Raw genomic sequence first — 108,668 nt, forward strand, 5'->3', positions numbered from 1 at the left:
CGTTCGGATCGACAGAAATATAGTGGTCGGTTGAGTGTCGTGCGCACAGTGCCACAGCGATCGTGAGCACATCGGCTGGGACCGTGTCAGGAGCCGGATGCGACTCGGGACCAGTCTCGGTGGGCGGTATCGCGACTACCGCCGCACACCGGCCATGCCCTAACGTCCGCAGGGATCGCACTCGACCTGTGAGAAAGGGCGGACCCACCGCGATGGCCGACTTGACCTACGAGAACACGTTGCGGGAGTTGCACACCGACCAGGGAGTGCTGCGGTATCACGAGGCCGGTGACGGCCCGCCGCTGCTGATGCTGCACGGGTCCGGGCCGGGTGTCACCGGATGGCGCAACTATCGTGGCAACCTCGCGGTCTTCGCCGAGCATTTCCGTTGTCTGGTACTGGAATTCCCGGGGTTCGGGGTGAGCGATCCGACCGATCAGCATCCGATGCTGGCCGCGCCCGCCTCGGTCGTGCGCTTCCTGGCCGGGCTGGGCCTCGAGCAGGTGAACGTGATCGGCAATTCGATGGGCGGCATCGTTGCCGCCAATCTCGCTATCGCACAACCGAATCTGTTCCGCCGCATCGTCACCATCGGCGGCGTGGGCCGCAACATCCTCAGCCCCGGCCCCGGCGAGGGCATCAACCTGCTGATGGATTTCACCGACAATCCCACCCGCGAGGCCTTGATCGGCTGGCTGCACTCGATGGTGTACGACCGCGGCATCGTCACCGAGGAGATGATCGAGGAACGCTGGACCCTCGCCACCGAGCCGAAGACCCTCGAATCCGCCCGCCGCATGTACAGCCGCAAGGCGATGACCGCCTCAGCCGCGGCGGCCGCCGCCTCCGACCAGCCCCCGTACTGGGCCATGCTCCACAAGATCACCGCCCCCACCCTCATCACCTGGGGCCGCGACGATCGAGTGAGCCCCGTCGACATGGCCCTGCTCCCCCTCCGCACCCTCCCCCACGGCGAAATTCACATCTTCCCGAACTGCGGGCACTGGGTGATGATCGAGCAGAAAGCGGCCTGGGAGAGCGCGGTCCTGGCATTCCTGACGCGACCGGACACGGACTGAATTCCGCTGGGGGCCGGAGGTTTCCGGCCCCTCGCAAGACCAACAGATCGGCGACTCCTCTCCGGTAACCACCCATATCTCGGCTGACCACGGGTTTGGTCGAAAAGTGGTGTGTGCAAGCATAATTGGGTCAATTGTCCAGAGTGAAGATTCTGATTTCACATGGGCTCGGAGGGTGTTTCGAGATGATCTTCGCGATAGAATTCGAACAGTCACTGACCCCACCACCCGATCGCGACGCGGTCGAGTTGCTGCGCGGAGTCGAACGCGCGGCACGCATGCTGGCCGAGTTCGCGGCCACCGGGTCCCCTGACGATATCGGGAAGGTCGGCGTCAGCATTCTGGCGCATCTGGACCCGGACAGGCGGATCACCGACGACACCGACCGCGCCCGCATGCGCGGAATCCGGATCGGCAGGCAACGGCCCGACGGGATGTCCGCCATCACCGGAGACATCGACCCGGTACTACGGGCGCTGCTGGACCCGGTGCTGGCCAAATACGCGCGTCCCGGCGTAGCTAACCCGCACGACCCCACCAGCCCCGGCGCGAATCTGGACCGCACCGATCCACAGCTGATCACCGCTGCCGCACAACGCGACACACGTACCGCACCCCAGCGCACCCACGACGCGTTCACACTGTTGCTACGAGAGCTGGTGGACACCGACAAGCTCGGCACGCATCGAGGAATACCGGTCACCACCGTGCTCACGATGCGCCTGGCAGACCTCGAACAACTGTCCGGAGCCGCGACCACCGCAACCGGCGGCACCGTCGCGATCCCCGACGCGTTGCGCCTGGCCGAAACCTCACGCCCCTACCTGGCAGTGTTCGACCGCGCCGGGCTACCCCTGCATTTCGCACGGATGCGGCGACTGGCCTCACCCGCACAACGACTCTCACTCATCGCCGCACTGGCAGGATGCTCACGGCCAGGCTGTGATGCGCCCGCATCACTGTGCGCGGTGCATCACGTCCGCGATTACAGCAAGGGCGGACCGACCGACATCGAAAACCTCGTCCTGGCGTGCGACCATTGCCATTCTCTGATCAACGACAGCGACACGGGCTGGAAAACTGTTGCCCTGGATGAGGATTCACAGTTCCCAGGCCGGACCGCGTGGATCGCCCCGGACCATATCGACCCCACCGCTACCCCGAAAGTGAATCATCGCCACCACGCGGGAGAACTCCTCGCGCAAATCGTGGCCGACATCCACACCCGCCGCGAACGAGAACGTAACGCGCACCGGCGCTGGTTGCGAGAGCGACAACCGGCGACATCGCAGCCTGACCCCGGTGAGAAATTGCCCTCACCAGGGGTACAGGCGTCGGCCGACAACGCAGGCAACCGTTCTGACAACGGCAAAGCGAAACAGAGAACACGCCGGGCATCGGCTCTGGCTGCGGGAGCGACAAGCCGGCGACGTCGCAGCCGACCCCGGCGAGAAATAGCCCTCACAAGGGCACAAGCACCGGCCGACAGCCAGTGCACCCGCCGCAGGGCAAAACCAGAATGGGCCGCGCACCTAGTCCTACCGCCAGCGCCAGAAGCCACGACGTGGCACCACAACTCGATCCTCATCACCACAGCGCCCCCCTTGGCACTGAGAGTTCATCTGCGGGCGTGACGGATCGTGACAGTCATGCGGCGAAGCCTGCCGCGCAACCGGCCGTCGGTGTCCGGCGCCAGCGTCAACCCAGTGCTGTCGGCGATACGATCGGCTACCGCCGTCACCGCGGTCGTGTCGGTCCAAATGTGTTCGGCGAATTCAGGTTTACTCAGCTGCTCGAGGCAATAGTCGAGCCTGTCCACAGCGAACTGCTCTCCGCGCAGCAGCAGATCACCCTGACCGATCCGGCGCAGGACCGGCGCGAGGCCCAAACCGCGATCTCGGAGACGATTCAGCACCGTTTCCCGGCTGGCCAGCAACGCGAAATGACGTACGTCATGTCCTGCCTCGCGCAACCTCCCCACCGTCTCGGCGAAGTATCGAGGCTCGACGACTGTCATCGGTGCGATCACCACGCCATCGTGGTTACCGAGCACGTGATCCAGGACCTCGAACACTCCCTGACGCCAACTGGGATAGTCCTGGAAGTCCGCGCGCAACCGCGGCGGCATCATCCGGTGCAGCCCGAACCCGGCCTCCTCCGGGTCACACAGCACACTGCCGGCAAGCCGTCGACGCAACTCGCACGCGGTCTGCGTCTTACCCCCGCCGAAGGGCCCATTGATCCACAGCAGCACGGGCATCACCCTACGACGGATCGGGCCGACGACTGGGCACTACGACGCGCAGGTCAGCATCTGATCGTGGCGGCAGGACAGCAGGACCAATCACAACGGCCGCCGCCATGCTCGCAGCTCGGGAACGCTGACACCCGGGTACGCTCGTCAACTTGCCGTTTCCGATTCCAGGAGGTTGTGCGGCCGTGTCATTTCCGCCCGAAATCACGCAGCGGATAGTCAGTACTCCGGAGCAGATGGCTGCCGCCTGGGTGGATGGCGCGCCGCCACGGCTCGAACCAATCATGTTGGCTCCCTATGACTCCGGCTGGCCACGGCTGTTCGACGAACAAGCCGATCTGATTCGCCGGGCCCTCGGCGCGGCGGCATGCACGATCGAACATGTCGGCAGTACCGCGGTCCCGGGTCTGGCCGCCAAACCGATCATCGACATCGACCTCATCGTGGCGGACTCCGCGGACGAGGCCGCCTACCTCCCCGGGCTGGAGCAGGCTGGTTTTCGGCTGATCCTGCGAGAGCCGCACTGGCACCAGCACCGGATGCTCACCCGCACCGACCCCGCGGTGAACCTGCACGTCTTCAGCCCGAATGCCACTGAACACATCCGGCACCTGGTGTTTCGGGACCGGCTGCGCGGCCATCCGGGAGACAGGAATCTCTACGAGAGCACCAAGCGCACACTCGCCGCCGAAACGGCCGACAACCCCGCCGACTACAACCTGGCCAAGAACCCGGTTATCGACGAGATCTACCAACGGGCCTTCGCCGAGGCGGCTCAGCCGAATTCGACGGTGGCGAGCATGCGGCGGGCGAGTTCTTCGGGGTCGCCTTCGCCGAGTTGCGAATCCTCCAGTGCGCCTTCGCGACACAGCGAGGCATAGCCGTGCACGAGGGACCAGGCGGCGAGTTCGACGGCTCGGCGGCGGTCGGGAGGTACGCCGGTTCCGGCGACGCCCTCGCGCAGGTAGGCGCCGGAGCGGGTGCGGGCGGCGACGAGTTGGTCATTGCCGGTGTCGAGCAGGTCGTGGCGGAACATGATTTCGAAGTGGCCGGGATGCAGTCGGGCGAATCGGATGTAGGCGACCGCCACCTCGCGGAAATCTGTTCCGGCACTGTGCAATTCGTCGGCGAGCAGGCCGAATCCCTCGATCGCCAGTTCGGTCAGCATGCCTTGGCGGTTGCCGAAGTGGTGGGCGGGGGCCGCGTGCGAGACTCCGGCGCGCTGCGCGAGCGCACGCAGCGACACCGCGTCGATGCCCTCGGCCGCGATCTGCTCGGCGGCCTCGGCCAGCAATACCGCACGCAGGTCCCCGTGGTGATAGCGGTTCCTGGTCACCTCATGATCATGACCCAGAATCTAGACATTGACAAGTTTACTGCACGATCCTAATCTAGTCAGCGTCAAGATTTATCGCCTGCTCAGGAGACCCTGATGGCACCATTGGTCGTTCTCGTCGTCGTCAGCGGCATCGCCCGCCTGCTCGGCCTGCTACTGCTCCCGGGATGGCTCGATTCCTGGCCGCACGCCGTCCGGCTCGGTCTCGCGGCGATGTTCGCGCTGACCGCCAGCGCTCATTTCCTACAGCCCCGCCGCGATGCCCTCATCGAGATGGTTCCACCGCGCCTACCTGGCCCGGCTAACCTGGTCACCCTGACCGGAATTCTCGAATTGGCCGGTGCCGCAGGGCTTCTCATCCCGCCGGTCGCTCCGATAGCAGCATTCTGTCTCGTGGCGATGCTCGTACTGATGTTCCCGGCCAACGTTCGCGCGGCCCGCGCCCACGTCGGCCTGAAAACCGTTCCCCTCCCGGCTCGCACGACACTACAGGTCCTGTTCATCGCCGCCTGCATTCTCGCCGCGTTCTGAATTACGTTCTCCGAGAATATATTCGCCGCTGACAAGGTTGCCCCCGGGCAAGCCCCGCCGACATCACTCGCCCCACAACGCCGCATCACCTGTTCTGGAAGGTCGTGCCCGGCGCACCCGCGCCGGGCACGGCTCGATCCGGGCGCGGCCTCCGGCGGCAACTACTGCGCACCCCCGGAGGTGAGTTCACGAGCATCCTGCGACGACAGTCCGAATCCGGCCTATGCGGGCGCGCATCACGCAACGGTGCCGTAAGCCGTCGAGCCCACGCAGACAACAGGATTCGGATCATCGCCTGGCGATCGCGTGTGCTCCACACTCCCTGCCGGCATGGTCACGCATCGCCCGATCAACCGCGCCGCACGAGGCGCAGAGCCGCGTGTGTCACGTCAGCGGATTTGCGCACCATCGGGGAAATCGGTGGAACGGGCCAGGGTTTCCCAGGTCGCGATGTCTTCATCGACGGACGCGCGGCCCGCTGTGACCAGGCGTAGCGCATCGGAACCGAGCAGCAGATGCGCCGGTGGAGTCGGAGAATCCAGAATGGCCAGCACGGCCTCTGCCGCCTTGGCGGGATCGCCCAGTTGGTTGCCGCTGGCGGCCTGGCGCGCGGTGCGGATCGGATCGAACAACTCGTCGTAGTCGGCGACGGCGCGTTCGGCGCGGACCATCGAGCGGCCCGCCCAATCGGTGCGGAACGAGCCGGGTTCGATTGCGGTGACGTGGATTCCGAATCCGGCCACCTCCTTGCCGATCGTTTCGAGAATGCCCTCCAGGGCGTATTTACTGCCGCAGTACGCGGACAAGCCGGGCACGGTCATCAGCCCGCCCATCGACGTGACCGCCAGGATGTGCCCGCGGCGGCGCTCGCGCATGCCCGGCAGCACCGCCCGGATGGTTGCCGCGGCCCCGAAAACGTTGACCTCGAACTGATTTCGCAATACGGATAGGGGCGTCTCCTCGAAGACGCCCTCGACTCCGTAACCGGCATTGGCGATCAGTACATCGATTCCGCCGAGGGTGTTCTCGACCTCGCCGACCACATCGAAGACCTGTTGTTCGTCGGTGACATCCAGCAACCGCGCATACGCCCGCCCCGGCGCCAGAGCTTCGAAAGCGGCCGCGTCGTCGGGCTTGCGAACCGTGCCGCACACGCGGTGACCTGCTTCGAGCGCACCCTCGGCGAAGGCGCGGCCCAAGCCGCTACTGACGCCGGTGATGAGAAAAAGTTTCGCCATGCCGCAAAGTCTACACACCGTTGATTTTTTTACACGTGACGTAGATTACCCTGGTGGGAGCGGTATCCTCACGTGCATGGTCACGAGCACCCCCCGCCGACGACACCGCGACACCCTGCGCAAGGGCGAACTGCGCGAGAAAGCCATCCTCGACACCGCGGAATCCCTGCTGGCCGATCCCGGCCCCGACGCCATGACCGTCGAGGACATCGCACGCGGCGCCGGTATCTCCCGCGGCTCGCTGTACTTCTACTTCGGCTCCAAGAACGAAGTCCTCACCGCACTCGTGGCCCGCACCCTCGAACAACTCCGGTCCACCGCCCTGGTCCCCACCGCCGACACCGATCTACCGCCGCGCGAGGCCATCGCCATGGCCGTGACCGGCACCGAAAGCATGTGGCGCGAACACGGGTCGGTGATGCGCACCGCCGTCGAATACTCCGCGATCGTCCCCGAAATCGGCGACCTGTGGGCCTCGGCCATCGCCACCAGCCGCGACGCCCTGACCCTGATCCTCGTGCGCGCCGGACTACCCGACGGCCCCGGCCCCGCCGACGCCCCCGCCCTGGCCCAAGCCCTGTGCTGGATGAGCGAACGAACCTTCTACCGCACCATCGTCGAATCCCCCGACCAACTCCCCGCCACCGCCCGCACCTGCACCGAAATCTGGTACCGCGTCATCCCCGACAGCGACACCTGACACCGCCCCAATGTCGTCCTCCCGCCGGATATCTGGTGCAACACAGGCACCTGCGAGCCTTGTCGTCGATGTTTCACCTCGATCCATCGGCCGCTCGCGCAGCGCCATGCACCGCGATCATTCACGCTGGGGCACAACAGAAAACGGGCCGCATCGGCTGTGACGATGCGGCCCGAAGATCCGGCGGATCAGTCCTCCGCGACGACCACGCGGACGTCGATGTTGCCGCGGGTGGCGTTGGAGTAGGGGCACACCTTGTGAGCGGCGTCGGCCAGTTCCTGGGCCTGCTCGCGGGACAGGTTCGGGAGGGAGACCTCGAGGGTCACCTCCAGGGCGAAGCCGCCCTCGTCGTTGGAACCGAGGCCGACCCGCGCGCCGACGGCGGAGTCGTCGATATTCGCCTTGGCCTGGCCGCCGATCATGCGCAGGGCCGAATGGAAGCATGCCGCGTAACCGGCCGCGAACAACTGCTCCGGGTTGGTGCCCTGGCCCGAGCCGCCCATCTCCTTCGGAAACGACAGCGCCAGATCGATCTTGCCGTCGGTGGTGCGGGCGCGGCCGTTGCGGCCGTCGCCGGTGGCCAGCGCCTCCGCCGTGTACAGGACCTGCATCTCAGTTCTCCTTCGCGGTGTGGGCGCTCAATACGCCGTTGAGGCGCTGCAGCAGTTCGTACAGCGTCCCGATATCTTCCGATGACATTCCGGCGACCTCGGCCATCTCGGCCGGAAGACCGCAGGCATTGGCCCGCAGCCGCCGACCGGATTCGGTGAGTTCGATCTCGACGCGGCGCTCATCGGCCGCCGAACGATTCCGCGTCACCAAACCGGCTGTCTCGAGCCGCTTGAGCAGCGGCGACAACGTTCCCGAATCCAGCCCCAGCGCCGCACACAGCTCTCCGACGCTGCGTCCGTCGCGCCGCTCCCACAGCGCCAGCATCACCAGATACTGCGGATAGGTCAGCCCCAGCGCCTCCAGCTTCGGCCGGTACACCGCCGTCATCGAGCGTGATGCCGAGTACAGCGCGAAGCACAGTTGCTGATCCAGAGCCAGTTGATCGGTCACGCTCAATAATATAGCGCGCAACTAAGTTGTGCACAACCATTCTCGGAACACTTCTCGTGATGCAGATGGGAACTCATCGCGTAAGCCGCCGATAGGCGCCCGCCGCTGTTCGAGCGCTCGCTACTTCAACCTGGGAAGATCGTCGGATCCGCCGCGTCATCGCCCCGCCGGATTCGCCGCGTAGGTGACGCGCGATCCCGTCAGCCGGAGACGACCGCGGCCACGGCCTCGAGAGCCGGTCGCGGCGCGCGCCCCAAGATCGCGGCGAGGTCCCCGGTCGGAGTGCCGGTCCATCCACCCCGGAACGCCCGATACACGCCCAGCAGAATCTCGGCCAACTCCCCCGGCACACCCTGCTCGGCGACCGCTCGCAGAAACTCCTCATCCGCGACTGGTCGATAGTCGATCTTCGTCCCGGCGATCGTGGCAGCCAGACGCGCCAGATCATCCCAGTCGATACTGTCCGCGGCGGTGAGCGTGTAGCACCGCCCGCGATGCCGATCGGAGACCAGCACCCGCGCGGCAGCCTCCGCGAGATCCTCGATATGGGCCGGTGCGGTGCGCGCCCGACCGGCCGGCGCCGCGAGCGTCCCGGCGGCGATCGCCGTCGTCACATCACGGCCGACGGTCTGGGCCAGCCCGTATGTGGTGCGCAGAATCGTCGCATCGGCGGACAGGTTGCGCAGCAACGCTTCCGAAGCCGCGAAGTCGGACATCATCGGCAGCGGATATCGCTCCGGATCGGGCCAGCTCACATAGACGATGCGCGGCACGCCCGCGGCCACCGCCGCCCGGATCGCCGCGGCGTGCTGGACACCCCGACGCTGTGCCGGTGTGCCGTAATTGGTGCCGTTGAGCAGTACCGCCGTCACACCGCGGAACGCGGTCACCATCCCATCGGGTTCGTCGAAATCGAAGCGACGCAAGGGAATTCCGGTCTCCACGAATGCTTTTACGGATGCCGGATCACGAGTCCCGGCAACGATATCCACCTCGGGAACCAGGCGACGCAACCGATCCAGAACGGGCCGGCCGAACAGTTCGCCACCGGCTCCGGTCACGAGAAACATACGCACTCCTGTAATCTGCCGAATAAAGCGGGTCAGTTGACCCGGTTGAAACTATACGGGTCAACTGACCCGTTTACCAGATCGGAGTGTGCCGGTGACCGACCGACCGCTGCGCGCCGACGCGCGCGACAACCGCGCCAAGATCCTCGCCGCGGCCCGATCCGCCTTCGACGACCTCGGCCCACAGGCGAATCTGCGTGAGATCGCCCGACGCGCGAAAGTCGCCCAGGGCACCGTGCACCGCCACTTCCCCACCAAACAGGCCCTGTTCGCCGCGATCATCACCGACCGGCTCCGCGAACTGACCCAGCTCGCACGAGATCTGCGCACCCAGCACGACCCCGGGGACGCTTTCCTCGCCTTCCTCACCGCCACCGTCGCCAATGCCCGCGACAACCGTTCCATGGCAGCGGTTTTCGAGGAGGCGGGAAGTACCGAGGAGATGCGCGCAGCCGGACAGCGGATGGACGCCGAACTCACCTACCTGCTCGCGCAGGCCCAGGCCCACGGCGCCATCCGCACCGACGTCGACCTCGCCGATATTCACGCGATCGCCGCCGCGGTCCTGGCCGTCGACGCCCATCCCGCCCCCGACGACACCGACCGCGCCCGCCGCGTCGCCGTCGTGCTCGACGGCCTACGCCCACCCCGAACCGCCGACTCGCCCTGATCACAAGCCGCACAGCCACCTCATCCACCGCCCAGCTGTGCACCTGCCCGCACTGCCGTGCCCCCGCACATCCTGGCAGGCGAGCGGCCCGGCGACGCGGAGTCCGGCCATCCGCCATCCCCACTGGACCGAGCACCTGTCCGGCCGGGTGGGAGATCAACGGCGGTCCGCCTGGCGGGCCTCAGTCCTGGACCGGCGGGATGTTCGCCAGTCGTTCGGCTTCGGCATCGACCGCGGCGGCGTCCATATATGCCTCGGTGGTCAGCTCGAGCATGCTGGCCCAGCGGGTGATGCGGGGGTGCCAGCGCTGGATGTAGGCGTGGGCGTGGGCGGCCTCGGCGACGTTCCCGCCCGCTTCGGCGGCGGTTTTCGCGGCCATCGCCGCGGCCACCGTATTCTCGGCCAGGGCCAGCTGTTCGCGGCAGTGGTCGGGGGTGAAGATCTCCTCGCGGACGGTGTCCGCCTCCACCTGCAGATTGGTGATGAGACTGCGTAGCCTCGGGTCCAGCGGCTGAATGCTGGGCCGCCCGGCCTCGGCCGCGGCCTTGGCGCGGCGGGCGCGGCGTTCGGCGTCGCGGCGGTCCCATTCGGCGAGCTGGGCCCGGTAATCCTCGACCTCTGCCTCGGTCACCGAGCGATAGACCAGCCGCGCCGTCAGCGACATCCGCTCCCCGCCCTCGTGATCGAGTATCACCGCGCCGATGTGCTCGATCGGCTGCGCCGGCTCGGGACGAGCCTCCACCCGCGCGTCCAGCACGTCGTGATAGTGCTGTTCGGTGACGTCGTCACAGGTGATGTCGAACAGCGCGGTGCCGACCTCCACATAGGTGCGGCAGATCCGGCCGGTGACCTCCTCCGGCGAACCGAATTGTCCCCCACCGCGATCCACCCGGCTGGTGCCGTCGAACCTGGTATAGGTGATTTCCCAGCTATAGGTGTCGGGCCCGTTCATCGCTGTCCTCCGTCGGCACATGATCGGTTGGCCTGCAGATCGATCCGATCCGGTACAGCACCGTAGCCCACGGCGGCGATCGACAGGCCGGAGATCAATTAGTCCGCAGGGAGTTCGATGCCCTCCGCGGCGGCCTTGGCGGCCACCTCCTCCGGAAACACGTTGCGGAATAGGTAGAGATCTTGCCCCAGACGCCAGCCCGGCGCCAGCGCAACGGCATAGCGCTCGAAATAACCGAGTTGCTTACCCATCAGGATCAGCTGCTCGGGCCCCGACGCACCGCGCCGCTTACCGAATTCGATCAGCCGCGCGGCCACCTTGCCCATATCCAGCTTGGCGAGCTTGCCCGACAGGACCGGCGCGAGCGCGGTCGCGAGCTGACGGCCGATGGTCGCGTCGTCGCCGGAATCCGCCTCGACCAGATCCAGCTCCCGCAACGCCCGTGCGACAGGCCGGAAATCACCGTCGATGGCGCTGGCGTGGAACAGCGCGCGCACGAAATCCCGCCACGGCGGCGACATCGTGCCCACGATGCCGAAATCGAGCATCGCCGCGCGGCCGTCGTCCAGCAGCCATAGATTGCCCGCGTGCACGTCACCATGGAAAAGCCCGTGTACCACAACGCTTTCCAGCCACGCCTTGACCAACCGGCGGATCAGCAGCTCCGGATCCGGATGCACCGCGCGGATATCGTCGAACCGGTCCAGCGGCAGCCCGCTCATCCGTTCCATGCACAGCACCCGCGGACCGGAATACTCCGGATACACCTCGGGTATCGCGACACTCACGTTGTCGCCGAAGGCGCGCAGATTCTCCCGGGCGCGGGCCTGATTGCTCGCCTCGTTGCGGAAATCCAGTTCCGCGACGGTCGTGTCGTACAGATCACGGACCACGCCACCGGCATTGGCGACCCGCGCGTTCTCCGAACGTCGCTCCATCATCCGGGCCAGCCGGAACGCCGCACGCAGATCGACGATCATCCGCCGGGCGATATCGGGCCGCTGTACCTTCACCACCGCGCGACGGCCATCGGCCAGCACGCACCCGTGCACCTGCGCCACCGAGGCCGCCGACAGCGGAGTGTCCTCGAACTCCCGGAACAGCTCGTCGATCGGGCGGCCCAGATCGGCCTCGACGATCTTGCGCGCGTCAACGCCGGGAAAGGGCGGCACATCGTCCAGGCAGCGCAGACACGCGTCGGCGAGTTCGGGCGGGAACGCACCGGGCGAGGAGGCGATCAGCTGACCCAGCTTGACGAACATCGGACCGAGTACCTCGAAGCCGTCGACCACGCCGTCGGCCATCGCGTGCCGACGCTTGGCCCTGCGCAGCCCGCCGCGCACCACCCGGCGCACCATGCAGCCGCCGAGCACCGAACCGATGACCGTGGTACGCCGGAACTCGGCGAATCCGAATTTCTCCAGGGCCGGACGGACCACCTGCTCGTCCGGCCGAGTCGAGGTTGTCACCGATTCCGCCGTCATCGTGCGCCCGCCGCACTCGCGCGGTCGATCCACTGCGCGCTGCTCGATATCGCGATCATCTCCTCACTCGCCGTTCGCATCGCACAGAGTCTACGGCCCCGCGGCTGGTGCGCCGGTTCACACCGGCACGCCGAGTCCGGCCGCCAGGACCGGCCAGGACCGCTTCAGCGCGTCCTGCCAGTACCCCCAGGAATGCGTACCCGACGGTTCGAAATCGAAGGTCGCGGGGATGCCGAGCTGCCCGAGGCGGGTCCGCAGATTGTGCGTGCACCAGTTCACCGCCGCCTCGATGACGCCGCCGATCACCATCTGATCGGCATAACCGGACACTCCCGGCAGCATGTGCGCACCGTCGTAGGTGTCGTATCTGCCCGGAATGCCCGATCCGCTCGAGATGAACAGCTTCAGTCCGCGCAACCCGGCGGCGTGCACGTACGGATCGTTGGCCGCCCACATCGGATCGTCGTCGGGGCCGTACATGTTCACCGTGTCACCGCCGCCCCAGTCCTCGACCGCGAGCTTGACGAATTCCCGGCCGATCGGATCGCTGATCTGCGCACATCCGCTGTAGGCGGCCACCGCGCGGTACAGTCCCGGCTTCGCGATCGGCAGCTGCAGCACCGAGGTGCCCGAAGTGGACAGTCCCGCAACGGCATTCGCGCCCGTGGTGGGGAAGGTGGCCGCGATCAGCGGCGGCAGTTCCTCGGTGAGGAACGTCTTCCATTTGTACAGCCCGAGCTTCGGGTCGCGCGCACGCCAGTCGGTGTAGTAGCTCCACCGGCCGCCGACCGGCTGCACGACGATCACCTGTTTACCCGACAGGAACCGCTGCACGTCGGTATTGCGCTGCCAGGTCGCCGAATCCTGCCCTCCCCCACCGCCGTTGAGCAGATACAGCACGCCCGCGGGCGCCTTCGGATCGGCCGGGCGCTGGACGTTCACCATGATGTTGGTGTTCATCGCCGCCGAATGCACGCGCAGCTGAACGGTATTCGCGTCCACTGGCCAGGTGCCCGTCACGGCCGAGCCGTCGGGGGCGTCGGCCACGCCGGGCGCTGCGGTCAGCACTGCGGCCACGACACTCACGACAGCCGGAATTACGCCGATACGCAACATATTTCGAATCATCGGAACTCTCTGTCACTGTTCCCGGCCCGTACCGGGAAAGCTGTGCGACACGTATATGCCTGCCGGGCAGCGGAATTCGCTTCGCCCGGCAGGCACACGCGTGATGAACGGATGGAACGATCTACAGCTTCCCGCCGCCGCCCAGGAGCCACGGGTTGAAGGTGCACTTCAGCGGCACGCTGGGATCGAGGGTGTTGAGGATGATCGACAGCACCCGCGGGGAGTACATCATCGTCAGGTGATCGGACAGGTCCTGATCGCAGCCGTCCTGCAGGGTGATGTTGCGCACCGTCGCACCCGGGCCGGGTTGCAGGAACGTCAGGTTGTAGGGCGTGGTGACCTCGTCGTAGCGGGTGCCAACCACCGTGTAGTTCACCCCCGGCATGGTGTCGCCGCCGGCGTTGAGCTTGTTGGTGAAGTCCGAGCCGACGGTCTGCTCGATACCGGAGTGCCCGACGAAGATCTCGATCAGACCCAGCACATCGATGCCGAAGTTGTTGATGGCCCGGCCGAGTGCGCCGATACCGTCCAGCGTGGTGCCGTGATTGGTTGCGCCGAAGGTCATCTCGTGATCGACCTTGGCCGCGCCGCCCTCGTACTTCAGGTACCACCGCGACATCGCCCCGCCCTGCGAGTGGCCGACGATGTTCACCTTCGGCGCACCGGTCGACGCGAGCACCCGATCGACGAAGGTCGCCAGCTGCTTGGCCGAGTCCGGGATGTTCTCGGTGCCGTTCGCGCCCGGCAGCACCGAACCCAGTCCGCCGCCGGCCAGCAGATTCGACTGACCGTAGTTGAACGTGTAGACGCAGTACCCGGCATTCTTTATCGGCTGACTGACGTACGCGAAGTTGTCGTAGGCGTTCTCCCACGTCCCGTGGACCAGCACCACCGGCTCGGGATGCTGCGCGGTCGGCTTGCAGCTCCAGTCGTTGGTCCCCGGCGGAGCCACGTTCGGGTGCAGCAGCGCATAACCGAACGCGGCCAGGAAGGCCGTGCTCGCCGGGCCGTAACCGACTGTGTCGGAGGATGTTCCGCCCTGCGAGCCCGAACTCGAGCCCGAACCGCCGTAGCAGTCGCCCGAGCCGTTGCCCGATCCCGCACCGCTGCCCGAGGTGCACGCCGAACCCGTACCGGCGCTGCCGGTGTCGACGATCGGCTTGGCGGCCTTGTTCTTCAGACCCTTGGCGATGAAGTCGGCGAGCGTTTGATCGGTCGGCTGCTGGACCGGCGCCGGTGCCGGGGCGGCGTTCGCCCCGACGCAGCCGAAGCCCACCGTCAGCAGTGTGACACCCATGAGGACCACAGCTCGCAACGACCGGGCACGGGTAGTTCGTCTCATTCCAAACCTTCCTGCAGAACCACGACGTTCTCGGTTTCGTTGCCCGGAAAGCGATATCCGGGCAACGAAACTGCGCTCACGCTAGGGTCTGTGAACAGGGGTTCGATATGGTCCGACCAGGGCTCTTCGAAATCTCACTAGCGCACTCGACGGTGCCGGTGAGAGTGCACAACGGCCGCGCCCATCACGGAATTATCACGGACAGTCGATGTGCGGCAGCGAATCCGGCCTTTTCAGCGCGCCTGGACGTCGAGCTTGCTGGCCTTACCGTGGAATGCCTTCGCAATGGCATTCCACGCCGCCGGGAGCTCGTCGGCGAAGGACGCCCACGCGTGCGTTCCGGTCGGCTTGTACTCGACCGTCACCGGAATACGCAGCTGTACAAGACGTTCCGCGAATCGCTGCGTGCACGCCAGCGCACCGGCCTCGAGTACGGCGCCGCCGCCGGACTGTTGCAGCGCACCGGCCACATTCGGGGCGTCGGCGATGGTTTCGAGATCGGGCAGACCGGGCACGCCGGTCGCGGCCGAGAGATAGATCGCGGTGCCGCGCAATGTCGCGGCGCCGATGAAGCTGTCGTGCGCGAGCCACGCCGGGGAATTCGGTGGCCCCCACAGATTTTCCGGATTGCCGCCGCGCGAGGCCACGGTGATGCGGGTGACCGCCTCGCCGACATCGTCCGCGGTGGAATAACATCCGCTGATCCCGGCCACGGCGCGGAAGAAACCCGGATGCCGCTGCGCGAGCATCATCGCTCCCTGCGCACCCATCGATACGCCCGCGACCGCGCGACGGCCGTCGGAGTGCAGATAGGACTCGACGATCGGCGGCAACTCGTCGATCAGGAAGGTCTCCCACCGGTTCAGGCCCAGGGTGCGGTCGTAATGCTCCCAGTTGCTGTACATACTGCCGACGCCGTCACCGGTCAGCACCACATCCACCGGTTTGTCCGCGAAGAATTCGGCCGCATGGCCTTTGGTCAGCCAGTCGGAGGTCGGCGAGCCGTCCACGCCGTCCAGCAGATACAGCGCCGGACGCGGTCCCGGGCCCGCGCCGTGCAGTACGTCGACCGGGATCACCCGGCGCATCGATGCCGAGCGCACATAGAGGCGCTCCCAGTGCGGCCCGCGAGTCTCGGTGCGCACCAGGCTCGATCGGCTCGAGGCCGCACCCAGGGCGGGCGGACCTGTCGGAACCGGCGCCGCGCAGACGGGCGCGGCGAGAATCGCGGTGGCCGCCAACACCGCCACCGCGCCGAGGGATGCGCGAAGGGTCATAACTCGCCGGAACCGGCGCCGCGCGCGAGCCCGCGCGAATGATCCCGAACGGGCCTGGCGGTGCTCACACGTACTCCTTCGAACAAGGCAAAGCATCCTCGGCGGTCACAGGGGAATGACCGGCGCGGAGCCCGCCGGACGCTGGGGTGAGGGTTACGTCCGGCGGGTCGAATCCACACGTACATGTACCAGGTGGCGGGAGGGGTTGGAAGTCCAGTTGCCTTGGTCGGAGGTACGTTTGCCGGATGGGGGGTTTCGGGGCACCATCCGGCGGTGGTCGGTGTGACAACCGGACCTGGGCCCTCCTTCCTGTTCCGGGTACGGCGCCGCCACCTTTTCGCGGCGCCGACCGCGCAAACACCGGCGCCGCATGCAGATCACGATACGGCTACGGAACCCGTGCGGCGATGGGACGACGGTGTTCCGATGACAATTCATGAATCATCCGCAGGCCCCCTAGGGGCGACACACAAGTGCCCGTCGGGAAGCGTTTCCGGCCGAATTCGCCTCGAATTCCCGGACGCCACATTGCGATCGCCCGAATCCGGCCGGACAGCGCGCACCTCAGCACTCGTCGGGAGCCGGAATCCCTTGCAGCCGTTGGTCTACCCAGGCCGCGGCTTCGGGATATCCGAGCGCGTCGGCGATCAGGTGCTCGCCCAGGACATTCCGGTACACCGCCCGCGCCCCGAGCGCGCACTGCTGCGCGTAGTAGTCGCGAGCTCCCCGCGCCGGGATCCAGAACTCCTGCGCACCCTGGTAGACATACAGCGGCACAGGCGATCTCATCCCGCTCATCACGGTGACCGCGTAGATCCGGTCGGCCAGCGGGCTGTGCAGCGCGTCGGGGACCTTCGCGGCCAGGTCGGCGGGCAGCATCAGCACGCCGATCGGGGCGAACACACTGTCGCAGGTGTCCTTCAACGGTGAGATCGCCGCCCAGCGCGCCAGATTGTTCATCATGCCCAGGATTTCCGGACGTTCCCTGGCCACGCCGAACGTCGCGGCCAGGAAGATGCCCGAGGCCAGATTCGCGTTCATACTGCTTGCCAGCATCCGGTAGTCGACGGGTACGCCGCCCAGCGCCGCGCCGACGATCACCGTCGTCAATTCCGGTGCGTAGGAACCGATCAGCGCGACCGCGCCGCGCGTGGCGATGGCCCCTCCCGAGTAACCGTGCATGGCGAAACGACTGGCGCCGAATTCCTCCGGGCGAAGATTGCGGACCGCGCGAATCGAATCGAGTACCGCGTGTCCGGCGACATAGGGTTCGGCATACGCCATCCGCGGTCCCTCGTGATCGGGAATCAGCACCGCGTAGCCGCGCAGCACCGCCAGCTGGGTCGTCGGCGGGAGGTCGTCGCCGAGGTTGGTGTGCGCGTTGAAGCCGTGAGCCAGGGTGTAACCCGGGGTGCAGGCACGTCCGAGCGCATCGATCGCCAGGTTGTTCACCACCACCGGCCGCTCCCCCGGACTCACCCAGTTCGCTGCCGGGATCACCAGGGTGGCCGTGGCGAAGGAGGCACCGCCGTAGGCGTCGGTGGTCCGGAACTTCAGCAGCAGCACCTGCCGGACCGGAACCACCAGCACCGGGGCCGCCGTCGCGGTCACATCGCGGACGGCGATGATCGCGCCGGGCACTTCGGCGGCCAGGTCAGGGGGCCACTGGTCGAATATCGGATCGCCGACGGCCGACGGCATCACCGCCTGCTGTAGTCGCGCCAGATCCGCCGAGGCCCCCGGCGAGGCCGCGATCGGATCCGCCGGCGACACGATCGGCGGCGCGGGCACCACCGCGTCGATCCATCGCTGCACCGCGCCTATGTCGATGCCGGGCAGCGCCGGAATCGCCGGGAGCGCGGGCGGATTCGGCGGACCGGCGGGTATCGGCCCGGCATCTGCGAAGCCGGTGGCCGAGCCGCAGACCAATGCGATCACGATGAGCAGGACACGCCAAGTACGCATCACGCACCCCCAGGACGAATTCACCCCGGCGCTTCCAACCGGCGGACCCATCCCCGAATATGGGCTCACCGCACCGAGTCGTTCGAGCGTACTGCGGGAGAATGCCCTGCCACCTCGTCGTTCTCCGATCGTATGCACGGTGAGGCCGGTTCGATATCGGTTCGCAGGCGCCCCAATCACAAGCAAGACACCGGATCGCAGCCGCATCGGCGCGATCCCGCCGGAATTCGGCACACCAACAGCAAATCTTTCGACGCCGACCGACCGGTCGCTATTCCGGCGTTACCGAAATTTTCGACTTCGCCGCACTAACAAACCCTTCACCTGCGGCGATAAATTTCGGAGAGCAATCGGATCGGTCGTTCCGCGCCCCGGCGCGCGAACGTATGTGCATCCGATTGTGCATCAGTAATTACGGATTCGGAGTTGGCTTGCCTGAGTGGCGAATTGGCGGTAGATCTTCGAGAGTGACAGTCGATAGCGCGCAGACCTCACCGCTGCGGCACAGCTGGGAGCAGATACCCGAGACCGCGCGGACCGCGGTCGAGGCGCTGACCGGTCCGATCCTTCGGACGGATCCGGTCAACGCGGGATTCAGCAGCCATCTCGCCACCGTGATCGAGACCGCGCGGGAACGCACGTTCGTCAAGGGCATTCCACTGGCCGATCCGGAGGTGTGGTCACAGCGCCGCGAGGCGAACCTGTGGTCCTACGTGTCTCCGATCGGCCCGCCGGTGCGCTGGCACATTACCGCCGGCGGCTGGGATCTACTCGGATTCCATTACATCCCAGGACATTTCGCGGATTACCGGATCGACGCGGACCTCGCGGCCACGGCCCGGACCATGACCGAACTCGCCCGATTACCCTGCCCGCCCGACCTCGAGATCAACGACGCGGTCCAGCGATGGGGCCGCTACGCACCCGACCCGAGCGAGCGCGCCCTGTTCGCCGGATCGACGCTGCTGCATACCGATTGGAACTATTCCAACGTCATCATCGGCGAGAACGACATCGCCCGGCTGGTCGACTGGCCATGGGCGACCCGCGGTGCCGCCTGGATCGATCCGGCGTGCTGGATCGTCTGGCTCGTTCTGGCCGGGCACGAACCTGCCGAGGCCGAACTGTGGGCCGCGCGAACCACCGCCTGGCACACCGCGACCCGGCATCAGCTGTGGGCGTTCTCCGCGGCACTCGCGGGAGAGTGGGAGGCCACCGCACGCCGTCGCCCGAACATCTGGACCCACGGCCTGCGCGACGCGGCGCGCCGCTGGGCCGACCACCGCGCCATGTCCTGATGCCCTAGCCCACACCGCCGCTCGCCCGACCGGCGATCACACCGTCCAGGTGATTCGCGGTGATCTGCCGCGCGGCATTGGCGACCGCCGTGATCATGCACGTGCCGAACGCGCCGTGCCGGTCGAACAGGGTGGCGCTGCCGACCGCGATACCGCGCTCGCTCAGATGGTTGTCGGCCTCGAGCCCGATATCCTCGCCGATCGGCATGCGCGAGAGCGCCATCGTCAGATCGGTGTTGATGAAACCCACCCCGGCGTCGGACCAGTTGGTCACCATACTCGTCTGCTCACCGGCCATCGCGGCGCGCACGAACGGCGAGAGCGCCTCACCCGCCACCACCCGGACCGGGTTCTGCCAGCTGCGTTTGCGGCTGGCGTCCTCGTGCTCGGACGGTACCCGGGACCACTCGCCCGAGGCATCGCTGCGCCACAGCGGCGCATCGGGACCGTGCGAGAGCGGCGCGACGTCCAGCGACGGCGGCACCGGCTGCTGTTCGCGCCTCCAGATCACCCCGGGCGGCTGCTGCGAGGGCTGCAGGAAGACCACCGATGCCCGTGCCGCGGGCGTTCCGTCCGCCAGCACCGTCGCATCGGCCAGCCGGATGCGGCGTCCGTCCCGCACCCGCTGCGTCGCCACCGTCAGCTCTCGCATGGGCGCGGGTTTGAACATGTCGACGGTCAACCGCACCGGAACGAAACCGTCCGTACCATGCGCACGTTCGAGCTCGCGCGCCAGCAGCCCGCACAGCGCCGGCCCCACGACCTGCTCGGACGACCACTGGCTCGCCGCAATCGGACGCGGTGCGAATCGGTCGCCTACCGTGTCGAAGTAGCCGTACATATCGCTCATGACGCCACGTCCTGCCCGTTCTCCCGGTCACCGCGTAACCGATCTTGCTTCTCAGCCAGATATAGCACGCATATGAAACGGGTTCTCATCACACCCTCGGGAGGGCGCGGAACACACATGTACCGCCCGGCTCCGAGATTGGCGGCGAGACGATTTCGCAGCAGTTTTGAACTGGCGTTCAGATAGCAACACGACAATCCCGTACCTGCGGCCCCGCACGACATCGACGCCACCGAACAGCAATCCAACAGCACCCGAAACGCGCAGTGCGACTGCACAATCGATGTTGCAGATGTACTTGCATCTGCTCGCTACACGGTCCTAGACTCGAACCGCAAGGCAGTACAGGGGACTACCAGACAGCCGTAGGGTGAATCAGGAACCAATTCCAGGTCACCGGCGCACCCGCGGCGTGGCGTCAGGGGCGTTCGAATGAACCAGCCATTGGACCTCGGCCGACTCGGAATCATTGATAGAAACCGGACCGAGCGCAATGTTTATTCGCGGGAGACCGCAACGCGTTTCGTAATCGACGCGGTCGAGTCCACCGGCGCGGCTACACGTGACGATTTCGATGTCGACCGGATCGTCAGTACCGCGCATGCGATGGTGAACGATTGGAATTTCACGTCGTTGCAGCCAGAGGCGTTCTGGCGCATCGCATCCAGCTGTATCAAGCAGTAATACATATAAATAACGGAGTCCACAGCCGACGACGGGGCCGCCGCGCGATAGCCGACGGCCTCGTCGTCGGCTGTCTCCAGGTCATCTGGGCTCTGTGCGTCATCCGGGCGGACTCGGCTGCGCGCCAGCGCATTTCGGGCGTGATGCCCGAAATGCTCAGTCGAATCCGGCTATTTCAGCGTCCGGCTATTTCAGCCTGGCCGCTTCTTCGGCCATCAGTTTCCGCGACCGGTCCGGCGGCTCGGCCTGCACGCTGAGCCTGTCCATGACCTGGCGGTACATCTCCAGATCCTGTTGCCGATCCAGGTACAGCGAACTGGTCAGCTGCTCCAAGTACACGATGTCGGGCAGCTCCGGCTCGGCGAAGCGCAGCATGGTGAACGAACTGCCCGCCGCCGCATTGCCGCCGGCGGCGTACGGCAGCACCTGGATGGTCACGTTCGGCCAGGACGAGATCTCGACCAGACGTTCCAGCTGAGCCCGCAGTACCTCGGTGCCGCCGATCGGCCGGTGCAGCACCGACTCATCGATGACCGCCCAGAGCGTCGGCCCGCCGCGACGATCCAGAATCTCCTGCCGACGCCGACGCAGCTCGACCCGGCGTGCGGTCTCCACGCTCTCGTGTCCGAGCGCGACGACCGCGCGAGCGTACTCCTCGGTCTGCAACAGCCCGGGAACCAGTTGCCCCTCAAAGGTTCTGATCGACTTCGACGCGTGTTCGAGACCGAGATAGGTCTCGAACCACGGCGGCAGAAGGTCGCTGTATCGATGCCACCACCCGGGCTGGTTGGCCTTGCGAACGAGTTCGAGCAACGTTTCGCGCTCCACGTCGTCGTTCACACCGTAGAGTGTCAGCAGATCCCGGATGTCACGTTCTTTGAAACCGGTGCGCCCCAGCTCGAGTCGGCTGATCTTGGCGTGCGAGCCGCGGATGGCCTCGCCCGCCGCTTCGCGCGTGATGTTCGCCTGCTCACGCAGTTTGCGGAGCTGCCCGCCGACCGCGATCCGTAGCGCCGTCGGACCGCGCTCGGCGGCAAGCGATTCCACACGGCCGATCCGGCCGGGTTCTGCGACCATGAAATCCACTCCGATGCTCGACGACCAACGGCAGTGCAAGCCACAACAACCCCGACGAAGACCGACACCACGCCGAAGTAATGCTACCGCCGATCACGCCAAATCGTCGAATTCCCCGCTCTTGGCTCCGCGCAGGAACGCATCGATTTCCGGGCGGGTGTAGACCAGTACGGCCCCCTCCGGATCACGGGAGTTGCGCACGGCCACCAGACCGTTCGCCATATCGGCAACCTCCACACAGTTGCCGCTGGGGTTGCTGAAAGTGCTCTTACGCCAGGCCAGGTCGGACGTGCGACCAACGCCTGCGGCTGTGCTCTCGGTCATTTCTGTCTCCTCGCTAGACGATTCCGAACCTGCCGCCCTCGGCGGCCCTGCCGGTGCTTGCAGATGTTCGCGCAAATGTTCTTGCAAATGAACCGACGATCTGACGATAGCACGCCGGTTGCCTCGGATCGAGGGTTCGCTCAATCGAAACAACAAGTGCGGCAAGAACTTTGATCATGACATGTCAATAGCTCATGAGCTGCGCATTTGAACAAAACAGCGACCGGTTGGTTGGTTTTATCGCTTCCGAATGATGAGATCTCACAAGGTCATCGGCCGGAAAACACTGCGCCGCGACAGTGCAGATGTACTTGCATCTGCACTGTACGGCGTCCTAAACTCGTCCAGGACGACATGGCCGGACAACGCCGGAGGGTTGGGCCCCCGCGCCAGGTATCGCCACCGCATTTTCACGAGCGAACGGCTAGAGGCGTCCTATGACATACGTGATTCAGCAGCAAGGCACCCGCGAGCGCGTCGGGAGCACGACACCGCCGAGCGAGTGTGGCGTGGAGCCTTGGGATTTGACCTACCGGCGCGCTCGCGCCATTTTGCACGCGCACGACCGCCATCTCGGCTGTCGCCAGTGGATCGCCGCGGCGGCTTATCTTTCCGCCGGGCTGGACGACGAGTAGGTCTGTCCGCGGGCCTGACGCCGCGTAGGCCCTTCCACAGGCATGGACGCCGAGTATGCGTCAAGCCGGGTAAACGCGAAAACCGCTACGCAGCAGGTCATTCGGGTGAGACTCGCCGAGTGATGCGTTCTACCATGGAATATGACGCATCATTCGTATTCGTCTCGCGGAACGAGGGCATCATGATCCTCACGGCTGTACACGAAGTGGTTCTCGCCCAGGTCTCGAATCCGACGCCGGAGGCGCCTCCCCTGGCGAGCAAGATCATGCAGCTGCTGCACTACTGCACCTGGTTCGCCCTACTGTCCGGGAGCGCCGCACTCATCTTCGCCGGCGCGCGCTTCGGCTGGGAGAAGTGGGAGCGCGGCCGCCTCGAATCGCCGAAGATGGTGGCCGGGGCGCTGATCGGCGGCGTCGTGACGACCAGCGCGGGCACGCTGATGAATTCGGTGCTGGGCTACTAGCTCGCCAACATGCCGATACAGTCGGTGCCGTCCGTCGGCGGCACATGATGGGAGAGGCACGGTGGCAGGTCGGCGCACCGACACCCGCGACCGAATCCGCGCTGTCGCGATGGAGTTGTTCTCCGCGCAGGGCTACGACCAGACCTCCGTGCGGGAGATCGCCGAGCGACTCGGCATCACCAAGGCCGCGGTCTACTACCACTTTCCGGCCAAGGAGGACATCGTCGTCAGCCTGGCCGACGATCTGCGCGACGGGGTCGAGGAGATCCTCACCTGGGCCGCTGCCCAGCCGCCCGGCCGGGAAACCGGCCGGGAGATCCTGCGGCGCTACGGAATGGCGCTGCACGACACCGGACGCGAGATGACCCGGTTCATGTACGAGAACCAGGCCGCGTTCCGTCGGCTCGGCGTGGGATCCGCACTGCGGCATCAGTTCCGTCAGGTCGCCGACGCGGTGACCGGACCCGATCGCGATCCGCTGGCGATCTTCCATGCGCGCCAGGCGCTTCTGGCGATCTCCTGGAGTGTGGGCATGATGGGCGATGTCGGGCTGAGCGACGAGCAGTGCCACGCCGCGGCCGTCTCCCTCGCCCTGGACATCTACGAGCGGACCGCGAGCAACGCCTGAAAACACTGCTGGCCACCGGGTTTCGATCTCACAGCAAACTGATCGCGTGTCCAGCTGCCGCGTGTCCCCCGCTATGCCGCACAATGAGGGCGCAGTTGCTCTTCGGCTAGAGGGAAGTTCATGTTCGCGCGTAAGACTCTGATGATCTCGCTGTTCGTTCCGATTCTCGCCGCCGGTTGCTCCTCGCACGCCGCGAAATCGGTTACCCAGGCGGTCAAACCCGCCAATGCCAAATTCGCCACCTCCGTACCGGCCGGTCCCGGACCGTCGGGAACCTATACGGTGCAGGCCCAACCCGCCCCCGGCACATGCCATTTCGGTAAGACCTCGGACGGGCAGCCGCTGCCCGACCCGAATTGCACTCCGGGAGCGACCAATCCGAAGGTCACCGCCGACACGCTGGCCCAGACCATCTGTCACAGCGGCTACACGTCCTCGATCCGGCCACCGGCCAATATCACCGGCCGGGAGAAGGAAGCCAACGCGAAGTCGTACGGGTATACCGGATCTCCGCACGACGCCGAGTACGACCACCTGATCTCACTCGAACTGGGCGGGGATCCCAACGACCCGCGCAACCTCTGGGTCGAGCCGCCCTCCCCCGGCCACAAGGCCGGTGCGGGCCCCAACAACCCGAAGGACTCGGTGGAGAATCAGCTGCATTCGCTGGTGTGCTCGGGCAAGGTCGCGCTCACCGACGCGCAGAGCGCCATCGCCGGTGACTGGACCACCGCACTGGCGAAGGTCGGGCACCCGAGCGGCAAGTGATCACGACCGGATCCCGGTCACCAGGCTGACCAGTGCGGGCACCAGCCCCTCGCGCGGATCCCGGTTCGGCACCGGGCGGCCGTGTGCCCGAAGATAATCGGGCACATCGGTCCGCTCGGCCCGCCAGTCGTGCGTGGTGAGGCGGGCGGTGACCTCACTGCGCGGCTCGTTGTAGATCAGCGCGGTCCACTGCCCGCTACTGCCGGTCTCGGACTCGTCGGGCATCTCCCCGATGGCCGCGGCGGCATCCTCGGGCAGCGGGTCCATCTGCTCCACGGCCACCCGGCTGCCTGCGACGCTCAGCGCATCGATGGTGTCGAACAGTTGTTCCTGAGCGTCGGCCGGGAGATAGATGAGCAGGCCTTCGACCAGCCAAGCGGTCGGCCGCGCGCGATCGAACCCCTGCTCGCGCAACGCGCGCGGCCAATCCTCCCGCAGGTCGGCGACCACCTCGCGACGGTCGACCAGCGGCTTGTCGCCGTTGGCGGCCAGCGTTTCCCGCTTGAATTCGAGCACCCGCGACCGATCGAGCTCGTAGACGATCGTGTCCTCGGGCCAGTGCAGCCGATAGGCTCGCGAGTCCAGGCCCGCGGCCAGGATCACCACCTGCCGGATCCCCGCATCGATCGCGGCGGCGACGAAATCGTCGAAGTAGCGGGTTCGCGCGGCCTGGAATTCCTGGAAGCCGCGGCCGAATTCGGATTCGGCGAGCAGTTCGGCGGGTGCGCCGCCGTCGAGCATCTCGGACCATTCCGGGCCCGCCGCGCGAACGAAGACCTCGGCGAACGGATCCACGGCCAGAGCCGAGGGATCTCGACCGGCCAGGGCACGCGCCGCGGCGACGAACAGTGCGGTGGATCCAACGCTGGTGGTGATGTCCCAGGAGTCTCCCTCGGTACGCATGATGACCACCGTACCGATCGCACCGGGCCGCCGCCTACGCTCGATAAGTGCGCGCCACCAGGGCAGATCGTAGATACCACAGCCCGGAGGGCTGATTCGGATCGAATCCGGTGAGCTGTCCCACACGCTTGAGCCGATAGTCGATCGTGTTGGTGTGCACGTGCAGCCCGCGCGCGGTGCGGCCGCGGTTGAGGTTGTTGGCGATATGGCGTTGCAGGGTGGTCAGCAGGTCGGGGTGGTTCTCCAGCGGGTCCAGCAGCGAGCCCAGGTATTCGCGGCCGGGGCCCGGCCGGGTGAGCTGGTATTCCAGTGCGAGATCGTCGAATCGGTAGAGTCCGTCGACGCAGTCGAGCCGATGCACGATATCCAGCAGTTCGTGCGCGCGGTCCGCGCCGTCGGGGATCTCCGGGGCCTTGGCCCGCACGGCGGTGGCCCGGATCGGCACCTGCGCGGCGCGCGACAAGCAGGTCAGCAGTTCGTCGAGTTGCGCGCTGTCCAGGGCGTTCTCGGGGATCAGCACGGTGCCGCCGTCCACGCTCAGCAGCGACAGCACCGATTCGCCGCAGCGCGTTGCCAATTCGGCCTGCACCCGCCGAAGTTTACGGCGGGCCACGACCTTTCCGTCCACGCGCGGATTGCGCTCCTCCGGATGCGGCGGAATCGACAGGGCCAGAACGTGATACGAGGATGCGATCTCGATACCGCACTCGCGCGCCATGGTCGCGCTGGAATGTCCGCCCAGCAGTGCGGAGGTCAGCGTGTGCACCGCGGTGTGGTGTTCGCTCACCACCGCGCGGTACTCCTTGACGTAGGCCACCGATACCGTCGAGGTGAGCGTGCCCAGGATCTCCAGCATCCGTCGCGCGGTGGCCAGGACGGTGTCGTAGTCCTCGGCGGTGGCCTGTGCGAACACCAGGTCGAAACCGATCTTGAAACCCTCGTAGACCGCCCGGTGGATGGTGTCGATCGGAATGCCCTCGCGGGCCCACTCGGCGGCCGCGGCCTGCACGCGCTCGGTCTTGGCGGCGATATCGCCGCCGTCGAGCATGCTGGTGGTCATCTCCACGCAGAGCCGGGTGATGGTGGCGACGTCACCGTGCAGCACATCGTCCGGCAGGGTGCCGCAGGGGGCGACATTGGCGATGAAGTGATCGACCATCTGCCGGGACAGGCTCCAGACGTCCTGCAGGGGCTGGGAGACCGGACGTCCGGAGACGGTCAGATCGCCGGCCGAGGGTGTGACGGTCATGGTGGCTCCTTCCGCGCCTGCGGTAATCGCGCACGGATTACAGTATCGGGCAACACTTCTCGCCTGAACAGACGAGCGACGGCCTTGTCGCCCGAGTGTATTCGCCCATACCGAGTCTGTGACGAGTCACAATCGCTCCGCGCGACGTCCTTCGGTAGTTCGCGGCCAGCCAATACACGTATACACATACGATAGTGGCTGAAAGTTAGCTCCAGCCTCGTTTCAGCCGGTCCACGCGCCGAAGCCGTCCTACAATAGTGAATCGCTGAACCCCAGGAGCCACTACCAACGAGATCCGTACGGTTCAGGCCGATATATTTACCCGTCTACGTCCCTACCGGTTTCCCAACAGCAACTGCTCCCGCTTAGGCTGGCTCATCGTGGTTTCACCGATCGATGTCGCGAAGCGATTAGTCCTCGGGCGCCCGTTCCGCAGTGATCGACTCGGTGAGACGCTCCTGTCCAAACGGATCGCCCTGCCGATCTTCGCGAGCGACGCGCTCTCCTCGGTCGCGTACGCGACGCAGGAGATCCTGCTCATCCTCACCCTGGGCGGTGTGGTCTATCTGCATCTGGCCTGGTGGGTGTCCGCGGCCGTGGCCGTGCTGCTGGCCGTGGTGGTGCTGTCCTACCGGCAGGTCGTGCAGGCGTACCCGTCCGGCGGCGGATCCTACGAAGTGGCCGCGGAGAATCTCGGTCCCGGTGCGGGACTCGTGGTCGCCGCGGCGTCGCTGGTGGACTACATCATGACCGTCGCGGTATCGGTGGCCTCCGGCGTGGACAACATCATCTCCGCGCTACCGGACCTGAATCCGTATCGAGTGGCGATCAATATCGGCTTCGTCGCCCTGCTGACCGCGATGAATCTGCGCGGTGTCAGGGAGTCCGGCCGGACCTTCGCCATCCCGGTCTACGGATTCGTCGTCGGCGTGCTGGTCATGACCGTCATCGGACTGGGGCAAACCCTGTTCGGGCATGCGCCGGTCGCCGAGAGCGCCCATTACCAGATCCACCCCGAACAGGTCGGCCTGTCCTCGGCCGCGGTGGCGTTCCTGCTGCTGCGGGCCTTCTCCTCCGGCTGTACCGCCCTGACCGGGGCCGAGGCCATCTCCAACGGCGTCCCGGCTTTCCGCAAACCGAAGGCGCTCAACGCCGCCCGCACCATGACGGCGATGGGCGCGCTGGCCATCGCGCTGTTCGTCGGCGTGACGGCCCTGGCGATGATCTCGCACACCAAGGTCACCGAGAACACCTGCGACATCACCAACTTCCCCGGCAACTGCAACACCGATGCGCAGAAGACGGTCATCGCGCAGATCTCCGCCGCGGTGTTCGGCGGGCACAGCATCGCCTTCTACTACCTGATGGTGACCACGGCCCTGATCCTGATCCTGGCGGCCAACACCGCGTACAACGGCTTCCCGCTACTGAACTCGATCCTGGCCCAGCGCCGGTACATGCCCCGGCAGCTGCACACCCGCGGCGATCGGCTGGCCTTCTCCAACGGCATCATCCTGCTCGCCGTGGTCGCGGGCGGGCTCATCTACGCCTTCCACGGCTCGACCACGCGACTGATCCAGCTGTACATCGTCGGGGTTTTCACCTCGTTCACGCTGTGTCAGGCGGGCATGGTGCGGCACTGGAACCGGGAGCTGCGCACCGCGAAGACACCGGCCGAGCGCGCGCGCATCCACCGGGGGCGGATCATCAACGCCTTCGGATCCTGTTTCACCGGCGTCGTGCTGGTCGTGGTGATGGTCACCAAGTTCACCCACGGCGCGTATCTGGTGGTGTTCGCGATCCCGGTGCTGGTGGCGATCATGGCGGGAATTCATCGGCACTACACGCGGGTGCGCGCCGAGCTCGACATCGATCCCGACGAGCTCGAGACGCTGCCCGGTCGCGTGCACGCGATCGTGCTGGTTTCCAGCTGGCACAAGGCGACTCAGCGCGCGGTGCAGTTCGCCCGCGCGACCCGGCCGGACACGCTCACCGCTATCTCGGTGAACGTCGACGACTCCGATACCCGCCAGCTGACCCGGGACTGGGAGACCGCAGGGGTGGCGATCCCGCTGAAGGTGATCGAATCGCCCTATCGCGAAATCACCCGGCCCGTCATCGAATACATCAAGCGGGTGCGTACCTCGCGCCCGCGCGACGTGGTCGCGATCTACATCCCCGAGTACGTAGTGGGCCGCTGGTGGGAGAACCTGCTGCACAACCAGAGTTCGCTGCGACTCAAGGCGCGCTTGCTGTTCGTACCCGGCGTGATGGTGACCAGCGTGCCGTATCAGCTGCGCTCGTCGCGGTCGCGCTCCTCGGAACGAATTCAGCACAGCCCGGGTGAGATTCGCCGCGGCATCACCGGATCAGGTTGAGGCACAACCAATCCGCCAGCAGTCCGATCAGCAGGTACAGCACCGCGCACACCCGCAACCAGCGGGTGATCGCTCGCAGCCACCGCCCCTTGGCCAACAGCGACCGGTAGGTGTGCGGCGGCAGATCCCGGGCCCGGCCGCACTCCGCGGCCGCGTGGGCCTCACGTGCCCAGGTCTCGGTGAAGAAGGAGGAGAACAAGATCGCGGTCGCTGCCGCGATGACGAGTACCCCCCAGACCATGATTCCTTTAAAGCACGCGCGGACTCGCCGGACAAGTTCGGTTCGTCTCATTGGTCGTTTTCATCGAACCGACAGTTCCGGCTCCCGAAGATCGGGTAGCTCGCACGGACGCTGCACAAGCACGATATCTACCAGTCCATATGGTGCCCAAGTCCGTCATGGACCAACGCTAGTATCGCAGTGTGCAACTCAGGTACAACTTCCGCCTCTACCCGACACCTGGTCAACAGGAGCAGTTGGCGAAGACGTTCGGTTGCGCCAGAGTTGTGTTCAATGATGCTTTGCGGGCTCGGAGGGAGGCGTTCGAGAGAGGCGAACGTGTCAGCGACGGCGAGTTGTCCAGACAGCTCACCGAAGCGAAGAAGACCCCCGAGCGAGCGTGGCTGGGTGACGTGTCCAGCGTCGCCCTGCAACAGGCTCTCGCAGACCTGAACACCGCCTACCGGAACTTCTTTCAGTCGGTCACTGGCAGGCGCAGAGGTGCCGAAGTGAGGCCTCCGCGGTTCCGTTCCCGCAAGGACAGTCGACAAACGATCAGGTTCACGAAGAACTCCCGGTTCGCGGTGACGTCCGGCGGAAAGCTGCGCTTGCCGAAGATCGGGGAATTGACGGTCCGTTGGTCGCGGGAGCTGCCTTCCGAACCGTCGTCGGTGACAGTGATCAAGGATGCCGCTGGACGATACTTCGCGTCGTTCGTGCTGGAGACGACCGATGCGCCGTTACCCCCTTCGGATTCGGAGGTGGGTATCGACCTGGGCCTGTCCACGTTCGCTGTGTTGTCCGACGGCAGAACGATCGTTTCGCCCAGATTTCTGCGACAGGCGGAGCGTCGGTTGCGGAAGCTGCAGAAAGCGTTGTCTCGCAAGAAGAAAGGTTCCGCCAACCGACTGAAGGCCCGAATCAGGGTAGCCAAGGCTCATGCCAGAGTCGCCGACACGAGGCGCGACTGGATCAACAAGCACTCCACGAAAATCATTCGCGAGAACCAAGTGGTGTTCGTGGAGGACTTGTGTATAAGGGGTTTGGCACGTACCCGGTTGGCGAAATCGGTGCATGATGCGGGCTGGGGTATGTTCACCCGTAAACTGGAGGAGAAAGCCTCCAGGTACGGGCGAGCTTTTGGCAGAATTGACAGGTTCTTCCCGTCCACTCGACTGTGTTCCGCCTGCGGGACGCAGAGCGGCAGGAAGCCGCTGTATGTCCGAGAATGGACATGCACGTGCGGGGTCACTCATGACCGGGATGCGAACGCCGCGAAGAACATTTTGGCCGCAGGGCTTGCGGACAAATCAAACGCCTGTGGAGGGGATGTCAGCCCGGGATTCGCCCGGCAGTCGCCTGTGAAGCAGGAACCCGCCGAGGGCACCACACGGTGCTGGTAGGGCTCCCGCTGTCAGGGCTGGGAGGAAGTCAAAGTTCAGGGCAATCGACGATCGACGAGAGCAGCGGATGCGCGAATCACAGCTGATGGCCAATGACGCGGCCTTCTTCTACCTGGCGCGGTCGGGGCGGATGACCGACTGGCCGATGTGGTGGGTGTTCGACAGTGGCGAGGCCGCCGCACCGACCGGTGAGCAGGTCACGGCGTACTTCGAGGCGCGGGCGGCGGCGCTGGAGCCGTTGCGGCGGCGCATCCACGAGGCGCCGGGCGGGCTCACGCACCCGTTCTGGGGCGTCGATGACAGTTCCATCGAGAGTCATGTCGTCACCCACCCCGAGGGGCTGGAGTGGGCCGCGTGCCAGGACCGCATGGCGAAGGTCCTGACCGAGCCGCTGGACGCGCGGGTGTGCGCGTGGCGGTTGCACGTGTTCCCGGCGGTTCGCGGCATCGAGACGCTGACCGGCGCGGGCACCGTGGTGATGATGCACACCAGTCACGCGCTGATGGCCGGCCCGGCGATGACCTCGCTGGGCGAGGCGTTGTTCGCGGCGGACCCCGCGCCGGTGCGGATCGACGGGCAGCCGGCCGCGGCCCGGCGTCCGCGGCTGTGGTCCGCAGCGCTGGCCGATGCCGTGCGGATACCGTGGCGCACAGTGCGATTCATGGCCGGGGCCCGTGCGCTGAACCGGTGGTCCGTGCCCGAGGGCGAGGCCGATTGGTCGGTCATCTCCGCGCGGACCAGGACGGTGCTGAATCAGCGCATCGGCGCGGACCGCGCCATGCGCACGGTCCCGCTGGATCTCGCGTCGGTGCGCTCACCCGGGGCCACCGTCACCGCCGTCGGGCTGACCGCGATATCCCTTGCGCTGCAACGTTATTTCGACAAGCGCGAACTGCCCTGCCCGGATGACCTGTCGGCCTTCGTCACGATCGCGATACCGGACGTGCGGGTGCTGGGAGTCAACCGGATCGGCGCCGACGTGGTGGATCTGCATCCTGGCGAACCGGACACCGCCGCGCGGGCCCGCGCCGTGGACGCCACCCTGCGCGCTCGCCGCGGATCGGCCTCGAGCCCCCGCGAACTGGCCCGCCTGCACCTGATCGACGGGCTGCCCAGCCGCATCTACCGGACGAAATTCGGCACCCTCCCGCCCGCGGACCCGCCACCGCTCGCACCCGCGCACACGATTCTGACGAGTATCCGCTGCGAGTCCGATACCGCATTGTCGTTGCTGGACAGCCGATTCCGATTCGCGGGCATGCTGCCGCCGGTGTATCCGGACATCGCGCTGGCGCATTCCTTCGTCGGCGCGGGTGAGGTCTTCGCGGTCTCGGTGGCCTGCGATCCGGCCGTCGTCACCGATCTGGACGTCTACTGCGAGATGCTGCGCAACGCCTTCCACGAGCTGGCCACCCTCGCCTGAGATCCGGCCGCTGCCACCGCGAACGCGCTGTGCGCCAAGGTTTTCAGCCGTCGATGCGGTGGCCCGCCTGTTCCAGCGCGTCCTTGGCCTCGACGAGCCGGTGTTCGGGCACCAGCACCAGATCGGCGTGATAGGTGGAGGTCACGAAGACCGGGATGCCCGCCTCGGTCAGCGGTCCGACGACCGCCGCGGGCATGCTGGTGTCCCGGCCGTGCCTGGCGGGGTCGCCGTACAGGCCGATCCAGATCTCACCCTCGGCCCACGGCGGGGCGTCGCGGACCACGGTCAGCCCCTCGGGCGCCCGTACCAACGCGATCCACTCGTCGTCCTCGGGAAACGTTGCCTCGGCGACGTATTCGACCGCGAACCGGGAGGGGACGACGTGCAGCCGCTGGACGCTCATCCGGCCATCCTAGGACGCGCGCGATTCCGGCCCGCGACCCCTGTGCATCGATATGCCGATGGTGTGGACGACACTGGAGTGCGCACGGTCCCGATATCCGTCCCGAGGAGGTGCGGTCATGGTCGACGACGTCGAGAAGCGCTGGCACGATCCGGAGATGTACCGGCGGGCGGTCGGATACTGCGTGGGCGTGCTGATCGTCACGGCGCTGATATTCCTGGCGATCGACCAGTGGGCGAGCCGCCGCGAGACCTGCGGGCAGTCGCCGCGGACCTTCTGCGACGGCGCGTCGCAGGCGGCGATCCTCGGCGGTCCGGGTCTGGCGCTGGTCATCGGCACGATCGGCGCGTTCGTCACCACCTACCGCGTCTGGCGGCAGCATCGCGCCTGGCCCATCTGGCAGGGCGCGGGATGGTTCCTGATGATCGTGAGCCTCGCCTATCTGTCGATCGGCACGGGCAGTGTCATGAGTTGAACACGGGACACGAGCGGACACATGCGAAAGGGCCGCCGATTCATCCCGCGAATCGGCGGCCCTCGTCCGAAAGCCTCAGGGGTTGGCGGGTTCCCGGCGACGCGCCAGACTGTTCACCACCGGATATCCGGCGCAGACCAGAACGGTCCACACCACGCCGACGATGATCGCCGTGCGACCGCTGTCGGTGAAGAACAGCAGGACCACGACCAGGCCCAGGAAGGCCAGGGCCAGTACGGTGCTCACCGGTGCTCCGGGCAGGCGGTAGTCCGAGGGCGGGAGTTCCCCGCGCCCGACGCGGACGCGATACACCATGTGGCACACCAGGATCACACCCCACACGACGATGATGCCGATGGTGCTGACCGAGGTGATGTAGGCGAACGCCTTGTCCGGCGAGATCACGTTGACGATCACGCCGATCACCATCGCCGCCGCCGAGGCGATGATGCCCGCGTACGGCACCTGCCGACTGCTCAGCGCGCCCAGCCCGCGCGGCGCCTCACCGTGTTGCGCGAGGCTGCGCAGCATGCGGCCGGTGGAGTAGATGCCCGAGTTGCACGAGGACAGCGCCGCGGTCAGCAGCACGAAGTTGATCAGGTCGGCAGCGCCCGGGATGCCGACCTTCTCGAAGACCTCCACGAACGGGCTTGCGCCGGAATGGAAGTTGGTCCAGCTGAGCACCGACATGATGATCACCAGCGCACCGACATAGAACAGTCCGATCCGCAGTGGGAGGGTGTTGATCGCCTTGCGGAGCGTCTTGCGAGGTTCGCGGGCCTCTCCCGCGGTCACACCAACCAATTCCACACCGACATAGGCGAACACCACGATCTGCAACGCCAGCAGGGCCTGCCAGGGGCCGTTCGGGAAGACGCCGCCCTGGGACCACAGATTCGTCACGGACGGATTCGGCGCGTGCCCGAATCCGATGACCAGCACGCCGATTCCGATCACGATCATCGCCAGGATCGCGAAGATCTTGATCGCGGAGAACCAGAACTCGCCCTCACCGAACACCTTCACCGAGATCAGATTCGCCCCGAACAACACGGCAAGCACCACCAGCGCGGTCGCCCACTGCGGAACCGCGAACCAACGCTGCACATAGTTTCCGGCGACGGTGATCTCGGCCATGCAGGTGCTCACCCACACGGCCCAGTACGTCCAGCCGGTCACGAATCCCGCGAAGCGCCCGAGGAATTCGTGCGCGTACTCGGCGAAACTCCCCGATACGGGTCGGTAGGTCAGTAGCTCCCCCAGCGCTCGCATGATCACGAAGATCGCGACGCCCGCCACCAGGTAGCACAGGATCAGCGCCGGTCCAGCCTGCTCGATGGCGCCACCCGCACCCCAGAACAGGCCGGTGCCGATGGCACCGCCGATCGCGATCATCTGCACCGTGCGCGGGTTCAATCCGCGCTTGTAGCCTTCTTCCTCGTCCACGGGTTCCACGGTCGCCGTGCCCGGCGCCGCACTCCGGTCCATCGTCATGCGACGAACGTACCGGGCGAGCGTTCGCCCCGCAGTACGCCGGATCGAACCTTTCACTCCATTACGGGGCAGCAATCGACCGGTTCACTCCATGACGAGACAACAGTGGTGCATTCCATAACAACTACCGATTGCATCCGGAACAATTGTAGTTTCACAATACTTGTGTGCCTACAACTGTTGAGGGGTTGAGTTCGCGCGGCAAGACAATCGTGCTGGTGACGTGCTGCCTGAGCCTGCTGATCTCGTCGATGGACTCCACCATCGTCAACGTCGCGATCCCGTCGATCCGCGGCGAGATGCACGCGCCGCTGTCGCGGCTGCAGTGGATCGTCGACATCTACACCTTGACCCTGGCCAGTCTGCTGATGCTCTCGGGTGCGACCGCCGACCGGTGGGGCCGCAAGCGGATGTTCCGCATCGGGCTGACCATCTTCGCGGTGGGCTCACTGCTGTGCAGCCTCGCGCCCACCGTCAACATGCTGATCGGCGCGCGATTCGTGCAGGCCATCGGCGGATCCATGCTCAACCCGGTGGCGATGTCCATCATCACCAACGTCTTCACCGACCGGGTCGAGCGTGCCCGCGCCGTCGGCGTCTGGGGTGCGGTGGTCGGCATATCCACCGCGCTGGGGCCGATGGTGGGCGGGTTGCTGATCGATTCGCTGGGCTGGCAGTCGGTGTTCTGGATCAACCTGCCGATCGTCGCGATCGCACTGGTGCTCACGACGCTGTTCGTCCCCGAATCCAAGGCGTCCAAGGCCCGCGGCATCGACCCGCTCGGACAGGCACTGGCCATCGTGGTCATGTTCACGCTGGTCTTCGGGCTGATCGAACACAAGCCGATCATGCTCGTCGTCACCGCGATCGCCCTGGCCGGGTTCTGCTACGTGGAATGGCGGCATCGCACGCCGTTCATCGATCTGCGCTTCTTCCGCAGCTTCCCGTTCGCATCGGCGACCCTGACCGCGGTCTGCGCCTTCGCCTGCCTGGGCGCGTTCCTGTTCAGCGCCTCGCTGTATCTACAAGGGACACGGCATTATTCGGCCGTGCACACCGGTCTGCTGTATCTGCCCATGGCCTTGGGCATGCTGATCTGCTCGCCGCTGTCGGGACGGATGGTCGGCCGCTTCGGTACCCGGCCGCCGCTGGTGATCGCGGGCATCCTGCTGGCGACCTCCACGATCGCGCTGACCACGCTGCGGCCCGATACGCCGGTGTGGGCGCTGATCCTGATGTTCGCCGTGTTCGGCCTGGGCTTCGGCACCGTCAACACGCCGATCACCACCGCCGCGGTCAGCGGTATGCCGCTGGACCAGGCGGGCGCGGCCTCGGCGGTGGCCTCCACGAGCCGCCAGATCGGCACGAGTCTGGGCGTGGCCTTGTGCGGTCTGCTGACCGGTGCGAGTCTGTGGTGGGTCCTGGCCGTCCTCGCGGTCGGAGTCATCGTGCTCGGCGTGTCCGCCAGCACCGGCTGGGCCCGGCGCACCCAGGAGGCCGTCGCTCCTCTGCTCGAACAGAAGGTTCCCACTCATGCCGGATGACGTCCCGACTCCCGACGAGGTATGGCGGATGCTGTTACACGCCGTCGGGACCCGCGACAAGTGGAAGCGGGCCATCACCGAACGCACGGGACTGCCGTTCAGCCGGATCAAGATCCTGCGCCAGCTGCGCTGCGGGCCGATGACGGTCAAGGAACTCGCCGCCGCGGCCGCGATGGACGCGCCCGCCACCACGGTCACCGTCAACGATCTCGAAGCCCGCGGCCTGGTGCTGCGCTCGGTGGATCCGACCAACCGGCGCACGAAGGTCGTATCCATCACCGACCTCGGCGGCCAGGTCGTGGCCGACGCCCTCGCGACGCACGATCCCGCACCGGAATCGATTGCCGCACTGTCGGCTTCGGACCTGCGCACGCTGCGCGACCTGCTGCGCAAACTGGACGGCTGACCCCGTCCGGACCGGTCCACAGCAAACCTCGAGCTCCAGCGTTCGCACGCGGCCGGACCGGCGGAATAAGGTTGTGCCCCATGACCCCCTTGCAGCAGTACATGGCCGAGGAGATCGCGACCGATCACGCGGACGGCATCCTCGATCGCCGCGAGGCCCTGCGCCGCCTGGGCATGATGGGGCTCGGCGTCGCCGCGGCCTCGGCGCTCCTGGCCGCCTGCTCGTCGAATCAGAGTGACGGCCAAGCACATTCGAGCTCGTCCGCGGCTACCGCTTCGGGGCCGCCCGGGGCGGCGGGCGCACTGCCCACCAGCGCGGTCACCTTCGCGGGCCCGCAGGGGCGAACCCTGCACGCGGCGTGGTCGGAGGCGAAGAAGAGCCCGCGCGGGGGTGTGCTGGTGATCCACGAGAACACCGGGCTCACCGACTTCATCCGCTCGGTCACCGGACGTTTCGCGAGCCTCGGCTACAGTGCGCTGGCGGTCGACCTGCTGTCCGAAGAGGGAGGCACCGCAACGTTTTCCGAGCCCGCGGCGGCCACCGCGGCGCTGAGCAAGATCCCGCAGGAACGATTCGTCGCGGATCTGCAAGCCGGTCTCGAGGAACTCGCGCGCCGGGTGCCGGACGGGAAGCTGGGCGTGACCGGATTCTGCTTCGGCGGCGGGCTGACCTGGATGCTGCTCACCGCCGGGACGCCGAACATCGCCGCGGCCACGCCGTTCTACGGCCCCTTCCCCGCCGGAGGCGATCTGTCCCGGTCCAAGGCAGCGGTGCTGGCGATCTACGGATCGCTCGACGCCCGGGTCGGGGCCACCCGCCCGGCCGCCGAGGCCGCACTGGAGAACGCGGGTCTGCCGCACGAGACCTTCATCGCGCAGGGCGCGGACCACGCCTTCTTCAACGACACCGGCCCGCGATACAACGCCGCCGGGGCCACCGAGGCGTGGCGGCGCGTCACCGACTGGTACGGGCGTTACCTGGGCTGAGTTCCGGCGCTGCCACCGCGCAGGACCGCGAGGACATCGTGCACGACGGTGTCCAGGTCGCGGGTGGCGTCGACGGTGTGGCCGTACTCCCGCGCGGCCAACGGCTGCAACGTGGCCAGCTGTGAGTCGAGCAGCTCGACGTGCATGAAATGTCCTGTGCGCGTTGCAATCCGGTGGATCAGCTCCGCGCGCGGGACGTCCAGGGCGACGAAGTACAGTCCGGGAGCCGCGGCCCGGAGGCGGTCGCGGTACTCGTATTTGAGCGCCGAGCAGCTGACCACCGCGCCGCGGTCGCCGTGATCGGCCAGCCAGCGGCCCACCGCGTCCAGCCACGGCAGGCGGTCCGCGTCGTCCAGCGGGATGCCGGAGGTCATCTTGGCGATATTGGCCGCGGGATGCAGATCGTCACCGTCGGTGTAGGCCACGCCGAGTGCGTTCGCCAGCAGCCGCCCCACCGTCGTTTTGCCGGAGCCGGACACGCCCATGACGGCGATCAGGGGCCGCGATGTGGTCATGCGGGCGACGATAGCCATGCGGTACGCGCTCGTGTGCACCGGCACCGGGCACCCGATACCGACCCGGCGTTCGTACCGAACCGGACATCTCGATTAGGCTCGATTCGTGGCGCAGGAGAAGACTCCGGAGTGGGCGGCCGACAAGGGTTCCGGCTTCGAATTGGGCACCGACGGACCGCGCGTGATCATGGCCGGTGTGGACGGAACCGAGGTCTCCTGGCGCGCCGCTGCCTACGCCGGGGGCCTGGCCAGACGACAGAACGCACTGCTGGCGCTGGTGTACATCCAGCCGTACATGGCGATATCCGGGGTGTACGGCGCGGATGTGCAGGGCGCGACCGCCGAGGTGGCCGACGACCTCGCGCGCGAGATCTCCGAACATGCCGAACGAGTCAAGGACGTGTACACCACACGCTGGAAGTTCTTCACCCGCCGCGGCGATCCGTACACCGGACTGGCCCAAGCTGCCGACGAACTCAAGGCCGACGCGGTGATCGTCGGGGCATCGGAGAAGGCCGGGCACCGGTTCATCGGGTCGGTGGCGGTGCGGCTGGTCAAGGCCGGGCGCTGGCCGGTGACCGTCGTTCCGTGATCCCCACCGGTCTCGCCGCGATCAGATGCGGGTCAGCTCGAACAGCCGAAAAGGGCGTTCGGGGACCATATTCTGCTCCATCACGTACCCGGGCCAGCGCTCGATTGCGCGCTCCCAGGCCCACTTTCGCTCCGTGCCGCTCAGGCGCCGGACGCGAACCTTGAAACGTTCTCCGCGACTGTGCACCTCGGCGTGATCGGCGGCATCGAGGTTGGCCGACCACGAAGGATGCTGCGGCCGACCCCAATTGGAGCCGACCAGCAGGATGTCGTCCGGTCCCTCGGGCACGTACAGCAGCGAGACCGTGCGCGGCACACCGGATTTGCGGCCGAGGACGGTGAGCTCGAGCGAGGGCAGACCGGCCACGTCCAGTACCCCGTGCCGCCCCCGGCTGATCCGGCGGACGAGGCGCTCCAGCGCAATGACCAAGGGCGCGATACGCATCACGATCCGGCGACGCCCCAGCGCGCGACCGACAGCGGGTAGCGGGTTCCTCAGCAGGCGATTCACCGTATCCCTCCGTAATGTCGCAGCAATCTCGCGCAATGTAACGGGTTACAGGCCCCGTTTATTCCGCCACGATTGTGGCGACCGTCATGTGTCGGTGAGGAATTCGGCCATCGCGCCCGCTACGGCGGCGGGTTGGTCGATCATGGACAGCACGTAGGCGTCGTCGATCTCCCTCAACCGCCCCTTGGGCAGCAAATCCGCCAGCCGGGAGCCGTGCTCACGCGGCATGACCTTGCCCGCCGAAGACCACAGCACCAGCGCCTCACCGCCGAAATCGCGCAGCGCCTCGGTATCGGCGATCAACTGCGCCCGCGGCGGCAGTGATTTTCCGTATTTGCGCACATCACGCCGGACTCCGGCATCACGCAGACCCGGTTCGGTCCAGCCGCGCACCAGATCGTCGGGCAGGGGATGCCGAGCCATCCAGCCCAGCATCACCGGCAGCCGCCGCAGCGCGGGGATACGCAACTGACGCAGGGCCAGCGTGAGGCCGCCCGGGGCGTAGACCGCGACGACGGTCATCTTGCCCGGCAGGCCGGGTGGGAAGTTGTCGAACGCCTCACACGGCATGACGATCAGGCGGGCAACCCGCTCATCCAGGCCGTACGCGGTGAGGAACAGCCCGCCGCCCCAGTCGGTGTGCACCAGGGTCACGCCGTGCAGGTCCAGCGCCTCGAGCAGATCGGCGAGCACCTGATTCAGGCCACGCATGCTCAGATCCGCATCCGCGCGCATGGGCTCGGGATGGGCGCCCAGCGGCAGCGTCGGCCGGATGTACCGGAACCCCTCGGGCAACAGCGGCATCACCCGGTCCCACTGCGTGTGGTTCATCAGCAACCCGTGCAGCAGCACGACCGGTGGACCCTCCCCCTGTTCGACATAGTGCACCCGGCCCGCGGCGATCTCGACGACTGGCATCCGAACCGATCCCTTCGCTAGAACAGTTGCTCTAGAGCATGTGTTCTAGTGTGGTGGTATGGCGGAGAACATGTCAACCAGCACCCGCGCGCGAATCGTCACCGCCGCGACCGAGCTGATGCGTCGTCAGGGGTACGGCGCGACCACCGTCAAGGAGCTCACCGTCGCGGCCGGTGCGCCGATCGGATCGCTGTACCACCACTTCCCGGAGGGCAAACAGCAGGTCGCCGCGGAGGCGCTGCGCACCAGCGGCGCGGCCTACATCCAGCTGCTGCCGCTGCTGATGGATCCCTACGACGACCTGCGCGAGGCGGTCCCGGCCGCATTCGCTGCCGCGGCAGCCGATATGGAACAGTCCGGATGGATGAACATGTGCCCGGTCGGGACCGTCGCCGGGGAGATCGCCGACAGCCGGCCCGCGCTGCGGGAGGTGGCCGCGGAGGTCGTCGAATCGTGGATCGAGCAGGGTACCGACTACCTCGTCGGCCGCGGCCTGCGCCGCGATCCGGCACGCGCGCTGATGCTGGCGATGCTGGGCGCGCTCGAGGGAGCGTTCATCCTGAGCCGGACCCTCCGCTCCCCCGAACCGCTGCACGCGGCCGGTCGAGCCATGGCCGCTCAGCTCGAAATCGCCCTGCGAACCGATGACGCCGCGCCTGCCTGAACACAACAGGCCAGACGCCCGGTCAGGCGATGGTGAATTCCGCTGATGTGCCGATGAACCGCGTGTTGTGGCCGGTGGCGTCGCGGCGGTCGCCGGTGTAGCGGATGCGGTAGCGGCCCGGGCGGGTTCCGGTGGGGACGGTCCATTGGATGCGCACGATCGAGGCGGCGGGCTGGCCGTCCGGACGCCGCCAGTGCAGCTCGGTGCACCAGTCGTTGTCGTCCTGAATTCGTTGCCAGTCCCGGCCGTTCGCGCGCTCGACCTCGAAATAGGTTCCGCCGGTGTGGAAGTCGTTGTTCGGATGCGCGCCACAGAATTCGGCCGTGATCGTCTGTCCCGCAACGCCGTTCGACGGCTGAGTGAGCACGTCACCGAAGACGCGCCCGGCGACGGGCAGGTCCGGCGGGACCGGCGGCAGCAGATTCGGCTGCGGTCCGGAGGTCCAGTCCAGCGGTGCGGGGCCACGGCCGAGGTCGGTGCGCGCGGCCAGAGCCCGTGCCAGCCGGTCGAATTCCTGCATGTAGGCCGGGAGCGTCCAGCGGCCGAACTGGGTCTCCCCGCCCTCGTACTGCTGGGAGACGTACTCCTCGGGCGTGGTCACGTACTGGCTGTAGCCGTTGGCGTACCCCTGCATGAGCACGTGTTCGAGCGGCACGCCGAGCGCATGTGCGACCAGACGCCGGATCCGCAGTCCGGCCACGACGGTGTATTCCGCTGGGCCGCAGGCCAATACCAGATCACCGATGCGCATGATCTGGATCATCAGCACCTGCGGATTCCACGGGCGCGGCGGCAGGATGCCCAGCGGGGCGGCGATCAGCTTGGGCGCCTGGGCATCTCGCATCCACTGTTCGATCGGAGCGTCGATGCCGCCGAGTGCGGCGACCATCGGATTGGTGTCGCCCTCCCGCAGGAACGACAGCTGACTGTTCCAGTTGTCCTCCTCACTCGTCGCCATCGCGCCCGCGCCCATCATGGCCGGTGCGGTGCGGGCGGGTTTGCCGTCGGGGGTGTACGAACCGTCGATGGCGACATCGGCCATGTTCACGTAGTGCGCGACCGCGTCGACTCCGCCGCGGCTCATGGGGCGCGCGACGGCGAAGGCGGCGCGGCCGGCCCGATACTGCCGCTCGCCGATGATCGTGCAGTTGAGCCGGTTGTTCTCGGTCGGCCCGGACGGGTGCATCGGGACGCAGTTCAGATTGGGCGTCATATCGCCCGCGTTGGTCTGCGCGAACGCCGCGAGGAAGTCCGGCCGGCCGTCGCCGTGGCGCACACCCATCTCGTCGTGTTCCCAGCGGTAGCTGGCATAGCCCTTGTTGTCGGTGGAGATGAGCGTATTGCGGTCGGTCAGCGAGGTGCCGTGGGTGGCGAACCAGGTGATCGCCCCGACGTCCCGGCCGCCCTGACGCAGCCGCAGCACCGTCACCGCGGGGTCGATGGCATCGGGGAACACGGCCTTGTCCGGCGGCGGGTCGAGTTCGAAGGCGACCCGGGAGCGGTTGGCGCTGGCATCGTGCAGTTCCCTGTGCCCGAGCATGATCGTCCCGGGCGCCAGATGATCGTGGGCCTGCCCGATCGCGGTGACGATCCCGTTCACCTCGGCCTCGAACGAGTTCTGCTGAAACCCGTACGCGGCAAGGGAATACGCGTATTCGCGGGCGGTCCCGCCGCACGAATTGTGATTGTGCGTGGCGTTGATGTTCACGTTGCGTTCGGTATACAGATTCCCGAATCGCCGTGCCAGCCGATGCAGCACCTCGAGGTGCACCGACTGGAACAGACACGCGTTGTCGGCGGTGATGAAGACGACGCGATCCCCGCTGACCCGGTCCACGATGACGTAGGCGCGCGCCCAGCACCGCGAGAGCAGTCCGGTGGCGACCTGATCGGCCTCGGAGTAGCCCATCATGCCCTGCCCCGCGGGCGCGCCCGTGATATCGCCGATCCCGCATCCGATCAGGTATCCCTGGCCGTCCGCCTGGTGCCGCGGCGGCTGCGCGCCCGCGGGATTCGCCGCGGACATACCGGCCACCGCCGCGGCCGCCGTACCGGCCAGCACCGATCGACGCGAAACCGTCACCGAGGGCTCCTTCGTGTCGTGACGCGCGGAGGTGACGCCCGACCGGGTCCGGGCGGCACTGTGCTGCACACCATGCCGTATTCCTGTTCGGCGCAGCGTACTGGTCAATTGTCCAGTACGCCAGCCCGCGCGTACATCATCTCGGGAATACCCCGGGCAGACCACCAGGCGCACCGAAACGTCAACGCTGGCATACGCATGGCAAACGCCCGGCGAGATCGAATCAACGATCTGCCGGGCGTTCGTCGACCGGTGTCGGCTCACGGAACACCGGCGGTTCTGGTCGGGATGGTTCAGATGTTGCCCGCGAAGGTGGCCGCGCTGCCGAGGATGCCGGCGGCGGCGCTACCAGTGGCGCTGAGTCCGGCGATGATGAGAGCGAGAAGCATTGGGAAGACCTTTCGATGATCCGGAGATAACCGAAAAGTACAGCCGCGCAAGTGGAGTGACAATGGTTGTAACTCCACTCTGCCCAAACTCTACGTCGCTTGACAGTTGGTTCACAGCAAATGTGTGATCCGGGTCCCACGGTCTCAGGCGATCTCGCTGGTCAGCGGGAGATCGGTCACCGAACCGCCGACGTGCAGAGTGAACGAGCCCGGCTCCCACACCCCATCCCCGCTCGGTCCAGTGCTCGAACGCTCGCCGCGGCAGCTCGATCTCGACCCGCCGGGATCCGCCCGCGTCGAGGGTGACCGCGTCGAATGCCGCCAGCCAGCGCACCGGCCGGTCGAGGGTGCTGTGCGGCCGCGAAAGGTAAGCCTGCACAACGTATTTGCCGGACCGGTCACCGGTGTTGCGGACCGTGACGGTCGCGGTACGACCGGACACCTCGAGATCACTCAGTTCCCAGGTCGTATAGCCCAGGCCGTGCCCGAACGGGTACGCGGGCTCGACACCGGACCGCAGCCACGCGCGGTAGCCGATGTGCACACCCTCCGCGTAGGTCAGCGTGCCGCCGGAGTCCGGCGTGGTGTCGAGCACCGGGACGTCGGCCATCGTCACCGGCCAGGTGGTGGGCAACCGGCCGCCCGGTTCGCGCGCGCCGGTCAGCACGTCGGCGAGCGCGCCGCCGAATTCCTGCCCCGGGAACCAGGACAGCAGGACCGCCGCGACGTCATCGCGCCACGGCATCTCCACGGGCGCACCGGAATTCACCACCACGACCGTGCGCGGATTCACCGCCGCGACGGCCGAGACGAGTTCGTCAGCGTTCCGGTGGCACGGTGCTGGCGGCCGATCTCCTCGCCGTCGGCGAGATATCGCAGTGCGAGACCGGTCGGATGTAGAAGCGCACGTCGGTGCACCAATGCCAGCCGACCTCACCGCGGCACCGACAGGACCGTCGCTCGTCACGTCGGCGAATCGTTGTCGGCATCCGATTCTTTCGCCCGGCTACCGCAAGGTGGTAGCCGATCCGTTCCGACGATGGCTGAGCGCTGGTGCGGACGGCGGGGCCGCGGCACACGCTCGGGAAGGCGAGGGTTGACCTTCGGGTTACCCGAGGCTTCATGATGACCCGCGTGACCGAATCGGAATTCGAGGACGAACCGGGTGAGTTCGTCACGATCGGAGTGTTGGCTCGGGCGAGCGGGCTCACCGCGACGGCGCTGCGGTTCTACGACGACTGTGGACTGCTGCCGCCCGCGCGGGTGGATTCGTTCACCGGGTATCGGTATTACACGCCGGGACAGCGGGAGCGGGCGGTGACCATTCGCCGGTTGCGGGAGATCGGGATGTCGCTCGACGCCGTGGCCACGGTGCTGGCGGGGGATGCCGAGGTCGGCGGTCGGCTGCTCGACGAGCACGTCGCGGGGCTCGAGCGGCGGGCTCGCGAGGCCGCGGCGGCGGTCGGGGCCATCAAGTACGCATTGCGGGCCGAATCCGAGCCGCGCCTGGTCGTGGTCGGCGGAGCCGAATTCGCCGAGGCGATCGAGCAGGTTCGGTCGGCGGCCGCACGGGACACCGAGTTCGCGGCGCTCAGCGGGATTCTCGTCGAGGCCGACGGCGATTCGGTGGTGTTGACCGCGACGGATCGATATCGGCTCAGCACGCGGGCCCTGGTCCCGGTGCATGCGACCGCGCATCCCTGGTCGATGGTGATCGAGGCCGGTGACCTCGCCGCGGCGACCGCCCGGCTGCGCGAACGGGAACACATCCCGATCTCCCCCGCCGCCGACGCCCTCGTATTGACCACAACCGAAGAAATCCGCTGTCCGGCAATCGAAGAGGCGTATCCGGACTATCGGCGCATGCTCGCCGAACTGCCCTCGGCCCGCACCCGCGTGGTGGTGCACCGCGATCTACTCCTCGAAGCCACCGATGAGGCCGGGACGCGAACCCTGCGCTGCGCGATAGATGCCGACTCGCTGCGAACGTCCACGCGACCGAGCGGTTCGGAACGGCGAATTCCCGCTTCGGTCAACGGAATACCGATCGCACTGGCCTTCGACCCCGGTACCCTGTCCCCCGCGCTGCGCACGGCCGTCGGCCCGGAGATCATGCTCGACATCGCCGCACCGGACCAGCCGGTCGTCATCCGCTCGGCCGCCGCCGGAGACCTCACCACCCTCGCCATGCCGACCCGTACGTCGACGCCCGGCACCACAACCGCCCGGAAGGACCATCCGTGAACAGCACCGCCCAACCTGACGACACCATGACCGCGATCACCGTCGCGGTCGGGTACGGCCACAACGGCGACCCCGACACGGCTCGCGACACACTTCTGCGCCTCTGGCACACGATGGGCCCACTCGGCGACCCGCTGCACCGCTGCACCCTCGCGCACTACCTGGCCGACCTGTACGACGACGCCGCGCAGGCCCTGATCTGGGACGTCCGGGCGCTCGACGCGGCCGGTGCGCTCACCGACGAGCGCGCCCGGCGGCATCATCCGGCCCTGCGCGTGCGCGGCTTCTACCCCTCCCTGCACCTGAACCTGGCCGACAATCTGCGCCGCCTCGGCTCCTTCGAGGCCGCGGATCAGCACCTCGACGCCGCACGCGAATATTTCGACGCGCTCGGCGCGGACCCCTACGGGGACGGTATCCGAGCCGCCGCCGACGAGGTCGCCGCCGCGGTCCGCGCCCGCTCGACCGAACGCCGGGACAGCGCGCCCGACGGGCGGTCGTGAACTCCGCCGAATCACACTCGCTGCCGATCGATGTGATTCAAAATCCCTGTACACCAACTCTTTACGGACCATAGTTGAATCCGGCGTCAGCTTTGCATACCGTGTCGAGTACCGCGACCGCGGTGCAGGCACTCGGCAGACGAGGTGGGCGCGAGAAGTGGGTACACCGAACCCGGTACAGGACTGGACGGCGCTGGGCAGCAGACAGGTCGCGGTGAACGGGATCGAACTACGGGTCGTCGAACACGGTGAGGGGCCGCTGGTGGTGTTCTGCCACGGCTTCCCCGAACTCGGATTCTCCTGGCGGCACCAGGTCTTCGCCTTCGCCGAGGCCGGATTCCGCACGCTGACCCCGGATATGCGCGGCTACGGCGGCAGCTCGCGGCCGGATCGGATCGAGGACTACGCCATGACCACCCTCTGCGGAGACCTGGTCGGCCTGCTCGACGCGGTCGGCGCGCGGGACGCGATCTTCGTCGGGCACGACTGGGGCGCCTCGGTCGTGTGGCAGCTGGCGCTGCGGCATCCGGACCGGGTGCGGGCGGTGGCGGGGCTGAGCGTTCCGGTCGCGCCGCGCCCCAAGGCAGCGCCGATCTCGATCTTCCGCTCGCGACTGGGCGAGAACTTCTACATGTGCTGGTTCCAGGAGCCCGGCGTCGCGGACGCCGTCCTGGCCGCCGACGTGCGGCGCACCCTGCTGCGGGACGAGGTGGTGACCGTCGAGGACATGTCCGGCGACAGCGCGGACCCGCGGCCGCCGCGGTGGCTGTCGGAGGACGAACTGCGGTATTACGTCGACACGTTCACCGCAACCGGTTTCACCGGCGGGCTCAACTACTACCGCAACCTCGACCGCGACTGGGAACTGTCCGCCGATCTGGCCGGGGCGAAGATCACCGCACCCGCCTACTTCATCGCGGGCGCGGACGACGCGGTGCTGCGCTTCACCCCGCTGGCCAAGATGAACACCGTGCTCACCGACCTGCGCGGCACCCTGCTACTCGACGGCGCGGGCCACTGGATCCAGCAGGAGCGCCCCGACGAGGTCAGCGCCGCGCTGATCGAATTCGCCCGCGGCGTGCCCGGGAACTGATCCCGGACGCCGAACTACAGTTGATTTCACTCCGATGCCGCAGTGCTGCGGCACGCATCGATGGGAGACCCGATGGACCTGTTCACCGGTTCCGAACGCGCCCAGAAGTACATCGAGGACCTCACGGCTTTCATGACGGATCGCGTCTACCCGGCGGAGGCGGTCTATCAGGAGCAGATGCGCGCCGCCGGGGCGCCGCACCACCATCCGCAGATCCTCGAGGACCTCAAGACCGAGGCGCGTGAGCGCGGGCTGTGGAATCTGTTCCACCCGCATCCGCAATGGGGCCCGGGCCTGACCAATCTCGAGTACGCGCCGCTGGCCGAGATCATGGGCCGCAGCCCGGCGCTGGCCCCCGAGGCGTGCAACTGCGCGGCCCCGGACACCGGGAATATGGAAGTGTTCACGCTGTTCGGCACCGAGGAGCACAAGCAGCGCTGGCTCGAACCGCTGCTGGCCGGGACCATCCGCTCCGCGTTCGCCATGACCGAACCGGACGTGGCGAGCTCGGATGCGACCAATATCGAGATGAGCATGCGCCGCGACGGCGACGACTACCTGCTCAACGGCCGAAAGTGGTTCGCCTCCAACGCTTTGCACGCCAATTGCAAGGTGCTGATCGTGATGGGCAAGACCGATCCCGACGCCCTTCCGCACCGGCAGCAGTCGATGATGGTCGTCCCGATCGACGCGCCCGGTGTGCTGGTGGTCCGGAATCTCCCGGTCTTCGGATATTCCGACCGCGAGGGTCACGCGGAGATCGTCTTCGACAACGTGCGCGTCCCGAGCCGCGATGTACTCGCCGGTGAGGGTGAGGGGTTCGCGATCAGCCAGGCCAGGCTCGGGCCCGGCCGCATCCACCACTGCATGCGGGCCATCGGCATGGCCGAGCGCGCCCTGGAACTGATGTGCCGGCGCGCGGAGTCGCGCAGCACCTTCGGCGCGAAGCTCAGCGAACGCGCCAACATCCAGGACTGGATCGCCGAGGCCCGCATCGAGATCGAACAGACCCGCCTGCTGACCCTCAAGGCGGCCTGGATGATGGACACCGTCGGCAACAAGCAGGCACGGGTGGAGATCGCCGCGATCAAGGTCGCCGCGCCGAATATGGCGCTGAAGATCGTGGACCGGGCGATTCAGCTGCACGGCGCGGGCGGGGTGACCGAGGACTTCCCCCTCGCCAGCTTCTGGGCGCATCTGCGCACACTGCGTCTGGCCGACGGACCCGACGAGGTGCACAAGCGCAGTATCGCGCGGGCCGAACTGGGCAAGTACCGGCAGCGGGGCAGCGCCAAGGCCTGAGCGGGCCGCCGGACCACGGCTTCGACCACCGAACACGTTGCGGCCGTGGCGGATTAGATACACCAGTCGTCGCGGCCGTGCTCACCAGCCACGGCGGGCTCACTCCGCCTCGATCCGCAGGGCATTGACCCACAGGGTGGTCAGGGTGTCCACCAGCTTCTCGAACGGGATCCGCTGGTCGAGTACGAAGACCAGGTAGGCCATGCGGCTGACCATCCCCGAGAGCGCGTGCGCGGTGATCATCGGATCCAGATCGGCCGCGGCCTGCCCGGACTTCTGCAACGCGCGGATCATCCGCGCATTGCGCTGAACGAACGCGCGGCCGCGCTCGATGCGCATCCGCCGGAAGTTCTCGTCCACCTGGGCGACCTGTTCGAAGACCGCCATCAGGCGCGCGTTTCGCTTGTAGGACAACAGATATTCGCGGTTCGCGGCCTCGATCAGTGCGCACGGATCGGTGATACCGCTGCGCTCGCGCACGTGCGGATGCAGCATCTCCTCCTGCACCTGCTCGACCACCGCACCGAAGATCTCGTCCTTACCGTCGAAATAGGTGTAGAACGAGCCCGCGGCCACCCCCGCGGCGGCGGAGATGTCGGAGATCTTCGCCTCGAGGTAGCCGTCACGTTCGAACACCTCCCGCGCGGCCGCGATCAGCGTCGCGCGGGTCCGGATCCCCCGCCGCGTGCGGGGCGCGGGCCGACCGGACTCTTCTTGGCCCGCAACGGCTTTCGACACCACACCGATCACCTGCTCCCGGCTCACCCACGCCTCACTTCCCGATCGCCACGCTATCACCGCGACCGCCGAATTCGACGTCGGCTTCGGAAAGCGGAACTCCCGCGACAGCGCGGCACGGCGGTACCGTATGTGACATGCAGACCGGTGCACCGAGCAGGACCGCGATGGCTGTGGCGCGGGCGCGGGCCGACCACCAGACCGCCGACGAACCGCGGATCTTCACCGATCCGCTCGCCGAGCGCATCGTGGGGCCCGCGGCGCCCCGGACGTCGGACTTCGACCGCGACCTGGACGATGTGGTCCGGCGTCGTCGCCTCATGATCGCGGCGCGCAGCCGTTTCGCCGACGACACCGTCGCCGCGGCGATCGTCGCCGGGACCCGTCAGGTCGTCGTCCTGGGGGCGGGCCTGGACACCTCGGCCTATCGCAATACCCACTCCGATGTGCGATTCTTCGAGGTCGACCATCCGGACACCCAGGCGTGGAAACGTCACCGCCTGGCCGAATCCGGTGTGGCCGTCCCGGATACGCTCACCTTCGCGCCGGTCGACTTCGAACGGACGGACCTGGGCGAGGGTCTGTCCGCCGCCGGATTCGACCGGTCCGGAGCGGTGGTCTTCGTGTGGCTGGGCGTCGTGATGTATCTGACCCGCGCCTCGCTGACGCAGACGTTGCGCTACCTCGGCGGGCAGGACGCACCCGCCGAGGTGGTCCTGGATTATCTGTATCCGCCGTCGGGCTCGGCCGCACAGCAGGCGCGCGCGGATCGCGTCGCCGCGGTCGGCGAACCGTGGATCGGCCAGTACACCGCCGAGGAGATCGGGGCGGAATTATCGGCCGCCGGATTCGCGCGGATACAGGACCTGCCGGCCGCCGAGATCGTCGCCCGGTACACGAACCGAACCGCTTCCGGCACGAGCGACTCCGGGCCGCACCTGATCCACGCCAGTACGGCATAGCCTGGACACCGGGACTTCGCATCGGGTCCGCCGAAATACGAAATCCCCCGGCACGACCGTACGTTCACGGCATCCGCACGGCGGCGACGAGTATGCACCACGTGCATGATATGCGCCACGTATACGGGCGGGCGGACATATTCGCGTGTGGTATACCGACATTCGCATCTCGCACCGAGGCGAAAGGGACCGCATTGGACAAGCTCACGGACCTGCTCGAGTTCGAGACGATGCTGCTCGGTCGCTACAGCCTGACCTCCCAGCGCGGCGGGGGCCGCCTGGACCGCAGCGCGTACACGCTGCTTTACCGGCTGCACATGGAGGGCGCGATGTCCATCGGACAGTTGAGCGAGGCCCTGGGACTGGACGCCTCGACGGTGAACCGGCAGACCGCCGCCATGCGCCGCGCGGGGCTGGTCGATCGGATTCCCGACCCGGACGGCGGTATGGCCCGGAAATTCCAGGTCAGCGAGCAGGGCGCCGCACAACTCGAGGCCGATCGGGCCGCGGCGGTCGGACATCTGGACGCCATCCTCGCGGACTGGTCCCGCGAGGATCTGGGCGCGCTGGTCGGTCTTCTCGAGCGTCTGAACACCGATATCGAGCGGTATCACGGCCGCCCCTGGCCGCGTCCCTGAACAGGTTCAGTCCGGCGTGTCCGCGGTGGTCGCACGGGCCGGAATGTGACGAGCGAACACCGCCCACAGCGCGATCCCGACCACCGTCGCACCCACACCGATCTCGCAGACCCGCGCCCAGCCGCCGGATTCGTAGGCCGCGCCCGCGGTGACCGATCCGGCGACGCCGCCGAGGAAGTACATCACCATGTAGGCCGTGGTGAGCCGACTGCGTGCGGCCGGGTCCAGCGCGTAGATCGCGCTCTGATTGGACAGCTGGATGCCCTGGATCCCGAAGTCGAAGACCAGCAGTGCCACGATCAGCGCGATGATCGAATGCCCACCCCAGGCCAGCAATGCCCAGCTGGCCAGCAGGACCACCCACACCAGCGTCGTCACCGGACGCAGATACCCGCGATCGGACAACCGCCCCACCACCGGCGCACCCAGCGCCCCGGCCACACCGGCGATGCCGAACAGTCCGATGACGACCTCCGAGTAGTGATACGGACTGCCGTGATCGCCGGCGAGCAGGAAGGCCAGCGCGGTCCACACACCCGAAAAGCACGCCATCGCAAGGAAACCCAGCACCATGCGATGCCGCAGCATCGGGTGCAGGCGGATCAGCGACAGGATCGACACGAGCACCTCGCGATAACGCTCCCCGCTCGCGGCCCGGCCAGTGGCGGGCGTGAGCAGATACACGCTCACCGACATCACCAGCTGAATCGCCGCCGCCACCACCAGCACCGCCCGCCAGCCGCCCAGTTGCGCGATCGCGCCCGACAGCACCCGCGAGGACAGGATCCCCAGCAGCAGTCCGCTCATCACCGTGCCGACGACCTGACCGCGACGTCCTGGTTCGGCCAGTGACGAAGACCACGGCACCACGACCTGCGCCGCGGAGGCCGTGATCCCGGTGACGAACACGGCTGCCAGCAGGATCGGGAAGTTCGGCGCGACCGCCGAGACGACCAGCGCCACCACCGAGGCGATCAGCAGTCCGGGGACCATCCGGCGGCGTTCGAGGAAGTCGCCCAGCGGGACCAGCAGCGCCAGCCCGCACAGATAGCCGACCTGAGCCCCGCTCACCAGCAGTGCGGCGGTCGCGGTCGAGATGCGCAGATCGCTTCCGACCTGTTGCAGCAGCGGCTGGAGGTAGTAGAGACAGCCCGCGGACGATCCCGCGGTCACCGCGAAGACGAGCACGAGCAGACGGGTGAGCCGGGCCTGCTGCGGCGCGGCGACGGTCGAGACACACACTCCATCCATGGTCCGGCACTCGGCCGATCAATGGAAGCGATGGATTTCGATACCCACATCACTCTCGGAGATACCGGAGCTAGGCTCACGGAATGGAGTTGCGTCAGATCGAATGCTTCCTGGCCTGCCGGGAGGCCGGATCGTTCACCGCGGCGGCCCGGTCACTGAATCTGGTGCAGTCCGCGGTATCGACGAGCGTGGCGAAACTCGAACGCGAACTGGGCGAACGACTGTTCGACCGAACCCCGCGCGGACTGGAACTCACCGAAGCCGGGCGCGCGATCGGCGGACCGGCCGCGGCGATGGTGCGTTCCCGCCGGGAGATCAGCGACGCGATCGCCGCCGCCCGCGGCGAGGTCCGCGGCGAGGTGATGATCGGCAATCTGATGAATATCCGTTCCCTGGACCTGGCCGCCGCCCTGGCCGATATGCATCGCCGCTATCCGGCGCTGACCCTGCAGATGCGGCAGAGCGTCTCAGGGGTGAGCGGCAATATCGCCGGACTGCTCGACGGCAGCCTCGATATCGCGCTGCTGGCCGGGTCGACCGACGAAATCCCCGGTCTGAGGCTGTTTCCGATCACCGAGGAGACGGTGGTGCTGTGCGTGCGACCGGATCATCCGCTCGCCGGGCGGCCGTTCACGCCCGACGCGCTGACGGGCGTGCGCTTCATCGACTATCCGCCGGGCTGGGGTATCCGGAGTATCGCCGATGAACGATTCCCCTTGCGCCGCACCGTCATCGAGGTGGCCGATCAGGAGTTCGCCCTCGAATTGGCCGCCCAGGACTTCGGGGTCACGCTCGTACCGCGGTCAACCGCCGAGTGCTGGGACGCCCTGATCCACCTCGAACTCGCCGATGGGCCGATCCCCTGGAAACTGGCCGTGGCGCACGACGCGCAGCGCACACCGTCGCATGCGGCGCGGATGGTTATCGAGACGCTGCGAAATCTCGAGTCGAACGCACCGGCGGGTATGCCGCGGCGGATGTGAGCCGAGACGCGTGGGTTTGCTTGTGCAGCAGCAGGATTCGTAGCCGGTAGGACGAATTGGCACCGCGCGCGGACGGTTCGGGCCCGAGCACGCCTGACGGGCACCATGAACGCCGCGCGGGCCGCTGCCCGCCGACAGTGACGAACTCCGGACCCGACCTCACTCGCCGGGCAGTGCGGCCGAGATCCGGGGGTGATCGGCGAGCACATCGATCTCGACGATTCGACCGCCTGCCACGGTGAAGGCCATGAGGGATGCCGCCTGCCCGTCGACGGTGACGAGCGCACCGGCCGCGCCGTTCACCAGGACCGGACGCAGCACCGCGCGCGGGTGTGCGAATCGCACCGCTTGGGCGGCGGCATCGTCTGATCCGCTCGTCTCCCAGAGCTTTCCGGTTCCGAGGTCACCGCGCAGGACGACGTCGGGGGCGAGCACCCGCACCAGCGCGGGGATGTCGCCACGCCGGGCGGCGGCGAAGAAGGCGTCCACGACGCGACGTTGCTCGTCCGGGTTCGCCTCGGGCGCGGGGGCCGCGCGGACTCGTCGTCGCGCCCGGCTGGCCAGTTGTCGCGTCGCCTCGGGCGAGCGGTCCAGAATCGCCGCGATCTCGCCGAACGGCACGGCGAAACTGTCGTGCAGGACGAAGGCGACCCGCTCGGCGGGATCGAGGCGGTCCAGTACCACCTGTAGCGCCAACCCGATCGAATCCGCCAGCAGCGCTTGGGTTTCCGGTGTCGTTTGACCATCCGCGGTGACGATCGGATCGGGCAGGCGAACTCCTACCGGCACCTCGTGCCGCGCACCGCGCGAGCGCAGCAGATCCAGACAGGTGTGCGCGAGCGCCGTGGTCAGCCAGCCGCCCGGGTTGCGCACCGCGTCCTCGGGCGTGCGGCGGGTGCGCAACCACACTTCTTGTAACGCGTCGTCCGCCTCGCTCACCGAACCCAGCATCCGATAGGCCATCGCCCGCAACCGGGCCCGGCTCTGCTCGAGTTCGCGCGTGAGCGAATCGGTCATTGTCACATCTGCCCGACGTCATCCGCCATAGGAGTGAGAGTTATTCGCCAGCTTAGTCAGGAGGGCCGCCGAAATGGCCGTATCGACCCAGCCGCCGTCCACCACACGCACCCGCTCGATCGCCTACTGGACCGCCACCCTGCTCATCGCCGCTGAACTCGGTGTGGGCGGGATCTGGGACGTGGCCCGCATCCCGTATGTCCGCGATCTTGTCGTACACCTGGGATATCCCACGTATTTCCTGGTGCTGCTGGGCGTCTGGAAGATCCTCGGCGCGATCGTGCTGCTGGTCCCCGGACGTGCGCTGCTGAAGGAATGGGCGTACGCGGGCGCGTTCTTCGTCTATACCGGGGCCATCGCCTCCCATCTGACCACGCGATACGCCGTCGGCGAGGTGGCCGTGCTGACGATGATGACCGCGCTGACGGTGCTGTCGTGGGCGCTGCGCCCGTCGGGCCGACGACCGGGTCCGGCTGTTCGCTGAGGGCGTGATCCGAGCCCTGGGCCGGTCGGCGGCGTCAGGATATCCTTACAGCATGGCGAAGGCGGAGATACCGGACGAGGGCGGGGCCGCGTGGCGGCGGCTCACCTCCCGTCGCGGCGGACCACGAACCGGTGACGACGCGCTGACCGCACTGGCCGATATCGGCGCGGTGCGCAGGCTGCTGGATCAATGGGAACTCGGCGCGGTGCGCATCGCGCGCCGCGGGGACAAGTCGTGGGCCGAGATCGCCACCTATCTGGGCGTGACCAGGCAGTCGGCCTGGGAGCGCTGGCGGGATCTGGATTCCGAACCCGAGCGCGACACCGCCGAGGATGTCGAATCCTCCGGTCCGGCAAAGGAATCGGGCGAGGCGGAAGTCACGGAGTGGGAGCGGGATCTGCTCGACGCGGGCGCCCGCGGTCGGCGCAGGCGCGCGAATGTCGTTGTGCCATCGGTCGTCGGGCTCGAATGGGCCGCGGCTCTGCAAGCACTCACCGGCAGGGGGCTGGCCGCCGCGAACGCCGATCCGGATGCGCCGCTGCCGGATCCGGGCGACTCGGGCTGGTTCGTCACCGATCAGAGCCCGGAATCCGGCGCCCGGGTGTCCAGCGGTGCGGCGGTGCGACTGTGGTTGCGGCGCGAGGGCGGAGCCGGTGTGCGCGAACCGCGTCAGCCGATGCCGCCGCTGCGATCGATTCCGGAGCTGCCCGAGCCGACCGGTCGGACCGCGAGCTGACCAGGCGCGGGTCGCCACCGAAACGGGCCGCCACACAGGTACTTCCAGAAAGCTTGCATCGTCGTCTCGAGGTGCGCACAGCATGGTGCCCATCAATGAGGTATGGACTCGATACTGCCGCGCTCGGCGCGACGCGGATGGCTGTGGGTTGTCGTCGGTACCAGCGCCGTCGTACCGATGATCATGGGCGTCGCCGCGGCGCCGTCGGCCCGGGCGGCGACGCACGATTCCGTTGCCGCACAGCACAATAGCGCTCCCACCGCGTCGGCGGTCGCCGTGCCGGTGCCCAGCCTGCCGATCCCCGGGCTGCCGAGCGGTTCCGCGGGAACCGCGCCCCAGGTGTCGCCCGAGGCGATGGGCCAGAAGATGCAGGCCGCGATCACCTCCGCTTCCCCGGGCACCCGGGTCGGCATCGATGTGCTCGACACCGCCACCGGCGCCACGATCGCCGACCGCGACAGTGCCCAGCAGTTCTACACCGCATCCGTGGTCAAACTGCTGATCGCCCTCGACAAGCTGAATTCACAAGGTTGGCGGACCGATCCGGCCACCACCGCGCAGCTCCAGCAGATGCTCTCGGCCAGCGACGACGATATCGCCGACAGGCTGTGGGTCGCCGACGGCCGCGGCGCGATCGTCACGCGGATGGCCGGCCTGATGCGCCTGACCGGCACCCGCGCACCGAGCGATCCCGGCCAGTGGGGTGAAACGCTCACCACCGCAAAGGATGTCGTCACCGTATACCGGTATCTCACCAGTACGGTCCCCCAACCGGCCCGCGACGTCATCATGACGGGTCTGCGGGGCGCGAAGCAGACCGCCGCCGACGGCACCGACCAGTACTTCGGCATCCCCGACGGGCTCACCGGCGCGGACTGGGCCGTCAAACAGGGCTGGATGTCATTGAACGACTCCACCACCATGGACACCACCGGACTCGTCGGCGCCGGAGCCGGGCAGCCGCTGCGTTACGTGGTCGTCGTCCTGAGTTCGCAGCCCGCGGGCATCAGCTGGACCACCGGGGGTAACGCGCTCACCGCCGGGGTACGAGTCCTGCACGGAACGGTGGACTGACTCTCCTGCGGCGCTTCGCCGGAGGCGAACATTCGCCGAACCGACACGGCGGCTCATTGCCGAAGGGTGCGAACCCATTCGCGACTGATCGCCAGGCGGCGGTCGCGGGCCGCGCCGAACAGTTCGACGCTCTGCACACCCGGCCAGTCGGCGGGCAGCATCGACGGCGGCAGACCCGGATCGATGTACGGGATGATGCGCCATTCGTCCAGCAGCGGAACGAATTCCACGAACGCCTCGCGCGGGGTGAGCTGCCGGGCTTTCGCGGATTTCGCGTGGTGCGAGAGGAATTCGCGATGACGCGCGGCGATTCCGTCCAGATCCCACCATCGGGCCGCGGCATCGGCCATCGAGTCCGGAACCACCGCCGAGGTGGCCAGGAAGGTCGTCACGCAGTCCGACAGACCAAGTGCGGCAACGATATCGGCGACCTCGGCGGCGAGGTATTCCGGCGCGATCCACAGTCCCGGCGAAACGGTTCCGCAGCCGATCCAGCCCAGCCGGCGGCGCAGCTGATGCCTTGCGGCGCGCAGGGTTTCGGGAATGGTGAACGAGATCAGCCGCCACGGGTCGGCATCGGTCATCTGCCGGAATCCGAAGATGCGGCGATCACCGCGCGCGTACATCGCCTCGGCCTGTGCGGTCAGGCGGTATCCGGCGCGGCCCTCGCGGACCGCGGACTTCAGCACGCCCCGGCGCTTGAGCCGGGTCACCGCGATCCGGGTCGCATCGGGCGCGATGCCCAACTCGCGCATCAGTTCCACGAGTTCGGCGATGGCCGCCCAGCCGCCCAGCTCGTTTCGATACGCACCCAGGACGGTGCGGATCAGCGAGGTCGCGCTGCCCGGACGGGAGTCGAAGTCGTCCAGGATCGCATGTTCAGGCGAGGAGTTCGTCACGGATCGCCAGTATGCCCGCGGCCGTCTCGCCGAAGCTCGTACTCAACGGACTCAATCCGATTCGCAGCCCGCGCGGCGGCCGGAAATCGGGAATCACGCCGCGACTCCACAGTTTTCCGGTGATCTCGGCGAATCGCGGATGATCGATGATGACGTGACCGCCGCGCCTGGCCGGATCCGGTGGTGAGCCGATCTCCACACCGAGCGGGATCAGCGCCTCGCGCACGAGATCCAGGCAATATTCGCCCAGCGCAACGGATTTCGCGCGCACGGCCGTCATGCCGACCTCGCCGATCAGCGCGAGGGTGTCCTGGATCGCCAGCATGCCCAGGATCGGCGGCGTACCGCTGATCACCTGCCGAATCCCCTGTGCCGGTTGATATCCCTGTGCCATCGCGAACGGCTGGTCACGTCCCATCCAGCCCCAGATCGGCTGCCGGAACCGGCCCTGATGCTCGGCCCGGACGTAGGCGAACGCGGGCGCTCCCGGGCCGCCGTTGAGATATTTGTAGGTGCATCCGACGGCGAGATCCACTGTCCAGGAGTCGAGTTCGAGCGGTACCGAGCCGACCGAATGACACAGGTCCAGTAACAGCAGCGCACCCGCGTCGTGCGTCACCCGCGCCGCGCCCGCGGCGTCCGCGAGATACCCCGACCGATACGCGACGTGTCCGAGCACGACCAGGGCGGTGCGTTCGGAGACGACCGCGGCCAATTCCTCGACCCCGACGCCGCCACGTGGGTCCGCTTCGATCCAGCGCAGGGTCAGTCCGTGGTCCTGCGCAATGGATTCCAGGATGTAGCGGTCGGTCGGAAAATTGTCCCGATCCACCACGATCTCGGTTCGCCCGGGCCGCAACGCGATTGCGCCGCGAGCCAGCTTGTACAGCAGGACGGTGGTCGAGTCGCCGATGGTGGTCTGCCCCGGGGCCGCGCCCAGGACGGTTTCGCCGAGCATGTCCCCGATGGTCAGCGGCAGGTCGAACCACTGCTCGTCCCAGCCGCGGATCAGCCGCCCGCCCCAGGCGTCGGTGACGAACGAGGCGATCCGCTCGGCGCTGGCCCGCAGCGGGCGCCCGAGCGAATTCCCGTCCAGGTAGGCGACCACGTCGGGATCGTCCGAGCCGACGAACAGATCGCGGCAGGCGCGCAACGGATCCCGCGCATCGAGTTCGGCCGCGCGGGTGAGCAGTGCTGTGGTCATCGACGTCCAATCTCGGTGCGGACCGCGAACAGTTCGGGAAAGAAGCTCAGCTCCAACGCTTTACGCAAGAATCCCACACCGCTCGAGCCCCCGGTGCCGGGTTTGGTCCCGATGGTGCGCAGGACGGTGCGCATGTGCCGGAAACGCCACAGCTGGAAATTCTCCTCGAGGTCGACCAGTTCCTCGAACGCCTCGTAGGCCGCCCAGTGTTCGCGATGATGTTCGTAGACGAAACCGATCAGCGGGATCAGCTCCGGATTCATCGTGTAGGGCGCGCTCACCTCGCGGGTCAGCGCGGACTCGGGTACCGCGTAGCCCAGCCGGGACAGGCGGTGCCAGAACGCGTCGTACAGGCTCGGTTCGCCGAGCAGCCCGCGTAACAGCGCGCGGGCCGCGGGGTCGGCGTCGAAGACCTCCAGCATGTCGGCGTTCTTCGCGCCCAGGACGAATTCGACCGCGCGATACTGATAGGACTGGAATCCCGAGGCGTTGCCCAGGAAATCCCGGAACTGGCCGTATTCGGTGGGTGCGAGCGTCGCCAGGACCGACCACTGTTCGGTCAGGGTCTTCTGGATGTGCTTGACCCGGGCCACGCATTTGAGCGCCGCGCCCAGGTCGTCCCGTCCAATGCCGTACGCGCGGCGAGGATTTCGTGCAGGACCAGTTTGAGCCACAGCTCGCTGGTCTGATGCTGGATGATGAACAGCAGTTCGTCGTGATGTTCGGGACGGCTCACCGGTTTCTGCGCGCTGAGCAGCGTGTCCAGATCCAGGTATTCGCCGTAGCTCAGGCGCGAACGGAAATCTCGGACGACGCCCGGTTCGATGGCCCTGCTGCCCGAATGTGCGCTCATGTCGACCTCGCCGGTGGTTCGATTACGCTCTCATATTACATAATTCTGACGGCCGCTGTATATACGTCACAAGGAGCAGCTCGTGCAGACCTCCACACGCCACGTCGACATCGTCTTCGCCCCGGCCACCGTGGCCGATCGCCGCACCGTCGCCGACTTGATCGATCGAGCACTCGATGCCCGAGGCCTGCTCGGCGACGTGGTATTCGCCCAGGACACAGCACAATTCGTCGCCGCCACGACAGCCGCGGCGCAACGCGGCGAGTTCATCGTGATTCCCGGCGACGGGGTGGAGTTCATCGCGCCGCCCACCGGAGCGATCCGCGTGGACCTCGGCCGCGCGGCCGCCGACCGGTCCAGCGCGATCCGGGCGCACATCCGCGAGCGCGGCCTCGACGGCCTGCGCTTCGCGATCGACAGCTGGTATCACCACCGCCTGCGTCCGGCCACGGTCGTGCGCTACGGCAACCATCCCGAGCAGCATGCCGACCTGCGCATCCCCGACGGACCCGGCCCATTTCCCACTGTCGCGCTGTTCCACGGCGGCTACTGGCGGTCACGCTGGGCCGCGGATCTCATGGAGGCTCTCGCCGTCGACCTGACCGCCCGGGGGTATCTCACCTGGAACGTCGAATACCGTCGTCCCGATGAACATGGTTGGGCGGCAACGACTCACGATGTCGCCGATGCCGTGCGGGCGCTCGGCCGGGTCGAGGCGGCGGATCTCGCACGCATAGTCGTGGCCGGGCATTCGGCCGGAGCACAGCTGGCCCTGCGTGCCGCGGCCGACGCGGTCGCCGCGCATGCGGCCGTGCGCCCGATTCTCGCGATCAGCCTGGCCGGCGTGTTGAACCTGCGCACGGCCGACGACCGAGGACTCAGCGAGGGGGCGACCTCCGCCGCGCTGGGCGGTCACCGGTCCGAACATCCGGAGATCTATCGACGCTCGTCGCCCATCGACCGACTGCCGCTCGGTGTCGCGCAACTGGTCGTCAGCGCAGTGCACGACGACCCGAATCTGCTGGAGATGAGCCGCGAATATCATTCCGCCGCAATGGCATTCGGTGATGCGGTGGGGTATATCGAGGGGCCGGGCAACCACTTCGCCGTCATCGACCCGGCGGACGAACTCTGGTCTAGCGTGGCGGCCGAGATCGCTCGAGCGACCAATAATGACAGATAAACTGTACAGCTTGAGCTGTTCAACCTAGACTGGCGAGCGCATCCAGCCGACGGAAGGATCATGACCATGCGCTTCGCCGTCCACTACATCGATTTCCTGCCGGGCGACCCCGCCGCCCTGGCCCCCACGCTGTCCCGCACCGCCGTCGCCGCCGAGCAGGCCGGTGCCGAGATTTTCACCCTGGCCGACCACTTCTTCCAGATGGAGGGCGTGGGCAAGGCCGAGGATCCGTTCCTCGAGGGCTATACCAGTATGGGTTTCCTGGCCGGACGGACCGAGAAGATCACCCTGACCATGCTGGTCACCGGCGTCACCTACCGCTACCCGGGCCTGCTGGCCAAGATCGCCACCACCCTGGACGTGCTCTCCGGCGGCCGATCCATGCTGGGCCTGGGCGCGGCCTGGTACGAACGTGAGCACACCGCGCTGGGCGTGCCGTATCCGCCGCTGCGCGACCGGTTCGAGATGCTCGAGGAGACCCTGCAGATCTGCTTGCAGATGTGGAGCGACAACGACGGCCCCTACCGGGGCAAACACTATCAACTCGCCGAGACCATCTGTCAGCCGCAGCCGATTCGCCGCCCGCCGATCGTGCTCGGCGGCAGTGGCGAGAAGAAGACCTTGCGCATGGTCGCCCAGTACGCCGATGTCTGGCACACCAACGCACCGGTACCCGAACTGCCGCACAAGATCGAGGTGCTGCACCGGCACTGCGCGAACGTGGACCGCGATCCGTCCGAAATCCGCATGCACACAGGACATTTCACCGATCCGTTCACGGACACCGACGCCTACCTGAAGAACGCGGAGGCGTGCGCCGCACTGGGATTCGACCTGCTCAACGTCGGCCCGCTGCCGGGCACCCCGGATCCTGCCGGCTGGGTCGAGCGATTCGGCGAGCAGATCGCACCCCGCCTCGCCGAGATCGGCTGATCAGGCCCCGGCGAACGCCCCGCGATACGCGGCGGCCGGATGGGACTGCGGCAACCGGTCCCGTCCGGTGCGACCGGCTATCTCCAGGCATCCGAGCACAATGGGATTGTGTGAGACCCCGAGTCCCATATATTCTCTAGGCAGGAGCCGGTGCATCGCGCCCGCAGGAACCGGGGCGGATCACCGGCACGGCTGGAGGAGGCACCGATGACGTTGTCCGATACCGGGCGCGCCGACCCGTTCGGCGCGCACTACCGCGACATGCTGGCGACACTGTCCGATGGGTCGGTGCACCGGAACTTCGATCCTTATCTCGACATCGATTGGGACAGTCCGGAATTGGCGATCGATCCGGACGATCCGCGCTGGGTGCTCGATCCGGAGATCGATCCGCTCGGCGCGACCGAGTGGTATCGGGCGCTGCCGCTGGAACGGCAGATCGAGATCGGCAGATGGCGCGTGGCCAATGTGGTCAAGGTCGGCCTGGCCTTCGAGACGGTGCTGATCCGCGGGCTGATGCAGTACGTGCTCAAACTGCCCAACGGGGCGCCGGAGTTCCGGTACTGCATGCACGAGATGACCGAGGAGTGCAACCACATCCAGATGTTCCAGGAGCTGGTGAACCGGATCGGCGTCGACGTCCCCGGTATGCGGCCGGCCTTCCGGGCGCTGTCGCCGTTCATCGGCGTCGCGGGCGGATATGCGCACGTCATCCTGGTCATCGGGATCCTGGGCGGCGAGGAGCCCATCGACCACTACCAGAAGGCGATGATCCGGGCCGGGGACCGGCTGCCGCCCGCGGTGCTGCGCACGATGCAGATCCACATCGCCGAGGAGGCGCGGCACATCTCGTTCGCCCACGAATTCCTCACCGCCCATATCGAGAAGCTGAGTCCGTCCGGAAAAGCGGTGTGCGCGTTGGCGTTCCCACTGGCCATGCGCTGGCTGGCCGGTGAGATCATGACCCCGCCGAAATCCTTCGCCACCCGCTTCGGCATCCCCCGCGAGGTCTTCCGCGAGGCGTTCTGGCAAGCGCCGCAGTCCCGCCGGATCCTGGCCGGCTACTTCGACGACGTCCGCAAACTGGCCGACGACCTGGGCCTGCGCCCCCGGCTGGCCCGCAAGGTCTGGCAACTGCTGCACATCGACGGCGACTCGTCCCGCTACCGCAGCGAACCGCCCCGCCGCCTCAACCCGCCGACCGCCCACCCCGCCGCGTCCTGAGGCCACCGGACCGCACCCGCCGTACGACCCGTCTCGGTCGCGCAGCAAGGTCAGCGTCTCGATGCCGACTCGCGCGCCGAGGCCCGGCAGGGCGCCCGCCCACCGAAGTTGGCGACGGTGATTCGAATCGTAATGCGGCCGAACGGGATTCAGTGGTTCGAGCCGGTTCGGACCGCGAACGCACCGGGCCCGATCGGGAGCCCCTAGCGGCAACGTGTGTGAGGCTCGGGCTCCGGTGCGGCCAGGGCTTCGATGAGTTGGAGCAGCGGCATGTCCGGGTCGAGCTGGACGCCGTGGGCGCGCGCCACGCCGTCCAGGACGCTCCAGGCGTAGCCTGCCAGTTCGGCGATCAGGCGGTGGCGCGGCAGGGGCGGCTTCTGCTCGCGGGACCAGCGGGTGACCGTGGCCTCGGTCATCGAGACGATGGCGAACGTCATGGTGTCGACCACCGGCGGATCGGCGACGCCGACCACGCCGCCCAGGCCGGCCACCAGGCGCGCGGCACGGCGGGTGATGCTGCTGAGCAGGCCGCTGAGGGCATCGCTGCCCTCGTCGTCGCCCTCGGCGGGACCGGTGCGCAGGAATTCGTGCAGGCGCGGATGGTCGCAGATCCAATCGACGACCACACTCACCGCGCGGGCGAGGATCTCGCTGATCGAGCCGTCACCGATGTCCAGGGCCGCGTCCAGGGCGTCGGTGAAACGGTCGCCGATCACCGAACGCACCCGCCGGTCGAGTTCCTCACGGCCCGAGAACTGCCGGTACAGTACGGATTTGGCCAATCCCGCGCGAGCGGCGATCTGCCGGGCGGAGATGTCCGCACCGGCGGGGGCCTCCTCCACCAGCTCGATGGCCGCCTGAACGATCCGCGCCCGGCGTTGGTCGTTGTGCGGCTGCCAGCGCGCCTGTCGTCCGCCCGCCACCTCCGGGGACGCCGCTGCTGTGGACACCCCAGAAGTGTAGGCCGCGCCCGCCCGGCGCCCATACCTGTCGGGCGGACTTCAGCGGGTATCCCGCCAGCGCGCGATCGCGCGCCCGATCTCGGTCACCGGCGGTTCGCGGTACATCCACTCCCGGGCCAGCCGATGCCAGTTGTTCGTGCAGTTCAGCTGACCCAGCGCGGCCAGGGTGAACAGATCCACCCGGCGCGAGAACACGTGTTCGGGCGGCAGCCGCTGACTGCGCATCCCGCGGAACTCCGCCGAGCGCGGATCGATCGCGAGAACCACCGCGCCGGTGGCGAATTCGGGGTCGAGGGTGATCTCCTCGTCGAGCAGATGCCAGCCGGTCGCGGCCCAGACGTAATCGAGGCATTCCTGAACGGTCACACCCGAATCCGGATCGATGATCTCCCGGCTCACCCACCCGTCGTACAGATCTTCGCCGCGATGTTCGGCCGCGGCCTGCAGAGCCGCGCGTTCGAGCTCGACATGCGCTGGATCCATGCTGTGGTAGAGCCCGAAATCCACGAAGGCCAGGCGGCCGTCCGCGGCGAGCAGGATATTGCCCGGATGCGGATCGCCGCAGAATTCGTAGTCGGTGAACACCGGATCGATGTAGAAGCGGTAGATCAGCTCGCCGAGGCGATCGCGATCGGCGCCGGGCAGCTCCCGCAGGCTGTCGAAGGACCGCCCGTCGACGAATTCGGTCACCAGAACGCTTGGGCCGCAATGCTCTTCGATACTGTCCGGCACCACGATGTAAGGATGGCCCCGATAACGTTCGGCCACCCGATGCTGATTGCGGGCCTCGCGCGGATAGTCGAGTTCACTGCCGATGTTGTCGGCGATCTCGTCCAGGACGTCACTGTCGGCCGCACTCGGCAGGATAGATCTCCAGAGCCTGCTGAACATGGCGAGATTGCGCATATCCGCCTCGACGGCCTCGTCCACACCCGGATATTTGACCTTGACCGCGACCTCGCGGCCGTCGCGCAATCTCGCGCGGTAGACCTGCCCGATCGAGGCCGCCGCGATCGCGGTCTCGTCGAAGTCCGCGAACACTCGCCGCAGCGAGCCCAGATCGTCCTCGATCACCGCCCGCATCCGGTCGAACGGCACCTCCGGCGCATGGTCGCGCAGCTCGGCGAGCTTGCCGCGGAACATCTCCCGGTGTTCGGCGGGCAGCAGATCGACGTCCAGGACCGAGAGCATCTGGCCCAGTTTCATCGCCGCGCCGCGCAACCCGCCGAGCACGGTGACCAGTTGCTGCGCCGCCTGCAGGGTGGACCGTTCGGCCAGGACCTGCCGGGCCTGCTCGGTGCGGCCCAGCATGGCCAACCGCGTGCCGACCCCGCGGATGGTCTGCTCCGCGGCCAGCCTGCCCAGCTTGCCGCCGCGCGCGAGACGTCCCTTGGGCACCCGAGCATTCATTGTCCGAACCTCCCTCGCCCGCGGCGCGACGCGCGGGTGCGCCACACTCTTCGCAAATTTCCCGATATCGGCAACTCGAGCCCGTCTAAGCTGAGCACCGCTCATCTTCTCCGACCGCAGGCAGGAGGGTAGCGATGCCGCCGAAGGCTGTTGGCCAGCGTCGCCGTCCGACCCAGGAACGGGCCAGGGCGACCAGGGAACTCATCCTGGACACCGCCGCCCGGCTGTTCGGCGAGCGCGGTATCGCCGACACCTCCACCAACCGGATCGCGGCCGAGGCCGGGATCAGCATCGGCACCGTCTACCGCTACTTCTCCGATCGCGCGGTCATCGTCGAGGAATTGCTGCGCCGCCTGCTCGAGAGCGTCGAACAGCGGCTCACCCAGCACGCGCTGGGCCTGTCGGATCGGTCGATCCTGGAACAGGTGACCCGCATCCTGGAGGTCATCACCGACGAACTGGTGGACAACGCCCGGCTGGTGCGCGCCCTGGTGGCGGGAGTTCAGTTCTACAACAGCGGAATTCCCGAATTCGAGCCCCGATTGCGGTTGCTGGTCAAGGTGATGGTCATCCAGATCCTGGGCCCCGGGGACGATCACCGTTACGACGTGACCAGCTTCGTGCTGATGAACACCTGTTTCGCCGCCGTGCTGCGCGCCTCGGCCCTCGAGGTGGACAGCACCGAACGGCACGAGGCGATCGCGATGACCGCGCAGATGATCGCGGCCTGGTGCGATGCCCAGATCGCCGCGCAGGCCGCGTGATACGCGGCGGATCGTTTCTCGCACAGGGGATGCCAAAGATGAGCACTCTGCCATCTCTCCGGTCGAAAGCCACTCCGGAAGGGTGCACCAGCACCATCATCTCCCCTGGTAGAGAACATAATTAGCGCCCGCTGAGAATTGTTCGAAGAGGAGTAGAAGGTGAGTTACCGCTCGGATTACCGTCTTCGATAGGGCTGACGCCCGGTTACAGCAAAGCAGCGCTGCCCGGTCCGACGCCCGCCCCGCGCGCAATCGGCGCGGGGACGACGGTGACAGGAGGTCACAGGTGACGATCGACAGCCTCGCCCGCCCCGAACCGGACATGGTGAGACAACCCATGTCCCCGTCGGTACGCGATGTCGACACACTCACCCGCACCGTGCTCGCCCGCCTCGCCGAATCCGCCGAGATATCCGAACAGGCCGAACAGTTCATCTCCGCGGATCTCAAAGCCATCGTGCGGGCCTGCGCCGAGTTGATGATCCAGGGCATGAACGGCGGCCCGCTCCCCTGCCCCGCCGAACGTCTGGAGAGCGCGGCGGCCGGATGCGCCCGCGCCGAGATTCCGATCGATGCGGTCCTGTCCGCGGTGCGCGCGGGATTCACCGTGGCGCTCGAGCAGATGTTCGCGCGCACGAGTCCGGCGAACGCGCACGGCGTGCACACGGCCACCACCACGATCCTCGAGCTGTCGAAGGTGTTCAACTCCGCGGTCGGCACGGCGTATGTGCGCGAGCGTCGCGCCGAGGCCGCCGAACAGCAGACCGCGGCGCACAGTCTGACCTCCGCGCTGCTCGCCGGGACCAGCACCGCGACGGCCGGTGCACGCGAATTACCGGTCGCCGACAGGTATTTCGTCCTCGCCGTGGGCCTCGCGGCCCATCCCGACGAGACCCGGCCGCATCTGGACCGCCGGGTCGTCGCGCGGCGCAAGCTGCGGCGGGTGCAGGCCGAGCTGGCGACCGCGCTCGGGGGCCGGGCGTTGTCCCTGTTGTCCGTGGACGGCGGCACCGTTCTCGTACCGTCCACGGCCGCAACCGATTCCGAGCTCGACGGTCTGGTCGGCGGCCTGTCCGGGGCGGCCCAGACGCCGATCACGGTCACGGTCGTGACCGCCCGGCCGCACGAGGTGCCCGGCGCGGCCCACCTGGCCCACGAATTGCTGGACACCGTGCAGCATCTGGGCCTGGGCCCCGGCCTGTACCGGTTCACCGAACTGGCCCTGCAATATCAACTGACCCGCCCCGGAACCGCCCGTGACGCACTCGAAACCCGGCTGAACCCACTGGACGAACACCCCGATCTGCTGGAGACCCTGCGGATCTACATCGCCGCCAACCTCAGCCGCGTCCGAACCGCCCGCCTGCTGGACGTACACCCGAACACCGTGGACTACCGCCTGCGCCGCATCGCGGGCCTCACCGGCTTCGACCCCGCCCAGACCACGGGCCTGTGGTACCTGCATTCGGCCCTGGTGGCACGCATGGGCCGACACCCGAGCCCCGCGGCCCCGCTCCGGATTCCGCCTGGCCACAATGCGGACCGACTCGACAGCGACTGCGCCTGATCCACCGCGAGCTGCATGTGCGGCAACGTATTTGCTCAATGCCCCCGTCAAGTCCGGTGCGCCCTCTCGACAGCAACAGAGCCCGAATTGCCGAGACCGATTCTCCGCCAACATATCCGCGAAAAGCGGCCCCTTCAACCTTTCGGCAGCAACAGAGCCCGGCCCCGCCGCGAACCGTCTGTCCGCCAACATATCCGAGCACAGCGGCGCTCGCCCCCAACGAACGATTTCGACCAGCCTCGCAGTTCGAGACGCATGGAAGCGGAGCACATCTGGGTAGCTACAACACCTTGTCGGCAGACGGCTCCGCTCCACGACGCCCGGTCGAGGTACCCTCTGTCCGGAGGTGACGACAACGTCGGCCCGGCCGATTCGGAGCTACCCGAAGGGGGCGTATGCGCAGGTTCGACGCCACGGGCAGGCGCGAATCACCATGGTCCGCTTCGGCATGCCGCGCCGGTGACCGCTGCGGCCGGGTGAGCCGACGGTGAGCCGACGGCGAATCTCCGTGGTCGGCGCGGCCGGATCGGGTAAGAGCACGCTGGCCCGGCGGATCTCCCGGCAACTGGGCGTACCGTATATCGAACTCGACGCCATCCATCACCAGCCGGGCTGGACGCCGATGCCCGAGAACGAATTCCGCGCCGCGGTCGCCGAGCGGATCGCCTGCGAGGCATGGGTGAGCGACGGCAACTATCGCGGCAAACTCGGAGATCTGGTGTGGCGCAACGCCGATACCGTGGTCTGGTTCGATCTGCCGCGCCCGCTGGTCGCTCTGCAGCTCATTCGCCGGACGCTCGGGCGCGTGATCACCCGGCGCGTGCTGTGGAACGGCAACCGGGAAAGCTGGCGCGACATCTTCACCCTCGATCCCGAACGATCGATCATCGTCTGGTCCTGGACGTCCCACCCCGCCCTGCGAGCACGCTACGTTGCCGCGCAAACCGATCCCGCCTGGCGGCACCTCGAATTCGTCCGCATCCGGTCACATCGCGACGCCGACGCCTTTCTCGACGAACTCCGCCACTCGGGATGAATCGCTCGAGTGGTTCGGAGACGGCTGCGGCCAAACCGCCGCCCCAGCAACCGTTCCATAATTTCCGGATGGAAACCTTTGCGGCGTAGGCGAACTCGACCTACTGAGATGCCGTCAGCCACCTCCGAAGTCGGTCGATCGGAATCCGGCGATAGTCGGAATCGGACCTGCCAACGCGGCTCCCGACAGCCCGCGGCGACCTGGCCACCGCCCGGTATCCGTTCCTTCGAACGGACACCGTTGCGGCAGAACAGGACTCAGGCGCCCGCAGCGGTCCGGACCGGGGTGAACCGGCTCTCAACGGGGTCCAGCCCGTAGTGACCGCGCAGGGTGGTGGCGGTGTATTCGGTCCGGAAGAGGCCGCGCTGCTGCAGGATCGGCACGACGCGGTCCACGAAATCGGTCAGGCCGCCCGGTAGATAAGGCGGCATGATGTTGAATCCGTCGGCCGCGCCGCCCTCGAACCAGCTCTGCAACTCGTCGGCGATCTGCTCCGGGGTCCCGGCGAAGCTGCGATGACCGCGGCCGCCGCCGAGTTTGCCGATCAACTGCCGCACGGTCAGGTCCTCACGTTCGGCGAGGTCCTTCACCAGGGTGAATCGGCTCTTACCGCCCTGGATGTCACTCTCGGCGGGCAGCGGCGGCAGCGGCGCGTCCAGGGCGTGCTCGGTCAGGTCGACGCCCAGCATGCTCGACAGTTGCCGCAGCGCGTAATCGGGTGAGATCAGATCGGTGAACTCCTGTTCCAGCGCCCGCGCCTGCTCGGGGGTGTCGGCGATGAACGGAACCAGGCCGGGCAGCACCTTGAGTTCGTCGGGCGAGCGGCCGTACCGGGCCAGTCTGGACTTCAGGTCGCGGTAGAAGACACGTCCCTCCTCGAGGGTGCGCTGCGCGGTGAACACCGCCTCGGCGTGCCGCGCGGCGAATTCCTTTCCGCTCTCCGATGATCCGGCCTGCACCAGCAGCGGGCGGCCCTGCGGGCTGCGGGGTGAATTCAACGGGCCGCGCACCCGGAATCGCTCACCCCGGTAATCGACCGTGTGCACCTTGTCCGGATCGGCGAAGACGCCCGATTCGGTATCGAGCCGGATCGCCTCGGATTCCCAGCTGTCCCAGAGGTTCAGCGCGACATCGAGGAATTCCTCGGCCCGTTCGTACCGTCGCGCGTGCTCGGGAATGGCGTCGTAACCGAAGTTGTACGCCTCCTCGGCATTACCGGAGGTGACGATATTCCATCCGGCCCGCCCGTGACTGATGTGATCGAGCGAGGTGAATTTGCGTGCCAGATTGAACGGTTCGTTGTAGCTGGTGGACGCGGTGGCGATCAGCCCGACGTGCTCGGTGGCCGTCGCGATCGCCGACAGCAGGGTGATCGGTTCGAACACCGCCGGTGCGTTGCGCTCGATGCGCGGGCCCACGGCCAGGTTGTCGGCGAAGAACACCGAATCCAGCCGGCCGCGTTCGGCGATGCGGCCCAGCTCCCGGAAGTGCTCGACGTCCAGTAGCCGATGTTCCGCGGTGCGCGGATGCCGCCAGGCGGCTTCGTGGTGCCCGACGCCCATCAGGAAGGCGTTGATGTGAAAGGTTCTGCCGCGTTGGGGCATCGATGTGAATCCTTCGTTATCTACTGAGAACTGGTGCGCCAACGAGAAAGTCGGCGTTCGACGGCGATGAGTGCGCCGTTGAAGACCAGTCCCACCAAGGCGATGGCGACGATGCCCGCGTACATGTCGGGGATCTGGAAGTTCTGCTGCGCGGCGGTGATCAGATAGCCGAGTCCCGCTCGCGCGCCGACCATCTCGGCCGCGATCAGCACCAGGATCGCGCCCGAGGCCCCCATCCGCAGACCGGTGAAGATCGAGGGCAGCGCGGAGGGCAGGATCACCTTCCAGAACAGCCGAATCGAGGAGAATCCCAGTGACACAGCGGATTTCACCAGCAGCGGATCTGCCGTTCGGACACCGGTGATGGTGTTCAGCATGATCGGGAAGAATCCGGCGTAGACCACCAGCGCGACCTTCGAGGTCTCCCCGATCCCCAGGACCAGGATGAACACCGGCAGCAGGGCCAGCGCGGCGGTGTTGCGGAACAGTTCCAGGATCGGCCCGAGGAAATCGGCCACCGGCCGGAACCATGCGATCGCCACGCCGACCGGCACACCGATTACCACGGCCAGCGCGAATCCGGTGAGCGAGCGACTCAAGCTCGCCGAGATGTGCTCCCACATCTGCCCGTCGCGGACCAATTCCACGAACGCCTGCGCGACCGTCGAGAACGGCGGCAGAAAGATCTCGTCGACCAGTCCGATGCGAGGCGCGACCTCCCAGATCGCGAGGAACAGCACGATCGCGACCAACGGCTTGCCGAACCGCCACACGGTCCGGCCGAAGCCGCGTGCCAGCCGCGCGCCGGTGAGCCGGGACGCATCGGTCCGGGACGGCGCGGACTTCTCCGTCACGACGGCCGCGGCGGCCCCTGCCGCGCCGGTGTCCACGACGCCGATCCGCGAGGCGTCCGGCTGTTCCGCAGCGCGCGAGGGCGTGGCCGCCCCCGGCGCTCGCGCGGTCTCCGATTCGGTCTCGATCGTGCGATCGGCGATGGTTCGTGCGCTAGACATGAGCGGCTCTCCCGTCGGGTCCCTGTTCGGCCGTGGCGACGCCGCCGAGTTGTTCGACTCGGGCGACCTCGCTCTGCAACAGCGTCCAGATGTGGTGACGAATCTCCCGGAAACGCTCGGAGGAGCGAATATCCGTGTCCTCGGCAGGATCCGGATCCTCCCGGCGCTCGAGATCGATGTCGACGATCGCCTTGATCCGGCCGGGACGTGAGGTGAGCACCGCGACGCGCTGACCGAGATACACCGCTTCGTCGATACCGTGGGTGATGAACAGAATGGTCTTGCCGGTGCTGCGCCAGATCCGTAACAGCTCGTCCTGCAACGTCTCCCGGGTCTGGGCGTCCAGGGCGGCGAACGGCTCGTCCATCAGCAGCACCTCCGGGTCGAAGGCGAGGCTGCGCGCGATCGCCACGCGCTGCTTCATCCCGCCGGACAACTCGTGCGGATACCGGTCGCCGAATCCGTTCAGCCCCACCAGTTCCAGATAGTGCTCGGCGATCGAGCGACGCTCACGACGGCGAATTCCCTTGGCCTCCAGGCCGAATTCGATATTGCCCCGCGCGGTGCGCCACGGCAGCAGCGCGTACTGCTGGAATACGATGCCGCGGTCCAGGCCCGGTCCGGTGATCGGCCGCCCGTCCAGCAGCAACTGCCCACCGCTGGGCTTGCTCAGGCCGCCCAGCAGATCCAGCAGTGTCGATTTACCCGAACCGCTCGGACCGACCAGCACGAGGAACTCACCCTCGGTCAGCTCGAGGCTCACGTCCTCCAGCGCGGTGAAACTATCCCGCTCGCCACGCACCCGGAACTCCTTGCGCACTCCGTCGAGGACGAGTTTGGCCGGCGTGCTCATTTCGCCACCTCTTCACCGTTGGGGCCGCTGTTCGGCGGATACTTGCCGTTGGCGTAGGGATTGAATTCATTGGTGTAGATGTCTTTCGCCGCGACCTTGCCCGCCGGCAACTGCTTGTTGCGCACCAGCCAATCGATCCAGATCTGCAGTTCCCGCTCCGCGATCACCGCTCCGGGAACGGGGATGCCGGAGCTCTTGTAGTACTTCAGCAGACCGGAGTTCTCGTTGCGGCCGCGCTTGTGGATGATGTCGGCGAAACGAGCCACCACCTGATCACGCGGGGTCAGTTGCAGCCAGCGGGTGGCACGGGCGGTGCCCTGCACGAAATCCCGGACCGCGTCCGGGTGCTGCGCGATGAAGTCCTTGCGGAAGACGTATGTGCCGTAATCGAATTGGCCGAACAGATTCTTGTCGGTGTAGAGCGTGTGCACACCGCCGCGAGCGACGGCCGTCTCCAGGTACACGCCCTGGAGAGCGGCCACGTCGATCTGTCCGGTGCGCAACGCCTCCTCGGTGCTGGTGGGCGGCAACACCACGAATTGGACCTGCGCGATCTCCGGTTCGCTGAGCCCCTGCTCGTGCAACCACTCACGGGTGATGAACTCGTGATGCGCGCCGAGGGTGTTGACACCGACCTTCTTGCCGATCAGGTCCCGAGCGGTCTTGATTCCCGAGTCGTCGCGCACGAAATAACCGGTGTAGGACTTCTCGTCCGCGCCGTACGAGCTGAGCACCGAGGTGACCGGCGCCCCACCGGCGATCAGTTTGACCACCGCGCCGTTGAACGCGCTGCCGAATTCGACCTGTTTGGTGGCCGCGGCCTGGATGTTCGCCGGGCCACTGGTCGTATCGCCCAGCCACTGCAATTGAATCTTGGAAAAGTACCCCAGATCCGCGGCCAGCTCGTAGGGCTGGACGGTACCGGTGGCGCCCTGGTAGCGCAGGATGGTCTTACCGTCTGCGGTGGTGCTCACCCCGTGGGTACCGCAGGCGCTGAGCACGGCGACGACGAGCGGGACAAGAGTGCAGGCGATTGCGCGCATCGCGCGGGACCGCCGTAATCGGAACAGCATCAACTGGTACTTTCACTGAATACGCTTGTGGTAGAGCGTGTCTGGATCGACTGAGCCATCGGTACGCCAGCGGCGTCCGGATCGGTGAGTGCGGCGTCGGACCGACGCTTCAGGCGCGACAGGTGGCCGAGGCCAAGCGCATCAGATCGACGGTGCGGCGCCGGGTCAGCGGAACGAACAGGGTCATCCCAGCTCCTTTGCAACCGTGGGGAGTTCACGGTGATCCGGATGGATCATCATGGTGTCAGTTGGCCGAACCTATCGAGGAACTATGGCCGTATACCGGGCCCGCGACAAGAGTTGCGCGCAGCCCGAGCCGATACCTGTTCCGGCTGCCGGGTGGTGTGCCGTACCCCCGGCGCGAGCAGATTAAGGTTTGTGGTGACAAGTGGATCCGAACCTGCGAGGAGCCGACCGGGTGCTGCGAGACGTTACCGTTGCCGCCGCGGTGATCGTGATCGCCGCGGCCACCGCACAGCCGTGCGCCGCCGCCCCGCTGCCGTGGGCGCCCTCGCCCGTGAACGCCTGTGGCGAAACGGGTTTCGATCCGCAGGCCCGGACGCCGAATCCGGCGGTTCCGGCCCCGCCGCCCGCACCGGCGCAGCCGCCCACCATCCAGATCCAGGTGGTGCAGCCCAAGATCACGCCGGTGAAGATTCCCAAGCAGGTCTACAACACCCGGATCGCACCGGCGGCGCTCCCGGCCGACATGTGCGCCAATCCGTGCCCGCAACTGGCCGATGGGCGCACCCGAACCTCCTATCCGATTCCGCCGGGTACGCCGACCTGGCCCGAGGGCCCGCCGAAGCCGGCGACCACAACCGCGCCGACCACCACGCCGCAGCCCACCACACCGCCGCCGACCAGCACGCCACCGGCGAGCCCGTGGCAGCTGCCGAAACTGCAGATCGTCCCGCAGCCGGAGACGATCCCCCTGCCGGTCACGCTGCTCGGCCCGGATGTCACCGGACCACGCCCGCAACCGGTTCCGCCCGTTGTCCATCCGCCGGTGCAGCCCGCACCGGTCACGCGCCCGCTCGCACCCTTCCGGATCCGCGACGTCTACCCCGTGACGCAGCTGACCGGACCCGGATCGCAGAACCGCACCGATGTGCGCTGGCAGGTGGACGACACCGATCTGGGCCTGATGTGGGAATCCGCGCCGGGCCGGGTCGCCGTCGCCTTCGGCGACACGTTCGGCCCGGGTTTCCGGGACGGCGGCCCGAGCGGTACGAACTGGCGCAGCAACGTCATCGGCTTCAGCTCCGATCACGACCTCGCGCAGGGCATGAAGATCGACAGCATGGTCTCCGACGCGCCCTGTCACGCCACGGAGGTGCTCGGCAGTTACAAGGTGAACAACTTCGAGATCACCGTCATCCCGACATCCGGTTTCGCCCTGGGCGATCGGCAGTACCTGAGCTACATGTCGGTCGCGCGCTGGGCCAAGAAGCCGGGGCGCTGGTGGACCAATTACGGCGGCCTGGCCTATTCCGACGACGGCGGGCAGACCTGGGTGGACGACGAGCACGTGCGCTGGGACAACGTCTTCGGCCAGGGGCAGTTCCAAGTGGTGGCGATGGTGCCGCACGACGGTTACGTCTACCTGTTCGGCACGCCCAACGGACGTTTCGGCACCATCGCCCTCGCGCGCGTCCCGCAAGCCGACGTGCTGAACAAAACGGCCTACCAGTACTGGATCGACGGCTTCTGGCGACCGACCTTCCAGGTGCCCACGCCGGGCGGCGCGGGGATCGAGCTGTCGGCCAGCCCCATCATGTCCGGTATCGCCGGGGAACTGTCGGTCCGCTACGACACGGCCGCGGGACGCTGGGAGATGAGCTACCTCGACGCCGACAACAATGTGCTGCTGCTACGCCGGTCCACCACCCCGCAGGGCACCTGGTCCGCGCCCGCCACCCTGCTGCACACCGAGGACTATCCCTCGGGCTACGGCGGCTTCATGCACCCCTGGTCCACCGCGCACGATCTCTATTTCACCCTGTCCGAATGGCGTCACTACAACGTCTACCTCATGCACGCCTCCATCGGTTGACATCGGCCTGCCCAATGCACTTCGCCGGACCGCCCGTTCCCCGGCCCGGCCGACCGGTCGCACCGGCATCGTCGGCGACACTCAGCGAGGTTGCCGGGTCGGCCACCCCGCGCATCCGGAGATCGATGGCGACCGGGTCCGTCCACCCGGTGATCCGCCCCCGCAGCGCGAAATATCAAGCGACACAGGTCCATAGATCACCGGCAGGAGACAATGATGACCAGCGGACAACAACCACTCACCGTCGATGAGGGCGACCTGGACCATCGCGCCGCGCTGGACGATCTGCTGGCGAATCTCGGATTGTCGGCGGCCGATGCCGGAGGCGAGGTCGTCTTCGACGGGCAGGATCCGATTCTGGCGGCACGGCATCGGCTGGGCGCGTGCATCGGGATTCCGCTCATGGGTGCGGCCGTCGGCGCGGTCGCGGTGCATCGGCGTCGCGGCGGGCCCGCGCAGGATCTGCGCCTGGACCTGCGCCAGGCCGTGCACGGCATCACCCCGCACGCGTTCTGGCATCCCACCCTCGCCGGTGAGCTGCCGCCGTTCCCGCTGGTGGCGGACAATCCCTTCCTGCTCGCGCCGTATCGCACCGCCGACGGACGCACCGTGATGGCCTCGGGGGTGTATCCGCATCTGGCCGCGAAATGGTGCCGGTTCCTCGATGTCCCACCGGATTACGCGAAGGTCGCCGACGCGTTCGCCGCGCGCGACGCCTTCGAACTGGAGGAGGCCGCGAACGCCGCCGGACTGCCGCTGTGCGTGGCGCGGACGCCGGACGAATGGCTCGCCCACCCGCAAGGCGCGCTGCTGGCCACCCAGCCGGTGATCGGCCTGCACCGCGTCGGTGACGCTCCCGTGCACGAGTTCAGCTCGGCCGCAAGGCCTTTGGACGACATCCGGGTGTTGTCGTGCACGCACGCCATCGCCGGTCCGACAGTCGGGCGCACCCTCGCCGAACAGGGTGCGGACGTACTGTGCGCCACCCGCCCCAACGACTACGAGCACGATTTCATCTATGCCGAGGCCAATGTCGGCTCCCGCAGCGCCTATGTCGATCTCGATACCGACTCCGGCCGCGAACGCGCCGATCGGCTCCTGGCGGATGCGCACATCGTGGTCAACAACCATCGCGGCGACAAGCTCGAGAAACTCGGTCTCGACCCAGCACAGCTCGCGGCCCGGTACCCGGGGATCATCGTCGTCTCGGTCACCTGCTACGGCTCCGAGGGGCCGTGGCGGACCCGCGGCGGATTCGACATGAACGGCTCGGCCGCGTCGGGCCTGATGAGTATCGAGGGCGGAACCGGGCATCCGAAACTCCCCGTCACCGGCATGATCAACGATTTCATCACCGGCTACATGGGCGCCATCGGGGCCCTCGCCGCGCTCGTGAAGCGCGGTACCGAGGGCGGATCCTGGCACGTCACGGTCAACCTCACCCGCACCGCGATGTGGTATCAGACGCTCGGCCTGGTCGACCCGGCCGATGCGGGCTCCGATGATCGGCACACCCTGCTCGAACCCGCCGCCTACGATGCCGCGAGCCCGCTCGGCGACGTGCACATGCTCGCCCCGCCGGTCCGGTTCTCGCACACCGCGCCCGCCTGGCCGGACCCGCCGCTGGTGCCTCGCGGCTCGAGCCGCCCGCGGTGGCGCACCGTATGAGCCACTCTTTTCCCTCAGCGTGACCGAGCGGTTTGGGCAAGAATGGCCCCGAAAGGTCGATCCGAACAAAGGATTACACAGATGCGACGACCAGCATGGACACGTGCGGCGGCAACCGTGGCACTCGCGACCCCCACCGCGCTCGCGGCGCTCGTGATGCCCGCGGCCACGGCCGCGCCCGCGTTGGCGGCGCCGGATGCGCGGTTCAACGCGTCCGCGCCCGGCACGGTCACCGCGACCGTGCACAACAAGAACACCCAGCAGGGCACCGTCTGCTGGGCGACCGACACCGACAGCAAGACCGTCTTCGGCAGCGGCGGCCAGGATTCGTACGCCGGTCCCGGCCGGACGATCACCGTATCGATCCGGAATCTGCCGAACGGCCGGATCCACGCGCAGGCGTTCTGCGCGTACCACACCCCGCCGCTGGGTTCGCACGACTACACCTCGTCCACGCCGCCCACGACGGTCACCGTCACCGGCGGCGCGCCCAGCGGCAGCGCCGGGTAGCCAGTCGGTTCCCGGGCCCGTAGAGATGCGCGACGGCCGGGCTCGCGGCGTCCGTCAGGCCCGCGGGCCCGGCCGCGCCGTCTCCGACTTGTGGTCGGATATCTCTGGGGCTCAGCCGATTTCGATTTTCGCCCGATAGTTCCGCAGCACGACCGCCAGGCAGGCCAGCGCGACCAGGGCGCCGGCCACGAGCATGACCGGATATCCGAGCCCGGTGGTCTGGTTCAGGAAGGCCAGCAGGGCGGGCAGGCCGAAGCCGATGTAGCAGACCGAGTAGAAGACGGCGGTCAGCCCCGCCAGATCCGCCGGTTCGGCGATGCGCTCGACCTCCTGAAGTCCGGCGACCAGGCCGATGCCGTTCCCGGCCCCGAGCACCGCTGCCGCGACCAGCGCGATCCACAGCGTCAGCGTGTCCGCGGCGACCGCCGCGAGCACCATCCCGCCCGTGACCAGCACCAGCGCGAACGTCGCGATTCGCGCCGCACCGGGCCGATCGATCCGCCTCGCCACCGACTGGATCAGGAATCCGCAACCCAGGGTCAGCACCGTGAGCAGCGCGGAGAAACCGATCTGCAGGCTGTGCGCCTTTGCGGCCAGCAGCGTCGGCAGGACCGCGTAGGCCGTACCGACCGAGGCGAACACCCACACCGCCACCGGCAGCGCGACGCCCAGGAAGCGGCGGTGCCCGGGGGACGGAATCCGCAGATCGTCCCGCAGACGTCCCGGATTCGGTTGCCGCACAATTGTTTCCGGAACGCGCATCACCCAGGCCACACCCACCGCACACAGCGCGACGTTCACCAGATACGGCAGCGAATGCGGCCACGGAGCCCACTGCGCCAGCACCCCGGCCACACCCGCGCCGAGCGCGAATCCCGCGGTCAGACTCATCGCCGAGCGCCGCGCACCGGTCCCGACCGCCGCCGCCGACGAATACGGCGGCTGTGACAATTCCTTGACCCAACTGCCGCCCACGGCCATCGCCAGTCCCAGCGCCACGCCCGAGAGCACCCGCCCGGCGGACAGCAGCGCCACCGAATCGGCTCCCACGGCCAGCAGCAACGACGCCGCCGCGGCGATGAACGGCGCGGGCCGCATGAGCCCGCGCCGCCCGAACCGATCCGAGAGCGGGCCGCCGATCAGCAGGGCGGGCACGATGCCCAGCACATAGTCGAACAACAGCACGTCCACGGTGGTGACGGACAGACCGTGATTCTTGTACATCACCAGCAACGGCGTGAATTCGTTTCCACCCCAGGCGATCACGAACATCGCCGCGGCCACGCCCCGCCAGGCCCGCGGCGCGGCCAGCGCGCCGGGCGCGCCCTGGACCTCGACCACCGAAGTCGTCATCACAAACCCCGCAATTCCAACTGGTGCACGCCGGACAGATGCTCGATCAGCAGCGCGGCGAAGGCGTCGGCGGCACCGGACTCGATCGCATCGGCCAGTCGCGCGTGCTCGGCCACGATCTGCGCCGCATTACCCGAATGTCGTTTCACCGCAAGGCTGTTCATCCGGCGCTGCCGCTCCCGCAGCGAGTCGTAGAACCCGGTCAGCAGCGGATTGCCCGCGGCGGCGACGGCCCCGCGGTGGAATTCGGTGTCCATGGCCGCGAACCGCTCGAGATCCCCCGCCGCGGCCAGCTCACGCTGTGATTCGATCACCGCGCGCAACTCCGCCAGGAGCGCGGTGCGATCCACGGTCGCCAACGCCCGCACCGCGGCGGTCTCCACGACGTACCGGGCGTGCGCGACATGTTCGGCCTCCCCCGGCGGGACCGGCACCACCAGCGCGCCGCGCTTGGGGTACAGCCGCATCCACCCCTCGGCCTCCAACCGCAGAAACGCCTCGCGCACCGGGGTGCGGGAGGTCCCCAGATCCGCGGCGACCTCACCCTCGCTGATCAACTCGCCCCCGGGCAGCGCACCGCCCAGGATCCGTTCCTTGACCTCCCGATACGCACGCTCGGCAGATGAATACGTCATAGACACAAGATGTATCTTAGCTTGGCCGCCGCGTCGAACCTTCGGGTAGCCTCCACTGAGCACCAGGTCACACCCCGGTTCACGGGTGCATGCGCGCACCCTTGGTCACCTTGTCAACGACGTTGCGCGGCCCGTAGACGGCGATTCCGACAAGGTCGAGCGAATCGCTGCCGACCGCGCGTACGGCGGCGCGGTTGGCGGCGTCGTGGCCGGTGGCGAACAGGTCGGAGGTGAATATCGCCGTCCGGAGTCCACGGTCGAGCGCCTTCGTGTGCGCCGCCCGCAGTGTCTCCTTCGCACCCTCGAAGACGAGCACCGGTTGCCGGAACATGGACTGGTAGGCGTTGCCGTCCGCATCCTCGTACGGTTCGCCGATCACCTCCGGCCGCGCCGTGCCCAGACCACTGACCAGGAAGGCCGTCACATTCAAGCGCTGCCACGTCTGCAGGTCGTCCCGCAGCAGGACGGCGATCTTGGTATCGAAACGCACATTCTCCATGCCGACGACTGTGCGCCGGTCGGGCGAATGAAGGCTTGTACGATTCTGGCATGGTTGCCGACGGCACAGAGCAGGTCCGGGCCTGGCAGCCGCGGGTGCCGGGCATCGTCGAGGTGTTCCATGCTCGATTCGTCGAACACGTCTATCCGATGCACGCGCACGACGCGTGGACGCTGCTCATCGTCGACGAGGGCGCGGTCCGCTACGACCTGGACCGGCACGAATACGGCGTCCTGGGTACGGCGGTCTCGCTGCTGCCGCCGCATGTCCCGCACAACGGTCAGGCCGCGACCGCGCACGGATTCCGCAAGCGGGTCCTGTACCTCGACACCGGCCGCCTGCCCGAGACGATGATCGGTTCCGCGGTCGACACACCGACGTTCACCGATCCGCTGCTGCACCTGCGCATCCGCCAGCTGCATACCGTACTCGCCACTCCGGGTGAGGAATTCGAGGCCGCCGGACGTCTCACGCTCGTCCACGATCGCCTCGACACCCTGCTGCGCGGGATCGAACCGCCCACCCGCCACGCCGATCCCCGCCTCGCGCACCGACTGCGCGACATCCTCGATTCCCGTGCCACAGAGGGTGTTTCGCTGGACGAGGCCGCGGCCGAACTGCATGCCGACCCCACCCACCTGATCCGCGCCTTCGGCCGCGAGTTCGGCATGCCGCCGCACCGGTACCTGATCGCCCGCCGGGTCGATCTTGCCCGGCCGCTCCTGCTGAGCGGCATGCCCACCCGAGATGTTGCCGCCGCCACGGGTTTTCACGATCAGCCGCATCTGACCCGGCATTTCAAACGCATCCTCGGCACGACACCCGCCCGGTACGCGCACAGCGGCCCCACACACTGATCGGCGCGACCGAACCGATCGGACAGCGCGCCCGGGTCTGCCGATTCGGCCGGACATACCAATGAGCATGCGGGGTGGGTTCCGCTGCGGGCGAACTCGTTGATCGCGGCAGGATCAATGTGCGACTGTATATTTCGCGCGGCACGGTCGGCACATGCGATCCGCCACAGCGATGCTCGGCGACCCGACCGGCCGCACACCGGTCCGCCACACGCCGAGAACCGCATCCGTCCCGTCGATCGCGCTCGAGCCGAGCACATCGAGGAGTGGGCCATGCCCGAGGCCGATCCGGCGGCGATGTCGGAGAACCCTTTTTCGCCAGCGCAATCCGGCGAGCGCGGGCGGCCGCCGATCGCTCGGCGGCCGGTGTTCGCGGTCGCGGCGGTGGCGGCGATCGTGCATCTGGTGGTGGCCACGCGGTTCGGCTGGCATCGCGACGAGTTCTACTACGTCCTGTGCGGCAGGCATCCGGACTGGGGCTATGTCGATCAGCCTCCGCTGGCCCCGCTGCTGGCGCGAGTGGCCGCCGAGTTGCCGGGCGGGGTGCTGCCGCTGCGATTGCGGGCAATCGCCGCCCAGATCGGTTGCGTCCTACTGACTTCCGTGCTGGCCGCCGAATTCGGCGGGCGGCGGCGGGCCCAGACCCTGGCCGCGGCGGCCGTCGCCGCCTGCCCGGTGTTCGTGGCGGCCTCGATGCTGTTCGGCACGACGGTTCTCGATCAGCTGGGCTGGGTGGCGGTACTCGTGCTCACGGCCGGAGCACTGCGATCGGGCACGACCCGAGCCTGGCTCGCCGCGGGCCTGGTGGCCGGTATCGCATTGCAGGCCAAGGACACTGTGGCGGTGCTGCTGATCGGCATCGTGGCCGGCCTGGCGATCTTCCGGCGTGACGCGCTGCGCGGTCGCGGTCCCTGGCTGGCCGGGACGCTCGCGATCGTGATCACGGCGCCCAACATCGTCTGGGACGCACGGCATCAGTGGGCGAATCTGCACATGGCGCGGGCGCTGGCCGATCAGCAGGGCGGCCCGCTCGGTGCGCTGTCACAGATACCCACACTGGTGTTGCTGCTGGCCGGTCCGCCATTGGTCGCGCTGTGGTATTACGGTGTGCACCAACTGGTTTCGCGCGAGGGCCGGGAACATCGCTGGCTGCTGGCGGCGGCCGCGGTCATCCTGCTGCTGTTCACCGTCAGCGGCGGCAAAGTCTACTACGCCGCACCGGTGCTGGCTGGTCTGTTCGCCGCCGGGGCCGTACGGGTCGAGCGCCTCGTGCCGACGAGCCGACGCTGGCCGCTCGCGGTCGCCGGATCCGCGATCATCGCGATCGTGATCGGCCTGCCGGTGCTCCCGCCGCGCGCGGAGACCGCGCTGCGCCCGATCAATCCGCAGGCCATGGAGACCTACGGCTGGCCTCGACTCGTCGACCAGATCGCCCGTGCCGCGGCACCATTGCCCGCCGAGGTCCCCATCTTCGCCAGCAATTACGGCGAGGCCGGTGCGGTGAGCATCCTGGGCCCCGCGGCCGGACTACACCGAACGGTGCTCAGCGGCCACAACAACTATCTGTTCTGGGGCCCGCCGCCGGGCACGCCCGACACCGTCCTGTGCGTGGGCCAGTGGAATACCGCCTACCTGCACCGCTTCTGGTCCCAGGTCACCGAAATCGCACCACTCACCCTGCCGGACGGGCTAACCGATCAGGAAACCGCTCGGCACGCCGCCATCTACCTGTGCACCCGGCCACACGGCACCTGGGCACAGCTGTGGCCCGGCCTGCGCCACCTGGACTGACCATGCCGGGCTCACTCATCTCTAGCTGTACTCGTAGAAACCGCGGCCGGTCTTGCGACCCAGGCGGCCCGCGTCGACCATGCGACGCAGCAGGGCCGGGGGTGCGTAATGCGGTTCGGCGAATTCGGCGTACAGCGACTCCGACGCGGCCAGGGCGATATCCAGGCCGACGGTGTCCAGCAGGGTCAGCGGGCCCATCGGGTAGCCGCAGCCGCCCTTCATCGCCGCGTCGATGTCCTCGGCCGAGGCATAACCCGATTCGAGCATCCGCACCGCCTGACACAGGTACGGGATCAGCAGCGCGTTGACGATGAACCCGGACCGGTCGCCGGCCTGCACGGTGGTCTTGTTCAGCGTGTTCTTCGCGTAGTCGGTGACCGCAGCGGCGGTCTCCGGCGAGGTGACCAGGGTCGAGATGATCTCCACCAGCGGCATCACCGGCACCGGATTGAAGAAGTGCATGCCCAGCACCCGCTCGGGCCGCTGGGTCGCGCCCGCGACCTTGATCACCGGAATCGACGAGGTGTTGGTGGCCAGGATTCCGGCGGGCTTGACGATCTTGTCGAGCTTGCGGAAGATCTCGTACTTCAGCGACTCGATCTCCGGAGCCGCCTCGACCACCAGATCACGATCGGCGAAGTCTTCGACGTCCAGCGTCACCCGCACCCGGGCGATCGCCGCGTCGGCGTCGTCCTGGCTGATCTTCCCCTTGCTCACGCCTCGCGAGATCGAGGCCGCGATCCGCTTCTGCGCGGCGTCGACCAGTTCCTGCTTCGTCTCGAGGACCAGGACCTCGCTTCCGGCCTTGGCGCACACCTCGGCGATGCCCGCGCCCATCGTGCCGCCACCGATCACACCGATCAGCTTCACAGTCACCACTCCAAATCCTGTTCGACAACAGTTCCCGGCCCAGGGCCACAGCTCACAATACGAAGGAGGAACTAGACGCCGCGCACCCCGCCCGGCCTCGACCCGCCGCCACCGCGACCGGCTGCACGATCTGCCGAGGCAGCCGTACCGACCGCCTGGGACCTTGCTCACAATCCGCGACGAAATTTTTACTCTCTCAAACAGAGAAGATAATCTCGAAATCGCGAGAGGGTGATTCTCTCAACCTGTGCCGGTCGGGGTCACACACCGATGCGCAGGCCACGGGCGGAAAGGATCCCCGCATGACCATCACCGACAACGATCTTCCCATGCTCGCCGACGGCGCCCCGGAACCCGTCGTCGCGGAGATCGACGGCATCCCGATCTCCGGACTGCTGGCCCGGGCGCACAACCCGCGCGCGGTCGTCGTCGCACTGCACGGCGGTGCGACCACCTCGCTGTACTTCGACTGCCCGGGACATCCGGACCTCTCACTCCTGCGCACCGCAGCCGCCGCCGGATTCACAGTGCTGGCCCTGGACCGGCCCGGTTACGGCCGATCCCGCCCGTACGGCAAGACTTTGGCCGACCCGCGGTTGCGGATCGATCTCATGTACCGCGCGATCGACCATCACCTGGACGCGGCGTCGCGCGGCGCAGGGGTGTTCCTGATGGCGCATTCGGCCGGGTGCGAGACCGCGGTCCGGATGGCCGCGGACGCCGAACGCGGACCGCGGCTGCTGGGCCTGGAACTCTCGGGCACGGGACGGCAACGCCAGCCCACGGCAGAGGAGATCCTCGCCGTGCGGCCCCGGCCCGACAATGTGAAGGTGGGGCGGTTGCTGTGGGAGCCCGCGCGGCTGTATCCGCCCGAACATGTGGGCGGCGGGCTGATCGGTTCCAGCGGACCGGGATTCGAAGGGCAGCTGGTGCAGGAATGGGCGGCGACACATTTTCCGGAACTGGGTCCGCGAGTGCGGATTCCGGTGCGCTTCACCGTCGCCGACCACGAGAAGGTGTGGCGGAACGATACCGCCGGACTGCTCGAGGTCGCCGAACTGTTCCCGGCCGTCCCGCGCCTGGTACTGAACGTCCAGCGGAATTCCGGACACAACATCAGCATCGGGCACACCGCGGCGGCCTACCACCTCGAGGTCCTGGCCTTCGCCGCCGAATGCATCGTCGCCCGGGAGAACGGCGAGTTCAGCGGTCCGGCAAGGCAATTCGACGGTCTGGCCGCAACACAGGGATGATTCGGCGTCCGGACCCGCGCCCTGCGATTCCGACGGCGGGGTCCACACCGAGCATCGGATCCAGCCCGCCGGATGCGGTGGGATCCGCACGAATCCTGTTCGGCGACCCTTTAATCCACACCCGGCAGGTCAAGCGGCCAGGTCGACGCCGAGAATTCGGTCCAAGGTGCGAGCGCCCGAGTCGGTGAGCCGCAGGGCCCGGCGGGTGTTGTGGCGGACCACCCAACCGGCCGACTCCATCCGGGTCAGCAGTGCCGCGCCGAGGGCTCCGCTGAGGTGGTGGCGCTGTTCGCTCCAGTCCACGCAGAAACGCAGCAGCGGACGTCGCTGGGCACGGGTGGCGGCCAGGTCGACGCCCAGGGCGGTGAAGATCGAGTCGGCGGCGGGGCCCAGCTCGTAGGGGTGCGTGCGGACGGGCGCGGACAGCCTGTCCCCTTGTGCGCGTTCGGTTCCCGCCAGGCCGTCGGTCCGGATCAGGGCCCCGCGGTCGAGCAGCGACTCGGTGACCGCGACGCCGAGCCGACCGGCGAGATGGTCGTAGCAACTGCGGGCGCGGCGCAGGGCCGCGGCCCGGGTCGATTCCCGCAACGAACGCACGGGACGAGTCGGGGCGAGCGCGGCCACCGCCTCGAGTGCGGTGCCCACCTGCGCATCGGCCAGCCGGTAGTAGCGATGGCGGCCGGAACGTTCCACGCTCAGCAGGCCACCGTCCACCAGCCGCGCGAGATGTTCGCTGGCGGTGGAGGCCGCCACCCCCGCCTCGGCCGCGAGGACCGAGGCCGGTAGCGCGCGTCCGTCAGCCAGGCTGATCAGCACTCGCGCCCGCGTCGCATCGGCCAGCAGCGCGCCGATCGACGCGACATCGGCGTATCCGTACAGGGGCCGCTCGTCCGTCATGACACCAGTCTGCCCCGACGACACTTCGGTGCGCACCGAAGTGTGCCTGCGTTCATCCATTCTTCGGCGCACACCGAAGTTTTTCGGGGAAACACTTGGCGGCATGAGCATTTCGAGCCCCATCGTCGGGGGATCGTCCCGGGTACGGCCGGGTCGGGTACTGGGTGTGATGTGCGCGGGCATGTTTCTCGTGCTTCTGGACGTCACGATCGTCAACGTCGCGTTGCCCGCCATCGGGCACGGGTTACGTTCGGACGTGGCGATGCTGCAGTGGGTCGTCGACGGATACGTGGTGGCCATCGCCGGACTGCTCCTGGCGGGCGGCGCGATCGGCGACCGGATCGGGCATCGGCGAGTGCTGCTCACCGGATTCGCGGTATTCGGCGCGGCGTCGCTGGTCTGCGCGATCGCACCGGATATCGGAGTCCTCATCGGGGCACGAATAGTCCAGGGCGTGGGCGGGGCGCTGCTGTTGCCCGGCACGATGGCGGTCATCGTGGAGGTGTTCCCGGATCGCGGTGCGCAGGCGCGGGCGCTGGGTTCCTGGGCGGCGGTCTCCTCGCTGGCCCTGCCCGCGGGGCCGCTGCTGGGCGGGCTGCTCACCGGCTGGTTCGGATGGCGTCCGGTGTTCTGGATCAATGTGCCGCTGACCGCGCTGGTCATCCTCGCGACACTGCGCACGGTGCCGGATCGTCCGGGCGATGACCGCGAACGGATCGATCTCGTCGGCCTGGCCGGATTCGTCGTCGGACTCGGCGGGCTGGTGTTCGCCGTGATCTCGATCGGTCATCATGCCCGATGGCCGACCATCACCGCGGCGGCGGTCGTGACGGTCGCGGCCCTGACCACCGCGCTGATCTCCTCCGCGCGCGGCGAGAATCCGGTCCTTCCCCTGGATCTGTTGCGCCGCAAGGATTTCCTGAGTCCCAACGTGGTGGCGCTGACCATGAACCTGATCTTCAACGGGCTGCTGTTCGTCACCACGCTGTATCTGCAGGACGTCCTGGGCTATGCGCCGCTGCCGGCCGGGCTTGCGGTGCTGCCGCTCGCGGTGCCGCTGGTCGTCCTCGCACCGGTGTCGGGCCGCATCACCGCGCGCCGCGGGCCGCGCACGGCCGTCGCCGTCGGATGCGTCGTCGCGATCGTGGGGACGCTCCTGCTGACCCGGTTGCAGAACACCGGCGGAATCGGTTGGCTGCTGGCCGGATTCGGAATTCTGGGATGCGGCGCGGGACTGGTCACCGCCTCGGTGGTGGCGGCGGTGGTACGCGCGACACCCCCCGACCGCTCCGGACTGGCGACCGGCACCTCCAATACCGCCCGCCAGATAGGCACCGCCAGCGGCGTGGCGATCTTCGGCGCCATCGCGGGCTCCCCCACCGGCGCGCACTTCATCGGCGCGATTCACCTGCTGGCCGTCGCTTCCGCCGCGGCCTGGGCCGGTGCGCTCATCCTCACCGTGTACGGCGTCGCGGGACGTCCGGCAAACGAGTGAAACCGGCGATCTCGCAAGCCGACACAGCACCACATCCCACCCGCTGACCGGCCGCCAGGATAGGCTCTTCGAACGAACGAGCGAAAGCAGACGGTTCGCGGCACAGCTTGCCGCCCGGACGCGTGGCGGGCGCCAGAAGCGAGTGCCCGATACCGAGCCGAGCGGCAAACCCGAGAACCCGCCGAAACGGAGCGACACCAGCAACACCGTTCGCGGCCCGTCTCGCCGCTCGGACGCGTGGCGGGTACGAGGAAAGAGTGCCCGACACGAGGCCGAGCGGCGAGACTCCGGGGGCCGCGAACACGCCGGAGCGAAGCGGAGGCCGAAGATACAGGTGGTGAGGATGAGCCGGACCGTGGACGGGCATACCGGCGTGCCCGACGACCTGCGCGAGACCGTCACCTTCGACCTCGAGGAGATCGACGAGACGATCGCCGCGATGGCCGCCGAGCAGGCACAGGAGCGTCCACGCGACGGCGAGTTCATCACCCAGCGACTGGGCCTGGACGGCGAACGCCCCGAGACGCTCACCCTCATCGGGGCCCGATACGAACTGTCCCGAGACCGCGTGCGCCAGTTGTACACTCGCGCCGTCGGCCAGATGGTCCGGCGGGTACAGGCCACCGGCCTGCCCGACACCGCGATCTTCGCCGCGCGCTATCCGGTCGGCTGGGGTGATCAGCGGCTGGTGCGGACCCTGCTCGGCGAGATCTACGCGACCGATACCGATATCGCCGGACAGGATCTGGCCTATCTGCGGCTGCGCCTGGCCGGGCACGCCCTGATGGACGCGAAACGCGTGGCGGGCTTCGTCTTCCAGCAGATCGCCGGATGGCAGCAGCGCGGCCGCTGGCACGCCGTCCCGCGATTCACCGAACCCGTTGCTGGGCAGTTGATCCCGTTGATCCGGCGCACCGACTGGGCGAGCGGGGATCCCGCCCCGCTGCCGGAACTGCCGCTGACCACCGTGGACACCGCCGACGACGCCCGCGGCTCGATATTCGCCGAGAAGCTCGGTCGCGAAACGAGTTTCGACACGGCCCTGGAGGCGCGGCTGCTGCGCATGCTCGACGAGAGCGAACAGGTCGCCGCCTACACCGAACGTCCACTCGCCGTCGATTACCACCTCGACGAGATCGACCGGGTGCACTACCCCACCGCCGCCGCCCGGCTCACCGACGGGCGGGCGCTGCTGATCGATGTGGTCCCGCTGGCCCGGATCGCGGTGTACGGCAACCGGGTCAAGCTCGCGGCGGCCCGCGCCGCGGCGCACGAACGCGGCTGGGGTCATCTGGTGTTCACCGGAAGCCGGATGGGCGAACCGGACCTGCGCGCACACCCGGTCCCCGCGCACGCGGAGAACATCCTGCGCAACCGGCTGGCCGAAGGTCCCATGGACTGGGCCGAATTCCGCCGCTACCGCGACGAGACCGACATCCAGCTCACCGATCTGAGCGCGATGGCGCTGCGCCACGGCTGGCGCTGGGAGCGCGGCCCGTTCCGGCTGACCCGCCAGGGCTGACCAGCCGGAACCCGTTCCCCCACAACACTCATCGCAGGATCATCGCCGAGCCGATGAAGGCCACGATGACCAACATGGCGAAACAGGCGATCAACTGCCAGTGCATCATCGCCGTGCGCTGGCGCTCGACGGTCAAGCGCAGCGTGGCATCGATCCGGCTGTGATCGGCGAGTCGCCGGCGCGCGCCGTCGAGTTCCTCGGCGACCTGCTCGGCCCGTTCGAGCCGGTGCATGAGCTTGTGCACCTGTTTGGCCTTGTCCCGAGTAGCCTTGCGCGCCAGGGCCAGTGCCGTGCGCTGATTCACCAGTTCCTGACGCTGCTGCGCGATCACCGCGGCCTGGGCCCGGGTGTGCTGCTCCCACGTACTCACCGTCGCCCAACCTCCTGCGGTCTCGTCGCGATATCCGAAGGCAACCTGCGCGGCGACCCACTCCTGCATGAAATCCCGCACGGTCCACGCCTGTTCGCGCGGTTGTGCGAGTCCGTTCGCACCGGCCTCGAGCAGGCCGGACACGACCCGGTAGGCACAGCCGTCGGCCGCGAAGTCGTCCACGGCCAGACCCGGCACCTGTGCCACCCAGAATCCGGGCGGGCACAGCCACAGCACCTCGTCGACGCCGACCGCCCGCAACCGGGCGGTGCGCTCGACCGCGAACCCGACATGGACCGGCGCGCTGCACACTTCGATCGCGCATATCCGAGATCCGCTGCGCCACAACAGGCCTGGGGTTTGCGCCCCGACCGGCTTGTCGACTTCGGCGTCCTCGGCGCCCTCGGCCAGCAGCCGTCCACGCAACCAGTACTTGAACCGCTGCACATCCCAGTGGCAGTCGCCGCAGCCGGGCTCGCGACACCGCTCTCCCGGCTGATGTCCGCGCGGATTCGGTTCCACCACAGGAAGATCCGCGGGTTCAGCCGCGGTCAGCAGTAACGCCTGCCCCGCCCCGGAATCGATATGTCTCTCACGTTCAGCCATGCCCGCACCTCGACGCTCGGCCCCGGCACGTGCCGGTGGTCCGGCCGTACCCACTGCCCGCTCGCTACGCTCGCCCATGCGATCCACTGCCCCTACACCGTGCACCGGCGGCACGTCCGAAACCGCCCCCTCTAGAGTGCCGTAAAGATCGGTAATCGGCACCGCGTCCTGCCTACTTTCGTTATGCAACCGGGAGCCGCGCGTGATCATGAGACCCGCGCGGGGCGCCGAACGGTCTCGGCGAAGGGATTTCGACCTTGGCGCGCCCAACCCCGCCCGCTACGCTGCGCTGGTGACCCCCACCGAATACACGAATGTATCGTCGCCGCTCCGCGCCGCGCGGGTGGCCAATTCGGTGGCCTTCGCCCTACAGGGTTTCTTCCTGGCCGTGATCCTCACCGAACTACCGCAAGCACAATCGCGTTTCGGTCTGAGCGACACGCTGATCCTGGTCGCGGTGGTGGTTATCTCACTGCTGGCCGCGGTGGGAAGCGTTGTGGCCGAACAGCTTGCCGTGCGGTGGTCCAGCCGGGTGACGCTGCGGATCGGACTCGGGCTGATCGCGGTCACCGGAGTGCTCATCGCCGTCGCCCCGGACAAGGCCGTGCTGTTCGCGGCGCTGAGCGGGTACGGCGTCGCGGTCGGCATCGTCGACGCGAGCACGAATATGCAGGCGGTGTTCATCCAGCACGGATACGGGCGGTTCGTGCTGTCGTCGTTCTACGCCGCGTGGAGTGCGGGATCGATTCTGGGCGCGCTGTTCGTCTCCGGATGCGAGAAGGTCCACATCACCTGGACCGAGGCGGTATTCGTCTCGGCGATGGTGGTGCTGGTGGCCGGGTTCGTGTTCGGGCCGCGGCTGCTGGGCACCCGCCAGGCCGAGGCCGAACCCGCCGAAGCCGAGCACGCGGCCATCGTCCCGTTGCGGGCCTATCTGGCGCTGGGCATCGCGATGGCGCTGGTGTTCGCCATCGATCTGGCGGTCGGCAACTGGTCGGCGCTGTATCTGAAGAACGAGCTGCTGTCCTCCTCGGCGACCGCGGCGCTGGCGCTGGCCGCCTACCAGGGCGCCTCGCTGCTGACCAGGCTGACCGGCGATCTGTGGGTGCGGCGGTTCGGGCCACGCGCGGTCGTGCTCGTCGCCGCCGCGATCGGTGTGGTCGGGCTGGTGGTCGTGGTGGGCGCGCCCGGACCGACGGCCGCGCTGATCGGATTCCTGATCGCCGGAATCGGGCTGCCCGTGATCGCCCCGCTGTGTTTCAGCGAGGCCGGGCGACTCACCGGCGGCTCCGGACTCGACGCGGTGATCGCGCGACTGAACCTGTTCAACTACGCGGGCACGCTGATCGGCGGCGGCGTGGTGGGCGCGGTGTCGGACATGTCGAGTCTGCGCATCGGATTCGTCATACCGCTGCTGTTCGCCGCCGCGCTGGTGCTGTTCGCCCGCACATTCCACGCACGCACCGCCGCGACGGCTCGGGAATCGGGCGAATCGGCCTGACCCGCACGCCGCCGCCCCGGCGGGCGCGCTGATGTGATGCGATGGATCACGTGAACGACGACACGATGGTCACCGTCGACCGCGCCGGCCTCTGGGACGCGGAGGCCATCTCCGACGTCGCGGCCGCCACCTTCCCGCTCGCCTGCCCGCCCGGGCTCGCCACCGCCGATATCGAGACCTATATCGACGAGGCGCTCTCGGACGAACGGTTCGGCGACTATCTCAGCGATCCGAATCGCACGGTACTCAAGGCCGTGTCCGGGGGGCAGATCGTCGGCTACACCATGCTCATCGCGGGCGAACCCACCGATCCGGCCGTGGCGCGGGCCGTGGACCTGCGGCCGGTACTGGAGATCAACAAGATGTACGTGCTGTCCGGCCACCACGGCAGCGGCGTATCGACCGCCCTGATGACCGCGGCCCTGAACCACGCCCGCGACAACGGCTACGCGGGCGCGTGGCTCGGCGTCAACCAGGACAACGCCCGCGCCCAGCGGTTCTACGCCAAACGCGGGTTCCGCACCGTCGGCACCCGGACCTTCACCGTCGGCGCGACGGTATGCCACGACTACCTCATGCAGCAGGCCCTGGAGCCTGCCGAATCAAGCTGAATCCGTTTCGGACAGAGCAGCTTTACCCGCTGGACGCACGAACGGCCCGACTGCGCACGGGACGTGTGCCGGCCGCTCGAGGCGACTACGCCCGCGCAGCCGACACCGCGATCGCCCGGAATTACGCCACCACCGGCACGGCCTTCCCGATCAGTGCGGCGGTTCGGCCTTCTGCGCGGATCGCGACTTCAGGTCGTGCGCCACCGCCTGATCAGTGCAGCAGTTTGGTCTTCAGCGCGGAGATATCGGCATTGCTCAGCTGCAGTCCCTGGTGGAGGTAGTTGTCGAAGTTGCCGTAGGACTCGTCGACCTGGTCGAAAGCCGCGTCGAGTTCCGACTGGGCCACGCCGTTCGCCATATCGCCGTCGCGGGCGTCGCGGTAGTAGTTCGACAGCAGGTAGTCGTAGTCGACGGTCTCGCGGTCCACGCCCAGGGCGGTCAGCAGCACCGCGGACGTCCAGCCGGTGCGGTCCTTGCCCTCGCTGCAGTGGTAGAGCACCGCGCCGTCGGAGGTGCGGGCGATGTCGTGCAGAACGGCGGCGAAAGCCTCGCTCGCACCCGGCGCGGTGATGAACGCACGGTACATATCGGGACCGGCGGACAGGCTCGAGACGAGTGCCTGCGGCGATGCCTGGCCGATGACGTCGTTCCAGGTCTCGATCGCACCCGCGGGCACCCGATCCGGGGACAGCATGCGCTCGTAGGAGGTCCGCAGATCGTGGATGGCACGGACCTTGCGTGTGGTCAGGGCGGTGAGGTCGGCATTGGTCGCCTTGGCCAGCGCACCGGTGCGGTACACCAGGCCGGTGCGGACCGTGCGGCCGTCGGCGGTGCGGTAACCGCCGATGTCGCGGGCGTTGAGCACACCCTGTAGCGGCACAGCGCGCTGGACGGTGGTGTCCACGACCGCGGTGGTCGCCGGGGGCGGGTCGGCGGCCAGGGCGGAGCCCACCGCGGGGCCCAGGCCGATGGCCGTACCGGCGGCCAGCGCCGCCACGACACGAATCGAACGATGGACCATCACAGCTCCGATCTGCTCGGGACGGCGGCCCGATCTCGGCCGCCACCATCCTGGACGACCGTCCAGAATTTGCGGTACGCCCGCCAAGGTACCCCGGGCCGCCGCTCGATCAGCCCGCGGGCACCTCGTACCGAGAGAGCGCGAGCAGCCGGGAAATCGCCCGCAGATACTTCTTGCGATAGCCGCCGTCGAGCATCTCCTGGGAGAAGATCGCGTCGAGTTTGGCCCCCGACACCGTCACCGGAATTCCCGCGTCGTAAAGCCGGTCGGCCAGAACCACCACGCGCAACGCCACCGCCTGATCGGTCACCTCGTGCACGCCGGAGATGTACACCGCGCTCACCCCGGAGATCAGCGCGCCGAAGCGCGAGGGGTGCAGGGTGCTCAGATGTCGCAGCAGCGCGTCGAAGTCGTCGAGGGTGGTACCCGGTGTGGCCGCGGCCTTCTCGGCCAGCAGTTCGGGCGCGGTCGGTTCGGGCGCGGGCGGCAGATCGCGGTGCCGGTAGTCGGGGCCGTCCACCCGCACCGTCTCGAACAGCGAACCCAGCTTCTTGATCTCCCGCAGGAAGTCCTGTGCGGCGAAACGGCCCTCGCCGAGCTGACTGGGCAGCGTGTTGGACGTCGCCGCGACCGAGACCCCGCGCGCGGTCAGCTCGGTCAGCAGCCGCGAGACCAGGGTGGTGTCACCGGGATCGTCGAGTTCGAACTCGTCGATGCACAGCACACTGTTGCTCGCCAGCCGGTCCACCGCGTTCACGAAGCCCAGCGCGCCCACCAGGTTGGTGAGCTCACCGAAGGTGCCGAACGATTTCGGCGCGGGCGAGGCGTGGAAGATCGAGGCCAGCAGGTGCGTCTTGCCGACGCCGAATCCGCCGTCCAGATACAGGCCCGCGCCCTGGACGTGCTTCTTCTTGCCGAACAGGCTCTTGCGGTTCGCGGCGGCGTGGATCGAGTCGACCCGCCCGGCGAAATCGCGTGCGGAGCGCACGGCCGCGGTCTGACTCGGCTCGTTCGGGTCGGGAATGTAGGAGTCGAAGCTCACTTCGTCGAATGTGGGCGGGGGCACCATCTGGGCGATGAGTTGATCGGCCGGAACTTCCGGATGGCGATCGACGAGGCGTTGCTGCACCCAAGTAGCGTACTGACGTGGTGTGATCGGACCTTATGCAGCGTGTGCCCAATGCGATCCAGTTCACAACACTCGGGCCCGACGAGCTCGTGCGGCTCTACGCCTATCCGGCCTCGATCGAATCCCCTTGGATTCGAGTCAACTTCGTCACCAGCATCGACGGCGCGGCCACCGTGGACGGAAGGTCGGGTGCGCTGGGCAGTCCGGCCGACCGCACGGTGTTCGAGATCCTGCGGGATCTGGCCGATGTGGTGCTGGTCGGCGGGGGAACCGCACGTCAGGAGAACTACGGCGGCGCGCACACCGATGCCCACCGCCGCCAGCGGCTGTACCACCACGGCCTCGGCGGCAGCCCGGACGGCTCACCGCCCCCGATCGCGGTGGTGACCGCGAGCGCGTCGCTGGATCCGGCCGGACGGCTGTTCACCGACACCGCCCGCCCGCCGATGATCCTCACCACCTCCATGGCGCCGCCCGACCGCAAACGCGCGCTCGCCGACGCCGGCGCGGAGGTGATCGAATGCGGCGAGACCACCGTGACCGCACCGGATATTCGCGCGGCCCTCGCACGACGCGGATTGCTGCGGGTGCTGTGCGAGGGCGGCCCCTCGCTGTTCGGCGACCTGATCACCGCGGGCGTGGTCGAGGATCTCTGCCTCACCGCATCACCGCTGCTCATCGGCGGTACCGCGGGACGAATTGCGGTGTCCCCCAAGGCGTCGCCCACTCCGATGACGTTGCGTCACGCACTGCTGGACGACGACGGCACGATCCTGACCCGCTGGGAACGCGCCCGCACCCAAGGCTGAAAGCGCCCGCCGGACCTGGCAGGCTGTATCGCATGCGCAGGACTCGAGCCGCACTGCTGGCATCGTCATCGCTGACGATCCTCCTCACCGCCGCCTGCGGCGCCGGCCCGTCCGATCGTCCGGGAATCGCCGAGGTCCGCCCGCATTCCGGCGGCGCGGCCGCCACCACCACACCGGCCCCCGCACCGCCGCCGTCGGCCGAGGCGCCCAAGACGGATCTGGGCTGGCACGACTGCGCGGCGGCCACGTTCAACTCGCTCGGCCTGGGCGCGCCACCGGCCGGAGTGATCTTCGAATGCGCCGACTATTCCACCCCGATCGATGCCGGGGGCGCGGTGCTGGGCACCTTCCGCAATTCCGCCGTGCGTGCCCGTCTGCCGCGAACCCCCGCGAACGCCGCGCCGCTGGTACTCACCTCCGGTGCGGACCGCTCCTCCACCGCGACACTCGCCGGGCTGGTCACCGGCCCGGCCTCCGCGGTGCTGGCCGACCATCCGATCGTCGCGGTGGACCGGCGTGGCGTCGGTAGTTCCCAGCCGATCAACTGCCTGACCGACGACACCCGGCGCAGCCTCGCGGACAACGACCAGTCCGCCGGAGGCAACCAGATCGACGCGATGGCCAAGGTCAGCCAGGACGCCACCATCGCCTGTCAGGACTTCCTGCAGCCCTACCAGGGCACCTTCGACGCCGGGCACGCCGCCGACGACATCGATCAACTGCGCAGGCAATGGCAGGTGGACCACATCGCGCTGCTGGGCGCCGGCGACGGCTCGCGGGTGGCGCTGGCCTACGCCGCCAAGTACGGCGATCGTCTGGCCCGCCTCGTGCTGGACTCCCCGGTGGCCGCCAACGCCGACTCGGCCACCCGCGCCGAACAGCGCGTGAAAGGCTCCGAGGCCGCGATCACCGCATTCGCCCAACGCTGTGCCGCACTGAACTGCTCGCTCGGCAACGATCCGCGTGGCGCGATCATCGCACTGGTCAACCGCGCGGCCGCCGGGCAACTCGGCGGCATCTCCGCGAACGCGCTGCTGACCGCCGTCTCCGGATTCCTCACCGAACCCCGGTCCGATCAGGCCAATCACACCGCCGACCTGGCCGACGCGCTGTCCGCGGCGGGTCGCGGCGACAACGGTGCCCTGAACCAGCTGATCGGCCGGGAATCGGCCGCCACCGACTCCGACGGGCAGTTCGTCTCGAACTGCAGCGACAACCAGAAACCGGCCACCCCCGACCGGGTGAAACAGCTCGAAACCGCTTGGGCCAAGCAGTATCCCGTCTTCGGCAAGGCCGCGGCGATCGGCCTGATGGCGTGCACGGCCTGGCCGACGCCGAATCCGGCGCAGTTGCCCAGCACGTTCGACCTGCCGACCCTGATCCTGGGCAACGACGCGAATCCGGTCGCGGGCAGCGACGCGCGTCCCTCGGTCACCGGCGCGCTCGGCGCGGCGGGTGCGCGCACGTCCACCGTCACGTGGCAGGGCTGGGGTTACCCGGTGTTCACCCACTCGGCCTGCGTGCAGCAGAACCTGGTCGGCTACCTGAAGGATGCGACGTTGCCCGCCGACGGCACGGCCTGTCCCGCCTGACTCCGCAGCCCCGGCGAAACGACCCGGCGCGTAGTACGACCCCGAGGCCGCGAATCATGCCCCCGAAGCGCGCGGAGGCGGCGGCGAAGAGACGGTTTCGGCGGGTCCGAGCAACGGTCCCGGTACTTTCCGGTGTACCGTGCCCCAGTGTTCCTTCGTCAGCTCGAGCCGCGCACCGCTCGTACGACCTCCGAGGTCCTGAACTTCGCACTATGGCCTTTCGCGGTCATGACCGTGTTGCATCAGGTCATCGTCAAGGCGACGAACTTCAACATCACCGACGACTTCGGACCGGTCTACAAGGCGTCCCTGGCGTTCCTGAACGGACGGCCGATCTACGCCGAGAACTTCAACCTGGTCGACCCGCACTACCTGTACCCGCCGAGCGGCACGCTGCTCATCGCGCCGCTGGCGATCATCGACCCGGACAAGTCGAAATGGTGCTTCGACGGGCTCAACGCCGTCGCGATCCTGATCGCCTGGTATCTGTTGCTCAAACTGTTCAAGCTGAGCATCAAGTCGTACGCCGCGCCGCTGCTCATGCTGCTCATGTTCTCGTCCGAAACAGTCATCAACACACTGGCTTTCGGCAATGTGAACGGATGCATCCTGCTCGCGGAAGTCGCCTTCATCGCCCTGCTGCTCGCCCGGCGTGAACTCTGGGCCGGTGCGATCATGGGTTTGGCGATAGCCGTGAAACCGACGATCGCCCCGATGTTGCTGATACCGCTGATGCGGCGGCAGTGGAAAGTCTTCCTGCCCGCGCTCGGCATTCCGATCGCACTGACGGCCATCGCGCTGCCGCTGATCAAGGACCCGATGGACTATCTGCATCGGACCCTGCCGTACTCGATGCAGGCCCGCGACTACTTCAACAGCTCGATTCCGGGTACGGCCGCCTACTGGAGTCTGCCCTCGCCGCTGGTCTGGGGCATCCGCATCGGCATGGGCGTACTCGTACTGATCTCGCTGTGGCTGCTGTACCGGTACTACCGCAACGACGAACTGTTCTTCATCTGCACCAGTTCCGGCATCCTGCTGCTGGCCGAATTCCTGATCAGCGGGCTGGGTCAGCAGTACTACTCGATGCTGCTGTTCCCGTTCCTGATGACGGTGGTGCTGCGCAATTCGGTGCTGCGGAACTGGCCCGCCTGGCTGGCGATATTCGGCTTCACCACCTTCGACAAGTGGCTGCTGGACCACTGGCAGAGCGTGGGCCGGGATATCGAGTACCTGCGGATCACCTTCGGCTGGGGACTGTTGCTGTTCGTGACGTTCTGCGTACTCGGCGATCGGTATCTGACCGCGCGCCGGGAGGGACGCCTGGACTCCGGGATCGACCCGTCGTTCCTGCTGACCGACCGCAACACCGCGACCATGCCCGACGCTCCGCGCCCCCAGCGAACCCCGGCCCCGGATACCACCACCGCGACGATCGCTCCGGCCGACCCGGACGACGAGCAGCCCGCCGCCGCACCGGACGAGGCCGGCGTCCTGCGCTGAGCGGATCGCCGGAGATCGCTGGACAAGTGGCGACCGCCACCGAAAAATCATTACAACCCGCAGTTCCGAGTTGTCCGGTCCGCACTACTGTGACCCGGGCATTCACACCACACACCTGGGAGCTGCAGTGTTGTCGAAAATCGTCGGGGTAAGCGCACTATCCATCGGGCTCGCGGCCGGTTTCACCGGTGCCGCCGGTGCCGATCCGATCGTTCCGGGACCTACTTCGGTCGGGCCGTTCACTCAAACGGGTGAGCCCACCGGTAGGGCCGCGTGTGATCAGGCATCGATCGATACGGGCAACTTCAGCGCCTGCTTCGAGTACCCGGATGGCAGCGGGAACTGGTACTACACCCCGAGTAACTGAGGTCGACCGAATCGCACCGCGTCGTCGCGGCGGCGCGGTGCGCCGTCGTCTCATTAGAATCGGGCTATGAGTTCCGAGTCCGAGACATCGCTGCCCGCACCCAAGATCGTGCTCACCCCGCAGGAATGGCGGGCCAAGCTCAGCCCGCAGGAGTACGCGGTGCTGCGGGAAGCCGGTACCGAACGACCCTACACCGGCGAATACACCGATACCGAGACCGCCGGTGTATACGAATGCCGGGCCTGTGGCACGGAACTGTTCCGCAGCACCGAGAAATTCCATTCGCACTGCGGCTGGCCGTCGTTCTTCGATCCGGCGGATTCGGATGCGGTGCTGCTGCGCGTCGACGACTCACTGGGTATGCGCCGGGTCGAGGTGCTGTGCGCGAACTGCCACAGCCACCTCGGCCACGTCTTCGAGGGGGAGGGATACCCGACCCCGACCGACAAGCGGTACTGCATCAACTCCATCTCGCTGCGCCTGCACCCCGCGGACGGCCCTACCAGCTGAAACACCGCTTCCGGGCGCTGAGCCGACCGAGCGGACATGACGTGTCACCGAAGGTTGGAGAAGGTGGCATCACTTTGGAGTTCACCTTCGGAGAACTGACACAGCATCGCGCGGTCTCCTACTACGGCAACCAACACCGCCTACTACGCCGAGTCACCCTCGCCGGCGATGTCCCCGTCGACATCCACGGCCAACCCAGCACCTCGCTCAGCGGCGCCGAGGCCTACCCCACTGCGAGTCAGGAGGATCCGATCTCCAGGCGGAAAACTACGAAAGACCAGGCGACACAGAACATTTGATCAACCACCGTTCTCCGGTACGGGTTGTCGACTCAGGCAACGAGAACGAGCGCGACTGAAGTCACGATCGAGAACGCGAGGAAGACCACGGCTCCCAGCATGTTCCGGTCGCCGCTGCGGATGTGCGCGATGATCGCGCCGCCGAAGTAGAGCACCAGTCCGATCGCGGCGGCGATCGCGAAGAGCGGGAACCAGATGCCCCCGATGAGACCGACCGTCGCGGCGATCTGCAGGCTCCCGAGCACGGTGAGCTGGGAAGTGGTGAGATGGACCGCTTCCGCGAATCGGCGTATCCACGCTGGGCGCACGAACTTCATCACTCCGGACTGCAACATCGCCAGAGCGAGCAGGACGGACAGGATCAGGGCTGCGATATGCATGATGGCAACGCTAGAAATCCGATAGGTACCCTTTGGTAACCTTCGGACTGTGAGCCCACCTGCCGGAATCATGTTCATGTCCGACTGTCCTGCGCGCACAGCACTCGAGATCATCGCGAACAAGTGGTCCGTAGTCACCCTGTACGCGCTGGCAGACGGCCCCAAACGGCACAGTGAACTTGTCGCTCTGTCCGGCGGGATCTCCCGGAAGGTGCTGACCCAGACCCTGCGCCGCCTGCAGAGCAACGGCCTCATCGATCGACAGCGGTACGCCGAAGCGCCCCCACGGGTGGAATACAGCCTGACCCCGCTCGGCCGGACACTCCAGGAGCCGATAGCGATGCTGACGGAGTGGGCGCAGACGTACGGAGAAGCACTCGTCGACTTCCAGGAATCGACAGACACGAACCACACGCACTAGGTTCCAGACCGAAGGCTTCGGCGTGTCGTTGATCGACACGCCGAAGAGCGCTCGATTGTCGTGCAGGTTTTCGCGAACGAATTCAGGCTGATCGTCCGTGATCTACGCGGCCTCTCAGTGATTCCCGCGACGCCCTGTCGAACACCAATCCTTCCTCTGACCAGCCGAAAAAGCCGCACTCACCGGTCAGGCGGCCCGCCGACGTTCGGTCGGATACTGCATCAACTCGATCTCGCTGCGCCTGCACCCCTCGGACGACGCAACACACTGAGACGACGGGGGAACAGTACGGCTCGGGACCGGTACCGCGCATGACCCGATTTACCGGGGCTCGCGATGCATGACCCGAACCGGTATGCGGCGGGACGCGATCGATCAGGGCAGCGAGGCCATCAACTGCTCGAGTTCGACGCGCGGACCGGTGAAGAACGGAATCTCCTCGCGCACATGCCGCCTGGCCTCGGTGGCCCGCAGATCGCGCATCAGATCGACGATGCGATGCAGTTCGGGCGCCTCGAACGCCAGGATCCACTCGTAGTCGCCGAGCGCGAACGCGGGGACGGTGTTGGCACGCACGTCGGGATAGTCGCGGGCTTCCTTACCGTGGTCCGCGAGCATCTTGCGGCGCTCGGCGTCGGGCAGCAGATACCAGTCGTACGAACGGACGAACGGGTAGACGCACAGGTAGTTGCCGGGGTCCTCACCGGCCAGGAAGGCCGGGATGTGGCTCTTGTTGAACTCTGCCGGGCGGTGTACCGCGGCGTTGCTCCACACCGGAGCGCTGGCCCGGCCCAGTTCGGTGGTGCGGCGCAGGTCGGCGTAGGCGGCCTGCAGGGCCTCGATACTGTCGGCGTGCCACCAGACCATGAAATCGGCGTCGGCGCGCATGCCGGCGACGTCGTACAGGCCGCGCACGACAACGCCCTTGTCGGCGAGACCGTCGAAGAACGCGCGCGCCTCCTTGGTCGCCGCCTCACGGTCCTGTCCCAATACCCCGGGCTGCACCTGGAACACCGAGAACATCAGATACCGGATGGTCGAATTGAGCGCCGCGTAATCGAGTCGTGCCATACCCCCTATGGTGCCACTGCGGGTCGTCCCGCCACGCAGCCGCACCGCTTAGCGGGGGAAACGCCGCGGATATCGAGTGCGGATCCGGCTACGGGGTGCGGCAATCGGATAGTTGTGGACTTGTAATGCCATGTGTGCCAACGTTTTCCGCATGACGACACCCGCGATCGGCCTCGGTTCAGTTCGTTCGCCCCGCGAGAATCCGCTCGGCGGCGGCGGTCCCCGACGCCGCGCAGGCCGGGACCCCGACACCGTGCAGGTAGGCACCCGCCACGGCCAGTCCCGGCACCGCCGCGACGGCCGATTCGATCGTGGAGACGAGCTCGGTGTGCCCGGGCGCGTATTGCGGCAGGCCGCCGCGCCACCGCTGGACCGCGGCGGTGACCGGCCGCACCGGGATCCCGGTGACCGTCGCGAGATCCTCGGTCGCGGTGGCGATCAGCTCGGCATCGGACAGCGCCAGCAGGCTGTCGTCGCCGAACCGGCCGAACGAGGCGCGCACGACCGCGACGTCGCGGCCGGCCAGATGCGGCCACTTGCGACTGGAGAGCGTGAAGGCCTTGGCCCGCAACGATTCTCCCGTGGCGACCAGGATGCCCGAATTCTCCGGCAGTGGCGTGTCCACCGGCAGGGCAAGTGCCACCACCGCCGAGGAGGACAGCTCGATCCGCGCGGCCGCGCCGGCGGCCTCGGGCACGACCGAGTCCAGCAGATCGGCGGTGACGGGCGCGGGCGTGGCGAGGACGACCGCGTCGCACTCTCCCACCGGTTCCAGCCGCCAGCCGTGCGAGGTGCGGGTCAGATCCTTTGCGGTGGTATCGATGTCGAGTTGCGGGGCCGCCGCCGCCAGCAGCGCGTCGAGCAGGACGCGGTAACCGTCGCGGATGCCGCCGAAGACCGGTGCGGTCGATGGCGGCGGCAACGCCCGCGACACCGCCTGCGACAGATTCGCCGCGCCCGCGTCGAGCGTGGCGGCCAAGCCGGGCAGTGCGGACCGCACCCCGATCGAATTCGCCAGTCCCGCATAGACTCCGCCCAGCAGCGGCTCGACGCTGCGGCTCACCACCTGTGCGCCGAATCGCTCGGCTACCAGCTCCGCCACCGAGATGTCGCCGCCGGGGGCCCAGTGCAGCGGTCGGGCCGGTTCCTCGGCGATCTGCCGCAGCGTCGCCTCGTCGACCAGTCCGGCCATGGACTCCGCCTGTGCGGGAATGCCCATCAGCGTGCCCGTCGGCAGCGGATGCGCCGTGCCGCCGGACCAGATCAGCGGCCGAAGCCCGGAGGGATGTACCAGCTGGTCCTCGAGGCCCAATTCGCCTAGCAGAGCGGGGATTTCGGGCCGTCGCCCGACGAACGCCTCCGCCCCCAGATCCACCGGCCCGCCCGCGAGCGTACCGGTGTGCAGTGTGCCGCCGATCCGTTCGCGCCGTTCCACCAACACCAGCTCCAGCTCGGAGCCCAGCACCGCCCGCAACCGATAGGCCGCGACCAGACCGCTGATCCCCGCACCGACCACCACGACCCGCATCGACCACTCCTCACCACACCGGCGAACCTGCCTCACCCAGCCCGTACCGAACCTACTCGGCGAACCGGCCGCCCACCGCAACGGTCACCCGACTCGTAGCTTGCCGTGACGTTCGTCTCGCACAGCGCAACCGGACGGACATTCGAAACACCGATCTCCCACCGTGCGACCGAACCGCATAGGTCCCTCGCATCGGATATCACGGCGACAGTGCTCGCTTGTCCGGTACGAGTGCGCCTGCCGCGGGCCCGGTTCCCTACACCGGCAAGCTGTGGATCAGGTCGACGGCGGCGGTGAGCGCGCCCGGATCGGTATCAGGCAGGACGCCGTGACCGAGGTTGAAGATATGGCCTGCCGCGCCGAGGGTGATCGCCTCGTCCGCCTCGTGGGCGATGCGGCGCACCTCGCGCTCGAGCACCTCGGGCCCGGCGAACAGCGTGGCGGGATCGAGGTTGCCCTGCAACGCCTTTCCGGGGCCGACGCGGCGCACGGCCTCGGTCAGCGGGACGCGCCAGTCCACGCCGACCACATCGGCTCCGGCCTCGCCCATCGCGCCGAGCAGTTCCCCGGTGCCGACGCCGAAGTGGATGCGCGGCACGCCGGGTCCGGCAATCGCGGCGACCTCGGCGAAGACCCGCTCCGAGTGCGGCAGGACGAATTCGCGGTACTGCGCCAGCGAGAGCGCACCCGCCCAGGAGTCGAACAACTGCATCGCGTCCACCCCGGCGGCCAGCTGCGCGCGCAGGAATTCGATGGTGATATCGGTGAGCACACCGAGGAGCTCGTGCCAGATGTCCGGTTCGGCGAGCATCATGGCCTTGGTCCGCTCATGATTCTTACTGGGCCCGCCCTCGACCAGATACGACGCGAGAGTGAAAGGGGCACCGGCGAATCCGATCAACGGAGTGTCGCCGAGCTCGCCTACCAGCAGCCGCACCCCCTCGGCGATCGCACCGACCTCCTCGTGCCGCAGCCGCGGCAGCGCCCGCACATCGGCGGTCGAGCGCACCGGATCGGCCACCACCGGTCCCACACCCGACACGATGTCCAGGTCGATCCCGGCCGCCTTGAGCGGAACGACGATGTCGGAGTACAAGATCGCCGCATCCACACCGTGCCGCCGAACCGGCTGCATGGTGATCTCACAGACCAGCTCCGGATCGAAACAGGATTCGAGCATGCCGACCCCGGCACGCACCTCGCGGTACTCCGGAAGCGACCGCCCGGCCTGTCGCATGAACCAGACGGGACGCCGCTTCGGGCTCGCCCCGGTAGCGGCGGCGAGAAGCGGTGCGTCGGACAACCGGCGGCGTGTTGGTGTGCTCATCACCGCCATCGTATGCGACACCCCGCTCCTACCCAGGTCCCGGAGGCAACAACATCCCATCCGGCCTATACCAGCAACACCAGCCTCAACTCGGACACACCCGACCTCGTTGTCCGAATGCAACCCGGTTTGCGGGGAGCCATCGGGGCGCAGCGAACCCGCCGCAGGGAAGCGGAGGCCGAAATACGGCGCGCCTCCGGTCTTGCCGGGGGGTTCGGGGATAGGTTCACATTCGTGACACCGCTCGACTTCCGCGACGGCGCCGCACCGACCCCGGGCCCAGCCGGCGAACCCGCCCAGTTTCGCGCCGCGGTCGATGCGATGGGCACCGCTTCCGTGCACCCCCGGATCGAGCTTGCACCGATTCGGCCGCCGCAACGCCTGGCCCCGTACTCCTACGCCATCGGCGCCGAAGTCACGCACCCGGACACCAACGTGATCCCGGTCGATTCCGAGGACGACGCATTCGGCCGGTTGATCCTGCTACACGATCCGAACGGCCAGGACGCCTGGCACGGGGTGTTCCGGCTCGTCGCCTATATCCAGGCCGACATCGATGCGGCGCTGGCCGGGGATCCGCTGCTGCCGGAGGTGGCCTGGAGCTGGCTGGTGGACGCGCTGGAATCGCGCGGGGAGTCCTTCACCGCGCTGGGCGGCACGGTCACCTCCACCAGTTCGATCCGGTACGGCGATATCGCCGGGCCGCCGCGGGCCTATCAGCTAGAGTTGCGCGCCTCCTGGACGGTGGACTCCACCGAGCTCGCACCGCACGTCGAGGCATTCTGCGAAGTGCTGGCCTATGCGGCCGGTTTGCCGCCCGCGGGCATCACCCATTTGCCTCCGCGTCCGCAGAATACCGACGACCAGTTCTGACCGGCGACGTAGAGTTCTGGGCTATGTCAGTTGCCGACGAATCCGCGAAATTCCAGGGTGAGGACCGGGACGATGCCGCCGTCCCGTTGCTCGAACCCGCCGAGGGCGTGCCCCCGGTCACGGATACGGCGCGGGCCGTCGAAGAGGTCGCGGCGCGATTGGCCGCCGGTACCGGACCACTGGCGGTGGACGCCGAGCGCGCCTCGGGCTTCCGCTATTCCAATCGCGCCTATCTGATTCAGTTGCGCCGCAAGGGTTCCGGCACCGTGCTCATCGATCCGATTCCGGTGACCGATGCGCTGGGGCCGCTGGCGGAGGCGATCAACGATCTGGAATGGGTACTGCATTCGGCCGATCAGGACCTACCCGGGCTGGCCGAACTCGGTTTACACCCGGCGAGGTTGTTCGACACCGAATTGGGCGGGCGTCTGGCCGGATTCGAGCGGGTGGGCCTGGCCGCGATGGTGGACAAATTACTCGGCCGCGAGTTGCGCAAGGGGCACGGAGCTGCGGATTGGTCGACCCGTCCGCTGCCCGCCGACTGGCTGAACTACGCCGCACTCGATGTGGAACTGCTGCTGGAACTGCGCGACGCGGTCGCCGAATCACTCCGCGAGCAGGGCAAATTCGATTGGGCCGCACAGGAATTCGAGCACGTCCGAACGATCGAGCCCAGCGCGCCGAAGCCGGATCGGTGGCGGCGCACCTCGGGCATCCACACCCTGCGCCGCCCGCGCCAGCTCGCGGTGGTGCGCGAGTTATGGGCCACCCGTGACGATCTGGCCAGAAACCGGGACATCGCCCCCGCGCGGATCCTGCCGGATTCGGCGATCGTCGCCGCGGCGGCCGCGGATCCGAAGAACATCGCCGCCCTGCGCGCCCTGCCGGTCTTCGGCGGCCCCCGCCAGCGCCGGTACTCCCGGGACTGGCTCGGTGCGGTGGAACGCGCACGCGCCCTGCCCGATTCGGAACTTCCCCCCCTCAGCCAGCCCTTCGACGGCCCGCCGCCGGTGAACCGCTGGGAGCGGCGCGATCCGGTCGCCTCGGCCCGGCTCACCGCCGCCCGCGCCGCCATGGGCGAGCTGTCGACGCGCTATTCGGTTCCGGTGGAGAATCTGCTGACCCCCGACCTGCTGCGCCGCCTCTGCTGGGACGGGCTGCCCGAATTCCGTTCCGGCACAGTACCGGACGACCCGGCTCGCGCCATCGACGACTATCTGACCGCCTGCGGGGCCCGGCCCTGGCAGCGCGAACTGGATGTGGCTCCCCTGGCCGCGGCCCTGTTCGCCACCGAGCCCGCACCGCCCGCCCGCGACCGATGAGAACGCGGCTGACCAGCTGACAAGGCCGACCGTTCGGCTTGTCCCGGACGGTGCGGTTGCGGCGGGGCCGTGCTCGTGCCCCGTCGCGGACCGGCTGCTCAGACCCCGCCCAGCCAGGCGGTGATGCGCTGCGCGATGTCGGGGGCGGTGAGGCCGAGCTCCGTGTGGATCTGCGCCCGGGAGGCGTGGTCCAGGAACCGTTGCGGCACACCGATATCGCGAGTGGGCACGTCGATTCCGCCGGCGCGCAACCGCGCGGAGACCGTGGAGCCGATGCCGCCGTGCACGCCGCCGTCCTCCAGGGTGACCACCAGGCGGTAGTTCTCGGCCAGTTTCATGACGGTGTCCGAAACCGGCAGGACCCAGCGCGGATCCACGACGGTCACCGAAATCCCTTCCGGCGCCAGCAGATCCGCGACCTGCGTCGCGGTCCGCGCGAAGGGACCGACCGCGACCAGCAGGACGTCACCGTGCACGGTCTGCGCCGAACCGCCCTCGGGCATCCGCAGCACGTCGACCCCGTCCAGCCGCTCCACCGCGGAGATGTCCTCGGCGACAGGGCCTTTGGGGAATCGCAGCACGGTCGGGCCGTCGGCGACGGCGAGCGCCTCGGCCAATTCCTCCCGCAACGTCGCCGCATCACGGGGCGCGGCGACCCGGATGCCGGGCACGATGCCCAGCACCGACAGATCCCACATGCCGTTGTGGCTGGCGCCGTCGTCACCGGTGACACCGGCGCGGTCCAGTACGAGCGTCACCGGCAGCTTCAGCAGTGCGACGTCCATCACCAGCTGATCGAACGCGCGGTTCAGGAAGGTGGAGTAGATCGCCACGACCGGATGCATCCCGCCCAGCGCCAGACCGGCCGCCGAGGTGACCGCGTGCTGTTCGGCGATGCCGACGTCGAACATCCGATCCGGGAAACGCTCCCCGAACGGGGTCAGCCCCGTCGGACCGGGCATGGCCGCGGTGATGGCCACCACGTCCTCGCGCTGTTCGGCCTGACGGATCAGCTCCTCGGAGAAGACCGAGGTCCAGCCGACCGAACTGCCGCCCTTGGGCTTCCCGGTCTCGGGGTCGATCGAGCCGATCGAATGCATCTGATCGGCCTCGTGGTCCTCGGCGGGTTGATAGCCGCGGCCCTTCTGCGTCACCACGTGCACCACGACCGGACCGCCGAAATCCTTGGCGCGCCGGAACGCGGCCTCGAGTGCGACGGTGTCGTGGCCGTCCACCGGACCGAAATATTTCAGGCCAAGATCGCTGAACAGCTCCTGCGGCGCGACGGCGTCCTTGATCCCGGCCTTGAGCGCGTGCAGCATCGAGTAGGCCGAGCCGCCGACCCTCGGAATCCCCTGCACGAACCGTTTGGTCGCGTCGAGGGCCTGTTCGTAGGCGGGCTGCATGCGTAGTGCGCCGAGCCGATCGGCCAGGCCGCCGATGGTGGGCGAATAGGATCGGCCGTTGTCGTTGACGACGATCACCACCGAGCGGTCCTGCCCGGCGGCGATATTGTTCAGCGCCTCCCAGCACATGCCGCCGGTGAGCGCGCCGTCGCCGACCACCGCGACGACGTGGCGGCGCTGTTTGGTCAGCGCGAACGCCTTCGCCAGACCGTCGGCGTAGGACAGCGAGGCCGAGGCGTGCGAGGACTCGACCCAGTCGTGCGCGCTCTCGACGCGGCTGGGATAGCCCGACAGGCCGCCCTGTTTGCGTAGCCGGTCGAAGCAGTCCTTGCGGCCGGTGAGCATTTTGTGCACGTAGGCCTGGTGGCCGGTGTCGAAGATGATCGGGTCGGCCGGGGAGTCGAAGATCCTGTGCAGCGCGATGGTCATCTCCACCACGCCCAGGTTCGGCCCCAGATGGCCGCCGGTCACCGCGACCTTCTGGACCAGGAACTCACGAATCTCCCGCGCCAGCTCACTCAATTCCGGTGCCGTCAGCCGGCGCAGGTCCTCGGGCGTCTCGACCCGGGAAAGCACTCCCACCGCTATCGCTCCCTACTCCGGAGGTGTCGTCTGTTCCGAACAGTCTACGGAGCCATCCGGGGAACCGATGACCGGAACAGCGACCTGCCCGCGACACACCGGCGATCCGTTGGCTGCGTCACACCGGATTCGACGCCGACGAGAGGCGCGGCCCGGACGAAGCGGACACGGCGGGATCACTGCTCACGTACAGGATCACGCACCGCCGCACCGAGACACCGAGGTGACCCGATCACCGAAGCGACGCACTTCACACTTTCGGCTCGTCGTCGACACGCGGCGGCCCTGCCGACCAGACAGTGCGCCGCTGCCGCGCACACCGATCCGCACCGGCCGGGCCGTGACCACCGACAGCTTGCGCACCGCGTGACCGGACGTATGCCGCGACCGCGAACACCGGTCCGCGCCACCGGAATCGACGGCCGCGTACGCGACGACGGTCGAGCGGGACACGCTCAGGCCTCGAGCGGTTCGAGCAGCGCCAGACATTCGACGTGATGTGTGGCGGGGAAGGCATCGAAGGCGCGCAGGCGGGTGGGTGCGTAGCCGTGCGCGCGGTAGAGCGAGATGTCGCGGGCGAAAGCCGCGGGATCGCAACCGATGTGCACGATGCGCGCGGGCCGGGCTGCGGTCAGCGGGGTGATCACCGTCTTGCCCGCACCGGCTCGCGGCGGGTCCAGGACCACGACATCCGGCGCGGCACGGGTGATTCCGTCGCTGAGCCAGCGTTCGACGCGCTGCGCGTCCAGGCTCACCCACGGCAGGTCGGCGAGCGCGGCGGAACCGTCCGCCACGGCCGTCCGCGCCGACTCGACACCGGACACCGCGCCGTTCGACCCCACCGCGGACCCGATCCGCGCGGCGAAAACACCTGCGCCGCAGTATAGATCCCAGGCCCGCATCCCCGGCGACGGATCCGCCCACTCCGCGACGACATCCGAATAGCATTGCGCCGCACCGCGATGCGGCTGCCAGAACCCGGCCGCCGAAACCTCCCACCGGCGCCCGGCCACATACTGCACGGCCCGGCCGGTTCCCTCGACGATCCGCTCGTGCCGTG

Annotated in this window: 107 protein-coding genes and 1 pseudogene (1 of these 108 only partly in view); 55 read left to right on the forward strand and 53 right to left on the reverse strand. The window is 67.7% G+C overall.

The features are described from left to right. The 3 genes from NM2_RS04700 to NM2_RS04710 form a co-directional block, all read left to right on the forward strand. Positions 1-34, forward strand: the final stretch of a protein-coding gene (locus NM2_RS04700; RefSeq protein ID WP_067664454.1) for an MFS transporter. It extends 1,325 nt beyond the left edge of the window; the window shows 34 of its 1,359 coding nt (coding positions 1,326-1,359); its start codon lies off the left edge, out of view; the stop codon is at positions 32-34. Between the two features lie 178 nt (positions 35-212). Then, positions 213-1,079: an alpha/beta fold hydrolase gene (locus NM2_RS04705; RefSeq protein ID WP_067664456.1), complete on the forward strand. Its 867-nt coding sequence runs from the start codon at positions 213-215 to the stop codon at positions 1,077-1,079. Positions 1,080-1,264: 185 nt separating this feature from the next. Further along, positions 1,265-2,713 (forward strand): HNH endonuclease signature motif containing protein, encoded by a 1,449-nt coding sequence (locus NM2_RS04710; RefSeq protein WP_067664458.1) that lies wholly within the window; start codon positions 1,265-1,267, stop codon positions 2,711-2,713. On the opposite strand, the gene NM2_RS04715 is transcribed toward NM2_RS04710, so the two are convergent. Further along, positions 2,698-3,333, reverse strand: coding sequence for an AAA family ATPase (locus NM2_RS04715; RefSeq protein WP_067664622.1), 636 nt, complete (start codon positions 3,331-3,333; stop codon positions 2,698-2,700). The two genes, NM2_RS04710 and NM2_RS04715, sit on opposite strands and share 16 nt — an antisense overlap. A gap of 185 nt (positions 3,334-3,518) precedes the next feature. On the opposite strand from NM2_RS04715, the gene NM2_RS04720 reads away from it, so the two are divergent. Then, positions 3,519-4,214 (forward strand): GrpB family protein, encoded by a 696-nt coding sequence (locus tag NM2_RS04720; protein ID WP_245717840.1) that lies wholly within the window; start codon positions 3,519-3,521, stop codon positions 4,212-4,214. Here NM2_RS04720 and NM2_RS04725 read toward each other — a convergent pair. Continuing rightward, entirely contained in the window at positions 4,109-4,669 is a 561-nt protein-coding gene (locus NM2_RS04725; RefSeq protein ID WP_067664462.1) for a TetR/AcrR family transcriptional regulator, read from the reverse strand. The two genes, NM2_RS04720 and NM2_RS04725, sit on opposite strands and share 106 nt — an antisense overlap. Before the next feature lie 96 nt (positions 4,670-4,765). Here NM2_RS04725 and NM2_RS04730 point away from each other — a divergent pair, with 96 nt between their 5' ends. Further along, positions 4,766-5,200, forward strand: a complete 435-nt coding sequence (locus NM2_RS04730; protein WP_067664464.1) for a DoxX family protein — start codon at positions 4,766-4,768, stop codon at positions 5,198-5,200. A gap of 389 nt (positions 5,201-5,589) precedes the next feature. Here NM2_RS04730 and NM2_RS04735 read toward each other — a convergent pair whose 3' ends face one another. After that, positions 5,590-6,438 (reverse strand): oxidoreductase, encoded by an 849-nt coding sequence (locus NM2_RS04735; protein WP_067664466.1) that lies wholly within the window; start codon positions 6,436-6,438, stop codon positions 5,590-5,592. A 76-nt stretch (positions 6,439-6,514) separates the two neighbouring features. Here NM2_RS04735 and NM2_RS04740 point away from each other — a divergent pair, with 76 nt between their 5' ends. Continuing rightward, positions 6,515-7,138, forward strand: coding sequence for a TetR/AcrR family transcriptional regulator (locus NM2_RS04740; RefSeq protein WP_067664468.1), 624 nt, complete (start codon positions 6,515-6,517; stop codon positions 7,136-7,138). A 188-nt stretch (positions 7,139-7,326) separates the two neighbouring features. On the opposite strand, the gene NM2_RS04745 is transcribed toward NM2_RS04740, so the two are convergent. The 3 genes from NM2_RS04745 to NM2_RS04755 all read right to left on the reverse strand — a co-directional run bounded on the left by NM2_RS04745 (position 7,327) and on the right by NM2_RS04755 (position 9,270). Continuing rightward, positions 7,327-7,749 (reverse strand): organic hydroperoxide resistance protein, encoded by a 423-nt coding sequence (locus tag NM2_RS04745; protein WP_067664470.1) that lies wholly within the window; start codon positions 7,747-7,749, stop codon positions 7,327-7,329. A gap of 1 nt (position 7,750) precedes the next feature. After that, positions 7,751-8,200, reverse strand: a complete 450-nt coding sequence (locus NM2_RS04750) for a MarR family winged helix-turn-helix transcriptional regulator (RefSeq protein WP_067664472.1) — start codon at positions 8,198-8,200, stop codon at positions 7,751-7,753. 200 nt (positions 8,201-8,400) lie between these two features. Then, positions 8,401-9,270, reverse strand: coding sequence for an NAD(P)H-binding protein (locus tag NM2_RS04755; RefSeq protein WP_067664473.1), 870 nt, complete (start codon positions 9,268-9,270; stop codon positions 8,401-8,403). A 94-nt stretch (positions 9,271-9,364) separates the two neighbouring features. Between NM2_RS04755 and NM2_RS04760 the strand changes: the two genes are divergently transcribed. Continuing rightward, positions 9,365-9,940: a TetR/AcrR family transcriptional regulator gene (locus NM2_RS04760; protein ID WP_067664624.1), complete on the forward strand. Its 576-nt coding sequence runs from the start codon at positions 9,365-9,367 to the stop codon at positions 9,938-9,940. Between the two features lie 181 nt (positions 9,941-10,121). Here the strand turns inward: NM2_RS04760 and NM2_RS04765 are convergent, their stop codons facing one another. From NM2_RS04765 to NM2_RS04790, 6 genes are all read right to left on the reverse strand, one after another. Next, on the reverse strand, positions 10,122-10,892 hold the full coding sequence (locus tag NM2_RS04765) for a hypothetical protein (protein ID WP_067664475.1): 771 nt from the start codon (positions 10,890-10,892) through the stop codon (positions 10,122-10,124). Positions 10,893-10,990: 98 nt separating this feature from the next. Next, entirely contained in the window at positions 10,991-12,361 is a 1,371-nt protein-coding gene (locus NM2_RS04770; RefSeq protein WP_245717841.1) for an ABC1 kinase family protein, read from the reverse strand. A gap of 132 nt (positions 12,362-12,493) precedes the next feature. Next, positions 12,494-13,492, reverse strand: a complete 999-nt coding sequence (locus NM2_RS04775) for an alpha/beta hydrolase (RefSeq protein WP_067664479.1) — start codon at positions 13,490-13,492, stop codon at positions 12,494-12,496. 133 nt (positions 13,493-13,625) lie between these two features. Next, complete coding sequence (locus tag NM2_RS04780; RefSeq protein WP_245717842.1) at positions 13,626-14,801, reverse strand: esterase/lipase family protein; 1,176 nt, start codon at positions 14,799-14,801, stop codon at positions 13,626-13,628. Positions 14,802-15,079: 278 nt separating this feature from the next. Then, positions 15,080-16,123: an alpha/beta hydrolase gene (locus NM2_RS04785; RefSeq protein WP_067664483.1), complete on the reverse strand. Its 1,044-nt coding sequence runs from the start codon at positions 16,121-16,123 to the stop codon at positions 15,080-15,082. A gap of 564 nt (positions 16,124-16,687) precedes the next feature. Then, the gene (locus tag NM2_RS04790) at positions 16,688-18,088 is read right to left on the reverse strand and encodes a lipase family protein (protein ID WP_067664485.1); all 1,401 of its coding nucleotides are present in this window, start codon (positions 18,086-18,088) and stop codon (positions 16,688-16,690) included. A 467-nt stretch (positions 18,089-18,555) separates the two neighbouring features. Between NM2_RS04790 and NM2_RS04800 the strand changes: the two genes are divergently transcribed. Continuing rightward, positions 18,556-19,386, forward strand: a complete 831-nt coding sequence (locus tag NM2_RS04800) for a hypothetical protein (protein ID WP_084530482.1) — start codon at positions 18,556-18,558, stop codon at positions 19,384-19,386. Between the two features lie 4 nt (positions 19,387-19,390). Here NM2_RS04800 and NM2_RS04805 read toward each other — a convergent pair whose 3' ends face one another. The 3 genes from NM2_RS04805 to NM2_RS04820 all read right to left on the reverse strand — a co-directional run bounded on the left by NM2_RS04805 (position 19,391) and on the right by NM2_RS04820 (position 22,321). Next, complete coding sequence (locus NM2_RS04805) at positions 19,391-20,236, reverse strand: acyl-CoA thioesterase domain-containing protein (RefSeq protein WP_067664489.1); 846 nt, start codon at positions 20,234-20,236, stop codon at positions 19,391-19,393. 870 nt (positions 20,237-21,106) lie between these two features. After that, a complete protein-coding gene (locus NM2_RS04815; protein ID WP_067664628.1) occupies positions 21,107-21,997 on the reverse strand; it encodes a Sco1979 family transcriptional regulator in 891 nt (296 codons plus the stop codon). Positions 21,998-22,090: 93 nt separating this feature from the next. Continuing rightward, on the reverse strand, positions 22,091-22,321 hold the full coding sequence (locus tag NM2_RS04820; RefSeq protein WP_067664493.1) for a DUF397 domain-containing protein: 231 nt from the start codon (positions 22,319-22,321) through the stop codon (positions 22,091-22,093). A gap of 437 nt (positions 22,322-22,758) precedes the next feature. On the opposite strand from NM2_RS04820, the gene NM2_RS04825 reads away from it, so the two are divergent. The 4 genes from NM2_RS04825 (at position 22,759) to NM2_RS04840 (ending at position 24,816) form a co-directional block, all read left to right on the forward strand. Beyond that, positions 22,759-22,956, forward strand: coding sequence for a hypothetical protein (locus NM2_RS04825; RefSeq protein WP_067664495.1), 198 nt, complete (start codon positions 22,759-22,761; stop codon positions 22,954-22,956). Between the two features lie 182 nt (positions 22,957-23,138). Continuing rightward, positions 23,139-23,420 carry a hypothetical protein gene (locus NM2_RS04830; protein WP_067664630.1) on the forward strand — a complete coding sequence of 94 codons (282 nt, stop codon included), beginning with the start codon at positions 23,139-23,141 and terminating at the stop codon, positions 23,418-23,420. Positions 23,421-23,481: 61 nt separating this feature from the next. After that, on the forward strand, positions 23,482-24,048 hold the full coding sequence (locus NM2_RS04835) for a TetR/AcrR family transcriptional regulator (RefSeq protein WP_067664497.1): 567 nt from the start codon (positions 23,482-23,484) through the stop codon (positions 24,046-24,048). Positions 24,049-24,168: 120 nt separating this feature from the next. After that, on the forward strand, positions 24,169-24,816 hold the full coding sequence (locus tag NM2_RS04840) for a hypothetical protein (protein ID WP_067664499.1): 648 nt from the start codon (positions 24,169-24,171) through the stop codon (positions 24,814-24,816). Here NM2_RS04840 and NM2_RS04845 read toward each other — a convergent pair whose 3' ends face one another. Further along, on the reverse strand, positions 24,817-25,719 hold the full coding sequence (locus NM2_RS04845) for a class I SAM-dependent methyltransferase (protein WP_067664632.1): 903 nt from the start codon (positions 25,717-25,719) through the stop codon (positions 24,817-24,819). It abuts the gene before it with no gap. A 34-nt stretch (positions 25,720-25,753) separates the two neighbouring features. After that, positions 25,754-26,968, reverse strand: a complete 1,215-nt coding sequence (locus NM2_RS04850) for a PucR family transcriptional regulator (RefSeq protein ID WP_067664501.1) — start codon at positions 26,966-26,968, stop codon at positions 25,754-25,756. Positions 26,969-27,348: 380 nt separating this feature from the next. On the opposite strand from NM2_RS04850, the gene NM2_RS04855 reads away from it, so the two are divergent. Then, positions 27,349-29,346 carry an APC family permease gene (locus tag NM2_RS04855; protein ID WP_067664502.1) on the forward strand — a complete coding sequence of 666 codons (1,998 nt, stop codon included), beginning with the start codon at positions 27,349-27,351 and terminating at the stop codon, positions 29,344-29,346. Here the strand turns inward: NM2_RS04855 and NM2_RS04860 are convergent. Beyond that, positions 29,330-29,587, reverse strand: coding sequence for a hypothetical protein (locus tag NM2_RS04860; protein WP_067664504.1), 258 nt, complete (start codon positions 29,585-29,587; stop codon positions 29,330-29,332). The genes NM2_RS04855 and NM2_RS04860 overlap by 17 nt on opposite strands. 182 nt (positions 29,588-29,769) lie before the next feature. On the opposite strand from NM2_RS04860, the gene NM2_RS04865 reads away from it, so the two are divergent. Together NM2_RS04865 and NM2_RS04870 are read left to right on the forward strand one after the other, a co-directional pair. After that, a complete protein-coding gene (locus NM2_RS04865) occupies positions 29,770-30,969 on the forward strand; it encodes an RNA-guided endonuclease InsQ/TnpB family protein (protein ID WP_067664507.1) in 1,200 nt (399 codons plus the stop codon). A 67-nt stretch (positions 30,970-31,036) separates the two neighbouring features. Continuing rightward, positions 31,037-32,392, forward strand: coding sequence for a wax ester/triacylglycerol synthase domain-containing protein (locus NM2_RS04870; protein ID WP_067664509.1), 1,356 nt, complete (start codon positions 31,037-31,039; stop codon positions 32,390-32,392). 43 nt (positions 32,393-32,435) lie between these two features. Here the strand turns inward: NM2_RS04870 and NM2_RS04875 are convergent, their stop codons facing one another. Continuing rightward, positions 32,436-32,795 (reverse strand): ACT domain-containing protein, encoded by a 360-nt coding sequence (locus NM2_RS04875; RefSeq protein ID WP_040823427.1) that lies wholly within the window; start codon positions 32,793-32,795, stop codon positions 32,436-32,438. Between the two features lie 118 nt (positions 32,796-32,913). On the opposite strand from NM2_RS04875, the gene NM2_RS04880 reads away from it, so the two are divergent. Then, a complete protein-coding gene (locus NM2_RS04880) occupies positions 32,914-33,270 on the forward strand; it encodes a hypothetical protein (protein ID WP_067664634.1) in 357 nt (118 codons plus the stop codon). A 75-nt stretch (positions 33,271-33,345) separates the two neighbouring features. On the opposite strand, the gene NM2_RS04885 is transcribed toward NM2_RS04880, so the two are convergent. After that, the gene (locus tag NM2_RS04885) at positions 33,346-34,758 is read right to left on the reverse strand and encodes an amino acid permease (protein ID WP_067664636.1); all 1,413 of its coding nucleotides are present in this window, start codon (positions 34,756-34,758) and stop codon (positions 33,346-33,348) included. Between the two features lie 173 nt (positions 34,759-34,931). Here NM2_RS04885 and NM2_RS04890 point away from each other — a divergent pair, with 173 nt between their 5' ends. The 3 genes from NM2_RS04890 to NM2_RS04900 all read left to right on the forward strand — a co-directional run bounded on the left by NM2_RS04890 (position 34,932) and on the right by NM2_RS04900 (position 37,700). Beyond that, positions 34,932-36,308 carry an MFS transporter gene (locus NM2_RS04890; protein WP_067664510.1) on the forward strand — a complete coding sequence of 459 codons (1,377 nt, stop codon included), beginning with the start codon at positions 34,932-34,934 and terminating at the stop codon, positions 36,306-36,308. Next, complete coding sequence (locus NM2_RS04895) at positions 36,298-36,714, forward strand: MarR family winged helix-turn-helix transcriptional regulator (RefSeq protein WP_067664513.1); 417 nt, start codon at positions 36,298-36,300, stop codon at positions 36,712-36,714. Before NM2_RS04890 ends, NM2_RS04895 begins: the two co-directional genes overlap by 11 nt. Positions 36,715-36,794: 80 nt before the next feature. After that, positions 36,795-37,700, forward strand: a complete 906-nt coding sequence (locus NM2_RS04900) for a dienelactone hydrolase family protein (RefSeq protein WP_067664515.1) — start codon at positions 36,795-36,797, stop codon at positions 37,698-37,700. Here NM2_RS04900 and NM2_RS04905 read toward each other — a convergent pair. Beyond that, positions 37,688-38,215 carry a gluconokinase gene (locus NM2_RS04905; RefSeq protein WP_067664638.1) on the reverse strand — a complete coding sequence of 176 codons (528 nt, stop codon included), beginning with the start codon at positions 38,213-38,215 and terminating at the stop codon, positions 37,688-37,690. The genes NM2_RS04900 and NM2_RS04905 overlap by 13 nt on opposite strands. Before the next feature lie 106 nt (positions 38,216-38,321). Here NM2_RS04905 and NM2_RS04910 point away from each other — a divergent pair, with 106 nt between their 5' ends. Then, positions 38,322-38,807: a universal stress protein gene (locus tag NM2_RS04910; RefSeq protein WP_245717843.1), complete on the forward strand. Its 486-nt coding sequence runs from the start codon at positions 38,322-38,324 to the stop codon at positions 38,805-38,807. 21 nt (positions 38,808-38,828) lie between these two features. On the opposite strand, the gene NM2_RS04915 is transcribed toward NM2_RS04910, so the two are convergent. After that, entirely contained in the window at positions 38,829-39,317 is a 489-nt protein-coding gene (locus tag NM2_RS04915) for a nitroreductase family deazaflavin-dependent oxidoreductase (protein WP_245717844.1), read from the reverse strand. 84 nt (positions 39,318-39,401) lie between these two features. Continuing rightward, on the reverse strand, positions 39,402-40,235 hold the full coding sequence (locus NM2_RS04920; RefSeq protein ID WP_067664519.1) for an alpha/beta fold hydrolase: 834 nt from the start codon (positions 40,233-40,235) through the stop codon (positions 39,402-39,404). A 70-nt stretch (positions 40,236-40,305) separates the two neighbouring features. On the opposite strand from NM2_RS04920, the gene NM2_RS04925 reads away from it, so the two are divergent. Next, the gene (locus NM2_RS04925) at positions 40,306-40,899 is read left to right on the forward strand and encodes a TetR/AcrR family transcriptional regulator (protein ID WP_067664642.1); all 594 of its coding nucleotides are present in this window, start codon (positions 40,306-40,308) and stop codon (positions 40,897-40,899) included. Positions 40,900-40,921: 22 nt separating this feature from the next. Here NM2_RS04925 and NM2_RS04930 read toward each other — a convergent pair whose 3' ends face one another. Next, entirely contained in the window at positions 40,922-42,982 is a 2,061-nt protein-coding gene (locus tag NM2_RS04930) for a neutral/alkaline ceramidase (RefSeq protein ID WP_067664644.1), read from the reverse strand. A gap of 345 nt (positions 42,983-43,327) precedes the next feature. Beyond that, positions 43,328-44,164 carry a glycoside hydrolase family 3 C-terminal domain-containing protein gene (locus NM2_RS04935; protein WP_067664521.1) on the reverse strand — a complete coding sequence of 279 codons (837 nt, stop codon included), beginning with the start codon at positions 44,162-44,164 and terminating at the stop codon, positions 43,328-43,330. A 341-nt stretch (positions 44,165-44,505) separates the two neighbouring features. Here NM2_RS04935 and NM2_RS04940 point away from each other — a divergent pair, with 341 nt between their 5' ends. The 4 genes from NM2_RS04940 to NM2_RS04955 all read left to right on the forward strand — a co-directional run bounded on the left by NM2_RS04940 (position 44,506) and on the right by NM2_RS04955 (position 48,513). Beyond that, entirely contained in the window at positions 44,506-45,615 is a 1,110-nt protein-coding gene (locus NM2_RS04940) for a DNA polymerase III subunit beta family protein (RefSeq protein WP_245717845.1), read from the forward strand. A gap of 26 nt (positions 45,616-45,641) precedes the next feature. After that, positions 45,642-46,118 (forward strand): hypothetical protein, encoded by a 477-nt coding sequence (locus NM2_RS04945; RefSeq protein WP_067664646.1) that lies wholly within the window; start codon positions 45,642-45,644, stop codon positions 46,116-46,118. Positions 46,119-46,275: 157 nt separating this feature from the next. Beyond that, a complete protein-coding gene (locus NM2_RS04950) occupies positions 46,276-47,211 on the forward strand; it encodes an alpha/beta fold hydrolase (protein ID WP_067664525.1) in 936 nt (311 codons plus the stop codon). 72 nt (positions 47,212-47,283) lie between these two features. Continuing rightward, a complete protein-coding gene (locus tag NM2_RS04955) occupies positions 47,284-48,513 on the forward strand; it encodes an acyl-CoA dehydrogenase family protein (RefSeq protein ID WP_067664527.1) in 1,230 nt (409 codons plus the stop codon). Between the two features lie 99 nt (positions 48,514-48,612). Here NM2_RS04955 and NM2_RS04960 read toward each other — a convergent pair whose 3' ends face one another. Beyond that, positions 48,613-49,188: a TetR/AcrR family transcriptional regulator gene (locus tag NM2_RS04960; RefSeq protein ID WP_067664648.1), complete on the reverse strand. Its 576-nt coding sequence runs from the start codon at positions 49,186-49,188 to the stop codon at positions 48,613-48,615. A 200-nt stretch (positions 49,189-49,388) separates the two neighbouring features. Here NM2_RS04960 and NM2_RS04965 point away from each other — a divergent pair, with 200 nt between their 5' ends. Further along, a complete protein-coding gene (locus NM2_RS04965) occupies positions 49,389-50,213 on the forward strand; it encodes a class I SAM-dependent methyltransferase (RefSeq protein WP_067664529.1) in 825 nt (274 codons plus the stop codon). Between the two features lie 194 nt (positions 50,214-50,407). Next, the gene (locus NM2_RS04970) at positions 50,408-50,851 is read left to right on the forward strand and encodes a MarR family winged helix-turn-helix transcriptional regulator (RefSeq protein WP_067664531.1); all 444 of its coding nucleotides are present in this window, start codon (positions 50,408-50,410) and stop codon (positions 50,849-50,851) included. 6 nt (positions 50,852-50,857) lie between these two features. On the opposite strand, the gene NM2_RS04975 is transcribed toward NM2_RS04970, so the two are convergent. Then, complete coding sequence (locus NM2_RS04975) at positions 50,858-52,093, reverse strand: MFS transporter (protein WP_245717847.1); 1,236 nt, start codon at positions 52,091-52,093, stop codon at positions 50,858-50,860. Between the two features lie 92 nt (positions 52,094-52,185). Here NM2_RS04975 and NM2_RS04980 point away from each other — a divergent pair, with 92 nt between their 5' ends. Further along, positions 52,186-53,085, forward strand: coding sequence for a LysR family transcriptional regulator (locus NM2_RS04980; RefSeq protein WP_067664534.1), 900 nt, complete (start codon positions 52,186-52,188; stop codon positions 53,083-53,085). A gap of 159 nt (positions 53,086-53,244) precedes the next feature. Here NM2_RS04980 and NM2_RS04985 read toward each other — a convergent pair whose 3' ends face one another. Further along, positions 53,245-54,108, reverse strand: a complete 864-nt coding sequence (locus tag NM2_RS04985; protein ID WP_439956837.1) for a sigma-70 family RNA polymerase sigma factor — start codon at positions 54,106-54,108, stop codon at positions 53,245-53,247. Between the two features lie 67 nt (positions 54,109-54,175). Between NM2_RS04985 and NM2_RS04990 the strand changes: the two genes are divergently transcribed. The 3 genes from NM2_RS04990 (at position 54,176) to NM2_RS05000 (ending at position 56,396) form a co-directional block, all read left to right on the forward strand. Further along, the gene (locus NM2_RS04990) at positions 54,176-54,586 is read left to right on the forward strand and encodes a DoxX family protein (protein WP_067664538.1); all 411 of its coding nucleotides are present in this window, start codon (positions 54,176-54,178) and stop codon (positions 54,584-54,586) included. Positions 54,587-54,638: 52 nt separating this feature from the next. Further along, positions 54,639-55,322 carry a PASTA domain-containing protein gene (locus NM2_RS47180; RefSeq protein WP_084530486.1) on the forward strand — a complete coding sequence of 228 codons (684 nt, stop codon included), beginning with the start codon at positions 54,639-54,641 and terminating at the stop codon, positions 55,320-55,322. A gap of 102 nt (positions 55,323-55,424) precedes the next feature. Beyond that, positions 55,425-56,396, forward strand: a complete 972-nt coding sequence (locus NM2_RS05000) for a serine hydrolase (protein ID WP_218025849.1) — start codon at positions 55,425-55,427, stop codon at positions 56,394-56,396. 53 nt (positions 56,397-56,449) lie between these two features. On the opposite strand, the gene NM2_RS05005 is transcribed toward NM2_RS05000, so the two are convergent. Genes NM2_RS05005 through NM2_RS51355 form a run of 4 tightly spaced genes read right to left on the reverse strand, consistent with a single transcriptional unit; the run spans position 56,450 to position 59,352 of the window. Further along, entirely contained in the window at positions 56,450-57,295 is an 846-nt protein-coding gene (locus NM2_RS05005; protein ID WP_067664540.1) for a PaaX family transcriptional regulator, read from the reverse strand. Further along, complete coding sequence (locus NM2_RS05010) at positions 57,276-58,499, reverse strand: kynureninase (protein WP_067664542.1); 1,224 nt, start codon at positions 58,497-58,499, stop codon at positions 57,276-57,278. Before NM2_RS05010 ends, NM2_RS05005 begins: the two co-directional genes overlap by 20 nt. Beyond that, a complete protein-coding gene (locus tag NM2_RS52515; RefSeq protein WP_281182388.1) occupies positions 58,496-59,092 on the reverse strand; it encodes a tryptophan 2,3-dioxygenase in 597 nt (198 codons plus the stop codon). The genes NM2_RS05010 and NM2_RS52515 overlap by 4 nt, the downstream gene beginning before the upstream one ends. Further along, positions 59,059-59,352 (reverse strand): tryptophan 2,3-dioxygenase family protein, encoded by a 294-nt coding sequence (locus NM2_RS51355; protein WP_281182389.1) that lies wholly within the window; start codon positions 59,350-59,352, stop codon positions 59,059-59,061. The genes NM2_RS52515 and NM2_RS51355 overlap by 34 nt, the downstream gene beginning before the upstream one ends. Before the next feature lie 82 nt (positions 59,353-59,434). Between NM2_RS51355 and NM2_RS05020 the strand changes: the two genes are divergently transcribed. The 3 genes from NM2_RS05020 to NM2_RS05030 all read left to right on the forward strand — a co-directional run bounded on the left by NM2_RS05020 (position 59,435) and on the right by NM2_RS05030 (position 62,692). Beyond that, on the forward strand, positions 59,435-60,535 hold the full coding sequence (locus NM2_RS05020) for an alpha/beta hydrolase (RefSeq protein ID WP_067664544.1): 1,101 nt from the start codon (positions 59,435-59,437) through the stop codon (positions 60,533-60,535). 66 nt (positions 60,536-60,601) lie between these two features. Then, positions 60,602-61,468 (forward strand): LLM class F420-dependent oxidoreductase, encoded by an 867-nt coding sequence (locus tag NM2_RS05025; protein WP_067664654.1) that lies wholly within the window; start codon positions 60,602-60,604, stop codon positions 61,466-61,468. A 207-nt stretch (positions 61,469-61,675) separates the two neighbouring features. Next, positions 61,676-62,692 (forward strand): AurF N-oxygenase family protein, encoded by a 1,017-nt coding sequence (locus tag NM2_RS05030; RefSeq protein WP_067664546.1) that lies wholly within the window; start codon positions 61,676-61,678, stop codon positions 62,690-62,692. Positions 62,693-62,895: 203 nt separating this feature from the next. On the opposite strand, the gene NM2_RS05035 is transcribed toward NM2_RS05030, so the two are convergent. Then, entirely contained in the window at positions 62,896-63,642 is a 747-nt protein-coding gene (locus tag NM2_RS05035; protein WP_067664548.1) for a TetR/AcrR family transcriptional regulator, read from the reverse strand. A 51-nt stretch (positions 63,643-63,693) separates the two neighbouring features. Next, on the reverse strand, positions 63,694-65,064 hold the full coding sequence (locus NM2_RS05040; protein ID WP_067664551.1) for an ABC1 kinase family protein: 1,371 nt from the start codon (positions 65,062-65,064) through the stop codon (positions 63,694-63,696). 134 nt (positions 65,065-65,198) lie between these two features. Here NM2_RS05040 and NM2_RS05045 point away from each other — a divergent pair, with 134 nt between their 5' ends. From NM2_RS05045 to NM2_RS05055, 3 genes are all read left to right on the forward strand, one after another. After that, the gene (locus tag NM2_RS05045) at positions 65,199-65,828 is read left to right on the forward strand and encodes a TetR/AcrR family transcriptional regulator (protein ID WP_067664553.1); all 630 of its coding nucleotides are present in this window, start codon (positions 65,199-65,201) and stop codon (positions 65,826-65,828) included. A gap of 286 nt (positions 65,829-66,114) precedes the next feature. Then, entirely contained in the window at positions 66,115-67,395 is a 1,281-nt protein-coding gene (locus tag NM2_RS05050) for a PucR family transcriptional regulator (RefSeq protein WP_245717848.1), read from the forward strand. A gap of 487 nt (positions 67,396-67,882) precedes the next feature. Beyond that, on the forward strand, positions 67,883-68,431 hold the full coding sequence (locus NM2_RS05055) for a P-loop NTPase family protein (RefSeq protein ID WP_218025850.1): 549 nt from the start codon (positions 67,883-67,885) through the stop codon (positions 68,429-68,431). A gap of 257 nt (positions 68,432-68,688) precedes the next feature. Here the strand turns inward: NM2_RS05055 and NM2_RS05060 are convergent, their stop codons facing one another. The 5 genes from NM2_RS05060 to NM2_RS52895 all read right to left on the reverse strand — a co-directional run bounded on the left by NM2_RS05060 (position 68,689) and on the right by NM2_RS52895 (position 73,161). Further along, complete coding sequence (locus NM2_RS05060) at positions 68,689-70,035, reverse strand: LLM class flavin-dependent oxidoreductase (protein WP_067664557.1); 1,347 nt, start codon at positions 70,033-70,035, stop codon at positions 68,689-68,691. A gap of 20 nt (positions 70,036-70,055) precedes the next feature. Beyond that, positions 70,056-71,048, reverse strand: a complete 993-nt coding sequence (locus NM2_RS05065; protein ID WP_084530487.1) for an ABC transporter permease — start codon at positions 71,046-71,048, stop codon at positions 70,056-70,058. Next, the gene (locus NM2_RS05070; RefSeq protein ID WP_067664559.1) at positions 71,041-71,901 is read right to left on the reverse strand and encodes an ABC transporter ATP-binding protein; all 861 of its coding nucleotides are present in this window, start codon (positions 71,899-71,901) and stop codon (positions 71,041-71,043) included. The genes NM2_RS05065 and NM2_RS05070 overlap by 8 nt, the downstream gene beginning before the upstream one ends. Beyond that, positions 71,898-72,974: an ABC transporter substrate-binding protein gene (locus tag NM2_RS05075; RefSeq protein ID WP_067664561.1), complete on the reverse strand. Its 1,077-nt coding sequence runs from the start codon at positions 72,972-72,974 to the stop codon at positions 71,898-71,900. The genes NM2_RS05070 and NM2_RS05075 overlap by 4 nt, the downstream gene beginning before the upstream one ends. 109 nt (positions 72,975-73,083) lie before the next feature. Next, positions 73,084-73,161 carry a putative leader peptide gene (locus NM2_RS52895; RefSeq protein ID WP_369690300.1) on the reverse strand — a complete coding sequence of 26 codons (78 nt, stop codon included), beginning with the start codon at positions 73,159-73,161 and terminating at the stop codon, positions 73,084-73,086. Positions 73,162-73,392: 231 nt separating this feature from the next. Between NM2_RS52895 and NM2_RS05080 the strand changes: the two genes are divergently transcribed. The 3 genes from NM2_RS05080 to NM2_RS05090 all read left to right on the forward strand — a co-directional run bounded on the left by NM2_RS05080 (position 73,393) and on the right by NM2_RS05090 (position 77,208). Continuing rightward, positions 73,393-75,030, forward strand: coding sequence for a glycoside hydrolase family 183 protein (locus NM2_RS05080; protein ID WP_067664563.1), 1,638 nt, complete (start codon positions 73,393-73,395; stop codon positions 75,028-75,030). A 216-nt stretch (positions 75,031-75,246) separates the two neighbouring features. Next, complete coding sequence (locus tag NM2_RS05085; protein ID WP_157120882.1) at positions 75,247-76,698, forward strand: CoA transferase; 1,452 nt, start codon at positions 75,247-75,249, stop codon at positions 76,696-76,698. Positions 76,699-76,779: 81 nt separating this feature from the next. Then, a complete protein-coding gene (locus tag NM2_RS05090; RefSeq protein WP_157120883.1) occupies positions 76,780-77,208 on the forward strand; it encodes a hypothetical protein in 429 nt (142 codons plus the stop codon). Between the two features lie 111 nt (positions 77,209-77,319). Here the strand turns inward: NM2_RS05090 and NM2_RS05095 are convergent, their stop codons facing one another. The 3 genes from NM2_RS05095 to NM2_RS05105 form a co-directional block, all read right to left on the reverse strand. Next, positions 77,320-78,561: an MFS transporter gene (locus tag NM2_RS05095; RefSeq protein WP_084530489.1), complete on the reverse strand. Its 1,242-nt coding sequence runs from the start codon at positions 78,559-78,561 to the stop codon at positions 77,320-77,322. Further along, positions 78,561-79,196 (reverse strand): GntR family transcriptional regulator, encoded by a 636-nt coding sequence (locus tag NM2_RS05100; RefSeq protein WP_067664569.1) that lies wholly within the window; start codon positions 79,194-79,196, stop codon positions 78,561-78,563. Before NM2_RS05100 ends, NM2_RS05095 begins: the two co-directional genes overlap by 1 nt. A 79-nt stretch (positions 79,197-79,275) precedes the next feature. Beyond that, on the reverse strand, positions 79,276-79,695 hold the full coding sequence (locus NM2_RS05105) for a DUF2000 domain-containing protein (RefSeq protein WP_067664571.1): 420 nt from the start codon (positions 79,693-79,695) through the stop codon (positions 79,276-79,278). A gap of 50 nt (positions 79,696-79,745) precedes the next feature. Here NM2_RS05105 and NM2_RS05110 point away from each other — a divergent pair, with 50 nt between their 5' ends. Together NM2_RS05110 and NM2_RS05115 are read left to right on the forward strand one after the other, a co-directional pair. Beyond that, entirely contained in the window at positions 79,746-80,552 is an 807-nt protein-coding gene (locus tag NM2_RS05110; protein WP_067664573.1) for a helix-turn-helix domain-containing protein, read from the forward strand. A 273-nt stretch (positions 80,553-80,825) separates the two neighbouring features. Then, positions 80,826-82,343: a glycosyltransferase family 39 protein gene (locus NM2_RS05115; protein ID WP_245717849.1), complete on the forward strand. Its 1,518-nt coding sequence runs from the start codon at positions 80,826-80,828 to the stop codon at positions 82,341-82,343. Between the two features lie 21 nt (positions 82,344-82,364). On the opposite strand, the gene NM2_RS05120 is transcribed toward NM2_RS05115, so the two are convergent. Then, entirely contained in the window at positions 82,365-83,213 is an 849-nt protein-coding gene (locus tag NM2_RS05120) for a 3-hydroxybutyryl-CoA dehydrogenase (RefSeq protein WP_067664664.1), read from the reverse strand. 302 nt (positions 83,214-83,515) lie between these two features. Between NM2_RS05120 and NM2_RS05125 the strand changes: the two genes are divergently transcribed. Next, a complete protein-coding gene (locus NM2_RS05125; protein ID WP_067664576.1) occupies positions 83,516-84,466 on the forward strand; it encodes an alpha/beta hydrolase in 951 nt (316 codons plus the stop codon). A gap of 129 nt (positions 84,467-84,595) precedes the next feature. Here NM2_RS05125 and NM2_RS05130 read toward each other — a convergent pair whose 3' ends face one another. Next, positions 84,596-85,363, reverse strand: coding sequence for an ArsR/SmtB family transcription factor (locus NM2_RS05130; RefSeq protein WP_157120884.1), 768 nt, complete (start codon positions 85,361-85,363; stop codon positions 84,596-84,598). Positions 85,364-85,466: 103 nt separating this feature from the next. On the opposite strand from NM2_RS05130, the gene NM2_RS05135 reads away from it, so the two are divergent. After that, positions 85,467-86,858, forward strand: coding sequence for an MFS transporter (locus NM2_RS05135; protein ID WP_067664578.1), 1,392 nt, complete (start codon positions 85,467-85,469; stop codon positions 86,856-86,858). Between the two features lie 343 nt (positions 86,859-87,201). Further along, positions 87,202-88,380 carry a sigma-70 family RNA polymerase sigma factor gene (locus tag NM2_RS05140; protein WP_067664580.1) on the forward strand — a complete coding sequence of 393 codons (1,179 nt, stop codon included), beginning with the start codon at positions 87,202-87,204 and terminating at the stop codon, positions 88,378-88,380. 28 nt (positions 88,381-88,408) lie between these two features. On the opposite strand, the gene NM2_RS05145 is transcribed toward NM2_RS05140, so the two are convergent. Next, positions 88,409-89,356 carry a hypothetical protein gene (locus NM2_RS05145; protein WP_245717850.1) on the reverse strand — a complete coding sequence of 316 codons (948 nt, stop codon included), beginning with the start codon at positions 89,354-89,356 and terminating at the stop codon, positions 88,409-88,411. Between the two features lie 292 nt (positions 89,357-89,648). Between NM2_RS05145 and NM2_RS05150 the strand changes: the two genes are divergently transcribed. Together NM2_RS05150 and NM2_RS05155 are read left to right on the forward strand one after the other, a co-directional pair. Then, entirely contained in the window at positions 89,649-90,857 is a 1,209-nt protein-coding gene (locus NM2_RS05150) for an MFS transporter (RefSeq protein WP_067664670.1), read from the forward strand. Between the two features lie 65 nt (positions 90,858-90,922). Continuing rightward, on the forward strand, positions 90,923-91,468 hold the full coding sequence (locus NM2_RS05155; RefSeq protein ID WP_067664672.1) for a GNAT family N-acetyltransferase: 546 nt from the start codon (positions 90,923-90,925) through the stop codon (positions 91,466-91,468). A 211-nt stretch (positions 91,469-91,679) separates the two neighbouring features. Here the strand turns inward: NM2_RS05155 and NM2_RS05160 are convergent, their stop codons facing one another. Together NM2_RS05160 and zapE are read right to left on the reverse strand one after the other, a co-directional pair. Then, positions 91,680-92,489 carry a tyrosine-protein phosphatase gene (locus NM2_RS05160; protein ID WP_067664582.1) on the reverse strand — a complete coding sequence of 270 codons (810 nt, stop codon included), beginning with the start codon at positions 92,487-92,489 and terminating at the stop codon, positions 91,680-91,682. Positions 92,490-92,598: 109 nt separating this feature from the next. Then, positions 92,599-93,618 carry a cell division protein ZapE gene (zapE, locus tag NM2_RS05165; protein WP_067664584.1) on the reverse strand — a complete coding sequence of 340 codons (1,020 nt, stop codon included), beginning with the start codon at positions 93,616-93,618 and terminating at the stop codon, positions 92,599-92,601. A gap of 35 nt (positions 93,619-93,653) precedes the next feature. On the opposite strand from zapE, the gene NM2_RS05170 reads away from it, so the two are divergent. From NM2_RS05170 to NM2_RS51360, 5 genes and pseudogenes are all read left to right on the forward strand, one after another. Further along, positions 93,654-94,427: a pyrimidine reductase family protein gene (locus NM2_RS05170; protein WP_067664586.1), complete on the forward strand. Its 774-nt coding sequence runs from the start codon at positions 93,654-93,656 to the stop codon at positions 94,425-94,427. 32 nt (positions 94,428-94,459) lie between these two features. After that, the gene (locus tag NM2_RS05175; protein WP_067664588.1) at positions 94,460-96,019 is read left to right on the forward strand and encodes an alpha/beta hydrolase; all 1,560 of its coding nucleotides are present in this window, start codon (positions 94,460-94,462) and stop codon (positions 96,017-96,019) included. Positions 96,020-96,166: 147 nt separating this feature from the next. Beyond that, positions 96,167-97,522, forward strand: coding sequence for a glycosyltransferase family 87 protein (locus tag NM2_RS05180; protein WP_174575602.1), 1,356 nt, complete (start codon positions 96,167-96,169; stop codon positions 97,520-97,522). Between the two features lie 433 nt (positions 97,523-97,955). Continuing rightward, positions 97,956-98,399 (forward strand): peptide-methionine (R)-S-oxide reductase MsrB, encoded by a 444-nt coding sequence (gene msrB, locus NM2_RS05190; protein ID WP_157120885.1) that lies wholly within the window; start codon positions 97,956-97,958, stop codon positions 98,397-98,399. 98 nt (positions 98,400-98,497) lie between these two features. Then, positions 98,498-98,698 (forward strand): annotated as a pseudogene (locus NM2_RS51360) (hypothetical protein); the annotation flags it as partial. 32 nt (positions 98,699-98,730) lie between these two features. On the opposite strand, the gene NM2_RS05200 reads toward NM2_RS51360, so the two are convergent. Further along, entirely contained in the window at positions 98,731-99,078 is a 348-nt protein-coding gene (locus tag NM2_RS05200) for a DoxX family protein (RefSeq protein ID WP_067664593.1), read from the reverse strand. Positions 99,079-99,127: 49 nt separating this feature from the next. Between NM2_RS05200 and NM2_RS05205 the strand changes: the two genes are divergently transcribed. Beyond that, entirely contained in the window at positions 99,128-99,499 is a 372-nt protein-coding gene (locus NM2_RS05205; protein WP_245717851.1) for a winged helix-turn-helix transcriptional regulator, read from the forward strand. Between the two features lie 375 nt (positions 99,500-99,874). Here the strand turns inward: NM2_RS05205 and hemQ are convergent, their stop codons facing one another. From hemQ to hemE, 3 genes are all read right to left on the reverse strand, one after another. After that, on the reverse strand, positions 99,875-100,570 hold the full coding sequence (hemQ, locus tag NM2_RS05210; RefSeq protein ID WP_067664597.1) for a hydrogen peroxide-dependent heme synthase: 696 nt from the start codon (positions 100,568-100,570) through the stop codon (positions 99,875-99,877). Positions 100,571-100,748: 178 nt separating this feature from the next. Continuing rightward, positions 100,749-102,098, reverse strand: coding sequence for a protoporphyrinogen oxidase (locus tag NM2_RS05215; protein WP_067664599.1), 1,350 nt, complete (start codon positions 102,096-102,098; stop codon positions 100,749-100,751). Positions 102,099-102,354: 256 nt separating this feature from the next. Continuing rightward, the gene (gene hemE, locus NM2_RS05220; RefSeq protein WP_067664601.1) at positions 102,355-103,434 is read right to left on the reverse strand and encodes a uroporphyrinogen decarboxylase; all 1,080 of its coding nucleotides are present in this window, start codon (positions 103,432-103,434) and stop codon (positions 102,355-102,357) included. A 312-nt stretch (positions 103,435-103,746) separates the two neighbouring features. Here hemE and NM2_RS05225 point away from each other — a divergent pair, with 312 nt between their 5' ends. Together NM2_RS05225 and NM2_RS05230 are read left to right on the forward strand one after the other, a co-directional pair. After that, positions 103,747-104,298, forward strand: a complete 552-nt coding sequence (locus tag NM2_RS05225) for a DUF3000 domain-containing protein (RefSeq protein WP_067664676.1) — start codon at positions 103,747-103,749, stop codon at positions 104,296-104,298. A 23-nt stretch (positions 104,299-104,321) separates the two neighbouring features. Continuing rightward, positions 104,322-105,620, forward strand: coding sequence for an HRDC domain-containing protein (locus tag NM2_RS05230; RefSeq protein ID WP_067664602.1), 1,299 nt, complete (start codon positions 104,322-104,324; stop codon positions 105,618-105,620). A 98-nt stretch (positions 105,621-105,718) separates the two neighbouring features. On the opposite strand, the gene dxs is transcribed toward NM2_RS05230, so the two are convergent. Beyond that, entirely contained in the window at positions 105,719-107,608 is a 1,890-nt protein-coding gene (gene dxs, locus NM2_RS05235) for a 1-deoxy-D-xylulose-5-phosphate synthase (protein ID WP_067664604.1), read from the reverse strand. 455 nt (positions 107,609-108,063) lie between these two features. Continuing rightward, positions 108,064-108,668, reverse strand: a 605-nt coding sequence (locus tag NM2_RS05245) for a class I SAM-dependent methyltransferase (protein WP_169816102.1), incomplete at its 5' end; no start/stop codon positions are given.

The sequence above is a fragment of the Nocardia miyunensis NBRC 108239 genome (assembly GCF_001613065.1).
Taxonomy (GTDB): domain Bacteria; phylum Actinomycetota; class Actinomycetes; order Mycobacteriales; family Mycobacteriaceae; genus Nocardia; species Nocardia miyunensis.

Coding starts and splice junctions, on each gene's coding strand:
- NM2_RS04705 (WP_067664456.1), top strand. CDS start 213: ATGGCCGACTTGACCTACGAGAACACGTTGCGGGAGTTGCACACCGAC.
- NM2_RS04710 (WP_067664458.1), top strand. CDS start 1,265: ATGATCTTCGCGATAGAATTCGAACAGTCACTGACCCCACCACCCGAT.
- NM2_RS04730 (WP_067664464.1), top strand. CDS start 4,766: ATGGCACCATTGGTCGTTCTCGTCGTCGTCAGCGGCATCGCCCGCCTG.
- NM2_RS04735 (WP_067664466.1), bottom strand. CDS start 6,438: ATGGCGAAACTTTTTCTCATCACCGGCGTCAGTAGCGGCTTGGGCCGC.
- NM2_RS04740 (WP_067664468.1), top strand. CDS start 6,515: ATGGTCACGAGCACCCCCCGCCGACGACACCGCGACACCCTGCGCAAG.
- NM2_RS04745 (WP_067664470.1), bottom strand. CDS start 7,749: ATGCAGGTCCTGTACACGGCGGAGGCGCTGGCCACCGGCGACGGCCGC.
- NM2_RS04755 (WP_067664473.1), bottom strand. CDS start 9,270: ATGTTTCTCGTGACCGGAGCCGGTGGCGAACTGTTCGGCCGGCCCGTT.
- NM2_RS04765 (WP_067664475.1), bottom strand. CDS start 10,892: ATGAACGGGCCCGACACCTATAGCTGGGAAATCACCTATACCAGGTTC.
- NM2_RS04775 (WP_067664479.1), bottom strand. CDS start 13,492: ATGTTGCGTATCGGCGTAATTCCGGCTGTCGTGAGTGTCGTGGCCGCA.
- NM2_RS04780 (WP_245717842.1), bottom strand. CDS start 14,801: ATGGGTGTCACACTGCTGACGGTGGGCTTCGGCTGCGTCGGGGCGAAC.
- NM2_RS04785 (WP_067664483.1), bottom strand. CDS start 16,123: ATGACCCTTCGCGCATCCCTCGGCGCGGTGGCGGTGTTGGCGGCCACC.
- NM2_RS04790 (WP_067664485.1), bottom strand. CDS start 18,088: ATGCGTACTTGGCGTGTCCTGCTCATCGTGATCGCATTGGTCTGCGGC.
- NM2_RS04805 (WP_067664489.1), bottom strand. CDS start 20,236: ATGAGCGATATGTACGGCTACTTCGACACGGTAGGCGACCGATTCGCA.
- NM2_RS04815 (WP_067664628.1), bottom strand. CDS start 21,997: ATGGTCGCAGAACCCGGCCGGATCGGCCGTGTGGAATCGCTTGCCGCC.
- NM2_RS04820 (WP_067664493.1), bottom strand. CDS start 22,321: ATGACCGAGAGCACAGCCGCAGGCGTTGGTCGCACGTCCGACCTGGCC.
- NM2_RS04825 (WP_067664495.1), top strand. CDS start 22,759: ATGACATACGTGATTCAGCAGCAAGGCACCCGCGAGCGCGTCGGGAGC.
- NM2_RS04830 (WP_067664630.1), top strand. CDS start 23,139: ATGATCCTCACGGCTGTACACGAAGTGGTTCTCGCCCAGGTCTCGAAT.
- NM2_RS04840 (WP_067664499.1), top strand. CDS start 24,169: ATGTTCGCGCGTAAGACTCTGATGATCTCGCTGTTCGTTCCGATTCTC.
- NM2_RS04845 (WP_067664632.1), bottom strand. CDS start 25,719: ATGCGTACCGAGGGAGACTCCTGGGACATCACCACCAGCGTTGGATCC.
- NM2_RS04850 (WP_067664501.1), bottom strand. CDS start 26,968: ATGACCGTCACACCCTCGGCCGGCGATCTGACCGTCTCCGGACGTCCG.
- NM2_RS04860 (WP_067664504.1), bottom strand. CDS start 29,587: ATGGTCTGGGGGGTACTCGTCATCGCGGCAGCGACCGCGATCTTGTTC.
- NM2_RS04870 (WP_067664509.1), top strand. CDS start 31,037: ATGCGCGAATCACAGCTGATGGCCAATGACGCGGCCTTCTTCTACCTG.
- NM2_RS04875 (WP_040823427.1), bottom strand. CDS start 32,795: ATGAGCGTCCAGCGGCTGCACGTCGTCCCCTCCCGGTTCGCGGTCGAA.
- NM2_RS04880 (WP_067664634.1), top strand. CDS start 32,914: ATGGTCGACGACGTCGAGAAGCGCTGGCACGATCCGGAGATGTACCGG.
- NM2_RS04885 (WP_067664636.1), bottom strand. CDS start 34,758: ATGGACCGGAGTGCGGCGCCGGGCACGGCGACCGTGGAACCCGTGGAC.
- NM2_RS04895 (WP_067664513.1), top strand. CDS start 36,298: ATGCCGGATGACGTCCCGACTCCCGACGAGGTATGGCGGATGCTGTTA.
- NM2_RS04900 (WP_067664515.1), top strand. CDS start 36,795: ATGACCCCCTTGCAGCAGTACATGGCCGAGGAGATCGCGACCGATCAC.
- NM2_RS04905 (WP_067664638.1), bottom strand. CDS start 38,215: ATGACCACATCGCGGCCCCTGATCGCCGTCATGGGCGTGTCCGGCTCC.
- NM2_RS04920 (WP_067664519.1), bottom strand. CDS start 40,235: ATGCCAGTCGTCGAGATCGCCGCGGGCCGGGTGCACTATGTCGAACAG.
- NM2_RS04925 (WP_067664642.1), top strand. CDS start 40,306: ATGTCAACCAGCACCCGCGCGCGAATCGTCACCGCCGCGACCGAGCTG.
- NM2_RS04945 (WP_067664646.1), top strand. CDS start 45,642: ATGACCGCGATCACCGTCGCGGTCGGGTACGGCCACAACGGCGACCCC.
- NM2_RS04955 (WP_067664527.1), top strand. CDS start 47,284: ATGGACCTGTTCACCGGTTCCGAACGCGCCCAGAAGTACATCGAGGAC.
- NM2_RS04965 (WP_067664529.1), top strand. CDS start 49,389: ATGCAGACCGGTGCACCGAGCAGGACCGCGATGGCTGTGGCGCGGGCG.
- NM2_RS04980 (WP_067664534.1), top strand. CDS start 52,186: ATGGAGTTGCGTCAGATCGAATGCTTCCTGGCCTGCCGGGAGGCCGGA.
- NM2_RS04990 (WP_067664538.1), top strand. CDS start 54,176: ATGGCCGTATCGACCCAGCCGCCGTCCACCACACGCACCCGCTCGATC.
- NM2_RS47180 (WP_084530486.1), top strand. CDS start 54,639: ATGGCGAAGGCGGAGATACCGGACGAGGGCGGGGCCGCGTGGCGGCGG.
- NM2_RS05000 (WP_218025849.1), top strand. CDS start 55,425: ATGGACTCGATACTGCCGCGCTCGGCGCGACGCGGATGGCTGTGGGTT.
- NM2_RS05010 (WP_067664542.1), bottom strand. CDS start 58,499: ATGACCACAGCACTGCTCACCCGCGCGGCCGAACTCGATGCGCGGGAT.
- NM2_RS51355 (WP_281182389.1), bottom strand. CDS start 59,352: ATGAGCGCACATTCGGGCAGCAGGGCCATCGAACCGGGCGTCGTCCGA.
- NM2_RS05025 (WP_067664654.1), top strand. CDS start 60,602: ATGCGCTTCGCCGTCCACTACATCGATTTCCTGCCGGGCGACCCCGCC.
- NM2_RS05030 (WP_067664546.1), top strand. CDS start 61,676: ATGACGTTGTCCGATACCGGGCGCGCCGACCCGTTCGGCGCGCACTAC.
- NM2_RS05040 (WP_067664551.1), bottom strand. CDS start 65,064: ATGAATGCTCGGGTGCCCAAGGGACGTCTCGCGCGCGGCGGCAAGCTG.
- NM2_RS05045 (WP_067664553.1), top strand. CDS start 65,199: ATGCCGCCGAAGGCTGTTGGCCAGCGTCGCCGTCCGACCCAGGAACGG.
- NM2_RS05060 (WP_067664557.1), bottom strand. CDS start 70,035: ATGCCCCAACGCGGCAGAACCTTTCACATCAACGCCTTCCTGATGGGC.
- NM2_RS05065 (WP_084530487.1), bottom strand. CDS start 71,048: ATGTCTAGCGCACGAACCATCGCCGATCGCACGATCGAGACCGAATCG.
- NM2_RS05070 (WP_067664559.1), bottom strand. CDS start 71,901: ATGAGCACGCCGGCCAAACTCGTCCTCGACGGAGTGCGCAAGGAGTTC.
- NM2_RS05075 (WP_067664561.1), bottom strand. CDS start 72,974: ATGCTGTTCCGATTACGGCGGTCCCGCGCGATGCGCGCAATCGCCTGC.
- NM2_RS52895 (WP_369690300.1), bottom strand. CDS start 73,161: ATGACCCTGTTCGTTCCGCTGACCCGGCGCCGCACCGTCGATCTGATG.
- NM2_RS05085 (WP_157120882.1), top strand. CDS start 75,247: ATGACCAGCGGACAACAACCACTCACCGTCGATGAGGGCGACCTGGAC.
- NM2_RS05090 (WP_157120883.1), top strand. CDS start 76,780: ATGCGACGACCAGCATGGACACGTGCGGCGGCAACCGTGGCACTCGCG.
- NM2_RS05095 (WP_084530489.1), bottom strand. CDS start 78,561: ATGACGACTTCGGTGGTCGAGGTCCAGGGCGCGCCCGGCGCGCTGGCC.
- NM2_RS05100 (WP_067664569.1), bottom strand. CDS start 79,196: ATGACGTATTCATCTGCCGAGCGTGCGTATCGGGAGGTCAAGGAACGG.
- NM2_RS05105 (WP_067664571.1), bottom strand. CDS start 79,695: ATGGAGAATGTGCGTTTCGATACCAAGATCGCCGTCCTGCTGCGGGAC.
- NM2_RS05110 (WP_067664573.1), top strand. CDS start 79,746: ATGGTTGCCGACGGCACAGAGCAGGTCCGGGCCTGGCAGCCGCGGGTG.
- NM2_RS05115 (WP_245717849.1), top strand. CDS start 80,826: ATGCCCGAGGCCGATCCGGCGGCGATGTCGGAGAACCCTTTTTCGCCA.
- NM2_RS05125 (WP_067664576.1), top strand. CDS start 83,516: ATGACCATCACCGACAACGATCTTCCCATGCTCGCCGACGGCGCCCCG.
- NM2_RS05130 (WP_157120884.1), bottom strand. CDS start 85,363: ATGACGGACGAGCGGCCCCTGTACGGATACGCCGATGTCGCGTCGATC.
- NM2_RS05135 (WP_067664578.1), top strand. CDS start 85,467: ATGAGCATTTCGAGCCCCATCGTCGGGGGATCGTCCCGGGTACGGCCG.
- NM2_RS05140 (WP_067664580.1), top strand. CDS start 87,202: ATGAGCCGGACCGTGGACGGGCATACCGGCGTGCCCGACGACCTGCGC.
- NM2_RS05145 (WP_245717850.1), bottom strand. CDS start 89,356: ATGGCTGAACGTGAGAGACATATCGATTCCGGGGCGGGGCAGGCGTTA.
- NM2_RS05155 (WP_067664672.1), top strand. CDS start 90,923: ATGGTCACCGTCGACCGCGCCGGCCTCTGGGACGCGGAGGCCATCTCC.
- NM2_RS05160 (WP_067664582.1), bottom strand. CDS start 92,489: ATGGTCCATCGTTCGATTCGTGTCGTGGCGGCGCTGGCCGCCGGTACG.
- NM2_RS05170 (WP_067664586.1), top strand. CDS start 93,654: ATGCAGCGTGTGCCCAATGCGATCCAGTTCACAACACTCGGGCCCGAC.
- NM2_RS05175 (WP_067664588.1), top strand. CDS start 94,460: ATGCGCAGGACTCGAGCCGCACTGCTGGCATCGTCATCGCTGACGATC.
- msrB (WP_157120885.1), top strand. CDS start 97,956: ATGAGTTCCGAGTCCGAGACATCGCTGCCCGCACCCAAGATCGTGCTC.
- NM2_RS05200 (WP_067664593.1), bottom strand. CDS start 99,078: ATGCATATCGCAGCCCTGATCCTGTCCGTCCTGCTCGCTCTGGCGATG.
- hemQ (WP_067664597.1), bottom strand. CDS start 100,570: ATGGCACGACTCGATTACGCGGCGCTCAATTCGACCATCCGGTATCTG.
- NM2_RS05215 (WP_067664599.1), bottom strand. CDS start 102,098: ATGCGGGTCGTGGTGGTCGGTGCGGGGATCAGCGGTCTGGTCGCGGCC.
- hemE (WP_067664601.1), bottom strand. CDS start 103,434: ATGGCGGTGATGAGCACACCAACACGCCGCCGGTTGTCCGACGCACCG.
- NM2_RS05225 (WP_067664676.1), top strand. CDS start 103,747: ATGGGCACCGCTTCCGTGCACCCCCGGATCGAGCTTGCACCGATTCGG.
- NM2_RS05230 (WP_067664602.1), top strand. CDS start 104,322: ATGTCAGTTGCCGACGAATCCGCGAAATTCCAGGGTGAGGACCGGGAC.